At 49.0% G+C, this 115,343-nt stretch carries 116 protein-coding genes, 1 pseudogene and 2 riboswitches; of the genes and pseudogenes, 37 read left to right on the forward strand and 80 right to left on the reverse strand.

Translation table 11 applies throughout. From position 1 onward, the window contains the following. Positions 1–204 precede the first annotated feature (204 nt). The 12 genes from I8U23_RS06280 to I8U23_RS06335 form a co-directional block, all read right to left on the reverse strand. The gene (locus I8U23_RS06280) at positions 205–1,224 is read right to left on the reverse strand and encodes a cytochrome d ubiquinol oxidase subunit II (protein WP_037998427.1); all 1,020 of its coding nucleotides are present in this window, start codon (positions 1,222–1,224) and stop codon (positions 205–207) included. After that, positions 1,208–2,572, reverse strand: coding sequence for a cytochrome ubiquinol oxidase subunit I (locus I8U23_RS06285; protein WP_037998430.1), 1,365 nt, complete (start codon positions 2,570–2,572; stop codon positions 1,208–1,210). Before I8U23_RS06285 ends, I8U23_RS06280 begins: the two co-directional genes overlap by 17 nt. A gap of 109 nt (positions 2,573–2,681) precedes the next feature. Next, positions 2,682–3,854: a dihydrolipoamide acetyltransferase family protein gene (locus I8U23_RS06290; protein ID WP_049720531.1), complete on the reverse strand. Its 1,173-nt coding sequence runs from the start codon at positions 3,852–3,854 to the stop codon at positions 2,682–2,684. A gap of 15 nt (positions 3,855–3,869) precedes the next feature. Beyond that, a complete protein-coding gene (locus tag I8U23_RS06295) occupies positions 3,870–4,847 on the reverse strand; it encodes an alpha-ketoacid dehydrogenase subunit beta (protein WP_037998365.1) in 978 nt (325 codons plus the stop codon). After that, positions 4,844–5,920, reverse strand: a complete 1,077-nt coding sequence (gene pdhA, locus I8U23_RS06300; RefSeq protein WP_082240808.1) for a pyruvate dehydrogenase (acetyl-transferring) E1 component subunit alpha — start codon at positions 5,918–5,920, stop codon at positions 4,844–4,846. Before pdhA (I8U23_RS06300) ends, I8U23_RS06295 begins: the two co-directional genes overlap by 4 nt. 9 nt (positions 5,921–5,929) lie before the next feature. Next, positions 5,930–7,087, reverse strand: coding sequence for a Leu/Phe/Val dehydrogenase (locus I8U23_RS06305; RefSeq protein ID WP_231855195.1), 1,158 nt, complete (start codon positions 7,085–7,087; stop codon positions 5,930–5,932). An 85-nt stretch (positions 7,088–7,172) separates the two neighbouring features. After that, on the reverse strand, positions 7,173–7,946 hold the full coding sequence (locus I8U23_RS06310; RefSeq protein ID WP_037996276.1) for an enoyl-CoA hydratase-related protein: 774 nt from the start codon (positions 7,944–7,946) through the stop codon (positions 7,173–7,175). A gap of 154 nt (positions 7,947–8,100) precedes the next feature. Beyond that, a complete protein-coding gene (locus tag I8U23_RS06315; protein ID WP_037996279.1) occupies positions 8,101–8,364 on the reverse strand; it encodes an AbrB/MazE/SpoVT family DNA-binding domain-containing protein in 264 nt (87 codons plus the stop codon). Between the two features lie 71 nt (positions 8,365–8,435). Further along, positions 8,436–9,500 (reverse strand): anti-sigma factor domain-containing protein, encoded by a 1,065-nt coding sequence (locus tag I8U23_RS06320; RefSeq protein WP_037996281.1) that lies wholly within the window; start codon positions 9,498–9,500, stop codon positions 8,436–8,438. 22 nt (positions 9,501–9,522) lie between these two features. Next, positions 9,523–10,098, reverse strand: a complete 576-nt coding sequence (locus tag I8U23_RS06325; RefSeq protein ID WP_231564617.1) for a hypothetical protein — start codon at positions 10,096–10,098, stop codon at positions 9,523–9,525. A 361-nt stretch (positions 10,099–10,459) separates the two neighbouring features. Beyond that, entirely contained in the window at positions 10,460–12,400 is a 1,941-nt protein-coding gene (locus tag I8U23_RS06330) for an AMP-binding protein (RefSeq protein ID WP_198050840.1), read from the reverse strand. 132 nt (positions 12,401–12,532) lie between these two features. Next, entirely contained in the window at positions 12,533–13,891 is a 1,359-nt protein-coding gene (locus I8U23_RS06335) for a YjiH family protein (protein WP_198050841.1), read from the reverse strand. Positions 13,892–14,171: 280 nt separating this feature from the next. On the opposite strand from I8U23_RS06335, the gene I8U23_RS06340 reads away from it, so the two are divergent. Further along, positions 14,172–14,891 (forward strand): alpha/beta hydrolase, encoded by a 720-nt coding sequence (locus I8U23_RS06340; RefSeq protein ID WP_198050842.1) that lies wholly within the window; start codon positions 14,172–14,174, stop codon positions 14,889–14,891. 80 nt (positions 14,892–14,971) lie between these two features. On the opposite strand, the gene I8U23_RS06345 is transcribed toward I8U23_RS06340, so the two are convergent. From I8U23_RS06345 to I8U23_RS06380, 8 genes are all read right to left on the reverse strand, one after another. Further along, positions 14,972–16,030 (reverse strand): glycine-rich domain-containing protein, encoded by a 1,059-nt coding sequence (locus I8U23_RS06345; protein ID WP_037996292.1) that lies wholly within the window; start codon positions 16,028–16,030, stop codon positions 14,972–14,974. A 104-nt stretch (positions 16,031–16,134) separates the two neighbouring features. Then, a complete protein-coding gene (locus I8U23_RS06350; protein WP_037996295.1) occupies positions 16,135–16,578 on the reverse strand; it encodes a BrxA/BrxB family bacilliredoxin in 444 nt (147 codons plus the stop codon). 56 nt (positions 16,579–16,634) lie between these two features. After that, complete coding sequence (queF, locus tag I8U23_RS06355; RefSeq protein ID WP_037996297.1) at positions 16,635–17,126, reverse strand: preQ(1) synthase; 492 nt, start codon at positions 17,124–17,126, stop codon at positions 16,635–16,637. Next, entirely contained in the window at positions 17,123–17,530 is a 408-nt protein-coding gene (locus I8U23_RS06360) for a 6-pyruvoyl trahydropterin synthase family protein (protein WP_037996299.1), read from the reverse strand. The genes queF and I8U23_RS06360 overlap by 4 nt, the downstream gene beginning before the upstream one ends. Positions 17,531–17,535: 5 nt before the next feature. Beyond that, complete coding sequence (gene queC / locus I8U23_RS06365; protein WP_037996301.1) at positions 17,536–18,228, reverse strand: 7-cyano-7-deazaguanine synthase QueC; 693 nt, start codon at positions 18,226–18,228, stop codon at positions 17,536–17,538. A gap of 15 nt (positions 18,229–18,243) precedes the next feature. Then, a complete protein-coding gene (locus I8U23_RS06370; protein WP_329605872.1) occupies positions 18,244–18,960 on the reverse strand; it encodes a 7-carboxy-7-deazaguanine synthase QueE in 717 nt (238 codons plus the stop codon). A 102-nt stretch (positions 18,961–19,062) separates the two neighbouring features. Further along, complete coding sequence (locus I8U23_RS06375; RefSeq protein ID WP_198050843.1) at positions 19,063–19,821, reverse strand: DeoR family transcriptional regulator; 759 nt, start codon at positions 19,819–19,821, stop codon at positions 19,063–19,065. Between the two features lie 201 nt (positions 19,822–20,022). Next, entirely contained in the window at positions 20,023–20,772 is a 750-nt protein-coding gene (locus tag I8U23_RS06380; RefSeq protein WP_037993182.1) for an IclR family transcriptional regulator, read from the reverse strand. Positions 20,773–21,124: 352 nt separating this feature from the next. On the opposite strand from I8U23_RS06380, the gene acnA reads away from it, so the two are divergent. Next, positions 21,125–23,833: an aconitate hydratase AcnA gene (gene acnA, locus I8U23_RS06385; RefSeq protein WP_062843298.1), complete on the forward strand. Its 2,709-nt coding sequence runs from the start codon at positions 21,125–21,127 to the stop codon at positions 23,831–23,833. Positions 23,834–23,920: 87 nt separating this feature from the next. Here acnA and I8U23_RS06390 read toward each other — a convergent pair whose 3' ends face one another. From I8U23_RS06390 to I8U23_RS06400, 3 genes are all read right to left on the reverse strand, one after another. Continuing rightward, positions 23,921–24,112 (reverse strand): hypothetical protein, encoded by a 192-nt coding sequence (locus I8U23_RS06390; protein ID WP_037992942.1) that lies wholly within the window; start codon positions 24,110–24,112, stop codon positions 23,921–23,923. A gap of 52 nt (positions 24,113–24,164) precedes the next feature. Next, complete coding sequence (locus tag I8U23_RS06395; protein WP_049720534.1) at positions 24,165–24,710, reverse strand: S1 RNA-binding domain-containing protein; 546 nt, start codon at positions 24,708–24,710, stop codon at positions 24,165–24,167. Between the two features lie 154 nt (positions 24,711–24,864). After that, positions 24,865–25,599: an ABC transporter ATP-binding protein gene (locus I8U23_RS06400; RefSeq protein ID WP_062843297.1), complete on the reverse strand. Its 735-nt coding sequence runs from the start codon at positions 25,597–25,599 to the stop codon at positions 24,865–24,867. Between the two features lie 620 nt (positions 25,600–26,219). Here I8U23_RS06400 and thiC point away from each other — a divergent pair. Next, a complete protein-coding gene (gene thiC, locus I8U23_RS06405) occupies positions 26,220–27,968 on the forward strand; it encodes a phosphomethylpyrimidine synthase ThiC (RefSeq protein ID WP_049720536.1) in 1,749 nt (582 codons plus the stop codon). On the opposite strand, the gene thpR is transcribed toward thiC, so the two are convergent. From thpR to hutU, 5 genes are all read right to left on the reverse strand, one after another. Further along, positions 27,962–28,528 carry an RNA 2',3'-cyclic phosphodiesterase gene (gene thpR / locus I8U23_RS06410; RefSeq protein WP_037993185.1) on the reverse strand — a complete coding sequence of 189 codons (567 nt, stop codon included), beginning with the start codon at positions 28,526–28,528 and terminating at the stop codon, positions 27,962–27,964. The two genes, thiC and thpR, sit on opposite strands and share 7 nt — an antisense overlap. 70 nt (positions 28,529–28,598) lie before the next feature. Beyond that, entirely contained in the window at positions 28,599–29,126 is a 528-nt protein-coding gene (gene tpx, locus I8U23_RS06415; RefSeq protein ID WP_037992946.1) for a thiol peroxidase, read from the reverse strand. Positions 29,127–29,259: 133 nt separating this feature from the next. Beyond that, entirely contained in the window at positions 29,260–30,255 is a 996-nt protein-coding gene (locus tag I8U23_RS06420) for an agmatinase family protein (RefSeq protein WP_037992948.1), read from the reverse strand. A 13-nt stretch (positions 30,256–30,268) separates the two neighbouring features. Further along, the gene (gene hutI, locus I8U23_RS06425) at positions 30,269–31,531 is read right to left on the reverse strand and encodes an imidazolonepropionase (RefSeq protein WP_198050844.1); all 1,263 of its coding nucleotides are present in this window, start codon (positions 31,529–31,531) and stop codon (positions 30,269–30,271) included. 5 nt (positions 31,532–31,536) lie between these two features. Beyond that, a complete protein-coding gene (hutU, locus tag I8U23_RS06430; protein WP_049720538.1) occupies positions 31,537–33,195 on the reverse strand; it encodes a urocanate hydratase in 1,659 nt (552 codons plus the stop codon). A 215-nt stretch (positions 33,196–33,410) separates the two neighbouring features. Here hutU and I8U23_RS06435 point away from each other — a divergent pair, with 215 nt between their 5' ends. Both I8U23_RS06435 and I8U23_RS06440 read left to right on the forward strand, forming a co-directional pair. Then, positions 33,411–33,728: a hypothetical protein gene (locus tag I8U23_RS06435; protein WP_062843295.1), complete on the forward strand. Its 318-nt coding sequence runs from the start codon at positions 33,411–33,413 to the stop codon at positions 33,726–33,728. 38 nt (positions 33,729–33,766) lie between these two features. Next, positions 33,767–34,351: a YdcF family protein gene (locus tag I8U23_RS06440; protein WP_049720539.1), complete on the forward strand. Its 585-nt coding sequence runs from the start codon at positions 33,767–33,769 to the stop codon at positions 34,349–34,351. An 18-nt stretch (positions 34,352–34,369) separates the two neighbouring features. On the opposite strand, the gene I8U23_RS06445 is transcribed toward I8U23_RS06440, so the two are convergent. Then, positions 34,370–34,774, reverse strand: a complete 405-nt coding sequence (locus tag I8U23_RS06445) for a DUF309 domain-containing protein (RefSeq protein WP_049720540.1) — start codon at positions 34,772–34,774, stop codon at positions 34,370–34,372. Positions 34,775–34,818: 44 nt separating this feature from the next. Between I8U23_RS06445 and I8U23_RS06450 the strand changes: the two genes are divergently transcribed. Next, positions 34,819–35,052: a DUF1128 domain-containing protein gene (locus tag I8U23_RS06450; RefSeq protein ID WP_037992954.1), complete on the forward strand. Its 234-nt coding sequence runs from the start codon at positions 34,819–34,821 to the stop codon at positions 35,050–35,052. Between the two features lie 27 nt (positions 35,053–35,079). Here I8U23_RS06450 and I8U23_RS06455 read toward each other — a convergent pair whose 3' ends face one another. The 8 genes from I8U23_RS06455 to I8U23_RS06490 form a co-directional block, all read right to left on the reverse strand. Beyond that, positions 35,080–35,472 carry an acyl-CoA thioesterase gene (locus I8U23_RS06455; protein ID WP_037992957.1) on the reverse strand — a complete coding sequence of 131 codons (393 nt, stop codon included), beginning with the start codon at positions 35,470–35,472 and terminating at the stop codon, positions 35,080–35,082. Between the two features lie 21 nt (positions 35,473–35,493). Then, a complete protein-coding gene (locus I8U23_RS06460) occupies positions 35,494–36,069 on the reverse strand; it encodes a hypothetical protein (RefSeq protein ID WP_037992958.1) in 576 nt (191 codons plus the stop codon). Between the two features lie 184 nt (positions 36,070–36,253). Continuing rightward, the gene (gene lpdA / locus I8U23_RS06465) at positions 36,254–37,672 is read right to left on the reverse strand and encodes a dihydrolipoyl dehydrogenase (RefSeq protein WP_037992959.1); all 1,419 of its coding nucleotides are present in this window, start codon (positions 37,670–37,672) and stop codon (positions 36,254–36,256) included. 1 nt (position 37,673) lies between these two features. Further along, positions 37,674–38,945: a dihydrolipoamide acetyltransferase family protein gene (locus tag I8U23_RS06470; protein ID WP_062843293.1), complete on the reverse strand. Its 1,272-nt coding sequence runs from the start codon at positions 38,943–38,945 to the stop codon at positions 37,674–37,676. A 102-nt stretch (positions 38,946–39,047) separates the two neighbouring features. Then, positions 39,048–40,028 (reverse strand): alpha-ketoacid dehydrogenase subunit beta, encoded by a 981-nt coding sequence (locus I8U23_RS06475; protein WP_037992963.1) that lies wholly within the window; start codon positions 40,026–40,028, stop codon positions 39,048–39,050. 3 nt (positions 40,029–40,031) lie between these two features. Beyond that, entirely contained in the window at positions 40,032–41,135 is a 1,104-nt protein-coding gene (gene pdhA, locus I8U23_RS06480) for a pyruvate dehydrogenase (acetyl-transferring) E1 component subunit alpha (protein WP_037992965.1), read from the reverse strand. A 553-nt stretch (positions 41,136–41,688) separates the two neighbouring features. Next, complete coding sequence (locus I8U23_RS06485; RefSeq protein ID WP_037992966.1) at positions 41,689–43,038, reverse strand: hemolysin family protein; 1,350 nt, start codon at positions 43,036–43,038, stop codon at positions 41,689–41,691. Between the two features lie 91 nt (positions 43,039–43,129). Beyond that, positions 43,130–43,999 (reverse strand): Cof-type HAD-IIB family hydrolase, encoded by an 870-nt coding sequence (locus tag I8U23_RS06490; RefSeq protein WP_037992968.1) that lies wholly within the window; start codon positions 43,997–43,999, stop codon positions 43,130–43,132. A 129-nt stretch (positions 44,000–44,128) separates the two neighbouring features. On the opposite strand from I8U23_RS06490, the gene mnmL reads away from it, so the two are divergent. Together mnmL and mnmM are read left to right on the forward strand one after the other, a co-directional pair. After that, positions 44,129–45,124 carry a tRNA modification radical SAM protein MnmL/YtqA gene (mnmL, locus tag I8U23_RS06495; protein WP_049720542.1) on the forward strand — a complete coding sequence of 332 codons (996 nt, stop codon included), beginning with the start codon at positions 44,129–44,131 and terminating at the stop codon, positions 45,122–45,124. Next, entirely contained in the window at positions 45,121–45,693 is a 573-nt protein-coding gene (gene mnmM, locus I8U23_RS06500) for a tRNA 5-(aminomethyl)-2-thiouridylate-methyltransferase MnmM (protein ID WP_037992970.1), read from the forward strand. Before mnmL ends, mnmM begins: the two co-directional genes overlap by 4 nt. A 93-nt stretch (positions 45,694–45,786) precedes the next feature. On the opposite strand, the gene I8U23_RS06505 is transcribed toward mnmM, so the two are convergent. Continuing rightward, positions 45,787–46,161 (reverse strand): S1 RNA-binding domain-containing protein, encoded by a 375-nt coding sequence (locus I8U23_RS06505; protein WP_037992972.1) that lies wholly within the window; start codon positions 46,159–46,161, stop codon positions 45,787–45,789. A 352-nt stretch (positions 46,162–46,513) separates the two neighbouring features. On the opposite strand from I8U23_RS06505, the gene I8U23_RS06510 reads away from it, so the two are divergent. From I8U23_RS06510 to udk, 3 genes are all read left to right on the forward strand, one after another. Then, positions 46,514–46,654, forward strand: coding sequence for a hypothetical protein (locus I8U23_RS06510; RefSeq protein WP_156097692.1), 141 nt, complete (start codon positions 46,514–46,516; stop codon positions 46,652–46,654). 180 nt (positions 46,655–46,834) lie between these two features. Next, positions 46,835–48,412: a phosphoenolpyruvate carboxykinase (ATP) gene (pckA, locus tag I8U23_RS06515; RefSeq protein WP_037992975.1), complete on the forward strand. Its 1,578-nt coding sequence runs from the start codon at positions 46,835–46,837 to the stop codon at positions 48,410–48,412. 129 nt (positions 48,413–48,541) lie between these two features. Then, a complete protein-coding gene (gene udk, locus I8U23_RS06520; protein WP_329605873.1) occupies positions 48,542–49,222 on the forward strand; it encodes a uridine kinase in 681 nt (226 codons plus the stop codon). Between the two features lie 28 nt (positions 49,223–49,250). Here the strand turns inward: udk and I8U23_RS06525 are convergent, their stop codons facing one another. The 8 genes from I8U23_RS06525 to I8U23_RS06560 form a co-directional block, all read right to left on the reverse strand. Then, positions 49,251–49,676, reverse strand: a complete 426-nt coding sequence (locus I8U23_RS06525) for a hypothetical protein (protein ID WP_037992978.1) — start codon at positions 49,674–49,676, stop codon at positions 49,251–49,253. Positions 49,677–49,980: 304 nt separating this feature from the next. Next, complete coding sequence (gene gcvH / locus I8U23_RS06530; protein ID WP_049720543.1) at positions 49,981–50,370, reverse strand: glycine cleavage system protein GcvH; 390 nt, start codon at positions 50,368–50,370, stop codon at positions 49,981–49,983. A 16-nt stretch (positions 50,371–50,386) separates the two neighbouring features. Continuing rightward, positions 50,387–50,833, reverse strand: a complete 447-nt coding sequence (locus I8U23_RS06535) for a TlpA family protein disulfide reductase (RefSeq protein WP_231564551.1) — start codon at positions 50,831–50,833, stop codon at positions 50,387–50,389. Positions 50,834–50,929: 96 nt separating this feature from the next. Next, positions 50,930–51,286, reverse strand: a complete 357-nt coding sequence (locus tag I8U23_RS06540; RefSeq protein WP_037992981.1) for an arsenate reductase family protein — start codon at positions 51,284–51,286, stop codon at positions 50,930–50,932. A 53-nt stretch (positions 51,287–51,339) separates the two neighbouring features. Continuing rightward, positions 51,340–51,897, reverse strand: coding sequence for a cob(I)yrinic acid a,c-diamide adenosyltransferase (locus tag I8U23_RS06545; protein ID WP_049720545.1), 558 nt, complete (start codon positions 51,895–51,897; stop codon positions 51,340–51,342). Then, complete coding sequence (locus I8U23_RS06550) at positions 51,894–52,694, reverse strand: heme ABC transporter ATP-binding protein (protein WP_198050845.1); 801 nt, start codon at positions 52,692–52,694, stop codon at positions 51,894–51,896. Before I8U23_RS06550 ends, I8U23_RS06545 begins: the two co-directional genes overlap by 4 nt. A gap of 13 nt (positions 52,695–52,707) precedes the next feature. Then, complete coding sequence (locus I8U23_RS06555) at positions 52,708–53,733, reverse strand: FecCD family ABC transporter permease (RefSeq protein WP_052186589.1); 1,026 nt, start codon at positions 53,731–53,733, stop codon at positions 52,708–52,710. Continuing rightward, complete coding sequence (locus I8U23_RS06560) at positions 53,730–54,686, reverse strand: ABC transporter substrate-binding protein (RefSeq protein WP_037992985.1); 957 nt, start codon at positions 54,684–54,686, stop codon at positions 53,730–53,732. Before I8U23_RS06560 ends, I8U23_RS06555 begins: the two co-directional genes overlap by 4 nt. A 137-nt stretch (positions 54,687–54,823) precedes the next feature. Beyond that, a riboswitch (cobalamin riboswitch) is annotated at positions 54,824–55,015 on the reverse strand. 74 nt (positions 55,016–55,089) lie between these two features. Here I8U23_RS06560 and I8U23_RS06565 point away from each other — a divergent pair. Together I8U23_RS06565 and I8U23_RS06570 are read left to right on the forward strand one after the other, a co-directional pair. Continuing rightward, entirely contained in the window at positions 55,090–55,944 is an 855-nt protein-coding gene (locus tag I8U23_RS06565) for an alpha/beta hydrolase family protein (RefSeq protein ID WP_037992987.1), read from the forward strand. Between the two features lie 38 nt (positions 55,945–55,982). Further along, on the forward strand, positions 55,983–56,303 hold the full coding sequence (locus tag I8U23_RS06570) for a metal-sensitive transcriptional regulator (protein WP_049720547.1): 321 nt from the start codon (positions 55,983–55,985) through the stop codon (positions 56,301–56,303). A gap of 250 nt (positions 56,304–56,553) precedes the next feature. Here the strand turns inward: I8U23_RS06570 and I8U23_RS06575 are convergent, their stop codons facing one another. Beyond that, a complete protein-coding gene (locus tag I8U23_RS06575) occupies positions 56,554–57,429 on the reverse strand; it encodes an SDH family Clp fold serine proteinase (protein WP_049720548.1) in 876 nt (291 codons plus the stop codon). Positions 57,430–57,449: 20 nt separating this feature from the next. Then, a complete protein-coding gene (locus tag I8U23_RS06580; RefSeq protein WP_131470908.1) occupies positions 57,450–57,641 on the reverse strand; it encodes a hypothetical protein in 192 nt (63 codons plus the stop codon). A gap of 142 nt (positions 57,642–57,783) precedes the next feature. Between I8U23_RS06580 and I8U23_RS06585 the strand changes: the two genes are divergently transcribed. Continuing rightward, the gene (locus I8U23_RS06585; RefSeq protein ID WP_049720549.1) at positions 57,784–58,578 is read left to right on the forward strand and encodes a DUF2797 domain-containing protein; all 795 of its coding nucleotides are present in this window, start codon (positions 57,784–57,786) and stop codon (positions 58,576–58,578) included. Between the two features lie 6 nt (positions 58,579–58,584). Here I8U23_RS06585 and I8U23_RS06590 read toward each other — a convergent pair whose 3' ends face one another. The 3 genes from I8U23_RS06590 to I8U23_RS06600 form a co-directional block, all read right to left on the reverse strand. Continuing rightward, positions 58,585–59,142 (reverse strand): glycerol-3-phosphate acyltransferase, encoded by a 558-nt coding sequence (locus tag I8U23_RS06590; RefSeq protein WP_049720550.1) that lies wholly within the window; start codon positions 59,140–59,142, stop codon positions 58,585–58,587. Positions 59,143–59,173: 31 nt separating this feature from the next. Then, positions 59,174–60,217, reverse strand: a complete 1,044-nt coding sequence (locus I8U23_RS06595; protein ID WP_131470907.1) for a YkvI family membrane protein — start codon at positions 60,215–60,217, stop codon at positions 59,174–59,176. A 90-nt stretch (positions 60,218–60,307) separates the two neighbouring features. Next, positions 60,308–62,860: a transglycosylase domain-containing protein gene (locus I8U23_RS06600; protein WP_049720551.1), complete on the reverse strand. Its 2,553-nt coding sequence runs from the start codon at positions 62,858–62,860 to the stop codon at positions 60,308–60,310. A gap of 151 nt (positions 62,861–63,011) precedes the next feature. On the opposite strand from I8U23_RS06600, the gene I8U23_RS06605 reads away from it, so the two are divergent. Beyond that, positions 63,012–63,173, forward strand: a complete 162-nt coding sequence (locus tag I8U23_RS06605; protein ID WP_156097693.1) for a hypothetical protein — start codon at positions 63,012–63,014, stop codon at positions 63,171–63,173. A gap of 116 nt (positions 63,174–63,289) precedes the next feature. Here I8U23_RS06605 and I8U23_RS06610 read toward each other — a convergent pair whose 3' ends face one another. The 3 genes from I8U23_RS06610 to I8U23_RS06620 all read right to left on the reverse strand — a co-directional run bounded on the left by I8U23_RS06610 (position 63,290) and on the right by I8U23_RS06620 (position 67,091). Further along, on the reverse strand, positions 63,290–64,051 hold the full coding sequence (locus I8U23_RS06610; protein ID WP_049720552.1) for an SDR family oxidoreductase: 762 nt from the start codon (positions 64,049–64,051) through the stop codon (positions 63,290–63,292). Between the two features lie 293 nt (positions 64,052–64,344). After that, complete coding sequence (locus I8U23_RS06615) at positions 64,345–65,949, reverse strand: esterase/lipase family protein (protein WP_049720553.1); 1,605 nt, start codon at positions 65,947–65,949, stop codon at positions 64,345–64,347. Positions 65,950–66,176: 227 nt separating this feature from the next. After that, on the reverse strand, positions 66,177–67,091 hold the full coding sequence (locus I8U23_RS06620) for an RluA family pseudouridine synthase (protein WP_198050846.1): 915 nt from the start codon (positions 67,089–67,091) through the stop codon (positions 66,177–66,179). 151 nt (positions 67,092–67,242) lie between these two features. Then, positions 67,243–67,353, forward strand: a riboswitch (TPP riboswitch). Positions 67,354–67,429: 76 nt separating this feature from the next. Between I8U23_RS06620 and I8U23_RS06625 the strand changes: the two genes are divergently transcribed. The 4 genes from I8U23_RS06625 to I8U23_RS06640 are packed head-to-tail and all read left to right on the forward strand — an operon-like array spanning position 67,430 to position 70,217. Further along, positions 67,430–68,419, forward strand: a complete 990-nt coding sequence (locus I8U23_RS06625) for an ABC transporter substrate-binding protein (protein ID WP_037993002.1) — start codon at positions 67,430–67,432, stop codon at positions 68,417–68,419. Position 68,420: 1 nt separating this feature from the next. Then, complete coding sequence (locus tag I8U23_RS06630; protein ID WP_037993003.1) at positions 68,421–68,720, forward strand: thiamine-binding protein; 300 nt, start codon at positions 68,421–68,423, stop codon at positions 68,718–68,720. Beyond that, a complete protein-coding gene (locus tag I8U23_RS06635; RefSeq protein ID WP_131470906.1) occupies positions 68,707–69,471 on the forward strand; it encodes an ABC transporter permease in 765 nt (254 codons plus the stop codon). Before I8U23_RS06630 ends, I8U23_RS06635 begins: the two co-directional genes overlap by 14 nt. Beyond that, the gene (locus I8U23_RS06640; protein WP_082240532.1) at positions 69,468–70,217 is read left to right on the forward strand and encodes an ABC transporter ATP-binding protein; all 750 of its coding nucleotides are present in this window, start codon (positions 69,468–69,470) and stop codon (positions 70,215–70,217) included. Before I8U23_RS06635 ends, I8U23_RS06640 begins: the two co-directional genes overlap by 4 nt. Before the next feature lie 42 nt (positions 70,218–70,259). Here the strand turns inward: I8U23_RS06640 and I8U23_RS06645 are convergent, their stop codons facing one another. The 7 genes from I8U23_RS06645 to I8U23_RS06675 all read right to left on the reverse strand — a co-directional run bounded on the left by I8U23_RS06645 (position 70,260) and on the right by I8U23_RS06675 (position 79,590). Continuing rightward, a complete protein-coding gene (locus I8U23_RS06645; protein WP_147437079.1) occupies positions 70,260–71,951 on the reverse strand; it encodes a transglutaminase domain-containing protein in 1,692 nt (563 codons plus the stop codon). 142 nt (positions 71,952–72,093) lie between these two features. Next, positions 72,094–74,118: an NAD-dependent DNA ligase LigA gene (ligA, locus tag I8U23_RS06650; RefSeq protein ID WP_232335476.1), complete on the reverse strand. Its 2,025-nt coding sequence runs from the start codon at positions 74,116–74,118 to the stop codon at positions 72,094–72,096. 22 nt (positions 74,119–74,140) lie between these two features. Beyond that, on the reverse strand, positions 74,141–76,324 hold the full coding sequence (gene pcrA, locus I8U23_RS06655) for a DNA helicase PcrA (RefSeq protein ID WP_037993010.1): 2,184 nt from the start codon (positions 76,322–76,324) through the stop codon (positions 74,141–74,143). 4 nt (positions 76,325–76,328) lie between these two features. Then, the gene (gene pcrB, locus I8U23_RS06660; RefSeq protein WP_037993011.1) at positions 76,329–77,039 is read right to left on the reverse strand and encodes a heptaprenylglyceryl phosphate synthase; all 711 of its coding nucleotides are present in this window, start codon (positions 77,037–77,039) and stop codon (positions 76,329–76,331) included. Positions 77,040–77,160: 121 nt separating this feature from the next. Beyond that, positions 77,161–77,478, reverse strand: a complete 318-nt coding sequence (locus I8U23_RS06665; protein ID WP_037993013.1) for a YerC/YecD family TrpR-related protein — start codon at positions 77,476–77,478, stop codon at positions 77,161–77,163. Positions 77,479–77,560: 82 nt separating this feature from the next. Beyond that, positions 77,561–78,592, reverse strand: a complete 1,032-nt coding sequence (locus tag I8U23_RS06670) for a DUF3048 domain-containing protein (protein ID WP_049720558.1) — start codon at positions 78,590–78,592, stop codon at positions 77,561–77,563. A gap of 119 nt (positions 78,593–78,711) precedes the next feature. Continuing rightward, entirely contained in the window at positions 78,712–79,590 is an 879-nt protein-coding gene (locus I8U23_RS06675; protein WP_037993016.1) for a LysR family transcriptional regulator, read from the reverse strand. 134 nt (positions 79,591–79,724) lie between these two features. On the opposite strand from I8U23_RS06675, the gene I8U23_RS06680 reads away from it, so the two are divergent. Beyond that, positions 79,725–80,945 (forward strand): MFS transporter, encoded by a 1,221-nt coding sequence (locus I8U23_RS06680; protein WP_037993018.1) that lies wholly within the window; start codon positions 79,725–79,727, stop codon positions 80,943–80,945. A 37-nt stretch (positions 80,946–80,982) separates the two neighbouring features. Here I8U23_RS06680 and I8U23_RS06685 read toward each other — a convergent pair whose 3' ends face one another. Further along, a complete protein-coding gene (locus I8U23_RS06685) occupies positions 80,983–81,672 on the reverse strand; it encodes an LrgB family protein (RefSeq protein ID WP_037993021.1) in 690 nt (229 codons plus the stop codon). Further along, on the reverse strand, positions 81,596–82,039 hold the full coding sequence (locus I8U23_RS06690) for a CidA/LrgA family holin-like protein (protein WP_049720559.1): 444 nt from the start codon (positions 82,037–82,039) through the stop codon (positions 81,596–81,598). Before I8U23_RS06690 ends, I8U23_RS06685 begins: the two co-directional genes overlap by 77 nt. Before the next feature lie 217 nt (positions 82,040–82,256). On the opposite strand from I8U23_RS06690, the gene I8U23_RS06695 reads away from it, so the two are divergent. Together I8U23_RS06695 and I8U23_RS06700 are read left to right on the forward strand one after the other, a co-directional pair. Next, positions 82,257–82,526, forward strand: coding sequence for a hypothetical protein (locus tag I8U23_RS06695; protein WP_037993023.1), 270 nt, complete (start codon positions 82,257–82,259; stop codon positions 82,524–82,526). 63 nt (positions 82,527–82,589) lie between these two features. Next, positions 82,590–83,027: a peptidylprolyl isomerase gene (locus tag I8U23_RS06700; protein ID WP_049720560.1), complete on the forward strand. Its 438-nt coding sequence runs from the start codon at positions 82,590–82,592 to the stop codon at positions 83,025–83,027. Between the two features lie 59 nt (positions 83,028–83,086). Here I8U23_RS06700 and I8U23_RS06705 read toward each other — a convergent pair whose 3' ends face one another. The 4 genes from I8U23_RS06705 to I8U23_RS06720 form a co-directional block, all read right to left on the reverse strand. After that, positions 83,087–83,671 (reverse strand): N-acetylmuramoyl-L-alanine amidase family protein, encoded by a 585-nt coding sequence (locus I8U23_RS06705; RefSeq protein ID WP_052186595.1) that lies wholly within the window; start codon positions 83,669–83,671, stop codon positions 83,087–83,089. A gap of 204 nt (positions 83,672–83,875) precedes the next feature. Further along, the gene (locus I8U23_RS06710; protein ID WP_037993027.1) at positions 83,876–84,487 is read right to left on the reverse strand and encodes a nitroreductase family protein; all 612 of its coding nucleotides are present in this window, start codon (positions 84,485–84,487) and stop codon (positions 83,876–83,878) included. A 323-nt stretch (positions 84,488–84,810) separates the two neighbouring features. Further along, the gene (sigJ, locus tag I8U23_RS06715) at positions 84,811–85,701 is read right to left on the reverse strand and encodes an RNA polymerase sigma factor SigJ (protein ID WP_370526917.1); all 891 of its coding nucleotides are present in this window, start codon (positions 85,699–85,701) and stop codon (positions 84,811–84,813) included. Between the two features lie 2 nt (positions 85,702–85,703). Beyond that, a complete protein-coding gene (locus I8U23_RS06720; protein ID WP_049720562.1) occupies positions 85,704–86,882 on the reverse strand; it encodes an NAD(P)/FAD-dependent oxidoreductase in 1,179 nt (392 codons plus the stop codon). A 135-nt stretch (positions 86,883–87,017) separates the two neighbouring features. On the opposite strand from I8U23_RS06720, the gene I8U23_RS06725 reads away from it, so the two are divergent. Continuing rightward, positions 87,018–88,148 carry an NAD(P)/FAD-dependent oxidoreductase gene (locus I8U23_RS06725; RefSeq protein ID WP_049720563.1) on the forward strand — a complete coding sequence of 377 codons (1,131 nt, stop codon included), beginning with the start codon at positions 87,018–87,020 and terminating at the stop codon, positions 88,146–88,148. Positions 88,149–88,188: 40 nt separating this feature from the next. Here the strand turns inward: I8U23_RS06725 and I8U23_RS06730 are convergent. The 5 genes and pseudogenes from I8U23_RS06730 to I8U23_RS06750 form a co-directional block, all read right to left on the reverse strand. Next, positions 88,189–88,374 (reverse strand): annotated as a pseudogene (locus I8U23_RS06730) (phospho-sugar mutase); the annotation flags it as partial. Between the two features lie 440 nt (positions 88,375–88,814). Then, positions 88,815–89,822, reverse strand: a complete 1,008-nt coding sequence (locus I8U23_RS06735) for a FecCD family ABC transporter permease (RefSeq protein ID WP_037993034.1) — start codon at positions 89,820–89,822, stop codon at positions 88,815–88,817. After that, entirely contained in the window at positions 89,819–90,826 is a 1,008-nt protein-coding gene (locus I8U23_RS06740; RefSeq protein ID WP_037993036.1) for a FecCD family ABC transporter permease, read from the reverse strand. Before I8U23_RS06740 ends, I8U23_RS06735 begins: the two co-directional genes overlap by 4 nt. A 64-nt stretch (positions 90,827–90,890) precedes the next feature. Then, entirely contained in the window at positions 90,891–91,796 is a 906-nt protein-coding gene (locus I8U23_RS06745; protein ID WP_037993037.1) for an iron-hydroxamate ABC transporter substrate-binding protein, read from the reverse strand. Then, positions 91,750–92,592: an ABC transporter ATP-binding protein gene (locus I8U23_RS06750; RefSeq protein WP_037993040.1), complete on the reverse strand. Its 843-nt coding sequence runs from the start codon at positions 92,590–92,592 to the stop codon at positions 91,750–91,752. The genes I8U23_RS06745 and I8U23_RS06750 overlap by 47 nt, the downstream gene beginning before the upstream one ends. A 211-nt stretch (positions 92,593–92,803) precedes the next feature. Between I8U23_RS06750 and I8U23_RS06755 the strand changes: the two genes are divergently transcribed. Then, positions 92,804–93,817: a S66 family peptidase gene (locus I8U23_RS06755; protein ID WP_198050848.1), complete on the forward strand. Its 1,014-nt coding sequence runs from the start codon at positions 92,804–92,806 to the stop codon at positions 93,815–93,817. 52 nt (positions 93,818–93,869) lie between these two features. On the opposite strand, the gene I8U23_RS06760 is transcribed toward I8U23_RS06755, so the two are convergent. The 3 genes from I8U23_RS06760 to I8U23_RS06770 all read right to left on the reverse strand — a co-directional run bounded on the left by I8U23_RS06760 (position 93,870) and on the right by I8U23_RS06770 (position 96,519). After that, the gene (locus I8U23_RS06760; protein ID WP_198050849.1) at positions 93,870–94,721 is read right to left on the reverse strand and encodes a DegV family protein; all 852 of its coding nucleotides are present in this window, start codon (positions 94,719–94,721) and stop codon (positions 93,870–93,872) included. A gap of 145 nt (positions 94,722–94,866) precedes the next feature. Then, on the reverse strand, positions 94,867–96,120 hold the full coding sequence (locus tag I8U23_RS06765; protein WP_049720565.1) for an alkaline phosphatase: 1,254 nt from the start codon (positions 96,118–96,120) through the stop codon (positions 94,867–94,869). 171 nt (positions 96,121–96,291) lie between these two features. After that, positions 96,292–96,519, reverse strand: coding sequence for an AbrB/MazE/SpoVT family DNA-binding domain-containing protein (locus tag I8U23_RS06770; protein ID WP_037993043.1), 228 nt, complete (start codon positions 96,517–96,519; stop codon positions 96,292–96,294). Between the two features lie 177 nt (positions 96,520–96,696). On the opposite strand from I8U23_RS06770, the gene I8U23_RS06775 reads away from it, so the two are divergent. From I8U23_RS06775 to I8U23_RS06810, 8 genes are all read left to right on the forward strand, one after another. Then, the gene (locus tag I8U23_RS06775) at positions 96,697–97,536 is read left to right on the forward strand and encodes a LicD family protein (protein ID WP_052186596.1); all 840 of its coding nucleotides are present in this window, start codon (positions 96,697–96,699) and stop codon (positions 97,534–97,536) included. Between the two features lie 291 nt (positions 97,537–97,827). Beyond that, positions 97,828–99,693 (forward strand): phosphotransferase, encoded by a 1,866-nt coding sequence (locus I8U23_RS06780; protein WP_198050850.1) that lies wholly within the window; start codon positions 97,828–97,830, stop codon positions 99,691–99,693. Further along, positions 99,690–100,679: a DMT family transporter gene (locus tag I8U23_RS06785; protein ID WP_062843283.1), complete on the forward strand. Its 990-nt coding sequence runs from the start codon at positions 99,690–99,692 to the stop codon at positions 100,677–100,679. The genes I8U23_RS06780 and I8U23_RS06785 overlap by 4 nt, the downstream gene beginning before the upstream one ends. Beyond that, complete coding sequence (locus I8U23_RS06790) at positions 100,676–101,356, forward strand: NTP transferase domain-containing protein (protein WP_062843282.1); 681 nt, start codon at positions 100,676–100,678, stop codon at positions 101,354–101,356. Before I8U23_RS06785 ends, I8U23_RS06790 begins: the two co-directional genes overlap by 4 nt. Positions 101,357–101,717: 361 nt before the next feature. Continuing rightward, complete coding sequence (locus I8U23_RS06795; protein ID WP_231564554.1) at positions 101,718–102,809, forward strand: DNA/RNA non-specific endonuclease; 1,092 nt, start codon at positions 101,718–101,720, stop codon at positions 102,807–102,809. After that, on the forward strand, positions 102,810–103,286 hold the full coding sequence (locus tag I8U23_RS06800) for an antitoxin YezG family protein (protein WP_037993051.1): 477 nt from the start codon (positions 102,810–102,812) through the stop codon (positions 103,284–103,286). 87 nt (positions 103,287–103,373) lie between these two features. Beyond that, positions 103,374–104,051, forward strand: coding sequence for a hypothetical protein (locus tag I8U23_RS06805; RefSeq protein ID WP_198050851.1), 678 nt, complete (start codon positions 103,374–103,376; stop codon positions 104,049–104,051). After that, positions 104,048–104,191 (forward strand): immunity protein YezG family protein, encoded by a 144-nt coding sequence (locus tag I8U23_RS06810; RefSeq protein WP_232335478.1) that lies wholly within the window; start codon positions 104,048–104,050, stop codon positions 104,189–104,191. The genes I8U23_RS06805 and I8U23_RS06810 overlap by 4 nt, the downstream gene beginning before the upstream one ends. A gap of 159 nt (positions 104,192–104,350) precedes the next feature. Here the strand turns inward: I8U23_RS06810 and I8U23_RS06815 are convergent, their stop codons facing one another. After that, positions 104,351–105,466 carry an acyltransferase family protein gene (locus I8U23_RS06815; protein ID WP_198050853.1) on the reverse strand — a complete coding sequence of 372 codons (1,116 nt, stop codon included), beginning with the start codon at positions 105,464–105,466 and terminating at the stop codon, positions 104,351–104,353. A gap of 447 nt (positions 105,467–105,913) precedes the next feature. After that, positions 105,914–106,576, reverse strand: a complete 663-nt coding sequence (locus I8U23_RS06820) for a class I SAM-dependent methyltransferase (RefSeq protein WP_049720581.1) — start codon at positions 106,574–106,576, stop codon at positions 105,914–105,916. Between the two features lie 199 nt (positions 106,577–106,775). On the opposite strand from I8U23_RS06820, the gene I8U23_RS06825 reads away from it, so the two are divergent. Together I8U23_RS06825 and I8U23_RS06830 are read left to right on the forward strand one after the other, a co-directional pair. Then, the gene (locus tag I8U23_RS06825) at positions 106,776–107,354 is read left to right on the forward strand and encodes a TetR/AcrR family transcriptional regulator C-terminal domain-containing protein (RefSeq protein ID WP_049720582.1); all 579 of its coding nucleotides are present in this window, start codon (positions 106,776–106,778) and stop codon (positions 107,352–107,354) included. A gap of 399 nt (positions 107,355–107,753) precedes the next feature. Beyond that, positions 107,754–108,617 (forward strand): AraC family transcriptional regulator, encoded by an 864-nt coding sequence (locus I8U23_RS06830; RefSeq protein WP_198050854.1) that lies wholly within the window; start codon positions 107,754–107,756, stop codon positions 108,615–108,617. A gap of 124 nt (positions 108,618–108,741) precedes the next feature. On the opposite strand, the gene I8U23_RS06835 is transcribed toward I8U23_RS06830, so the two are convergent. Next, complete coding sequence (locus I8U23_RS06835; RefSeq protein WP_198050855.1) at positions 108,742–109,479, reverse strand: MerR family transcriptional regulator; 738 nt, start codon at positions 109,477–109,479, stop codon at positions 108,742–108,744. A gap of 369 nt (positions 109,480–109,848) precedes the next feature. On the opposite strand from I8U23_RS06835, the gene ahpC reads away from it, so the two are divergent. Both ahpC and ahpF read left to right on the forward strand, forming a co-directional pair. Beyond that, the gene (ahpC, locus tag I8U23_RS06840; RefSeq protein ID WP_037993068.1) at positions 109,849–110,412 is read left to right on the forward strand and encodes an alkyl hydroperoxide reductase subunit C; all 564 of its coding nucleotides are present in this window, start codon (positions 109,849–109,851) and stop codon (positions 110,410–110,412) included. Positions 110,413–110,426: 14 nt separating this feature from the next. Then, positions 110,427–111,953 (forward strand): alkyl hydroperoxide reductase subunit F, encoded by a 1,527-nt coding sequence (ahpF, locus tag I8U23_RS06845; protein WP_037993069.1) that lies wholly within the window; start codon positions 110,427–110,429, stop codon positions 111,951–111,953. A 226-nt stretch (positions 111,954–112,179) separates the two neighbouring features. Here the strand turns inward: ahpF and I8U23_RS06850 are convergent, their stop codons facing one another. Together I8U23_RS06850 and I8U23_RS06855 are read right to left on the reverse strand one after the other, a co-directional pair. Then, positions 112,180–112,986 (reverse strand): alpha/beta fold hydrolase, encoded by an 807-nt coding sequence (locus I8U23_RS06850; protein ID WP_198050856.1) that lies wholly within the window; start codon positions 112,984–112,986, stop codon positions 112,180–112,182. 161 nt (positions 112,987–113,147) lie between these two features. Next, positions 113,148–114,563: an MDR family MFS transporter gene (locus tag I8U23_RS06855; protein ID WP_198050857.1), complete on the reverse strand. Its 1,416-nt coding sequence runs from the start codon at positions 114,561–114,563 to the stop codon at positions 113,148–113,150. 156 nt (positions 114,564–114,719) lie between these two features. On the opposite strand from I8U23_RS06855, the gene I8U23_RS06860 reads away from it, so the two are divergent. After that, positions 114,720–115,319 carry a TetR/AcrR family transcriptional regulator gene (locus I8U23_RS06860; protein WP_037993074.1) on the forward strand — a complete coding sequence of 200 codons (600 nt, stop codon included), beginning with the start codon at positions 114,720–114,722 and terminating at the stop codon, positions 115,317–115,319. Positions 115,320–115,343 lie beyond the last annotated feature (24 nt).

Genomic DNA, 115,343 nt, shown 5'->3' on the forward strand with positions numbered 1-115,343 from the left:
ACTTCTCCCGGTGATTGCAACTTGACAAGCGACGTGTGAAGATTCTCGTCAAACGAGCTTCTTCAACCTCGTCTTGCTTCTTCCATATCTCATTTTCAAAGTGCGTCGTTTTTTCATTGTTTCCATCGCCTCGCGGCGACAAGAAATAATTTAACACAAATCGACAAATTGCGCAAGACATTTTTTTAAAAAATTTTATGTTTCCTATTCCTGCTTTTGCAAATAACGCTTATCCTTCAGGAAAAAACGCCAAAAAATCAAGAATCCCGGCAAGAGCAGGGCAATCCCCGCACCAAGGATTTTAAGCAGGGAATAGAAGGTGTTAATGTTGGTAAATGCTTCTCCGACCGTCAAGTAGGGATAGACAATATACGGAAGATGGGCAATTCCGTAAGCAAACGTGGCAAACGCATATTGTAAAAATATAAAAATGATCGCCACCCGGATCCGCCGGCCTCCCCGCCATAAAAAAAGGTACCCGATCAAGAAACAAACCATGGATAACAAAAACAGTTTCAACTGTCCGCTAAGCCTATGCAACAACCATTCCGCTTCCGGTTCCAAAAAAACGAGCGTCAAAACCGCCGCTGCGATGGCCACCGGCCCGAGCCAGACGGCTTGCTTCCGGTACATCGCATAAGCCTCCGTATCATTGGCTTCCCTCGAATAATCCGCGAGAAACAAAGCAGACAAAAACAATTCCGACGCAAGCCCGAACAACATGTACAAATAAACAGAAGGACTGGTTAACCACTTATCAAACAACATCATGATCTGTCCCCCGGTTTCCCGGATAAAGCCGCCTTCCGTCACCGGCAACGCGCTGATCAAAAGCGCCGGGACAAACAAGCCCGTCATACCCGAAACAATACGGAGTCCTTTGGCTGACCCCCCGGCCGAATAAGACAACACCAAAAAAGAACTGCGCAAGGTGATCAGCAACAAAATGATGCTGACCGGAACCAACAGCACCGTTCCCAGCATATAAGCCGCTTTCGGGAAAAAGCCCACCATGGACACCACCAACAACACCAAAATCGTATTGGTCACCTCCCAAGTGGGAGACAAAAACCGGTTGGCTACTTGTCCAGCTTTGGATCGTTTTTGATTGTAAATCATCGCCCAAAAGCTGGCTCCAAAATCGATGGATCCGGCCATGCTGTAGACGTAGACAAGCATCCATATCAACAAAATGGCAATCGACGGTTCAATAGTTTGCTCCATAGGAATACCCCTTTTGTCTCATTTGTTCCAGATCTTCTTCGAGGGGATGACGCCGGAAATAGGAGATCATCACTTTGACCAACATCAAACTCAACAACCCGTATACCACGGCAAACAGGACATACAGGAAACCGAGGTTCCCGGCTTTGGTTGCCGCTTCCGCCGTTAGTTGCACCCCGTAAATCGTCCAGGGCTGACGTCCGCTGCAACTGAAAATCCAGCCAAATTCGATCCCCAGCATGGATAAGGGCCCGGATGCAACCAGTAACCACAACAGCCAGCGGGGCAGATTTTTCTCCTTTGCATCCCGTTGTTTCCACCAAAAATAAAGGGCCAAAGCGGAAAGAGCCAACAAGAGGACACCGATTCCCACCATGATGTTAAACAAAGTGTGCACATAGGCCGGCGGCCAGGTTTCCTCCGGAAATTCCTCCAAGCCTTTGACTTCCGTGTCAAACCGGTCTCCTGCCAAAAAGCTGAGCATGTAGGGGATTTCAATCCCGTTTCTCACTTCTCTTTTTTCTTGATCCACCACACCGCCGATGATCAGTGGGGCATAACGCCGGGTTTCAAACAATCCCTCTGAAGCGGCGAGTTTTTCCGGATTATATTGATGCAAATTTTGGGCAGATCCGTGTCCGGAAACTGCCGTCAAAAACGACATGGCAAACGCTGCAATCAACGAGAAAAACAAAGCTTTTTGATGAACGGGGCGTTCGGCGGCCTTTCCCTTCAACAAGCGGTAACTGGCCATAGACACGATCACAAATGCTCCGGTCATGAGCGCACTGACCACCACATGATAAGCGGTGTTTCCAAAGCTCGGATTAAAAAAAGCTTTCCATGGATCCACATTGTAGACCGTCCCGTCCGGTTTCATGTCAAACCCCGCAGGAGTATTCATCCAAGTGTTTGCCGATGTGATCAAAATTCCGGAAGCCGCGGCGCCAAAAGCCACTAAAAACACGGAAATCACCCGCCACAAAGGGGCCAGGCGGTCAGCAGCGTAAACATAAATGGATAAGGCGAGTGCTTCCAAAAAGAATGCATAGATTTCAATCTGAAACGGAACCGAGATCACTTGACCGACAATTTTCATAAATCCCGGCCACAACAGCGAAAGCTGGACAGCCACAATGGTCCCGCTCGGAATGGCCACTCCCAAAAGCAGTGCCACTGACTTGGTCCACCGCTTAGCCATGACCGCGTAGTGAAGATCTTTTCTTTTGTAAAAGAGCCATTCGCTTACAAAAACCATCGCCGACAAACCGATTCCCAACGTGGCGTAGATGATGTGAAAAGCCAAAGAAGTCCCAAAAAAGATTCGGGCCATGGTGACCTGATCCATACAAATCCTCCTCGTCTCACGGTCTTTTCTTAGTTTGATAGGATCAGGAAATTTTATGCAAAAAAGGAAGACTTACTTTGTAAGCCTTCCATCATCAAAACCTGTTTTGTCAAATGAGTTCCCGCAACAACTTTCCGGGATCCCGGGTATATTCGCCCAAAGTTTGTGTAAAACGGATGGCATCGGCTCCGTCCAACACCCGGTGATCGAAACTGAGCGAGACGTTCATCCGCCATCCGACGGTTAGCTGGTGATGTTCCACGACCGGTTTTTCCCCGATCCGGTGCAAGGCAAGTATGGCCACCTCCGGGGGCTGGATGATCGGGGTCGCCCATTCTCCCCCCAAAGCCCCGGCATTGCTGATGGTAAAAGTGCTTCCCTTCATTTGATCCAGCGAAAGCTTCCCTTCTCTTGCCAGTTGGGTCAATCTTCCGATTTCTTCCGCCAGCTGGTCGATGCTTTTTTGCTCGGCCTGTTGAATCACCGGAACGACGAGTCCTCCCGGGGCATCCACCGCCATCCCCAGCGAAATGGACGAAAACTGCCGGATGCGCTGATTTTCCTCATCATAATGGGCATTAAACCGGGGATGGTGTTTCAATGTCACGGCGACTAATTTTGCCAAAACGGCCATATAAGTTAATTTGGGCAACGACGGATCATTGGCCGACGCTTGTTTTTGTTGTTCGTACCACCGGACCAAACCATCTGCCGACAATTCATCAAAATGGGTCGCATGCGGCTTGCGGGTCACCGAATAAAGCAGCCGGTCCCCGATCACCCGCCGCGTCGGTGACAAATCTTCCTCCACCACTTCCTGAGTGGGAACTTCCACTTTCGGAGGGAGGATACCGGATACCGGCCTCTCCTTGTTCCGGTTCACATGGCGGAGGACATCTTCTTTGGTGACCCGCCCATGTTCCCCCGTTCCCTTGATTTCATTGATATCCACTCCGTGTTCCCTGGCCAGACGCCGCGTGGAGGGGGTTGCCAAAACTCTTTTTTTCTTTTTCTTCTGCGGGGCCACCGGGCGGGCAACGGTTTCGTCTTCTTCCAGTTCATACAAAACTTCCCCAACGGGTACCACTTGCCCTTCGGTCCATTTCAACCGCATGATTTTTCCGCCGGCAGGCGCGGGCAATTCCACGACTGCTTTATCGGTCTGCACTTCCAAAACCGGTTGATTTTCTTCGATTTTCTCTCCTTCTTTCACCAGCCAGCGGATGATTTCGGCTTCCGTCACCCCTTCGCCGATATCCGGCAAACAAAATTTCACTGCCACTTCTTCTCTCCCCCCTCAATAAGAAACGACCTGGCGAATCGCTTGATACACCCGTTTCACATCCGGGCGGAAATCATCTTCCAATGCATACATCGGCACCGGCACGTCATAACCGGTCACCCGGGTCACCGGGGCTTCCAGGTACAGAAAAGCTTGTTCATTGATCAGTGCCGTCAACTCCGCTCCAACCCCGGCGGTTCGGGGGGCTTCATGGACAATGACGACCCGCCCCGTTTTTTTGACAGAGTGAATAATCGTCTCTTCATCCAATGGCGACAAGGAACGCAAATCAATCAAATCACAGGAGATTCCTTCTTTTTTTCCTGCTTCTGCCGCTTTTTTCGCCACCGGCACCATGGTTCCCCATGCAATCAGGGTGACATCTTCCCCGTCCGTCACTTTCCGCGCTTGGCCGATCGGAACCTCATACCACCCTTCGGGAACTTCTTCTTTCACCGAACGGTACAACTGCATCGGTTCCAAAAACAAAACCGGATCCGGATCTTGAATGGCGGCAAGCAAAAGCCCTTTGGCGTCTTTCGGAGTTGAAGGGGCCAAGACTTTCAATCCGGGAATGTGGACAAATAAGCTTTCCGTGGAATCAGAGTGCAATTCGGGCGCCCGGATCCCCCCGCCATACGGAACGCGCACGACCATGGAAGCCGGATACCTTCCTTGTGTCCTTGTCCGCAAGCGCGCGGCATGCGTCACCAGCTGTTCCATCGCCGGATAAATAAAACCCATGAATTGCACTTCCGCCACCGGACGAAACCCGCCTACAGCCAGTCCGATGGAGGAACCGATGATGCCCGCTTCCGCAAGCGGGGTGTCCATCACCCTCTCCTCTCCGAACAATTCCCACAATCCTTCCGTCGCTCGGAAAACCCCTCCGTTTTTCCCGATATCTTCCCCTAGCAAAATCACCCGCGGGTCGGTCTCCAATGCCACCTTCAGCGCATCGCATATGGCTTGCACCATGGTTTTTGGTTTCATCGACGATAATCCCTCTCTTCCAAAAGCTCCAGTTTTTGTCTCTTTTCATTTGCGGATAAGGTTTCATATACATGCGCAAACATATGCCCGGGAGGGACCGGCTCTTCTTTTTCCGCCCGGGAAATGGCTTGATCCATTTTCTCTTTGCAGGTTTCTTCCCACGTTTTCTCCTCTTCGTCCGTCAACAACCCTTCCTTTTTCAACAGGCGGGTATATCTCAGCAAAGGATCTTTTTCGTTCACCCATTCTTCCACTTCTTCCGGCGGGCGGTAACGCGTGGCATCATCGGCCGTGGTGTGCGGACCGAAGCGGTAAGTCACGGCTTCGATCAAGGTCGGTCCTTCCCCGGCACGGGCACGCGCGACGGCTTTAGACATCACATCATACACGGCCAAAACGTCATTTCCATCGACGCGGATTCCCGGAAAGTTATACGCTTTCGCCTTTTCGGCCACCGTCTTTGACGCCGACTGGCGCGAAAACGGCACACTGATGGCATAGCCGTTATTTTGGCAGAAAAAAATCACCGGGATGTTGAAAACCCCTGCAAAATTGCAAGCTTCGTGAAAATCCCCTTCGGATGTGGCCCCGTCCCCAAAGTAACAGACCGCGATGCTGTCCTCTTTTTTCAATTTCGATGCCCAGGCCGTTCCGACTGCATGCGGAAGATGGGTGGCAATCGGCACGGAAGGAGGCAATAAGCGAATTTCTTCCGGGGCTTTGCATCCTTCGACCCTGCCCATCCAATAAAGCAAGATTTGAGACAACGGCATTCCGGCAATCATCGCCACCCCGTGTTCCCGGTAACTCGGAAAAATCCAATCTTTTTTTTGCAAGGCCAAGGAACTTCCGACCTGCGCCGCTTCCTGTCCTTCCAAAGGGGCATAGGTTCCGATTCTCCCTTGCCGTTGCAAGAAAACCGACCGCCGGTCAAAATGGCGGACGAAGGCCATCCACCGGTAAAAGTCTTTTTTCTTTTCCACACTCAACCGGTTCCAGATTTCCTTTCCCGATTCCGTCAAATGGCCATCCGGGGAAAGATGGCAGACTTCATCCTTGGTCATCAGTTCCATCAATGGTTTTTACCTCCTTGCGCTGTTGCGGGAATCCTCCAACAAAATCCGGCGAATATCGGTTAACTTTTTCAAACGCTCCATCACGATCCGGTCCGCCGCTTCACAAGTGGGAATATTCTCATTTTTCGCCCGGTGGAAAATATCCAGGACCATGTCATAAATCGCTTCGGTTTTGGCAAGCACTCTCTCTTCATGGAAGCCTTCCAGCTCATCAGCCACTTGAATCAGCCCTCCGGCATTCACCAGATAATCGGGCGCATACCAAATGCTTCGTTTTTGAAGCAAAGCCCCATGCCTGTCTTCCACCAGTTGGTTGTTGGCGGATCCGACAATGGCCAGGCAACGAAACTCGTCAATGGTGTCATCATTGACCACGCCGCCTTTGGCGCAAGGCGAGAAAATATCGCAACTCTCCTTGTGAATCCGGTTCACATCCACCACTTGGACCTTGTCGCCATACTTTTCTTTCAGCTGTTCGCATCGCACCGAATCGATATCGGCAATTTTGCAGTAAGCCCCCGCTTCGACCAAAAGCTGCAACAAGCGCTCTCCCACCTTGCCGACTCCCTGGATGGCAACCACACGCCCTTTCAGCTGATCCGTCCCCCATAAAAACCGGGCGGTTGCCCGCATTCCATGAAACACCCCGAGCGCGGTGGGAATGGATGTGTCCCCGCTTCCGCCGTACGATTTCGGCAATCCGGCAAAAGATTTCGATTCCCTGGCGGCATGGACAAAATCTTCCGGGTTGGTTCCCATGTCGGTTCCGGTATAGAAACGGCCGTTTAACCCGCCCACAAAACGGCCGATCACGCGAAACAACTCCGGCGACTTATCTTTTTTCGGGTCTCCAATAATGACCATTTTTCCCCCGCCAAAGTCCACATCTGCCAGACTGCATTTATAGGTCATGCCTTTGGACAACCGCAAAACATCCTCCAGGGCTTCGTCCGTCGAAGCATACGGAATCATGCGGCATCCGCCCAAAGCCGGTCCCGCGGTTGTATTATGCAAGGCGATGATCGCTTTGAGACCGGTTTGCGGATGACGGCAAAAAATGACCTGCTCATGGCCATAGCGGTCCATCATTTCAAACACGTCGCGCATCTTCGCTTCCTCCAGCAAAGCTCCCCGCATTTGTTCATTGATTTTCATGCTTCCCATTCTTATCATCTCCACTTTGAACAAGTTGACTGACAAGCCTGAAAATCTCTCAATTCATCATATGCCCAAAACCGGAAGTGTGATCTTATTCCCCCCGAAACTCCGGTTTTCTTTTTTCCAAAAACGCCCGCATACCCTCGCTTTGGTCTTCTGAGGAAAAGAGCAGAAAAAAAGCATTTTGTTCCAAATTCAATCCGTGTTCCAAAGGAAGTTCCTGCGCCTTTAAAACCGCTTGTTTGGCCAGCCGGACTGCAACAGGCGGCTTTTCCGCAATCTCTTTTGCAAGGGACAGCGCCTCTTTTTCCAAATCCTCCGCGGGAACCACACGATTGATCAATCTCCACTGCAGGGCTTCTTCTGCCGAAATGCTTTTTCCGGTCAAAATCATTTCCATCGCTTTTTTTGTTCCGACTGCTTTGGTCAGGCGCTGGGTTCCCCCGGCTCCGGGGATCACTCCCAATAAAATTTCAGGTTGTCCAAATTGAGCCGTGTCGGAAGCAATGATCATATCACAGCACATCGCCAGTTCATTGCCCCCGCCCAAAGCATAACCGTTGACAGCCGCAATCAAAGGTTTGGAGATTTTGCGGATCCGTTCCCAATCCCGGAAAAATTGTTTCATCACAAAGTCGACCGGCTTGGTTTCAGACAACTCATTAATGTCGGCTCCCGCCGCGAAAGCCCTTTCACTCCCGGTCAAAACAATCACCCGGATCGCTTCGTCCCGGTCCAGCGCTTCCAATTCATCGGCCAGTTTTTTCATCAGGCCGGAGTTTAAGGCATTGAGTGACTTCGGGCGATTCAGCGTTATTTTTGCGATCGGCTCCATCCTGTCCAGCAACAGCATTTGCTGATCCATTGGAATATTCCCCCTTGTAAAGAAAGCGATTTCATTTTTCGAAAAATTATTTATTTATCATATGTTTTCATTTTACCAAACAAGCGATTGTTTGTCAGTCCGTCACGGTGAAGCGGTTGTGAGATAAAGAAGACATGCACCAAAAAAAGCGCCCTTACTCAGGCGCTCCTTTCATCATCACTTTGGATGTTTCCTCCACACATTTTTTGCAAATCATTTTTCCGCGATAGTAGATCACTTCTTCCAGACTCCCGCAAAAAATGCAGTTGGGCTCGTATTTTTTCAGCACAATATATTGATCATCCACAAACACTTCAACACCGTCGCTGGGATGAATATTCAAAAGATCCCTCAGGCCTTTTGGCAATACGATCCTTCCCAGATGATCCACTTTTCTTACGATCCCAGTCCCTTTCATCGAAATCGGCCCCTCTCATTTCTGTTGTAAGCTGGTGGGAGGTGTCAGCTTGCAACCCCAGTTCAACCGGTTTACTCATCCGTCACCATGTTGGACTCTTTTGGACCCGACGTATTTGAATCGGAAGAGGAGTCTGTTTTTTCATCTGCAGGTTTAGCCTTCTGATCCTGATCTTTTGATGGAGATTGGGAATCGGTTTGCTCCGGTTCCTCCTTGTTTGCAGGTTCCTCCTGATCGGTATTAGAAGCCGGATCACGGGTGGAACCCGAAGAAGAGTCATTGCTGGTTTTGTCTGTTTTTTTGGCGGGGGCATCGTCTTTGTGATCCGTTTTGGGTTGATTCTCATCTTTGATGATGCTTTCCCATTCTTCTTCCGATGGCGGCCGATTGAGAATATCGGATACCGGCTTGATGTCTTCAGCCAGTTGCGTTATCGGAATCTCTTCCATCTCTTTGACATCCAGGTTTTTCCCCTCTTTGTTTGCAATCATCCACACGGCATATTTCGCCGGGGACAAACCGGTTTCATCTGCTTTCTTCTTCACCGATTTCGGCATCGTCAGCGTATGAACAAGCAATTCCAGTTTCTCTTCTTTGCTTTCCTCGTCAATCATGGTTTCGATCTCTTGCAACGTTCTCACGCTTGTTTCTTCATCGTTGTAACCGGATAAAACAATTTGGTCTTTCGGATGCAAAAAACCTTGTTGTTTCGCTTCATCCAAAAAATGTTCCACAAATTCGTCCACTTGCTCGTTTTTGTAACTTTTACCGCCAAGCACTTTTAAAGCGGATTTGTTTAAGGGTTTGACCTCGGTGATATGTTTGTTTTTATCCATTCCAATCGCAATGCTGGGATTCACATCCAAATAAATATATCCTTCTGCATGGGCTTCCTTGGAAGGCGAAAATTGGGGAAGAACATAAAACATTCCGATCATCGCTGCCACGCCGGCACTGATCGCCGCGATCCAAGGCTTTCTCTTCCATGCGGAAGAACGATTCACAACCATGGGAAACTCCACTTCTTCTCCCACGGTCAGCTCCATGTTTGTTCTCGGCACACGAACAAACTCGCCATCCGGTGTCATCACAATCCAATGGCGCGGCCGAACTTCCATGATAACTCCTTTCCGCATTCATTCGCCCCCTTTCTTACCCTTACAGACCCAAATAGCTTCGCACAAGGGCTAAATCTTCCGTCATGACAATGGTAAGAGCCGTCAGGTATTTTCTGTGCCGATTCAAAGTTCGGCGATGCATTCCCAAATATGAGGCAATCTCTTTATCCAGCTTTTTTTGGTGCAGGAATTTGTGCAAAAGCTCCTTCTCAGACACCAGCTTTTTCGCCACGTGGAATAAATTTTCGCGTGTATCCCGGTGTTTCGGGCTTTTTTTGACCAATTCATCCAAAGTGATCCCTTGCTTGGCCAACGCTTTTTTAAAAATTTCGATCTCAAGGCGGCGCATTTTGCTCAGTTCTTCGTCCCGGTAACTTTCAAAGGCTTTGGCCACCACTTCCTGGTTTTGGATCTCTTCCTCATTTGGACCGGAAGTCAAAAGGGGCACCGTTTTCTGATGCTTTGCCTCCTGCCGGAAATAATCCACCAACCGCCGATGGATCACTTTGTACGCAAAGGACATGAATGTTGCCTGAAATCCTGAGCTGTAGCCACTGATCGCTTCATCCAAAGCTTTGTAAGCGATCATGTACTCGTCATCCTGCTTAGTGATCACCCTCCTGCAAACACGTGAAGCGATTCTGCGCACATGTGGTTCCAGTTCCCTAAGCAGATCGTCTCGTTTGTCTGGAGAGTGTGTTTCTTGCACCTGAAGCACACGTGTTTCTAAATCTGTTCCCCGGAACATGCAATACCGACACCTCTCCTATGTATTCATTCGCACGGCTTCTCTGTTTTTCTGTCCATTTTATGGATCAGTATCATTGTATCACGGATCATTCCCTCCATTATATAGACAAAAGCGATCATTTTATCAACAACAAAAAACAGAATGAACCAAAAACCGGTTCATTCTGTAATGCAAGCAAATTCGTATCGCTTAAATATATATATATTTTATCATATTTATGAAAATCTTATTTTTCGTTTCCGGCCAACCGGCGAATCGCCTCAACGGTCTCTGTGTTTTCCAGCGAAGACAGATCACCGGTGTCTTCTCCCAAATAGGCGGCCCGGATCACGCGGCGCAAAATTTTTCCATTCCGGGTCTTGGGCAATTCGTCCACCACCCATACCCGCTTTGGTTTTAATGCTTTTCCCATTTTGCGGGCCACAAACCGGATCAGCTCCTCTTCCAACCCTTCGGTTGTCCCGCCTTTTAAGACGACAAAGCAGACGGCACTCTCCCCTTTTTCCGCATCCGGAATCCCGATGGTTGCCGCTTCCGCCACCAAGGGATGATTGACCAGAACCGATTCCATCTCTGCCGGCCCCAACCGTTTTCCAGCGATTTTCAGCGTGTCATCCGAACGTCCGGTGATAAACCAGTTGTTTTCCTCATCGATATACACCCAGTCCCCGTGCAACCATACATTCGGCCAGCGGCTCCAATAAGCTTGTTCATACCGCCGGTCATCCTGCCAGAAGCTTCGCGTCATGCCGACCCATGGCTGACGCAAAACCAGCTCCCCCACTTGCCCGCGGACCGGGCGGCCCGAATCATCAAACACTTCGGCATCCATTCCCAAAATGGGACCGGCAAACCCGCACGGAACAATGGGCTTGAAAAAATGATTGCCTAAAATGCCGCCGGAGATTTCAGTCCCGCCGGAATAATTGAAAATGGGCACTTTCTTTTTGCCGACTTGTTCAAACAGCCAATGCCACGGCTCCGGATTCCAAGGCTCCCCCGTGGAACCGAAAACGCGCAGGCTGCTTAAATCCCATTTTTCATGCCACTGGTCCCCGTGCTTCATCAACGCCCGGATCAAGGTCGGGGAGATTCCCAAGTGAGTGACCCCGTTTTTTTCGACCAACTGCCACAAACGGTCCGGTGCCGGGTAATCCGGCGTTCCCTCATAAACAATCATGGTGCTTCCCATCATCAAAGCACCGAACACCATCCAGGGGCCCATCATCCACCCCATGTCCGTCACCCAAAACAACACATCCCCCGGTCCCACATCAAACATGTATCCCGCATCAAAAGCCGCTTTCACCGGAAACCCCGCATGCACATGGACCGTTCCCTTCGGTTTGCCGGTGGTCCCGGAAGTATAAATGATCATCACGGGATCATCCGCCGCCGTGGGATGGGGTGACAGCGCTTTCAAATCCGTCCGCAACCGGTCCCAATCCACATCCCTGTCCCTTGCCGGGCACTCCCGGTTGGCCCGCCGCACCACAATCACTTTCTCGACAGATGGCGATTGATCCGCGGCCAGATCGGCTTCCTCTTTCATCCGGACCAATTTTCCCCGCCGGTAGAACCCGTCCGCCGTGATCAGCCATTTGGCCTCGCATCCTTGAATCCGGGTGGCCACCGCATCGGCGCCGTATCCGGAAAAACACGGGATGAAAATCGCACCAATCCTGGCGACCGCCAACATGGCAATCACATTTTCCGCAATCATGGGCAGGTATATGGCAACCCGGTCTCCCGGCTTCACACCCAGCTTTTGCAACCCTCCTGCAATCCGGTTCACTTCCAGCCATAAATCCCGGTACGAATATTTCCGGCACTCCCCGTTATCGCCTTCCCAGATCAACGCAATCCGGTGACGGGACGATGGATCATCGACAAACCGGTCCAAGCAATTTTCCGAAATATTGAGTTTCCCGCCAACAAACCAGCGGGTCCATAAAATGCCGTCACTCATGTCCATCACTTGACGATACGGAACCTGCCATCTCAACTGCATATCTTTGACCGCTTCATCCCAAAACCAGGCAATATTTTTCACACTGTCCCGGTAAAAAGCGTCATAATCCTGATAACCCAGCCGGTTCATCCATTGATAAAGACGGGTTTTTTTCATCTGTCCGGGGGTTGGAACCCAGGCCGGTTCATGACTCATCGCCCATATCACTCCTATCTCAAATAAAATGACTCATCATTATTTTAAATGTATTTAAAAGATTAAGCAAAATAGATATACGCATAAAAAAGGGCTTTCTGCTTTTAGCACAGAAAGCCCGCCCGGGTTCCGTCAAAAAATCAGATGAGCCATCAAGGCGATGATGGGCAACGTCAGCAACGTACGCTGCAGGAACAAAATCACCAGATCTTTAAAATCAACGGGGACTTTGGAACCCAACAACAGCCCGCCCACTTCGGACATGTAAATCAATTGGGTCACCGAGAGACAGGCAATGACAAACCGGGTCAATTCGCTTTCAATCGCTCCGCTTGCAATCACGGAAGGAAGAAACATGTCCGCAAAGCCGACCACAACCGTTTGGGCCGCTTCGTGTGCTTCCGGGATGTTCAACAAGGATAAAATCGGGACAAACGGCAATCCCAGCCATTTAAACAACGGGGTATATTCCGCGATAATCACTGCGGTGGTTCCAAAAGCCATCACAACCGGCAAGACGCCCAGCCACATATCGAAGATGTTTTTGGATCCGTTTTGAAAAACTTTTTTAAACTGCATGCTGCGCGCACGTTCCACGGCTTGGTGCAAACCCCATTGCCACACGGAAAAGCCTTCCGGAAACGTTTCATTCAGGTTCCCTTTCAACCCGTCATAATACGTATCCTCTTTCCGGGACAACGGAGGGATCCGCGGCAAAACAATCGCCGCCACCAACCCGGATAAGGAAATGGTTAAATAATAAGGCCCGAACAAATGTCCCAATCCGATCTGTTCCAAAACGACAATGGTAAAAGTGATGGACACCACGGAAAACGTCGTTCCGATAACGGCCGCCTCCCGCTTGGTATAAAAGCCGTCTTCATATTGCTTGTTGGTAAGCAAAACCCCGATCGTTCCATCCCCCAGCCAGGATGCCAGACAGTCAATGGAAGCCCGTCCGGGAAGTTTGAATAACGGACGCATCAACCGTGTCAACAACGTTCCGGTCATTTCCAGCAATCCAAAATCCATCAAAAAAGGCATGAAAAGTCCGGCAAAAATAAACACTGTACACAATACGGGAATCAGGTCATACAGCAACAAACCGCCTGTATTTTCCGACCAAACCCAATCCGGTCCCCACTGAAACAGCGTCAGCACGGCCAATACCGCTCCCAAAGCACGGGTGACCGCCCAAAAAACCGACACGTGAAACAAACTTTTTAAAAAGGGGCGATCCATGATCCAAGTTGGTTTTATAAAAGATCCAATGAGCGTGAGCACTGCAGAAACCAAGATCAGGACCGTTGCCAAAGCCGGGAGGACATCCGCCAGCAACTCCTGCAACCATTTGGCCAGCATGGCAACAGGAATGGTCATTTCCCCCCCGATGGAGATCGGAATCATAAATAAGATAATACCGATGATAGATGGGATGATAAATTTCAAATAGCTCGTCACCGGGCGCGTCCCTTTCTGAACATTTTCCATATCGACTGGATCACCTCAATATTTGCGTATAGATAAAACATAGATACATAAATCTTATAATTATTTTATAAAAAAGAAAAGATATATTTTTCCGACCAATTTGATCCATATGAATTGTTTATACAGATAAAAAACAGATATAAATGGATAACAATATTATTTTTTCAATAACACAGTATAAATATACAAAAATACGATATAAATAATCAATAGGAAAATATAGCAAAAATAAGGTATAGTAGTATTAAACGACTTTCATCCAAAAGGGGACTATACAAGTATGATCAAGCGGACCATCAAAAAAGAAGTACTTGACAGCAAACATCTCGATGAAACAAAAGAAATACTGATTTTTCTTCCCGAAGAAGAGCCATCATCCGTCCGGGAATATCCGCTGGTCCTTCTTCATGACGGGCCTGATTACTTCAACTTGGGACGCGTGGTGACTCAGGCCACCCAAATGATTGCAAACGGGGAGCTCCAACCCTTTGCCATGGCAGCCATTCCGGTGGACAAAAAGAAACGGATCTCCCAATACTCCCCTGTTGGAAAACAACAATCCGGACATATCCAAATGGTGATGGAAGAACTCCTCCCTTTGCTCCGTGATAAATATCCCGTCTCCCGGGAAAAAGAAAAGTTGGCGATCGGCGGTTCATCACTGGGTGGAACGGTTTCGTTGCACATTGCCTTGCAACATCCGGAACAGGTGGTCAATGTCTTTGCCCAGTCGGGGGCCTTTTTGGAAGAAACCTGTGAAGAAATCCTGCAGCAAGACACGCTTTCCCATTTGCGCATCTATCAATCGGTCGGAACCTCTGAAACGAAAGTTCCCACCCATATGGGGGATCTGGACCTCTTGGCCCGCAACCGGGAAGTCCATCGTTATTTAAAGGAAAAAGAAGCCCGGGTGCAATATGCTGAAAAAGACGGAGATCACACCTGGGGGTTCTGGCAACGGGATCTCCCGGATGTCTTAAAAACCTTTTTTTCTTCCTGAATCATAAAAACAGCCATCCGTGTGCCTCACAGATGGCTGTTTTTTTATGGGATGCTTCCATTCATTTTCACTGTCTTGCTTCAAATACTGCTTCCGCAACTGCTCCCGCCCGAAGAGTCGCTGCCTGTGCCACTTCCCGGATCACTCCCCGAATTCGATCCTGTGTCACCGGCTCCGCCGCCTTCCCAAAGATACTCCGTGCCGGAGGATTCGGGATAATAGCCTGTTCGTTTTTTGGCGTAAACGACGGAACCATGATCGTCTTCCAATGATTTTTTACAGAGCTCATGGTATTTTTCGCCGAATGCATCGGCATGGTTTAACGAAAGGAAAATCGCGCCAAGAACCGGATCGCCCTCTTTGAACGGCCCGGAATCTTTTTTGAAATGGCGGCGGAATTCTTTGATGGAGGTTCCTTGATTCACCACATGCTTTTCGACTTCTTCCCGTTTTCGTTTCAAAAGCCGGATCATGTTTTCAATGACACGGGCTGCCGGTTCCAAATTTTTAACAGTGTGTGGATTAAAGTATTGATCCTTTAATTCCAGATCCGAGCAGCGCTTAAAGTCATCCAAAAGTGCTTTGGAAAGCGGTTGTTGAAAAAAAGCTCCCCATGTATGGCGGCTGTACGGGGTCGGGCGAAACAAAAGCAAATACACCAAATCAAAAAAACTTCTCTCGCTTTCACTCACCGTTTGCCCCGGCACATTGGGCTCATGATGCAAAGTCGTCCCCAGGAAACGGTTGGAAAATTCCTCGTATTCTCTGGTGAACATCAGCATTTCATGCCAAATCTCATCGACTTCATGGCTGTACATCGGCGCTTTTTTCAGGATGGCTGTCATGATTAAGTATCGTTTCCACTCAAAAAAGCGGTTTTCCCATTCGGTCAAACTGATTTTATATTCACGGATCACGCGTTCTTTAACCCGTTCCACATAACTTTCTTGAAGTGAATGTTCCAAATGTTGTACCAGTGCTTGAACGTCCTCCTCAAGTTCCTGCCGGGGCTGGACCCCGAGATTTTCAAGCACATAACTCTTTTTATGGTTTACTTTTTTCGCCGAGCGATACAAGACATTCACAATGATCGACGTGATGATAAACAAAGCCACCAAAAAAAAGGCGATCAATTCCATTCCTTCACCATCCTTTCACTTTTATTTTAATGAAAATAACCCCTGCCGCCTATGTACATATAAAAAAACTCCCCTATCTTTCACACAGGGGAGATTTTGTGAATTTAATCCACAAAACGGTCATAAGCATCCGTCAGGTTTTTGGCGATTTCCTCAAGCGGAACATTTTCAATGTCGTGGCGATGCACCATGTGCACCAGTTTCCCGTCTTTTAACAAGGCAAAAGATGGTGAAGACGGGGGCATTCCTTCAAAATATGAACGGGCCCGTTCCGTGGCTTCCCGGTCTTGTCCGGCAAAAACGGTATACAAGTGATCCGGAACTTTGTCATGTTTCAAAGAAAGCGCCACTGCCGGGCGGGCCAAACCGGCTGCACAACCGCAAACCGAGTTCACCGCCACCAAGGTGGTTCCTTTGGCTCCTTCCCCCTGCAGAGCTTCATCCACTTCTTCCGGAGTGCGGAGCTCTTTGAAACCGACACCGGTCAATTCATCACGCATATGTTGAACCATCTGCTGCATTTGCAGAATATAGAAGTTTTCACTCATTTCCAACCCTCCTCCCCACTATTCTATCCCAATCGGGAAACAGAGAAAAGAAACATTTACCGATTGTCCACTTTTTCGGGATACAGGTCATGCAGCGCCAAACGCTGTTCGGCGATTTTTTCCCACCGGGTTCCCGGTTTTCCATAGTTCACATAAGGATCGATGCTGATCCCGCCTCTGGGCAAAAATTTCCCCCATACTTCGATGTATTTGGGATCCAGCTTCTCAATCAAATCCTTCATGATCGTGACAATGCAGTTTTCGTGAAAATCGCCGTGATTGCGAAAACTGAACAGATACAACTTCAGCGATTTGCTTTCCACCAGTTTTTGATCCGGAACATAGCTGAGATAAATGGTCGCAAAGTCCGGTTGACCGGTAATCGGACATAAACTGGTGAACTCCGGGCAGTTGAACTTCACAAAATAATCCGTCCCCGGATGACGGTTGTCAAACGTCTCCAACAAACCGGGGTTGTATTCGAAATGGTAAGTGGTGTCATTCCCCAACGCTTTCAGGGACAATTCCTCTTTCGACTTGTCGCTCATGACTTTTCCTCCTGTTCATCCACACGTTCAAAACGGGCATAAGCTTCATTGGTCTCTTCAACCTCAACCCATTTGCACCGGGGTTGATTCGATTTTTGCCGGCACAAGCCTTCAATAATCCGGAAAAACACCTCCGCCACTTTCTCGGTGGACGGGGCCACTCCGGTTTGCTCGGGATCAAACTCCGGAAAATCATTTAAGTAGTGGTGGTCATACTTTTTCTCGATGGCATGTTTCACTTGCCGGAAATCGATCAACATATGCTTTTCGTCCAACTCAAACCCTTCCACACAAAAAGTGACCTTATAGTTATGTCCGTGAATTCTTTCACATTTCCCGGCCCCCGGAATGCTGTGGGCGCAGGAAATCCAAAAGTGTTTCACCATCGTGTATTTGCCGCGCATGTTTATCACCTTAATTGTTCAGGGATTTTTTTATAAGCAATGGGATCCGTCGCGTTATTCTCTTTAAAACCTTTCAAGCGGAGCAGGCAGCTGTCGCATTCCCCGCACGCTTCCTCTCCCCCCAGATAACAGGAAGTGGTCAGTTCATAAGGAACGTTCAGCTCAAGCCCTCTTTTGATGGTTTCCGCTTTACTCAAATGAATCAGCGGCGTCCTGATCTCCATTTTTTCGGAAACACCCATTTTGGTCGCCAAATTGACCGTTTCACTGAAAGAACGGATAAATTCGGGGCGGCAGTCGGGATAACCGCTGTAATCCACCGCACTCACCCCGGTATAAATCCGTCTGGCCCCGATCACTTCCGCATAAGCCGATGCCAGTGACAGGAAAATTAAATTGCGGGCAGGAACATACGTATCCGGGATGTCTTCTTCCACTCCCCCGGTCCGGACTTCCATTGTCTGATCCGTCAGGGCACTGCCGCCAATCTCGCCGAGGAAAGAAACGTTTACAATTTTATGCCGGTGGCCCACCCCGTAGTGTTTGGCGATTTTTTTGGCTTGCTCCACTTCCCTGTCATGGCGCTGGTTGTAATAAAAGGTGATCGGATACAGTGCATAACCTTCTTCGCGGGCAATGCCCATGCACGTCGTGCTGTCCAATCCGCCGCTCAACACAATCACCGCTTTTTCTTCCACCCGTTTTCCCTCCTGTCATACCCCGCGCAAGTCGGGATCCCAAATCATTTTGTGCATTTGCAGACTCAATTTCACCTGTGTCAATTGATGCTTCAAGATCAAATCCACCAGTTTTGCCGGTTCCATTGATTCCCACACCGGACTGAACAAGGGAATCCCTTTTTTCATCTTGGTCTGGACGACTTCTTTGGCCACCTTGAAGTCCTCTTCCCCGGCAATCACAAATTTGACCTCGTCGTCATCGTTCAAACAGTCGAAATTCTCATCGATCATCCGCTTGTTTTCGCCGCTTCCCGGCAATTTATAATCCAAAATGAACCGGACTTTTTGTCTTGCCGCTTCATGGTTTTGCCTTAACTCAGCAAACGGCTTCAAATGGATCGCGCCGTTGGTTTCAATGTGAATGTCCTCGATATGGTCAATCTCAGCCAATGCTTCAATCAACCGTTCGGATTTATATCCATGCATCAACGGCTCACCGCCCGTCAGGCAAATGAACCGGTGCGGAAACTTTTTCACTTCCTTTACGATTTCGGAAACCCGTGCAAAATATTCCGGTTTGGAAGGGGCGTAGCTGTAAGGTGTATCACACCAGGTACACCGTAAGTTGCAATTAAACAACCGTACAAACGTGGTGGGAAATCCGGCACGGGTCCCTTCCCCTTCAACGGTTTGAAAAATTTCCACCATCGGAAGTTTGGGATCTTTTATGGATCCGGAATCTTGTTGCAAAGGGGCACCTTCTCTCCTGCAAAAAATATAGACATCACAAAAATTATATTCTACTTTGTCATGCTATCAAAAGCAAACGTTTTCGGGCAAGCGATGCTTTGGTCATCTTTCTGCAACACTCCACTCCACATTGGCTTTTTCCAGACATTCTTTCCAATGATCCGGCAAACGGTCCGTCACCAAAAGATCAATATCTTCCAAACGGCAGACTTGATAAAAAAACTGCTTTCCAAATTTTGTGTGGTCAGCCAGCACAATCACTTGTTCCGAACAGGCAATCATCTGTTTGACAACCTGGCCTTCCTCTTCATCCTTGACAAAAATCCCGTCCTTGGTGATTCCCCCGCCGCCCATCAAACACTTGTTCACCCGGAACTCCTGCAAATGGCGGATGGTCGCGGCTCCATGAATGTACCGGGAATGCGGGTCAAAAACCCCTCCCAACACATGCAGTTTGACCCCCTCTTTGCCGGACAGGATATCCGCAATGTCGATGGAATTGGTTACAACCACGACATTTTGCGCTTCAAGGGCTTGCGCGGCATATTGCACCGTTGTGGACGTATCCATCAAAATATGGTCGCGGGGGTGGATGTTTGCCGCGGCCAGCCGTCCGATCTTTGCTTTGGCTTCGCTTTTCTGTCCCACACGTTTCTTATAACTGTCGACTTCTTTTTCAAGAACCGGCAAAATGGCTCCGCCCCGTGTGCGGATGATGGAATTTTGTTCACTCAATTTCACCAAATCCCTGCGGGCGGTGTCACGGGAAACCCGAAACATCTCGCAAATCTCTTGAACGCTGATCCGGTGATGTTTTTTTAGATGGCGCAAAATCATCATCATTCTTTCTTCCTGATACACCCCTCGTCCCTCCTTTCCGTCCGGCGTTAAGCGATCATAAGCAATTATAAGACATAATACTCGACATCCGCGCCAGTATTGCTTATAATTACTTAAAAAGAAGCTCACAGGATCAGCGGGAATGGAGCGTGACCTTCAGCGGGCGTGATCTTTCCCGTTCTCTACATTTTGTCAGCCCGAGAAACCTCGGGCCTTTTTTGTTCAATCTCCTATCATTTTCCCCATTTTTCCTGCCGCTTCCATCATATACGGGACAAATTGCTCCATCTTGTCCACATTCATCCGGGAAACCGGACCGGACACGGCCAGCGCCGCCACCAATTTTTCCCGGCGGGAAAAGATCGGGACCGCCACTGCGGCTGTTCCGGCTTCCCTTTCTTCGATGCTCACCGCGTAACCGTCTTTCCGGATCTGTTTCAGTTGGTTCAGGTATTCAGACTTTTCCACATGGTCCGGCCATTCGGATTCGGCCAGCACTTTTTGCAACAGCGCCGGCTCCGCAAATGCGACCAGAACTTTACTGGAAGCTCCGACGGTAAGCGGCATCCGGACCCCGACCGGGGCCACCCGGCGAATTGCCTGATTGCTCTCGACAGCCTGAATGCGGATCCGCTCGATGCCGTCATAAACATACAAACTGACGGTCTCATCCAATTCATCCCGCAGCCGCTCCATTTCCGGCAAGAAAAGCACGGCGGGATCCTTGGACCGGTTTAAATGGGCGGAAAGCTCCCAAATCCGGAAACCCAGCTGATATTTTTCGGTATCCGGGTCTCTCTTCACAAATCCTTTGCTCTCCAAGGTGGCAAGCAAACGAAACACCGTGCTTTTGTTCAGCCCCGTGCGTTCGGCGATTTCTGTCATCCCCAGCCTGGTTTCATCCACAAAACACAACAAAATATCCAGTGCACGCTCAGCTGCTCGGACTGTCGATTTTTTTTCTCCACTCAAAATCAAGTCTCTCCCCCGTGTTTCACTCTGTGAAACTCATTTTTCAAATATTATACTCCTCTCTTTTCCATTAGAAAACGGAAATTTTGACAGAAAACAAAGAGATCGGTCTTTTCATGCGTCGTTCCAAAAGAATAAGACGTCTGACTTGTCCGTTTTTTTGCATTTTTTATAAAGAGTCTATACAAGTTTAAAAAAACATTGTATAATGAAGACGAATTTAGAACTTAGTTTCATCTGATGAAACAAGACGTCTCCCTCAGCGTGCCTTATTCCTTGCACTTTTCCCGCTTTTCATTCAGCCACCGCTGATGTGAAAGCTTTTTCATCTTTCTTCAAAGGAGGTTTTCCCATGGCAAAAGACTTATACAATGTGCGCTCCACGTTAAAAGTGGGCAACAAAGAATATGTTTACTATCGTCTGGACAGCTTGGAAGAACAAGGGATCGGAGAAATCTCCCGGTTGCCTTTCTCCATCAAAGTGTTGCTGGAAGCTGCCCTTCGCCAATATGACGGGAAATCGGTCACCCAGGAACATATTGAGCAGTTGGCTTCCTGGACCCAAAACAAGGATAAAAAGGAAATCGGATTTAAACCGGCCCGCATCGTTTTGCAGGACTTTACCGGTGTGCCGGCAGTCGTGGACTTGGCGGCATTGCGCTCTGCCATGAGCCGGGTGGGCGGCGATCCAAAACGGATTAACCCGCTGATTCCGGTTGACCTGGTGATCGACCATTCGGTGATGGTGGATCGTGCCGGAACTGAAGATGCACTGCAATACAACATGGATCTGGAATTCAAACGGAATGAAGAACGCTACCGCCTGCTTCGCTGGGCTGCTGAATCCCTTGACAATTTCCAAGCGGTTCCGCCCGCAACCGGAATTGTCCACCAGGTGAACTTGGAATACCTGGCCCGTGTCGCACAAACCCGTGAAGAAAACGGGGAAACAGTGGTATTCCCGGATTCCCTCGTCGGAACCGACTCCCACACCACCATGATTAACGGACTCGGCGTCGTCGGTTGGGGCGTTGGCGGAATCGAAGCGGAAGCCTGCATGTTGGGGCAACCATTGTACTTCATCACCCCGGATGTCATCGGATTCAAATTGACGGGGCAACTTCCGGAAGGGGCAACCGCTACCGACCTCGCGCTTACGGTCACAGAAATGCTCAGGAAGAAAGGCGTCGTCGGCAAATTTGTCGAGTTCTACGGTCCCGGCTTATCCAACCTGAACCTTGCTGACCGGGCCACAGTGGCAAACATGGCGCCGGAATACGGTGCAACAGTCGGTTTCTTCCCGGTTGACGAAGAATCCTTGAACTACCTCCGCACTACCGGACGGGACGAAAACCTGATTCAACTGGTCAAAGCTTACTATCAGGCACAAGGCTTGTTCCGGACCGATGACACTCCGGATCCGGTATTCACGGACACCATTGAACTGGATCTCAGCACGGTGGTTCCAAGCCTGTCCGGACCGAGACGCCCGCAAGACCGCATTGAACTGAACAAAATGAAAGAAGCTTGGAACGAAACCTTGCGCAAGCCGATTGATGAAAGCGGCTTTGGTCTGACGGAAGAAGAAATCAGCAAATCCGTGCAAGTCACCCGCCAAAATGACCGTTTTGACCTGAAACACGGTTCCGTGGTGATTGCCGCCATCACCAGCTGTACCAACACGTCCAACCCGTCCGTCATGGTGGGAGCCGGTTTGGTGGCGAAAAAAGCCGTCGAAAAAGGTTTAAGTGTACCGGCTTATGTCAAAAGCAGTTTGACACCCGGTTCCAAAGTGGTCACCGAATACCTGGCCCAGGCCAATCTGCTGGAACCGCTCGCCAAACTCGGCTTTACCGTTGCCGGTTACGGATGTGCCACCTGTATCGGAAACAGCGGGCCCCTCGCAGACGATGTAAGCAAAGCCATTGAAGAAAACGATTTGACAGTGGCTTCCGTTCTGTCCGGAAACCGGAACTTTGAAGGACGCATCCATCCGCTGGTAAAAGCCAATTATCTGGCTTCTCCGCCGCTGGTTGTTGCTTATGCGCTTGCCGGAACCGTCAATATTGACTTTGAAACCGAACCGATCGGTCACGGCAAAGACGGCCAACCCGTCTATCTCAAAGATATCTGGCCGACTTCCCAAGAAATCAGCCGGGTCATGAGCGAAGCCATCAGCGCGGAACAATTCCGCAAACAATACAGCCGGGTGTTTGACGCCAACGAGCGCTGGAATCAATTGCCAACTCCCAAAGGCGTTCTCTACGATTGGGACGAAAACTCCACCTACATTCAAGAACCGCCGTTCTTCGTGGATATGTCGGTGGAAGCGGAAGAAATCGCTCCGATTCAAGACGCCCGTGTTCTCGCTCTGTTGGGAGATTCCGTCACCACAGACCATATTTCGCCGGCCGGAAGCATCGCCCCCAACAGCCCGGCAGGGAAATATCTCCAAGAACATGGCGTCAAAGTAAAAGACTTCAACTCATATGGTTCCAGACGCGGGAACGACCGGGTCATGACACGCGGAACCTTTGCAAACATCCGGATCCGGAACCAAATGGTGCCCGGTTCTGAAGGCGGAGTGACCGAACATGTTCCGAGCGGGCAAGTCATGTCCATTTATGATGCGGCCATGAAATACAAAGAAGAAAACACGCCACTCGTCGTGATTGCCGGAAAAGAATACGGCACGGGAAGCTCTCGTGACTGGGCGGCCAAAGGAACCAACCTGCTCGGGGTAAAAGCTGTCATCGCCGAAAGCTTTGAACGGATTCACCGCAGCAATCTGGTCGGCATGGGCGTATTGCCGCTTCAATTCAAAGAAGGGCAAAGCTGGAAAACATTGAACCTGACCGGAAAAGAAACCATTGACATCCTCGGCTTGAATGATGACATCCAACCGGGGCAATGCCTGACGGTTCGCGCCACCAAACCGGACGGCGAGACCACGGAATTTGAAGTCACCGTCCGCCTCGACAGCGTTGTGGATGTGGAATACTATAAAAACGGCGGCATCCTGCAAACGGTTCTGCGCCAAATCTTAAAAGACAACCAATAAGCTGAATAACCCGAAACAAAAAACCTCCCGGGACTTTCCCGGGGGGATTTTTTTGGGGACAAACGGCGGGGAGATCCAACGACAGGCTCAATCTTTGGCTTCCATCCACATTCCTTTGACAATGGCCGATTTGATGATCCAGCGGTCTTGATCCCGGATGCAAGGAAAGCGAATATCCTGCTCGCGATGGTACAAATAAAGGTGGCGGTCGGTCTCCAAGATCACCTGGCTCTCCCGGATCATCCGGTCAATTTCATGTCCGGAGATTTTTCGGTTCAAGCGTTCTTCCAGCCGCTTCCGCAAATGATAGGAAAAATGGTAAGAACGCGTTTCAAAGATGTTCCCTCCCTTGGCTTAATTCTTTCAAAAAATGGTAAACCAAGTCCCTTTGAAACTGCGGAAGCGTTCTCATCATTGCCTTTGTAAATTGATATACCCCCATTTCCCGGACCATGTCCTTGATAATGGTTTTGGACTCTTCCGACACAACGCCGAATTCTTTGGAAAGGTCTTGAATGATTTGATCCACTTCGTCTTGCGGAACCTCTTTTTTGGGGAGTTCATTTTTGACATTTTCCAATAATCGAAAAGGATTGTCTCTTTTATCCATATACATCAAACTGAACTCTACTTTATGGTCTTCCTTCACTTGCCGCACCTCGGCATCCATCACCTGGTTGACTTCCACGGTCACCCCGTCGGGAATTTGGGATATATGGATCAGTCCCGAAGCCATATGTTCATCCTTGGTCACGACAAAGGCGCCGTAATCCATGATCCGGGTGATGCGAACCTTGACTATATCACCAACCGCATAAGGCAGCGGAGCTTTCCTGTCGCTATGTAGGAACTTGTCGATCCGTTCATCAATGCTCATTTCCGCTCTCCTCCCCCTCAGAAACGATTTTCATTCCATTATAAATACAGATACGAAAAAAGGGCAAAGTGATTTCATTGTCCACGCTCTTCACACCCTCGCCCTCGTTTCATTTATACAATATATTCTCTCTCTTCGCTGAACGTCATTAAAATTAAAAGTGATGTTCTTTTCTAAGATAAGAAAAAGCTTGCATCGCTTCGTACCAAGCCTGTACCGTTCCCTCCGTGACACCGGATGTCAAAATCTTTCGACTCCCCAGGCGCCTGCAAGCTCCCGATTCCAACAACATCAAATCATTTGCGCATTCTGCCAAGTCCATGTCTGTGGTGGTCGCAAACAAGGTAATTTGTCCTCTTTTGCGTTTTTTCAATTCGTGCATCAACAAATAACGTCCCCATGGATCCAATCCTTCCGTCGGCTCATCCATGATCCAGATCGGGGCGGGCACAATCAGGCTGCGGGCCAACAAAAACCTTTTCAAAACCGCTCCGGAAAGTTCGTACAGAGGCACTTTCCGATAACCGGCCAATCCCCATTTTGCAATGATTTCCGCAATTTTTTTCCTGGGATTTGGAACGCGCATCAACTGCGCATGCATGAAGAGTGAAGACTCGATGGTGGTATCCTGGTTCAACCGTTGGACATGCGGGGTATAGTGAATCAGTGATTTGAGAAAGGAAAGGTCTGAAAGGCCGGAATGCAACATTTTCCCTTTCGACCAGACATGCGGTTCTTTTTTATGGGAGAAAAAAACAATCCTGCCGTCATCCGGAACCATTTTCAGGGCGGTCAGCTTCAACAACGTTGTTTTTCCCGAACCCGCAGGGCCCAACAAGGCCGTCACCCCTTCCCGGACGGAAGCGGAAAAATCTATGAGCCCCGTCATCCTCATACGTGAAACCTGCGCCTTTTGACCAAAAACTTTCCGCACGTGATGCCACTCTATTCTCAATTTTCATGCACCCTTTCTCCAACCTCTCACAGGTACAAAAAACAAAGATCTTTTCCAAGGATTTTCACATTCAACCAAAAATGGAAGATATCCCCTGATTCAGGGTTTGTTTAATTTAAGTATAACGGACAAAAAATATCCTGTCTAAAATGAGGATTGTGAATATATTGCAAAATCGTGACAAAAAACCTTCAAAAATAACAGATTCCAACCGAATGGGGATCCCGTTTGTTTTTCTTCTTCTTTTATATAAATTTATTCTTTGGCGATTGACCTCCCGTGAAATCTGTGATAGCTTGAAAGGGACAGCAACTAAATAGGGTCAAAAAACGGGAGCTTGGAGTCAGCCAGGCTGAGAGGGCGGAGAATTCTGCCGCCGACCGTGTACCTGATCTGGGTAATGCCAGCGTAGGGAAGATGACGGGACTCGTGTCCCCTCATCGTTTTGATCACTTCCCCGATCCATACGCATCAGGTGTATGGTTTTTTTGTGTCGTATTCGCCCTTCGTCCGTTTTGGCCACTGGTTGCAATCACCAAAGGAGGGCAATATTGATGGAACGTTATTTCTATCCGAACAGCAAAAAAGTTTATGTCAAAGGGTCCAGACCCGATCTCCTCGTTCCCATGCGGGAAATTTCCCTTTCCCCCACCACCGACTGGCGCGGAACCCGTGCCAATGAACCTCTCCGCATCTATGACACAAGCGGGCCTTACACCGATCCGGAAGCATCCATTGATTTGAGACGAGGATTGCCAAAATTGCGAAGAAACTGGATTTTGGAACGGGGCGACGTGGAAGAAACCAAAGGCCGCCCGGTCCAGCCCGTCGACAATGGATACCGCTCGGAGGAAAAGGCAAAAACGCTTGAATCATTTCCTCATCCCAACAAACACCCGTTAAAAGCAAGACCCGGAAAAATCGTCACCCAGATGCATTATGCCAAAAAGGGAATCATCACGCCGGAAATGGAGTTTGTCGCCATTCGCGAACAGTTGGATCCCGAATTCGTGCGGCAAGAAGTCGCCAGCGGCCGGGCCATCATCCCCGCCAATATCAATCATCCGGAATCCGAACCGATGATCATCGGCAAAAACTTCCATGTCAAAATCAATGCCAACATCGGAAATTCCGCGGTTTCCTCTTCCATTGAGGAAGAAGTTGAAAAAATGACCTGGGCCACCTTATGGGGAGCCGATACCATCATGGATTTATCGACCGGAAAAAACATTCACAACACCCGGGAATGGATCATCCGCAATTCACCGGTTCCGGTTGGAACTGTTCCCATTTACCAGGCACTCGAAAAGGTCAACGGGGTTCCGGAAGACTTGACATGGGAAATTTACCGCGACACCTTGATCGAACAAGCCGAACAAGGGGTGGATTACTTTACCATCCATGCCGGCGTGCGGCTCCATTACATCCCGCTCACGGCCGAACGCACCACCGGAATTGTCTCGCGCGGCGGTTCGATCATGGCCGCATGGTGTCTGGCCCATCATGAGGAAAACTTTTTATACACACACTTCCGCGAGATCTGCGAAATTCTGCAAGCTTATGACATTTGCGTTTCTCTCGGTGACGGCTTGCGTCCGGGATCGATTGCCGATGCCAACGACAAAGCCCAATTCGCCGAACTGGAAACGCTGGCGGAACTGACCCAAATTGCATGGGAACACGATGTGCAGGTGATGATCGAAGGACCGGGACATATCCCCATGCATAAAATTAAAGAAAACGTGGATATTCAGCAAAAACTGTGTCAAGAAGCTCCTTTTTACACCCTGGGGCCGCTGACCACGGATATCGCCCCCGGCTATGACCACATCACGTCTGCCATCGGTGCGGCGATGATCGGCTGGTATGGCACCGCCATGCTTTGCTATGTGACTCCGAAAGAACATCTGGGGCTCCCCAACAAACAAGACGTAAAAGAAGGGGTCATCGCATATAAAATCGCCGCCCATGCCGCCGATCTGGCCAAAGGGCATCCGGGAGCGCAAAAACGGGATGATGCGTTGTCCAAAGCACGGTTTGAATTCCGGTGGGTGGATCAGTTCAATTTGTCCCTGGATCCGGTCCGGGCAAGAGAATTCCATGATGAAACCTTACCGGCCGAGCCGGCAAAAACCGCCCACTTCTGCTCGATGTGCGGCCCCAAATTTTGCAGTATGAAAATCACGCAAGATATCCGGGAATATGCGGACAAACAAGGATTGACCCTGGAAGAGGCCGCCAAAAAAGGGATGAAAGAAAAAGCCCGGGAATTTAAGAAAAAAGGCTCTTCCCTCTATCAATAATTCCGGTCAAGGGAAAAAAGACCCACCGGTTCATACATCGGCTGCCGCCCCAACTTCGTCTCATAGCACGCAATTTGCCGGACCCGCCATTCGATGTTTTGGAAGATGGAACTCATCCCGGGCGTCAGTGTAAAGTTTGGCTGCCGGCATTTGCGGGCAATCGTGACATGGGGGCGGTATGCCCGTTTTTCAGCCGGAAAGCCGAGCGGTTCCATCGTCCGGACCACTTGTTTTTGCAAGCGGTACAAAGCGTCAAGATCTCCCGAAACACCGGCCCACAAAATGCGCGGCTGATGTTCCCTGCCAAACGTCCCGAGACCGGACAGTTTTAAAGAAAACGGTTCCGTTCCTTGGGCACAACGGGGCAAGGCGCTTAAAATTTGTTCTTTTTTCTCCGGGTTGACATCGCCCAAAAATTGAAGCGTAATATGGTAATCCTCTTCAAAGACCCAGCGGGAAAAATCGCATTGTCGCTTCAACATGTCACTTCCCCGGGCCAAATGCCGTTTCACTTCCGGCGGTAATTTCACGGCGATAAACAAACGGGATTCGTGTGCCATCCCCGATTCGACCTCCATTCCATGCTGAAAAGGCTCAGCGGTCATCGCCGAGCCTTTTTTGCATATGGATTTATTGGTTCAATGCTTTTTTGGCGGCAAGAATCGGCGCTTCATAATCCGGATGATTGGTGGATTCCGGTACGTATTCCACATAGACGATCTGATCATTTTGATCCACCACAAACACGGCCCGGGCCAACAAACGCATTTCTTTAATGGCGACACCGTAAGCCGTTCCAAACGACAAATCGCGGTGATCGGAAAGAGTTTGCACATTTTCCACACCGGCCGCCCCGCACCAGCGTTTTTGGGCGAAAGGCAGGTCCACACTGACGGTCAGTACTTTCACCCCGTCAATGCCGCCCGCTTCTTCGTTGAAACGGCGGGTTTGCGCATCACAAACTCCTGTATCCAGAGACGGAACCACACTGATAATCCGGACAAACCCTTTGCTGTCCGCAAGTGTGACTTCGGACAAATCATTTGCCAACACTTTAAAATCCGGGGCTTGGTCCCCGACTTTCAACTCCGGGCCAAGCAAAGTGACCGGGTTTCCTTTAAATGTTACAGCACCTTTTCGTTCGATGGCCATGAGCATTTCCTCCTTTAAAAAGTCATCTTCTTTATCTTAACACTGTTTGAAAACAAAAAAAATAAACATCCCCCTTCACAAATGGAAGGGGCTCTGTTTCTCTGTCGAAAAGGCCCGTTTTTTTCAAAAATCGGGGTTTTTATTCTTCTGATGAACCCGACTTCCGGCTCAACACCCCGGAAAGGAAGGAAAGCATAGTGTGGGTTGCCGTTTTGACCGACACCGATCCCACATCCCGCATGGGATCCAGGCAAACAATATCCAATGCCTTGACTTTCGGTTCTTCCCCCAGCCGGAACATGGCCTCAAACAATTCCCGCGAATACAAACCGCCGGGATGGGATCCGGGGGAACCCGGCAGAAATGAAAGATCAAGCACATCCATATCCACGGTCACATAGATGGAATCCACCAATTCAGTCAATTTGGACAGAGCTTCTTCAAAGACCGCAGGAAATCCTTTTTTCCAGATTTGATGCATGGTATAAAAAGTGATTCCTTTTTCTTCTGCATATTGGCGGTAGATCCGGGAATTAGCAAAGCCGTGGATGCCGATTTGGACAATCTCTTTTCCTTCCAGTGTGCCGGATTCCAACAATCCGCGAACCGGCGTCCCGTTGCTCGGACCTCCGCTTTCCAAGCTCCGCACGTCAAAATGCGTGTCAAACTGGAGCAGACCGGTCTTGCCGGGCGGACGGGCTTTTTTCCATGCCTTGACCGACGGGCACGTGATGGAATGGTCCCCTCCGATGATCACCGGCAAAAAGAAGTCCTGTTTCTGTGTCTTTTCATAAACTTCTTCCATTCCTTTTTCAATGTAATGATGGCAAAGCGGGATATCCGTCACATGCATGCGGACATCGCCCAGATCCCGCACATTCAAGCGGGTTAAATCGGCATCATGATCCACATCATAGGTGGAAAAGCTTTTCCAGCTTTGCCGGACGGCCCACGGCGTTTCACTCGCTCCCGAAGCGCTGATGGAAGAACGGGACAAAGGGACTCCGATGACTCCGACATCCATGGTTTCTTTCCCGTTCCACGGCCGGATCCACTCACTCACTTTCGGATCATTGGGATCAGCCGTCTGAACACGGTGGACAAAGGGGGGCGGATTCAAATAACGAAAGTTCATCCTTCCTTCCTCCCTAAACAACCCATTTTCCTTTTTTCATCACTCGTTCCACGTCATTGGATCCGTAATGATACGTCAAATGCAGATAGTTGGGCACATCGAATACAACCAAATCCGCTTGCTTGCCGGGCTCCAGACTTCCGATCCGGTCCGCCCGGCCGATGGCATGAGCGGCATTGACGGTCACCGCTGTAATCACCTCTGCCGGGGTCATCTTCATGTGAAAACAAGCCAGATTCATCATCAAAAGCAAGGATTCGGTCGGGGAAGAGCCCGGATTGCAATCCGTCGACAAGGCCACCGGCACCCCGGCATCAATCATCTTTCGCCCGTCGGCAAAGGGGGCCATCAGGAAAAAGGCCGTTCCCGGAAGCAAGACCGCCACCACTTTCGCTTTGGCGAGTGCGCGGATTCCTTCATCGGACGCTTTCAGCAAATGGTCCGCGGAAATGGCACCGATGCGGGCAGCGAGTTCCGCCCCACCCGTCGGTTCGATTTCGTCCGCATGAATCTTCGGGATCAGGCCGGCCGCTTTGGCCGCCCGGAGGATCATTTCAGACTGTCCGACGGTAAACACGCCTCTTTCGCAAAAAATATCGCAAAATTCAGCCAAATGCTCCGAAACCACCCGCGGTATCATCTCGTCCGTGATGAGCCTGACATACGCATCCGGTTGTTGTTGGTACTCCTTCGGGATCGCATGCGCCCCCATAAAAGTGGATACGATCTCCACCGGATGCTCCTCATTCAATCGTTTGGCCACTCTGAGCTGTTTCAGTTCATGTTCCAGGGACAGCCCGTATCCGCTTTTCGCTTCAACGGTGGTCACCCCGTTCTTTAAAAACCGGTCCAGCCTCGCTTTGGCTTGCTCCGCCAATTCATCGGCACTCGCTGCCCGTGTTCTTTGGGTGGTTGACAAAATTCCGCCGCCGGCCTCCAAGATCTCCAAATAGGTTTTCCCGTTTAAGCGCATGTTCAGCTCATCTTCACGGGAACCGGCATACACCAAATGGGTGTGCGGATCAATGAGCCCCGGCATGATGACTTTTCCCGTCGCATCCCAATGGTTCACCTTTTCCCATGAACCCCATCGTTTCCGCGCTTCACTCTCCACTTCGTTGCGGGTCCCGACGGCAATGATCGTGTCTTTTTCAACAGCCACCGCCCCATCTTCGATGATGCCCAGATCATTCATTGCTTTCCCGGTTTTCGGGTGTTTGCCGGCCCCTTGCAACGTAAGCAATTGGTTTGCTCCGGTAATCAGCCACTTCTCCATTTCCCTCACTCCATCATCGGAATCTGAATCCCGTGCTTTTTCGCCGTTTCGACCGCCTTTTCATATCCGGCGTCCACATGGCGCACGATCCCCGTGCCCGGATCGGAGGTCAACACCCTTTCCAGGCGCCTCGCCGCCTCTTTGCTGCCGTCTGCCACCACCACCATGCCCGCGTGGATCGAATAACCCATCCCGACACCGCCACCATGATGGATGGACACCCAGCTTGCCCCGTTGACCGCATTGATCAATGCATTCAACAGCGGCCAATCTGCAATCGCATCACTGCCATCTTTCATTGCTTCGGTTTCACGATTGGGAGAGGCCACCGAACCGCAGTCCAAATGATCCCGTCCGATGACAACCGGCGCCTTCAGTTCGCCCGATGCCACCATTTCATTGATGATTCGTCCGAATCGCACTCTTTCGCCGTAACCCAGCCAACAAATACGGGCCGGCAAGCCTTGAAATTGCACCTTCTTGCGGGCCAAATCGATCCAGCGCACCAAAGAGGGCTGGTCTTTAAATTCCCGTTTGATCACTTCATCCGTTTTATAAATGTCTTCCGGATCGCCGGACAAGGCCACCCAGCGAAACGGACCTTTTCCTTCACAAAACAGCGGCCGGATAAAAGCCGGGATGAATCCGGGGATGGAAAACGCTTCTTTCACTCCTTCATCAAAAGCGGCCTGCCGGATGTTGTTTCCGTAATCAAAGGCAACCGCCCCCCGTTCTTTCATCGCCAACATCGCCTTGACGTGTCCGGCGATACTTGCCTTGGCTTTTCGGATATATTGCTTCGGATCGGTCTTGCGAAGCCGCTCGCATTCTTCCAAAGTCATCCCGGCAGGGTAATAACCGTTCAACGGATCATGAGCCGAGGTTTGGTCGGTCACCAAATCCGGAATAAACCCCCGTTTCACCATTTCAGGGAGACATTCGGCGGCATTTCCCACGAGTCCGATGGACAAGGGTTTGCCTTTTTGTTTGGCCGCTTCCGCCATGCGGATCGCTTCATCCAGACTGTCCGTTTCCCTGTCCAGATAACCCGTTTGGATTCTTCGCCGGATGCGGGAAGGATCGCATTCGACCGCAATGATCACCCCTTCGTTCATGGTGACGGCAAGCGGTTGCGCGCCTCCCATTCCGCCCAACCCGGCAGTGACCGTGACCGTGCCTTTCAAACTGCCTCCGAAGTGTTTCCTTGCGGCTTCGGCAAACGTTTCATACGTCCCTTGCAAAATCCCCTGGGTCCCGATGTAAATCCAGCTTCCTGCCGTCATTTGCCCGTACATGATCAAGCCTTTTTGTTCCAGGTCACGAAAGGTCTCCCAATCAGCCCAAGCCGGAACCAGATTGGAATTGGCCAGCAAGACCCGCGGCGCATCCGGATGCGACTTGAAAACCGCCACCGGCTTTCCGGATTGAATCAGTAACGTTTCGTCATTTTCCAACGCTTTCAGCGAGCGCAGGATCGCATTAAAACATTCCCAATTCCGGGCGGCTTTTCCCATTCCCCCGTACACCACCAGCTCTTCGGGACGCTCCGCCACCTCCGGATCCAAATTATTCATCAACATCCGGTAAGCGGCTTCTTGAACCCACCCCTTGGTTCTTAAATCCGTTCCCCGCGGAGCGCGGATCTCTTGCCTCTTTCCATTCACCACAGATGGCTCCTTTCGGAATTTTCCTTGTAAACGCAATATTATTTATATTTCACTTTCACCTTATCATGCTGGAAAACCAAGAGGCAAGCCATTCCGTTATTGAGTTAGCTCAGCACAGGAAACGGACGAAAATGCCCTCTTCCCCTTTTCTTTCATGTCCCCCGGATTTTTGCTATATTGATGAAGAATGCATTTCAAGGAGTGAGCATCCATTGAGTATGGAGATTTCCGATTTGGCGGCCGGGAAACTGCACTGGCTGCTTTACCAGGAGCAGCAGTCGGAAAACCATCCGTTGGGGGTGAAGATTGTTTCTCTCACTTCCGGGTGCAACAGCCCGGTTTATGCCCTCGAAATCACGGAAACGGATCCGGCCTGTGAACAAGAAAACATCAAAGGCATCCCGTTCATGTGGCAAGCCGGCGAAAAGGAATGGATCCAAGGCTTAAAGATCGATTATGATCCGGTCCGCAGAAAATTTTCTTTGACCCATCAACATCCGCCACGCATGCCCGACTGCCCGATTGCATGAAATAATAACAGAGACACAAAAAAACGGAGAGGGGAATCATGCTGACAAGCAAATGGTTTTGGTTCGGATGGCTGTCCGCCCTTTTTTTCTGCGGGGTTTTTGTCTTCGTTCACCTGTGGCAATGGGTTTCCCGTTTTGATCATAAAGATCCGCCGGAGGAACATGCACAAGTCGGAATCGTGTTGGGAGCGGCATTATGGAATCAACAGCCGAGCCCGGCCCTGAGGGAGCGTTTGGAGCTTGCTTTGCAATTGTACAGGCAAGGGAGAGTGGATTATCTCATTTTATCCGGGGGACTGGGCAACAACGGGATCACAGAAGCGGAAGGAATGAAAAACTACCTGGTGGAACGCGGGGTTTCCCCCGCCCATCTTCTTCTGGAAGACCGTTCTTCCAACACCAGGGAAAACCTGCTGTATTCTGCGCAAATCATCAAACGGACGGGGTTTGAGAAGATCACCGTCATCACCCATGACTATCACATGTTGCGGGCTTTGAATTATGCCCGGCAAGCCGGCCTGGAAGTGACAGCTTCGCCCGTTCATTCCAAGGTATTATTCCTTCCGTACCATAAAGCACGCGAATGTCTGGCCTTGATCAAGCAACAAGTGTTTAAACACTGAACGGACACAACGGAAGCCTTAATGGTCCTGATTTTCCATCTTGACCACTTCCTTTCTTAACACCGGGTCCGTCAGTTCGATCACGATCCGCTCCGGGACGGCATCCAAACGGGCATTTCCGTTTAAAAAGGCGATTACCTTTTTCACATCCCGTTTTAACCGGTCCAAGTTGATCCCCATCCACTCTTTCTCCGGATAAAGCGACAGCTTTTCCAAAGCACTGGTGAGCAATTTTAAAGCTCCGTTCCGGTTGTCGTTTTGCAAATGGTACAATCCGACAGCCACTTGGAGCAATCCTTGGTAAAACGGTTCCCTGCCCTCTTCGAGCCACAGCTCTTCCAACATATCGTGGCATACATAGTAGTCACAGACCGTGTTAAAATAATGAAAAAAGGCAATATATAAAGGGGAATAAGGCTCCACGGATTTTCACTCCTTTAAAAAACGGCAGAGAGGATGGAGCAAATTTGAATTCTGGCACGCCCAGCAAGGAAAATCTGGAACAAATTGTCGAAGAAATCAAAAGCAACCTGAGATTGGTCAATGCATCCATCATCAGACCGGAAGATTTCTGCTTGGATCAATATGATGAATTGTTGGAAATCCATCAACTGATCCGGAAAAAAGAAGGCCGGCTGACGATGATGGAAATCGAAGGGATACTGGAGGAGTTAAGGGAACTCCGGACAAACGCAAAATGAAGGCAGGGTTTTCCCCTGCCTTGTTTTTTATGTAAAAATTTTGGCCAATGGTTCGGGCAATGCAACCGATTTTCTTTTTTTCAGGTCGATCGTGACACTGGTCACTTCCGCATCCGCCACTTTCTCCCCTTGTTCATTATAAATTTCATGTTTGAGCACAAAACTGGTTCTTCCTTTCCGGACAGGCTCTGTGGATATCACCAGCTTTTGCCCCAACAACGCTTCCTTCCGATAGTTAATGTTTATGTTGACAGTCACTGTTCCCACTCCCATCTCCGTAAACACATCAAACGGGAGTCCCATTTTGTTGTACCAATCTTCACGGCTCCATTCCATATACTCTAAATATTTCGCATTATTCACATGCCCCATGACGTCGATTTCCGTCGGCCGCACTTCAATTTGAATGGAGGTTTTCATCTCTTTCTCCCCTTTTTGAGATCAAAATAGCGATTTTTTCTTTGTCTGAAAGGCATTTTTCTTGATATCGTCGATCATCTCCAAAATCTCCAGCCAATATTGGTGATCCTCGACCAACCCAAATTTCCGCGTAAGGTATTCATGATTCCAAACAAATGCACGTAACGTAAATGCGTTGATCACCACGGCCTGTCCCTGACAGGATTCATAAAAACTTTTGTACAGAATGGGTTTCATTTTCAAAAAAGCCGCCTCCATCAACTCATCCTGTGCGACTCCGTGTTGCCGGACATAAATGCCCGGCCGGATCTTTTTCCACTCTTGCAAGATCCGCTTGTTTAAAAAACTTTTCTGGTATTGGACAAACGCTTTTTGTTCCTCTTTCGTCACTTCCCCTTTGCTTCCCGCAATCTGATCCATGATGTGGAAAATGGTGTTTAATTGAGGGGGTGACAAGTTTTCCGGCTTTTGGTGCCTGACATAAATATTTTTGTGTTTGAGAGAAGGAATCAACTCACCCATTTTTACGGCAACAGTTCCGCGCCAACCATTGCAAACCTTCAGAAACAACTGAGCCCATCGATGATACCAATTCATCTGCTTCACCCTTAACCATGCATGAATTGCCAGACCAAAAAAGATTATTTTCAGAAATATTCCCTTCCCATTATAATACGAAAAGTCCCCAAGCAGTTTAAATCTCGATTATTTTTAAATTTCCGTCAAATCTCGCCAAAAAAGTGCCCCGTGAATCTTTCACGGGGCACCGGGTCCGAAAAGCTTACCGGTTCACCATATGGATGGCGTGGCCCAAGACGCCTTCGGCCGCTTCCATGATTGTTTCGGTCAAGGTCGGATGCGCATGAATCGTCAAAGAAAGATCTTCTGCGTTGGCACCCATTTCCACGGCAAAAACGGCTTCTCCGATTAATGTGGAGGCTTCCGGACCAACAATTTGAACGCCCAAAACCTGTTTGGTTTCGGAGTCGGCGACGATTTTGACGAAACCGTCAGCCTGATTCATCGACAAAGCGCGTCCGTTTGCCTGGAAGGCAAAGCGGCTGACCACCGGATCATAGCCTTGTTCTTTGGCTTCTTCTTCCGTCAGGCCGGTGTAAGCAATTTCCGGATCGGAGAAGACAACAAACGGCATGGCTTGATAGTCAATGACGCTGTTCATTCCAGCAATGGCTTCCGCAGCCACTTTTCCTTCGTAGCTGGCTTTGTGGGCCAACAGTGCACCTCCGGCGCAATCTCCGATGGCATAGATGTGATCCACATTGGTGCGGCATTGATTGTCGATTTTAATAAAGCCGCGTTCATCCAGTTCCACTTGAGCGTATTCCAATCCCAATTCGTCGGTGTTCGGTTTCCGACCGACCGCAACCAGGCAATAGTCTGCGGTAAATGTTTTTTCTTCCCCGCCGACCGTGGCTTTGATTTCCACTTCTTCGCCTTTGTTTTCGCCACCTTGAACCATGGCTTCCGTCATAACGTTGACGCCCAGTTGTTTCAAGCGGCGCATCACCATTTTTGTCAATGCCGGATCGCTTCCGGGGAGAATGGATTTGGCTCCTTCCAAAATGGTGACTTCTGCACCCAGTTTCGCATAAGCGGTACCCAATTCCAGACCAATGTAACCGCCGCCCACAACCACCAAGCGTCCGGGAACTTCTTGCAATTGCAGCGCTTCGGTGGAGGAAAGGATCCGTTTTCCATCAAACCGGAGAATCGGAAGTTCAGCCGGACGGGATCCCGTTGCAATAATCACATCGTTAAATTTATAAGTCTGGCTGGAATCGTCCGTCACAACCCGGACCGAATCGGTGCCGTTAAAGTATGCTTCTCCGCTGATGATCTCCACTTTGTTTCCTTGCAACAGCGATTTCACACCGCCGGTCAACTTTTTCACAACGCCGTCTTTCCATTTCATGAGTTCCGGCATGTTCACATTGACATCCCCTGAAACTTCGATCCCCATCTGATCCGCTTCTTTGATGGACAAGAAACGTTCAGAAGCGGTGATCAAAGCTTTAGACGGAATACAACCACGGTTCAAGCACACGCCGCCCAAAGCATCTTTATCGACAATGGTCACTTTGCGTCCCAGTTGTGCGGCACGAATGGCTGCCACATATCCACCCGGACCGGCTCCGATCACCAGAACATCGACTTCTTGTGCAAGATCTCCCACTACCATATCAGCTCATCTCCATCATTAAGAGTTTTGGATTTTCCATCAACTGTTTGAACCGACGCATAAATTGTGCAGCCAAATCGCCATCCACCAGACGATGGTCAAAGCTCAAAGATGCAAACATTTGCGGGCGGATGACAATCTCTCCGTCACGAACCACCGGTTTTTCCTGGATGGTTCCGACGCCCAGGATGGCCACCTCCGGATAGTTGATGATCGGGGTGAAGAATTGAGCCCCGTATCCGCCGAGGTTGGAAATGGTAAAGGTGCTGCCTTTCAATTCGCTGGGATCCAGTTTCATTTCACGTGCTTTGGTTGCTTTTTCGGTGATTTCCTGAGCGAGTTCGAAAAGCGATTTGCGATCGGCATCTTCAATGACCGGCACCATCAAACCATGGTCGGTCGCGGTGGCCAGACCGATGTTATAGTATTTTTTGATGACAATCTCTTCTCTTTCTTCATCGATGGACGCATTCAGTTCCGGGAACTCACGCAATGCAGCGATGGCCGCTTTGATCATGAACGGCAGGTAGGTCAATTTGATTCCGCGTTCTTGCGCCACTTCTTTTCCCCACTTGCGGATGGCCATCAATTCCGTTGCATCGATTTCGTCCATCAAGGTGACATGAGGAGCGGTATGTTTGCTTTCCACCATGCGTTTGGCGATGGTGCGACGGATGCCGCGCAGCGGAATGCGTTCTTCGTCCCCTCTGGTTTCCACCGGTGTTTTTGGCTCCACGGTTTTCCCTTGAACCGGTTGCGTTTCCGGTTGGGCTGCCGCTTCAGCTTGCCCGCCTTCTGCAAACCGTCTGACGTCTTCGGCCAAAATCCGGCCATGTTTTCCGGTTCCGGTTACCTGGGTGATGTCGACTCCCAACTCACGCGCCAATTTGCGGACAGACGGCATCGCCGATACATTCCGTTTGTTGCCGGCTTGCTCCGGAGCCGCTTTTTTCTCTTCCTTGGCTTCCTGAGCCGGTGCTGCCGTCTCTTCAGCCGCGTCTTCTTCTGCCACCTCTGCTTCTTCGAAATCTCCTTCTGCATCGATGATGGCAATCACCGAGTCGACGAGCACCACATCCCCTTCTTTGACTTTGATCTCTTTGATCGTCCCCGATACCGGAGAGGGGATTTCCACAACGGCTTTATCAGTTTGCACTTCGGCAAAAATGTCAAATTCCTGGATGGTGTCTCCTTCTTTGGCGTGCAGTGTCACGATTTCGCCTTCATGAATTCCTTCGCCCACATCCGGCAGTTTAAATTGATATGCTGCCACGAAAATAGCCTCCTTTTCTGTTTTCATGTTTAAGAAAGGACGCGGTGATGTCGAAACCACCGCATCCATCGGTATGTGTCTTTCCGGCACACTTTTTTACAATCAGAAGTCGAGTACTTCGGTAATTCCTTCCACCACGCGTTTGACATCCGGAATCCACTGGTCTTCGATCATCGGGAATGCGATGACGGTATCCGGAGGAGCAATCCGTTTGACCGGTGCTTCCAGTTTCAAGATGGCATGTTCATTGATTTGAGCAATCACTTCTGCCGCAATTCCGGAAGATCTTTGAGCTTCCTGTACCACCACGGCACGTCCCGTTTTTTCCACCGATTGGATGATGGTTTCGGTATCCAGCGGGCTGAGCGTGCGAAGATCGATCACTTCCACTTTGGTTCCGCGTTCTTTTTCCAGTTGCTCTGCCGCTTTCAAGGATGTATGAACCATGGCACCGTACGTGATCACCGTGACATCGGAACCTTCCCGAACCACGTTGGCTTTACCGATCGGAACGGTGTATTCCCCTTCCGGAACGTCTGCTTTTTGCGAGAAGTAAAGTTTCAAGTGTTCCAGGAAGAATACCGGGTCATTGTCCCGAATGGCCGAAATCATCAATCCTTTGGCATCATACGGATTGGAAGGCATAACCACTTTCAACCCTGGTGTTTGGGTGAGCAATCCTTCCAACGGATCCCCGTGAAGTTCCGGCGGTTTTACTCCTCCGCCAAGCGGTGCGCGGAACACGATCGGGGCATGAAAACGGCCGCCGGTCCGGTAACGCAAGCGGGGAGCTTGTACACAAATCGAATCCATGGCTTCAAAGATAAAACCGATAAATTGGATTTCAGCAACCGGACGGAATCCTTGGCTGGCAAGACCGACTGCCAAACCGCCGATTCCGGATTCGGCAAGCGGTGTATCAAAGACGCGATCTTCCCCGAATTCTTTTTGCAATCCGTCACTGACACGGAACACACCGCCGTTTTTCCCCACGTCTTCCCCAAACAAGAGTACGTTCGGGTCCCGTTTTAACTCGACACGAAGTGCATCATTAATTGCTTTTACCATTGTCATTTGTGGCATGGCTTATTTCCCCTCCTTTGTATATTCCGCTTTTTGTCTTTCAAGGTTCGGAGGCGTGACTTCAAACATGGAGTCAATCAAACCAGAAATGGTCATTTTCTCATATTTATCCGCTTTTTTAATTTCTTCGGAAACGGTTTGTTTTGCTTCCTCAATCACTTGGTTTTCGTCTTCTTCCGTCCACAGTCCTTTAGATTGCAAGTATTTGCGGAAACGAACCAACGGCTCGATTTTTTCATATTGTCCCGGTTCATCTTCCGGACGGTAACGGGACGGATCGTCACCGGACATGGAGTGCGCTCCGAGACGGTAGTTGATGGCCTCGATCAAGGTCGGTCCTTCACCGTTGCGGGCACGGTCGGCGGCATCTTTCACCACACGGTACACGGCCAGGACGTCCATTCCGTCCACTTGCACGCTGCGAATACCGGCAGCGACCCCTTTTTGTGCGACGGATTTTGCCGCTGTTTGTTTGCGGAACGGTGTGGAGATTGCATAACCGTTATTTTGCACGACAAAAATGGCGGGCAATTGATAAGCGCCGGCAAAGTTCATTGCTTCATAGAAATCCCCTTGGGAACTTCCTCCGTCACCGGTGAAGGTGATGGCAACGCGTTTTTCCCCGCGGCGTTTAAACGCCATGGCCACACCGGATGTTTGCACATATTGCGCCCCGATAATGATTTGGGGAACCAGGACGTGCACATCTTCCGGAATTTCCCCGCCGTGCTGATGGCCGCGGGACCACAGGAACCCTTGGTACATCGGATAGCCATGCCAGTAAATTTGCGGGATATCCCGGTAACCCGGCAAAATAAAATCATCTTTATTCAAAGCGTATTCGCTTCCAATCATCGTGGCTTCCTGCCCGGAAACCGGCGCGTAGAACCCCAGGCGTCCTTGGCGGGCGAGGCTGACCGCACGCTGATCCCATGTACGGGTAAAGACCATTCTTCTCATTAATTCTCTCAACTGTTCATCGCTTAACTCCGGCATGTGTTCTTCATTGATCACTTCCCCTTCCGGAGAAAGGATGGCAAACGGCTCTAACGGTTTCAGGCTGACTTCCGCTTTGCCAAAGACGGCAGCTTGTTTTGTTTTTGCCATGATTCATTCACCTCTTTGAATTAGTCTCAAAAAACCAATCAGTGAAAGCGTTTCACTGTTACACCCATTTTTTTATTCTGTTTTATAACAACAAAAATAATCAAGGGAAAGCAATTGATTTTATTAACTTTTTTGCTTTGAAACAAATGGCCTTTCCTCAATAATACAACTCACAGCAAATTTGTCAATCGCTCAAGAGCATCATTTTGTACTTTCCTTATCTTACCCATCCACAAACACGCTCCATGCATGTTCCCGGATGCATTTCATGTTCATCAAAAAACAATTGATGATATTAAATATTCAAGAAATAAATCCCTTTATAATTAAATTAAAAAATGGTACATTCTATAGAAAGGTTTTTGATTCTCTGAATAATAATCCATTAAATTTTTAAACGAAGAGGTGACGTTTCATGTGCGCTTTTTTGGAAGCGGACCCGCCCATCAGCCAAACCTCTTGACTCAGAACAGAAATCACAGCAATTCATCTCAGACCGTCAGATATACATACAAAAACAACACCAAAAGGCCTGGAAATTTGTCCAGGCCTTTTAGTGTTCCGAAAATTGCGGCATGACATTTTCCCATTTGACCGGTTCCGAAAAACGAATCTCCCCGGTCCGCTCTGCTTCCGGTATCCATGCATGCCTTTTATGAAGTGACACTTCTATTTTACTAATCCGCAAATGATCCACTTGCTTCACCCGAAACAACAAATGGGAAAAGGCGACTTGGTCTCCGACTTCAGGCGCTTTCTCCAACCGGGAGAAAAGCCATCCGCCGATGGTGTCATTGTGATCGTCCTGAATATGACAATGAAAAACCTGATTCACCTCGTCGATCAACCATCCCGGATCGATCTCCATCTTGATTGAACCGGACAGCGGTTGCCTTTCTTCAGGCAACGGACGGGGAATCTCTTTCAGCATCATATTCATGATGTCTTCCATCGTGACCAGTCCGGAGGTTCCACCAAATTCGTCGATGACCACCGCCAGTCTGATGTTTTCCTGCCGAAAAAGGCGAAGCATGGCTTTGAGCTCCATCGTCTCGGGCACAAACATCGCCGGACGAACCAAATCCCTGACGGAAAAGTCATCGCCTTCCCTCATCTTTTCAAACACGTCTTTGATGTGGATCACGCCGAGAATCTCATCTTTGTCTTTCCCGCAATAAGGAAACCACATGTGGCTTGACTGCCGGATCGTCTGAAACATCTCCTGTTTCGATTGCCCTTTATACAGGCAGACCATTTCCACCCGGGGAACCATCACTTCCCTCACGACACGGTCAACCAATGCAAAGACATTATCCACCAGAGCAAAAGCGGTTTGATCAATCACCCCGTGTTGATAGCTTTGCTCCAGCGATTGCCGGATCTCTTTTTCCGATGGAACCCTTTGCTCGCCTGCATCCATTCCCAGTTTCCGCGAGAGGAAAACGGTCAATTGCCGCAAAATTTGGACAACCGGACGAAATACATGGTAACAGCCAAGCACCCAAGGCGTCAAAAAGCACATTAAATTTTCCGGTTTGGAAAGAGCAAAAAGCTTCGGAAAGATCTCGCCAAAAACCGCATGCAACAATGTCAACAACAAAAAAACCAAGAAAAAAGCAATGATCTGAACGGCTCCGTCTGACAGGCCGAAACGGTTCAGCCCGGATTCCATCCATTGAAACAAAAAAGATCCGCCCATCCATCCCAAACCGAGAGAGGATACCGTCATCCCGAGTTGCGCGGCAGAAACATATTGGTGGATATCCAACCTTTTCAACGACATTTCCAGCCTCTTCTTTGCCGGCGTATGACGCACCATAAGCTCTGCTGCAACAAAAACGGAATTAAACAGCACCAATAAAAGAACGACTCCAAGCACCCACCAACTGTCAGGATCTTCCAATTGTCAATGCCCCCTAAAGCGTTCTCGTTCTTATTATAGCAAAAAAACTCTTTATGAGACCGTATTCCGGCCCACAAAGAGTTTTCCCCCTCTATACCACCGCTTCAATGCCGGCCCAGGTTTGAATCGCGTAGGCCACCCCGTGTTCATCATTGGTGCGTGTGACATAACGGCAGGCTTTTTTCACTTCTTCCTCCGCATTTCCCATCGCCACACTGACGCCGGCCCGTTTCATCATGGAAAGATCATTGAATTGATCGCCCAGGACCATGACTCGTTCCATCGGAATCCCATGCAGCCGGGCGAAAAACTCCACTGCGATCCCTTTTTGCGCTTCGGGATGATTGATTTCGATATTTTGCCCGTTCGAGCTGGTCACACAAACCCCGGCAACCGATTTTGCTTTTTCGCGCGCTTCGGCCAGTTTTTCTTCCATCAACGAAAAAGCCAGGACTTTAAAGACGGGGGATTTCGCTTCCTCCATCACATCTTCATAATACCGATCGCAAATTTCCGTCGTGCGAAATTGCTTTTTGGCCAAATCCCGAATCCAGTCCTGAACCTTCGAACGATCGATTTGAAGCCGGTCCAGCTCTCCTTTTAGATTTTGAAATCCGTCGCGATTGCAGTAAATCCCGCCGGAGGTGTACAGCTCATGATAAATCCCCGCTGCCCGGAAGGCTTCATGCAGCTTCCGGACTTGATTTACATCCAGAGAAATCTCCCGGAGAATCATCCCTTTTTCCGACCGGATGCAAGCGCCGTTCAAATGGATCAAAGGCAATCGGAGGCCGGCTTCCTCGAGAACCGTGACGGCGCCTTGGTACGAACGCCCGGTTGCAATGACCACCAAAATCCCTTTTTCCCGGGCCAAACGCAACGCCTTTTGATTTTCCGGACTGATCTTCCCTTCGTGATTCAATAATGTTCCATCCATATCTGTTGCAATCATTTGAACCATGTTCCCCACTCCTTCCCGATGCTGACAAATCATTTCTTACCCCAACCAACCATCCCTTAACCATCCTGAACCAAATCATGTATAATGGTCAATGGAATTTGACAGCAGACAAAACACAAGGATGATACCATGAAAAACAATAAATGCAAAACCCCTTCCCGTTGGGGAGAAAAACGATATCACACATGGAATCACCATTTGCGCCGGGTTTTTGGGCAAAAAGTGTTTAAGGTGGCGTTGGACGGCGGATTTACTTGTCCCAACCGGGACGGAACCGTGGCCGTCGGCGGATGCACGTTTTGCAGTGCACGCGGCTCCGGGGATTTTGCCGGAAACCGGCGTGATAATTTATTAAAACAATTTCACGAAGTCAAAACGCGGATGCATCAAAAATGGCCGGAAGCCAAATACCTTGGCTATTTTCAAGCTTTCACCAACACCTATGCCCCCGTGGAAACATTGAAAAATATGTATGAAATCATTTTGGAACAACCGGGCGTTGTCGGCTTAAACATCGCAACACGGCCGGACTGCCTGCCGGATGATGTGGTGGAGTATCTGAAAGAACTCAACGAACGGTCTTATTTGTGGGTGGAGTTGGGATTGCAAACCATCCATGATGAAACGGCCAAAAGGATCAACCGCGGACATGACTTCGCCTGTTTTCTGGAGGCCGTGGATAAACTGAGGAAACACGGAATCCGTGTCTGTGCCCATATCATTCACGGCCTGCCGGGCGAAACCGAAGAAATGATGCTGGAAACCGTCAAAGCTTGCGCTGACATGGATATCCAAGGGATCAAAATCCATTTGCTGCATGTATTAAAAAACACGCCGATGGCGAAGCAATATGAAGCCGGGCTCATCCGGTTTTTGGAAAAAGATCAATATATAAGTTTGATCGCCGATTCCCTGGAACTTCTCCCACCCGACATCGTCATTCACCGGTTGACGGGCGACGGGCCCCCGGACTTATTGATCGGCCCGATGTGGAGCACCAACAAATGGAGCGTGCTCAATGCCATTGACGCCGAATTGAAAAAGCGCAACGCATGGCAGGGAAAAAAAGCCAAACCGCGCAAGCCGCTGACGCCTTCCACATCCATGTCAGGAGGAAAAGCATGATTCTTCCATCCATCTTGCAAAGTGCCCACCAATGGGCGTCCGAAGCATTAACTCCCGGCGGGACGGCCATCGATGCCACAACGGGAAACGGCCATGACACCTTGTTTTTGGCCAGGCAAGTCGGACCGGACGGACAAGTCTTCGGCTTTGACATTCAAGAACAAGCCATCCAAAAGACCCACCGGCGTCTCTTGGCGGAAAATGCACATCGTCAAGTCACATTGTTCCAAAAAAGCCATGATCAAATGCACGAAGTGTTGCCGGAAAAACTCTTGGGAAAGGTCCAAGTCGTGATGTTTAATCTGGGCTATCTCCCGCACGGGGACAAAACGATCATCACCCGTCCCGACACCACCGTCCGAGCCATGCAACAGGCCCTCCAATTTTTAACATCCGGCGGACTGCTGATTGCAGCTCTGTACACCGGCCATCCAGGCGGACAAGAAGAAGCCGGTCACGTCATTGAGTGGGCTTCCGGCTTGTCCCCCCGTTCTTTTCAAGTCATGTGGCAACAGATGATCAACCGGGACCGGTCCCCTTCATTGCTGATGATCGAAAAACGGTCATAAAAAGACGGATCCCCGCTCCGGCGATCCGTCTTTTTATAATAAAAACATCTTCCCGGCTTCCTGGAAGATGTTTGATTGCTGATTTATGAAACATTATCGGTTTTTTCTTTGCTTGGCTGCAAGGGCACTCAGTCGTTCTTCGCTGCTTTTCATCCATTTCTTCATCATGTCTTCGAAGTCCGTCGAACTTCTTCGACCGGACCGTCCTCCTCTTCGATCACGCGGACGATCCGCCTGGAGCGCTTTTATTGACAAGGAGATTTTTCCTGAAGGATCAATAGAAAGCACTTTCGCTTTAACTTTTGCACCTACTTGCAACTCATCTTCAACTTTTTCCACATATTTTGTCGAGATTTGAGAAATGTGAACCAAACCCGTTTCTCCGGATTCCAGTTTGACAAATGCGCCGAACGGTTTGGTGGTAACCACTTCCCCTTCTACGACGGCCCCTTCCTTTAACACGCTCATTATAACACTCCCGAAGTGTAATTAATTCTGTACAAAAGTACCATTTATTTTCGTAAAAGTCAATGGGTAAAAATGTCTTCGCACCCGATGATGCGCTTGTTTTATTTATCTCCTTGTCTCCACAGATCCAAACCTTTGCCTTTAAAATATACACAAAACCATGGCAAAAAATGCACTTGATTTCCCACCTGTTTCTTAGTTTAATATTTTTCTTATAAGGGAATTTGAAAGGATATGTGATTGTATAATCCCTTTCTGATTCTGTTGGACAGACCTGAGGCGGGGATGAAGCGGCAACATCCTCCATGAAAAACCCGTGCCGCGCAAACTTTATTGTTGGGAGGCTACTTTTGTGCATCATTCGGTGAATGACGTGAAAATCATTGAGGAAAAGGCAAAGAAAGATCAGGCGGAAGAAAGAAAAGCGATCCGGGTGGTTCGGGAAGCAACCAAAACCCATTTGAAAAACGAAAACAATCATCATTCAAAATAAACCATTCCCAGCCGAATCCTTCTCAAAAAAGGAGAACCCCTGTACCGGGTTCTTCTTTTTTTGTTCCTTACCAAAAAAATAAATGATCCTATTCACCTTATCCGGATAATTATGTTATACTAATCGGTGATTTAATATATCACAATCGATTCGGAATCTCATTAAAAGGTGGATGTAAATATGAGCATGGTTATCCCGACGAAAAATGAACCTTCTCTTCACCTCGGGGGAAAATTGCACATCAACCTCCCTGTCAGCCAATTGGTGGAACACGCCATCTTGAGAAAAGAAGCCGTTTTGACAGAATCCGGCGCCATTTGCGCAACCACAGGGGCTTTTACCGGACGTTCACCCAAAGACAAATTCATCGTTCAGGAACCTTCCGTCGATGGACACATCGACTGGGGAAGCGTCAATCAACCCATGGAACCGGAGAAGTTTGAACGTTTATTAAAACGGTTACAAACCTATCTGGCAGAAAAAGAACTCTACATTTTTGACGGTTTTGCCGGCGCAGACCCCGCTTACCGCCTTGCGATCCGGGTCATCAATGAGTATGCCTGGCAAAACCTGTTCGTACATCAGCTTTTTATTCGCCCTTCAAAAGAAGAACTGGAAACGCACGAGCCGGAATTCACCGTGGTTTGTGCCCCGGACTTCAAAGCCGATCCGAAATCGGACGGAACCCGGTCCGAAACGGTGATTGCCGTCAGCTTTGAGCACAAAATGGTGATCATTGCCGGAACCCGTTATGCAGGGGAAATGAAAAAATCCATATTCAGTGTCATGAATTACTTGCTGCCGGAACATGGTGTGCTGCCGATGCATTGCTCTGCAAACATCGGGAAGGAAGGAGACGTGGCCCTCTTTTTCGGACTGTCGGGAACCGGAAAAACAACGTTGTCCGCAGACCCTGAACGCTCGTTGATCGGAGATGACGAGCACGGCTGGTCCGACCAAGGGGTGTTTAACATGGAAGGCGGTTGCTACGCCAAATGCATCGGCCTTACCGAAGAAAAAGAGCCGCAAATCTACCGTGCCATCCGCTTTGGCTCCGTTCTGGAAAATGTCGTGGTGGATCAAGACGGGGTTCCCGATTACGAGGACGCTTCGTTAACCGAAAACACACGCGCCGCTTATCCCATTCATCATATTTCTGGATCAGTCATTCCGGGGATCGCCGGACACCCGAAAGTCATTCTCTTTTTAACGGCGGATGCTTTTGGAGTATTGCCCCCGATTTCCAAGTTGACGCCGGAGCAAGCCATGTATCATTTCTTGTCCGGCTATACGAGCAAGCTGGCCGGAACCGAGCGGGGAGTCACGGAGCCGGAAGCCACTTTTTCCACATGTTTCGGCGCTCCGTTCCTGCCCCGCCCAGCATCGGTTTACGCGGAAATGTTGGGCGAAAAAATTGACAAACACCAAGTCGATGTTTACTTGGTCAACACCGGCTGGACCGGCGGGCCTTATGGAACCGGCAAACGCATGGATTTGAAATATACGCGCGCCATGGTCCGTGCCGCCATTTCCGGGGAACTGAAAAAAGCGGATTATGAAACGGATCCCATTTTTGGTTTGTCCATGCCCAAAACCTGCCCGAACGTCCCGGATGAAATATTGAATCCGCGCAACACTTGGGACGATCCAAAAGCTTATGACGAAAAAGCACGGGAATTGTCCCGTCGGTTCCACACCCATTTCGCGAAATTTAAAAATATCAAGGATAAAATTCGTAACGCCGGCCCCCGGCTCTGAACTTTTCTTTTAAAAACAGCTCTTATTTTTCAAGAGCTGTTTTTTTATTAACAAAAACGCTTATTTTATATTTTTTGACATCCTGTTATCTGTTGAAATCAATGTAATCTATTGGTATGATCAGCAAAGGTGAAGCTTGGACGAAAGAAAGGAAGCTCAGTCATGTCAACAAAACCTGTCATTATCGGTGTTGCAGGAGGAACCGGTTCAGGCAAAACGACCATTGCCAAAAAACTGGTGGAACAGTTTTCGGAATCCGTGGTTTATCTGGAACAAGATTCTTATTATAAAGATCAATCCCATTTGCCTTTTGAAGAACGCATCAAAACCAATTACGACCATCCTTTGGCCTTTGACAACGATTTGTTGTATCAACATCTCCTTCAGCTGAAAACCTACCAACCGGTTCAAAAACCCGTTTATGATTATGCACGGCACACCCGGGCAAAAGAATCCGTACATCTCGAGCCCAAAGATGTCATCATCTTGGAAGGCATTTTGATTTTGGAAGATGAACGTTTGCGCAATCTGATGGATATCAAAATTTTTGTTGACACGGATGCGGATGTCCGGATTTTAAGAAGAATTGACCGCGACATCAAAGAAAGAGGAAGAGATCTGGATTCGGTGATCAACCAGTATCTGACCGTTGTGCGTCCGATGCACATGCAATTCATCGAACCGAGCAAACGTTATGCCGACATCATCATTCCTGAAGGAGGGCACAATCAGGTGGCCATCAATCTTTTGCTCAATCAAATCCGGACTTATTTGCAAAAAGCTCCTTCCTTTTCCAATAAAAAAGCCTAGATCGCATTCACGACCTAGGCTGGATTTCTTATTTGCTTTCTTCTTTCTGCTCTTCGAGCTCTTTCAGCTGATCGCTTAACACGTGGAGACGATGCTTCAATTCTTCGCCCCACTCTTTATCATTTAATACTTTTGATACTCTCAACAAGTCAAGTGAATGATCAATTTGTTCGCGCAAGATGGGTTCAAAGTCTTCAGACTCTTGAAAACTTACGCCATATTCTTTCCATTCAGCGATCATTTCGGGGGTAATGGTATCTCGGAGGGTGACTTCTCTTACGCGATCTTCCCGAGCGTACTCCACCACTAGCTCGAACTCTTCTCTCACCGATGGATGAACTTGAACGTCATGGCAAACCGGACAGTACATCAGTGGCACCTTATGAACCATGACGGACTCTGAACGATACGATCCGATAAATCCGATGGTTGATGCGCCACAACAATAACTCATCTGCGATCCCCCCTGTCCCACTCATGATCGGCGACATATCCTGGTGCGATTCGGTTTTATAAAGGATAAGGCGTCTTTTATATATTTTATCACAAATCACTATTATCCAAACATATTTATACAAAGAAAAAACATGACAATTTTTTCTGTTCACCGAAAATCTTCACTTTTAAAAATCTCCTGATCCGGGGAAGGGGCCGCCCGGGCCGCCGGAAAGCACAAAAATATCCTCCTGTAAAAAATCTCTTTTTCACCGAGATTTTCCTTCAGGAGGACAAATCAGGCCGTGACGGCACATTAAGAATCAGTCTTCTTCACTGACCATCGCTTCATATTGGCTTGCATCCAACAATTTCTCCAGTTCGGAGGGATCGGACATTTCCAACACGATCATCCAACCGTCTCCATAAGGGGATTCATTCACATTTTCCGGCGAATCTTCCAGTCCGCTGTTAACCTCAAGAACTTTTCCGCTGACCGGAGCATAAAGTTCCGAAACCGTTTTCACGGATTCGACACTGCCAAACGATTCTTCGGCAGCCAGTTCCTGTCCTGCCTCAGGCAATTCCACAAAAACAATGTCTCCTAACTGGTCTTGGGCAAAGTCCGTAATCCCGATGCGAACTTTGTTGTCTTCCAAAGTTTCCACCCATTCATGTTCTTTGGAATACCGCAGTTCTTTTGGCACGTTCATTGTTCGATTCCCTCCGTTATTGAATTTCTCCCGACATCCGTTCCAGCGGGCGCTTTAACATGGACAATGCCTTGGCGCCGGCGAAACGGTGTCTTAATTGACCTTTGGCATCGAATAAGTAAAATGCCGGTACATACTCATTCTCAAAGGCATCCACAACAGCATGCTTGTTATCGATCCCTTGAGGATGTTTCAATTCATATTTTACGATAGTTTCTTTCACCGCGTCTACATCTGTATCTTTTTCCGAACGCGGGACATGAATACCTATAAATTCCACATGCGGATGTTCTTCCCGCAGTTTGTTCAATTCTTTAAACCCCATCTTGCACAACTCGCAACTGACGGACCAGAAATGAACCAGCACGGGTTGTCCCGTGAGCTCGTCGTTTGAAACCTCTTGATTCACCCATTCCGTGACGCCGCCGATGTCCGGCAATGCCGTCCGCAACCGCAGAACCATGTGCCATTCCTCCCGTTCCGTATGAATAAAGGCCCGACACATTGTCAGGCCTTCCGGCTTGCTTGCCCGTAAACTTTTTTAAGACCGAATGAAGCATTACAGCCATTTTTCTTTGAACTCTTCTTCTTTAAAACCAACCGTGACCTGGTTCCCGTCGGTAATGACCGGGCGCTTGATCAGCATCCCGTCCGATGCCAAAAGATCCAACTGCTCTTCTTCACTCATCTCTTTCAGCTTTTTGGACAATCCAAGTTCACGGTATTTCTTGCCGCTGGTATTGAAAAACTTTTTGACGGGCAGTCCGCTTTTGGAAACAAACTGTGCCAATTCATCCCGGGAAGGAGGGTTTTCGACGATGTTTTGCTCGGTGAAACGCACGCCGTGTTCCTCCAAAAATTTCTTGGCCTTACGGCACGTCCCGCATTTCGGATACCAGTACATTTTCAGTGCCAATTTCAGCCCTCCTTATGTGGACATCATTATTTCTTATTCTATCCTGAATAAAATTATTTGAACACTTGGCCGCCTCTTTTATATTCCACATCCGCCACATTTTCCCTCACATTGGCCACCCTTGCCGCGACAAAGAAAAAGTCGGACAAACGGTTTAAGTAGCGGCGGACTTCCTCATTGGTCTCTTGTTCACGGCACAATGTCACCACCATGCGTTCAGCACGGCGCGCCAGCACGCGGCAAATGTGCAAAGCGGCGGCTCCCCGGGTTCCACCCGGCAAAATAAACCGTTTTAACGCCGGGCACTCTTCCTCATAATGATCAATCCAGTTTTCAAGGCGACGGACCATCTCCGCATTCACCTTATATTGCCGCTTTTCCCCCGCCTGTGCCAGGTCGGCTCCGGCATCAAACAATTCATGTTGAATTTCGGTCAAATGCCGGATCAGATCGGAAAACTTTTCGTCATCCAACCGGGTGATGGCATCACCGACAAACGCATTCAGCTCATCGACGGTTCCATAGGCTTCCACGCGGATGTCATCTTTATCCACACGTCCGCCGATCACATTGGTTTTTCCTTCATCTCCCTTACGGGTGTAAATTTTCATGATATCACCTCCTGATCAACACCCCTGGCGGATGTTAAAAGAATTTGCGGAACATGGAGGGTCGGATGATCAATGACAACCGGCTTGACACCATATACTTCTTCAACGAGGCCGGGCTCGATCACCTCCCACGCCGTTCCGGTTCTTACCAGCTTTCCGTCTTTCAGCACCAGCAGTGCATCGCAATATTGGGCGGCCAGGTTTAAATCATGCAGGACCACAATCACTGTCAATCCGTACGTCTTTTGCCAGTTTTTCAGCCGGTCCAGCACCGCAAGTTGATAATGAATGTCCAAATAAGTGGTTGGTTCATCCAATATCAGCAACCGGGGCTCCTGCGACATCACCCGGGCGATGGATACCCGTTGCCGTTCCCCTCCGCTCAATTCAGAAACCGGACGGTGTCTGACCGGGTAAACCTGCGTTTCCCGCATGATCCGGTCCACCACCCGCCGGTCTTCCCCGGTCTGTCCGAAAAAGCGGCGGCGGTAGGGATAACGTCCCATCAAAACAACTTCTTCAGCCGTGAATGAAAGATCCGAAACCTGTTCCTGCGTCAATACCGCCCATTTTTTGGCTCTTTCTTTGAGCGGATACGATTCAAGCGGTTTATCATCCAACCAAACCTTGCCGGCATCGGGAGCATCCTCCCCGGTGAGAAGGCGCAGCAATGTGCTCTTTCCGCTTCCGTTCGGACCGATGATGCCCAACATTTCTCCTGGTTTGACTTGAAAAGAAATCTCTTTCAACACCCAGCGTTGCCCCATCTTTTTCGCCAGTCCGGCCGCTTTTAACATCGTTTGTCTCCTTTCATCCCTGACTTCTCTGATGTCTGCGCAAAATGCCCGCGAAAAAAGGAGCCCCCACAAAGGCTGTCACCACACCAATCGGGAGTTCCCGGGGTGCCAGCACAATCCGGGACAACCCGTCGGCCCAAATGAGAAAGGAAGCCCCGAACAGCGCCGACAAGGGAAGCAAATACCGATGATCCGCCCCCGTCAACATGCGCATGATGTGGGGGACCACCAATCCGACAAAGCCAATCATTCCCGAAACGGAAACAGCCGCACTGGTCATCAGGGAAACAATGATCAATAAAAATATCCGCATTTTTTCCACATGAATACCCAGATGGTGAGCCGATCTTTCTCCCAACACCATCAAATTCAGCTCCCGTGAAAACCGCCAGCAAACGAGAAAGCCGATGAGAAAAAATGGCAACAGCAAACCGATGTGTTGCCACCCGCGAAAAGCAAAACTGCCCATCAGCCAAAACTGAATCCGCTGCATTTCCTCCGGGGAAGTCGAAATGGCCAAAGTCAACACCGCACTGAAAAACGCTTGGACCACCACGCCGGCCAGAATTAATGAACTCGCCTGCGATGCTCTCCGTCCTCTCCCAAGCTGAAGCACCAACAAAAGTGCCAGACAAGCGCCCAGAAAAGCAAAAAGAGGAAGCATCCAACCGGACCGGTCCCCCCAGCCGGTGATGATAACCAAAGCCGCTCCGACAGCCGCACCGGAGGACACCCCCAGGATATACGGGTCCGCCAAATGATTTTTGAGCAATCCCTGATAAATCACTCCGGCCGTCGCCAGACAAGCTCCGACCAAACCCACCAACAACACCCGGGGAAGCCGCAACTCCCAAATAATAGCGGCATCGGCTTCATCCATGTTCAACCCGTCCGCCAAACCGGTATGTTGCAAAATAACTTTCCACACCGTCCAAAATCCGACATCCGTGCTTCCAAGAAAAACCCCCAGGGAAACGGAGAGAATCAGGGCAACCAACAACCCTCCTCCCCACAACCACTTCCTTCTTCCGATCGTCATCGGGCACTCTCACCAAACCTGTCAGGATACAATGTTTCAGCCAATTGTTTGACCCCTTCGTAAACGCGCGGCCCGGGACGGCTCAACAAATCCGGATCCAGTGCGTAGACCCGGCCTTCCTGAATGGCACGGATGGATTGCCAGCCTGCCCTTTTCTTAATTTCTTCGATATTGCCATGCAACGAAACAATCACATCCGGATTCCATTTCACCACTTGTTCCGGAGAAACTTTGGGCCATCCTTTCAGCCCTTGCGCCACATTTTTTCCGCCGGCCAATTGGAACAATTCATTCATAAAGGTGTCTCCCCCGACCGTATACAAGTTGTCGTCCAATTCAATCCACACTTTCACCCGTTTTTCTTCCGGAACTTGAGCCACCTTGGCATAAACCGTCCGCAATTGTTTTTCCATTTTGGCAACCAATTGATCCGCCTCTTTTAGATGATTGGTTGCCTGCGACAAGATGACAATGGCCTCATAAATCTCTTTGGTGCTTTGGGGATCGGCCACCAACACGGGAATCCCCATTTTTTTCAATTGATCCAGAACTTCTTTTTCATTTCCGGAACTTGCCACAACCAGATCCGGCTTTAAAGCCACCACTTGTTCCGCATTGATTTGGAATGCACTGACTTTGGGCAAATTTTTGACTTCCTCCGGATAATCATCCTGATCGGTTACTCCGACCACTTGCTTTCCTGCTCCCAGTGCGAATAAAAGCTCCGTGTTGCTCGGCATCAGGGATACGATACGCTGTGGCTCTTTTTCAATCTGAACCAGATTGCCCGTCTGATCTTTTACGGTCAGCGGATAATGGACGCTTCTGTCTTGCATCGGCCCGTATTGCACGGCTGAATCATCCAGGTTTTGCGGGGAACAACCGGCAATTCCGCCGATCAAGACCAGAAGTGCGATCCCCAGGAAAAGAACTTTCCACTTGAATCGTTTCATGTTTGAACTCCTCTCTGTGGCCAATAAAAAAACCCGTGCTGACGGGGCACAGGAGTTACATGCATGCAAAACACCAGCCCGGCATGAGACACACAACGGGCCAAGTGCATACGTCTCTCCTCACCCCCGAAGGAGAACGTAAGTAAACAGAAAAGGCAGGTCTCCTGGCTTATGGGTCATCGTCAGGCTCGCCTTCCCATTTTCTTGCGAAAACAGTGGCATTAAGAGCCGTCCTCCCCAAATACAGTGGCGGGGCCGCGCCGGATTCCAACCGGTCTTCCCTATTACCTTTCTCCCAACGGAGAAAGACCTTTTCTTCTATTCACTTCGTTCGTTATCATTATAAAAGAAAGGAAAACGGGTTTCAATTTTCAGACCTGCAGCGGAAGGGAGAGACCACACTTTGCTTAAAAAATCTTTTTCTTTTGATTTGGGAAAAGAAAATCGCGTCATCCGCGGAGATATCCGTTTGCCAAAACCGCAACTACCTGCGCCGGTCCTTTTCATTTGTCACGGTTTCAAAGGATTCAAAGATTGGGGATTTTTCCCTGTATTGGCCGAAAAACTGGCAGAAGCCGGCTTTGTCACCGTCACGTTTAACTTTTCCATGAATGGAATCGGCGAGGATTTGGAAAACTTTACGGAGTTGGAGAAATTTTCATTGAACACCTTCAGCCGGGAACAAGAAGATTTGGCCTTTTTAATCCAAAAGGTCCGCGAAGGGGACTTTCCGTATGCGGATGCCATCGATCCGGGACGAATCGGACTTTTCGGCCACAGCCGCGGAGGAGGCAACAGCCTGATCCATGCCTTGGATCACCCGGATCGGATCAAAGCGGTTGCTGTTTGGAACAGCATTCACCGGGCCGACTTCTTTGCTCCTGAAGTGATGGACGACATCAAGCGCAAGGGAATCGGTTATATATCCAATGCACGCACCGGACAACTATTGCCCGTCCGCCGGGAAGTCATCGATGACATCCGGCAGAACCGGGAACGGTTTGACATCAAAAAACGTCTGCCGGATCTGCATCTTCCTCTGCTCATCGTACAAGGAACCGAAGATCTCCCCGGATTTATGGAAGGAGCAAAAGAAATGGCTGATCTGGCAGACAAGGCCACGCTTCGTCTCATCGAAGGGGCCAATCACACCATGGGTGCGGTTCATCCTTTTGAAAAAATGACTCCGCAGCTGGAAGAGGCGATTCAAACCACCTCCTCTTTTTTTCTGAAGCATTTGTCTCCTGAACAGGTATAATGATAGCAGGTGCATCATGTAAAAAGCAGGTGAATGGAATGCAAACGCAGAAATCGTCTTCGGATTGCCCGGCGGGGGAAACCCGGAAAAGCCACCACCCCGACAAAGTGAAAAACAATCTGATTTCCAGGCTCAACCGCATTGAAGGGCAAATTCGCGGTGTCAAAAAAATGATCGACAATGATACTTACTGCGATGATGTGTTAAATCAGATTGCAGCGATCCAATCGGCTTTAAACAGTGTGGGCAAAATCCTTTTGGAAGGCCATTTGAGAAGTTGTGTGGTGGAACGTCTCCAAGAAGGCGAAATGGAAGTGATTGACGAATTGCTTGTGACCATGAATAAGTTGATGAAATAAGCAGTGAAAATGCAGACAGGTTGGCGGATCCCGCCAACCTGTCTGCTTAAGGGGGTCAAACGTTTTGGATTTCTACTTGCCATCAGTGACGCGTGAGAACATGAGATCATCCATTTACAAATTGGAAAGGAAAGTTGTTTTCTCTGCTCCATCCATTGTTGCATCGTCATGCTGCGTCTGTTTGCTTCTCTATCTATTATAACGGATCATGCTTCGGAAAAGTTTCAACAAAAAATGAAAAAATAAAATTTTAAACCGTGATGGAGACATCATGACTTTCAAACAACTTTACGGCGGTTTTCTCACGCATATACACCAAATAACGCGTGTAAAGACGCCACATTCCCTGCCAGAATTCATCCCCGGCCGGTTGGTACACCACTTTCAGCCCGATCGCTTTGGCCTCCTCATAACCGATGACTGAACCGTGATTCGGATATTTGTCTATGTTGATCAACGTCTCGGCAATCCGCTTGGCCTTCAGCAGATTGTTTTTATACATGGACCGGCTCAACCACTTGATGGCCAAACGTTTCGAATGTTCAATCGATTTATGGCAAAAGTCAATCAATGCCGCATCCACGCCCTGCAAAAAAGGAAGATAGGCTGCATTTAAAGGTTGTCCATTTGCATGTTCTTTTTTAATCAATTCGAGTCCGTTCAGGAAAGCTTGAGCGGGCCGGTATTGATAACCGAGCACGGTCGGAATCGAAACCTGAGGATCGATCGGACCCAGTTCCGATGTGTCGCTCATCACAATTTCATCCGCAGCCAGGCTGATCAAGGTGGCCGCACTTTTGGCTGCCTGCGGGACAATCACCCGAAGATGCCTGGTTTTGGAAAACAGCGTGTGCACCAATGTTTCCGCCGCATTCGGATCGCCACCGGGGCTTTCGATGATCAAATCCACATCACACGAGTCCTCCAAAGAAGAAACAATCTCATAAAACGGAGCAATATCTTCCCGGGTAATGGCGCTGTCCGGATGGGTCAGGTTCGCCATGTACACCAAAATGCGGCGCCCCGTCTTCTTTTCCAATTCTCTCATCAATGCCTGCCGTTCGTACCGGTCGCGATGGACAGCGTGATAAAGAGGACTTTGCTTTGGAAATTGTTGGTGATCCATGGAATCTCCTTCTCTTTTCATTATTGGCTTTGATAGGGACGGCCGTACAACTTTTCTTTCGTCGGCTTGATTCCCAAAGCCTCCATATCTCTTTTCAGCTTTTGCACCGATTTGGCAAAGCACTCAAAATCATTCCGGTTGTTTTCGCGCAACAATTTCTCTTTGGCTGTAAGGAGTGTGTCAAACATCGCTTGCTTCCCTCCTTGTCTCATTCGCAAGCTCCTTTTTTTAGTATACTATATGCATTCCCTTTCCGAAAGATCACGGTGATTCCCCCGACTTTCCATTGTTGGGCACTTTCCCGTTTGCTATACTAATATATTAAGTCGATTCCATAAAGATAGGAGTTTTACAGTGAAATACACCGGATTTTTAGAGCCGCTTCAGCATCGCCCCGCCCGGCCTGTACACTATGAGCTGAAAGTGGATGACCAAGTCATCCCTTTGAATGATTTTTTGGGCAGGGAAATGGAAATCCGATTTCTGGATGAATTGCGATGCCGGTATTGCGGACGGAAAACCAAAAAATTTTACGGTAACAACAGCTCATGCTTTCCTTGTTTTAAAAAACTCCCGGTCAATGATCTTTGCATCGTCAAACCGGAATTGTGCCATTTCCATCAGGGAACTTGCCGGGACAACGCCTTCGGCGAGCATCATTGCATGTGCCCCCATATTGTTTATCTCGCTTTATCCAGCGATATCAAAGTCGGCATCACGCGAAAAAGCAACCGGTTCAACCGCTGGATCGATCAAGGGGCGGTGCAGGCATTGCCCGTTTTGGAAGTGGCTACACGCAAAGACGCCGGCGAAGCGGAAGTGTTCCTTTCCCAATTCATTACGGACAAAACCAACTGGCGCAAAATGCTGAAAAATGAAATCAATGACGCGGATTTGTATCAAACCCGGAAAGAACTGATCAAAAAACTGCCGGAACGGTTCCAGCCTTGCATCCTTCCTGAAACGGAAATTCATGAATTCACTTATCCCCAGCTTCAAGTTCCCGATAAAATCACTTCCCTGAACTTTAAAAAACAACCGGCCATCTGCGGGACATTGATCGGCATCAAAGCACAATACTTAATCTTTGACACCGGAGTATTTCAGGTGCGCAAACATGCCGGATACAAAATTTCCATTTCGCTTTGAGCATTTTTAATGTATCCGGCGAAAGAAGTTTTTAAACCGGTACGGCGGTCCCAAATTCCGGCGGATGTGCCGCCAATTCGGCTTCATTCGGAAGAGAATGAGGCTTCCCAAAACCAAAATGACAAGCCATGCATAAAAATGGGTCACCAGAATCAATCCGAGAATAATCATCGCCATGGTCGTAAGCAGTGTGGACAAAAACAGATAACGGGTGAACAGCAAACTGAAAAAATAAATAATGATTCCCACCAAAACCAACACCGGGCTTAAAATCAGCAATGCTCCCGCTGCGACGGTCAATCCGTAATTCCCTTGAAAACCCAAGAACACAGAATACATACTGCCGGCGACAACCAGGACAGCCGCAAAGCACGCTCCCGGCCACCCTCCCAAAGCCATGCCGAAAAGAGTTGCTGCCATTCCTTTCACCAAGTCAATTACAATTATTAAAAAATATTCGCGCGGCTGCAATTGGGATCGAAACGGATACTTTCCCAAAGCCCAGAGATGAAGCGGCAAAGCTCCCATCAGATAAGCGCCGGCCAAGATACAAACAAAACTCATGCTGTCCCCTCCTTCCCTGTTTTTTAACAAATTATGCCGGCAAACGGCATAGTGCCAACCGGATCAGGGTCACCAGCCCGGCATAACCGAAAAAAGGGTACAAAAACCCGATCAACACCGGAAAACCGAACAAGGAAAACAGATAGCCCAATCCAAAAATCACAGCCATCACAGTTGCCGGATGGTACGGAATCCACGGTTTCAAACTGACGGTCAACCCGTATACATTGCCGATGAGGGTGGTCAAAATCTCCGCCCACATCACCAATAAAAAGAAGTATTTGAGCCCGGCGCCCAACCGGCTGATGACAAAAGCCATGGGAATCTTCAGATGAGACACATCCGTCCAATAAATCTGCATGGCGAGGTTGCTGGCAAAAAGCATCAAGCCCAAGCCCAAGCCACCCATCATCCCTCCCGCCATCACCACAGGCTCATCGGCCACTTTGGCCCCCAACGGGATCAAGACCGCTTGCATCAACGACAAATTGTAAGCCACGTAAATGAGGGACGGCACCAACCAATGATAGCGGGACGGCACCAAAGCAAAGGGCATATAAGAAGACCAATCCGCTGTCTTCCAAGCATGAATCGCGACCATCCCGATAAACAGAAGCATCATGGGAACGACAAGGGAGTTGACCGATAAGATGCCGTCCATTCCCCTTAAAATGACGACATATGCAATGAAGACCGTTATCATGACCCCCAAATGAAAAGACAATCCGAGTTGTTCCTCAAACAAAGCCCCCGAGCCGGACAACATCGCGGTTGTGATGCCGAATAACATGAGACTGACCAACCGGCTCATCCATTTCCCCCAATATTCGCCAAACAAATAACAGTTGAAATCTTCATAGGACGGGGTGCCCAACCGGCTTCCCATGAGAAGCATGCGGACTCCCAACCATGAAAACATCCCGATGGCAAACAGGACTCCCCAAATGCTGTCTTTCCCGTGAGAAGTAAAAAATTGCATGATTTCCTGTCCGGAAGCAAATCCGGCTCCAACAGCGGTTCCCGCATAGACAAAACTGATCCGGAGAGCCAAACTCCATCTCCTCAGTGACCACATACAACCCTAACCCCTTTGTCCGACTGTCAGGACTAGTTTATGATCACGGGCATAAGAAAAGACCAGCCAAGTTTTTGGCTGGTCTTTGGATTACCAGGGCCATCCTCCTTTTTTGTCATCATCCTTCTTGCCATCGTCACCGTTATTTCCGTTGTCCCCTTGGTCATTGCCGTTGCCGGGTCCGGGGAACGGGAAGTTATTGTTGTCGTCTCCATTTCCCGGATCATTCGGATCTTCCGGTTTTTCCCCGTCATCCGGTTTTTCTTCCCCTTGCGGGGCCAGTGTAACCGAAACGACACCCGATTCTTTTTGATCGTTTTTCTCCGTGTCAATGGCCACCACTTTATAGCGGTAGGTTTTGGAGGCAGGTTGCCCTCCTCCGCCGAAGAGATTATCCAGGAAGTTTCCTCCTTGAGGCGGTTGCACGGGATCTTTATATTCTCCCACGGTTCCGGGCAATTCTTTAATCATCTGGAAGTCTTGCCCTTCCTCTGCACGCCATACCTGGAATTTGACGCGGTCTCCCTGTTCACCCCACTTCAAGAGAATACCGTCACTTTGTTGCGACGCACTTAATTGAGGTTGTTTCAACTCAAACGGCGGTTGCGGTTCAGGTGCGTTAAACTGGAATTTCTGAGGTTTCTCCCCTTCCAGCGCTTTGTTCATCACATAGCCGAAGATTTTCGCCGGTGCGCTTCCCCCGGTCAGGTACGGGTTGTCCTGTCCGCCTTGGGGATAGAACACGTTGACAGCCATCACCATATTGGGGGTGTACCCGACAAACCATCCGGCTTGCCCGCCTTGGATCGTACCGGTTTTCCCGGCAACATCCCAGTCGTTATGCAAGGCGGCTTTTTTACCGGAACCTTCGGTAATGACATTCTTCAACATGCGGGTCATCCAATAAGCGGTCTTTTCATCAAAGACTTTGGTTTCTTTTTCATCTTTTTCTTTTTTGGGCTCCAACTCTTTGTCTCCTTGCACCACTTTCCGGATGGTGTACGCATGCTTATAAGAACCTTTATTCGGGAAGACGGAGTACGCTTGCGCCATTTGCTTGGAAGTAACCCCTTTGTTCAAACCTCCCAGAGCAAGGGGTGCATATCCTTTATCCGCCGGTTGCAAATCCAGCCCCAGTTTTTGCCCGTAATTATAGGCCCGTTCCAGTCCGACTTCTCGCAACAAGTGAATCGTCGACAAGTTCAGCGAGTTGGCCACCATGTATTTCATGCTGACCTCACCTTTGGGACCTCCTGAGTAGTTGCTTGGACTCCAGTCGCCGGCAAAGTCCACCTTTTTGTCTTCAACCGTGAAATACTCATTATAACCAAGATCCTGAATGGCCGGGGAATAGACGGTCAATGGTTTGATCGTCGATCCCGGTTGCACCGGATCGGCCACCGCCCGGTTTCGGTATCCCGGTTTATATTCGCGGCCGCCTCCCACGGCTCGGATCAGCCCCGTTTTGGGATCAATAATGGTAATCCCGGCGTCGGCCCCCTCCAAAGATTTTCCTTCATTATTGGTAAACAGCGAATCATCTTTCAGAGCCTCTTCCACCGCTTTTTGGGCTTTCAAATTCAAACCGGTATAAATATTGAGTCCCAGTTGTTCCAGATCTTCTTCATTCAAGCCGTATATTTCTTCCAATTCATCAATGACCAAATCTTTATAAGCATCAAACTCGTTTTGTTTCAGATACTCTTGTTCACATTCTTTACAAGTTTCCAGTGGCTTTTGCGCCAGCTTTTTGGCCTCTTCTTCCGAAAGCATCGGCTCCATCTCATCATCCACCGGCATGACCATCGTCAAGACGACATTTCGGCGCTCGATTGCTTTATCCGGATGTTTAAGCGGATTGTACTTGTTGGGCGCCTTGGGCATCCCGGCAAGCATGGCCACTTCTTGCGGCTCCAGTTTTTCTTCAACCGGGTCCTTGCCAAAATACACCTTGGAAGCCAGACGCACACCGGCTACCCGGCCGCCGAATCCGATAAAGTTTAAATAGGCTTCCAAAATATCATCCTTGCTGTATCTCTTTTCAAGATTCAGCGAACAACCCAGCTCCTTGATCTTCCGGGTCATGGTTTTTTCGGCGTTTTCCAGGATAATGTTTTTACAAACCTGTTGGGTGATGGTACTTGCCCCTTGGGCCGCACCCATGGCGACGATGTTTTTGACCACAGCCCGGGACAAACCTTCAAAGTCAACCCCGATATGTTTATAGAAACGACGGTCTTCCGTTTTGACAAAAGCGTCGACCAGCATCGGGTTTTTTGCTTTTAACTTTTCAATATCCGCCCACTCACGCTGTTTCGTACCAATGGTGGCAATCACTTCATCATTGGCATCATACAGTTTGGAACTAAATGGCATATTTTCTTTTTGAATTTTTTTCAAATCATAAGTGCCTTCGCTTAACATAATGGCTGAACATCCGCCCACCATCAGGAGCAGAGATGTCACCAATACCAATACAAGCCATTTCCAAGAAAGAAATCTCTTCCACCCGGTTTTGGGCGGTTTGCGTCCGCCGCCGCCACCCGAACGGGAACGCGAACGGGGACCCACTCGTTCACTGCGTGAGCGCGGAGGCATCGGGCTATAACCACTTTTCATGCTCACCCTGCGAAAATCATCCATCGATTACCCTCCCGAAACCATTGTTCTATCCAATCCATGCTTCCACCTTCAAAAAAGCACGAAAACCTATAGATAATTTGACAATGAGGCTGACCAATTCCTGCACATCCGCTTTTGTGCTATGATAAACGAAAAGGTGGTGAGCGTCGTCATGCACAAAAAAGCTGCAGTTTTTTCCAGTCGGTTGACCGGGATCATCAGCCTTTTCCTTACCTTTTATTTATGGAAAGTTGCAGGAATCACCGGTCTCATCGGCGGACTGGTCAGTGCCGGTTGTTGGTTTGCTTGGAGTTGGCTCCTCCAAAAGAAGTAATCTTTTCTTCTCTCGAATACTTACCCATTATAACTTAAGAGCCTGCAAAATGGTTTGTCATTTTTAAAAAATATTACAGCAATATTACACGAATCTTATGCTCATTCTACATAATATCATCCATTGATGAAACCCCCAGTCACTGGAATCATGGCACCGGTGATAAAATCGGAATCGGGATGGACCAAAAAGCGGACCACGCGTGCGACATCCTCCCCGGTGCCCGGCCTTCCGACCGGGGTGCGTTGGTCTTCCTTCCCCCTCGCTTCGCAAATGGATGCTTCTTTATAGGGATCGCGAATATCCCCGGGCAGGATCATATTGACGGTAATTTGATGGGCCGCTTCCTCACGGGCCAGTGTTTGCGTCAACACCGCCAATCCCGTTTTCGCGGCGGCATAGGGCCCGTAACCGGTCCATCCGAACACTTTATCCGCTTCCGGATACCCGAAAGTAATGATCCGCCCTCCTCCCTGGTTGCGCATCATCGGAATCACTTCCCGCACCAAATAAAAAACGCCGGATAAATTGCCGTCGATCATGTCACGCCAATGTTCATCCGTAAAGTCGATCACGGGCGTTTTCTTGAAAATAAACGGTCCGGCCGTGCAGACAAGGGCATCGATCCTCCCCAAATCTTCACGAACCTCACCGACCATGCGCCGGATATCCTCTTTGTTGCTGATATCTCCTTGGAGAATGACCGCTTCTCCTCCATTTTTTTCGATCTCTTTTTTCATTTTTTGCGCCGCACTCCGACTTTGTCGATAATTGATCACAATCCGGTAACCGTCCTCAGCCAGCCCTTTGGCCACCATCACGCCCAGCCCTTTGGGGCCGCCGACAACCCAGGCCACCGGCTTTTCTTTTTGCGCCATCAAACATTCATCTCCTTATTCAAAACATTTTTATGTCCGGCCATTTGGAAATTATGATACCATCCCCGGTCGCAAATTTTGTCTATTATTATAATATATGGCGTTGGAAGTCCCACTCCGAAAATTGCCCGATTCTCCCGGCCGGTAAACTGCTTCATAAAAAAAACAGCAGGCAACTTTGGATACATTGCCCGCTGTCTTGCACAGTCTGCTTGCAAACATTCCCGGCAACCGTCGCCGCAAATCTCCGGATGCCGGATTTAGGATGTGGCAACCCTCTGCCGTCGGTCCGCTCACTGTTTTCCGATGTAAACCGACCGGACGATGGTGCGTGCAAAAGGCGTTCCGTCGGCTTTGGTTCCCTGAAGATCGATGGTGACATTGTAGGTGCCCGGCTCCTTCAACCCGAAGCGGTCAGCCAGATCCGGTACATTTTTCAGGATTTGTCCGGCGGTGATTTTTTCGGTTCGAATTTTCTCCCCCCGCGGGGAAATCACTTGGATGGATCCTTGCAGTTGTTTCAAATTCGTGTTTTTCCAATTCATCTGTAAGGGGATACGGCCGGAATCGGCTTTGGCCGGAAGCGTGAACGAAAGGGTATCCGCTCCGGAATAGGTGGTGATCAAGAGATAAGCATCGGTTTGCGGACTGTTCATTTGCATCGTCCAGTTTCCGCTTTCCAACTGGCTTCCATTAAGATGAAACATTTGCACAGCCGCCCCTTGAAAGAAGGCTTCATCCGTCGCTTTGGAAAAAACGCCGCTGGTTTCGGTGTAAACTTTGCCGGATGGCGAGATCAACCGGACTTTCACTTCAGGGGATTTGGTAAGCACGGTGAAAAGGATTTCTTCCGAACCGGCATCCACCGAAATCGTTTCTTCCGCTTGCTCGCCTGCCGTCAACGGTCCCCCTCTGACAAAATGGTCAGCACTTTCTTCCTTCATCCGGGGAACATCCTGCCGGGTTTGCACCACTTGACCAGAGAGAAGCACGGAATCGATTTCCGCAAAGGCGACGGTTCCGGTCCGGATGGCATCATGATCCACATCCTTGGTAAACAGATGGTTTCCATAAGGAAGATCGGTGCTCCAGACATTCACCAACCCGTCATTGTCTCCATGGGAAGACAAGTAGAAACCGCCAAACCACAAGGCCGACAAACTCGGTCCCCAATTGGTGCCCGCAGCAGTGTAATAAACGTTTTTAACCGCATCGGGATGACTGTCGGTTTGTTCGCGGTACTTTGCCATTTCGCCCGTTTGCAAGGAATAGGTCGCATCCGAACGCTGTCCCAGCAACTCTGCCAGCCACCCGGCCCAGGAACTGTGTGCCAGATCCGCAAGATGCGAACCGTGATGCGGGGAGCCTAAGGTGACCACTTTTGATACATACGGATACGCGCCATAATGAATCAAGGCTGCCTGCGTGTCAGGACCACCTTTGCTGTGTGCGACAATATTCACCTTCTGTCCGAAATGGTCATAAATTTCCTTCAGCATCCGGGCCAGCAATTCTCCGTTATCCCACTGGCTGGATGGCTTTCCGCCGGCATCATACAATTGGACAAAAGCGGTCCGGTAACCGTTGTTGTATGCGGTTTCATACATATCATTCAATCCGTGATAATTGGTCTCGTTCCACCAGTTTTGGGCTTTTCCGTTCATTCCTTGGACAAAGACGATGGGAAGTTTGTTCGGGTCGGCATTTGCCGGAGTGGCTCCCAAAAACCAGGTTCCGGGGGTGGTGTCTTCAGAGGGAGGGGGCAACTGATTGCTGATCACATTTCCCATCGGTTGGGGAGGGGGAATTTCCTCACTCTCAGCCCCGACCCATCCGGCGGGCAAAAACATGCTGAAGGCCAACAACAAACAAAGCAAAAAACACCAAGGCCGGCGCAACACAATCTCCTCCTTTTTTCATATACAGAAGATTGCGACATCTATTTCTGAAACATTTGCGTTTCCAAGAGAACATAAGGTCTTGCAAACCATTTTTCAATTTTGATTATATCGTATTCTATAAAATTCCACAAATAAAATTTTGAATATTTGAAAATTTAATGGTTTGCATGTTCCAAAGCGGGGAACATGCAGACCCGGCCTTGTCCTTGCCAAGTCTCAATGATTCAACACGCTCCAGCTTCCAATGTTTCAAGCAGTTGCCGGATATCTTCCGGAAGCGGGGACTCCCATTCTTTCCATTCATGCCACCGGGGATGGAGCAAACGGAGATAAGAAGCGTGCAAGGCTTGCCGACCGATCAGATGTTGATCATCCCCGGTTCCGTACAACAGATCGCCAATGATGGGGTGGCCGATGGATGCCAAATGAATCCGAATCTGATGCGTGCGTCCGGTTTCCAACCACAAACGCAACAAAGTGGTTTCTTGGAAGCGCTTGACGACTTGAAAGCGGGTAACGGCGCGGACGCCTTCCTCAGATACGACGCGTCCCCCTTTTTCCTCCGGCAACATTTGAATGGGCTTGTCAATGGTGCCGCTTTCGTCTTCCACCCGGCCATGGACAACGGCATGATAGCTTCGTTCATAATGCTTTTTTTCCATTTGGGCCGCCAAAAAAGCATGCGTGTATGCATGTTTGGCTACCACCATCAATCCGGAAGTGTCCCGGTCCAGCCGGGTCACCGGCCGGAACTTTCTTCGTTCCCCTCTTTGTTCCCAATGGTAAATCAACCCATTGGCCAAAGTACCTTCCTTATAACCGCGCGTGGGGTGGACCACCAAGCCGGGCGGCTTGTCAATCACGATCAAATCTTCATCTTCTTCGACAATGTCAAAAGAAACGGGTTGGGGAAGGACGGTTTCCGATTCCTCTTCCATATAGCGGATTTCAATTTGGTCCCCTTCCCTGACCCGGCTCGTAAAATAACGCACTTCGCCGTTGACCGTGACCAACCGGTTCCTTTTCAGGCGGGTCATCATTCTTTTGGAAAAACGGTACTTGTTCCGGAGAATTTGTTTCAACATTTTCCCGTCTTCTTCTCCGGAAACGACATGGGTGAATTGGATCTGGTTATTCATGAAACACCTCAAAAAGACATGATGATTCCAAACGTTTCTAGTATAGCACGGGTGAAATCAACGAGAAAGAATCCCTTTTGTAAATAATTGTAATTATATATAATAGACAATGATTTCATCCATTCGTTATAATGATGCCAAAACCAAAAAAATACCTGCAAAGGGGAGCCGGAGATTGGCCGGCTGAGATAGTGTACCGATACACTGACCCTCACAACCTGATCCGGATTATGCCGGCGTAGGGATTGCGCATGGTTTCAGACAAGCACAAGCATCCCTCCATCAGGGGTGCTTTTTTGTGTCTTCCCCTTTGCATGCAACCAGGAAGGAGTACAAAAATGAAACAACGTCTGGTGCTCACGGCACTTTTCACCTTGTTCGCCTTGTTTCTGGCGGCATGTTCCTCAACCGGGGACTCTTCCAGACAAACAGTCAAAATCGTGCTCGACTGGACCCCGAACACCAATCACACCGGACTGTACGTAGCAAAAGAAAAGGGCTATTTCAAAGAACAAGGGCTTGATGTCCAAATTATCCAACCCGGCAACAGCGGCGCGGAGCAAATGGTTGCTTCCGGGCAGGCCGATTTTGGCGTCAGTTATCAAGAAAACGTCACCCATGCCCGAACCCAAGGGATTCCGATCATTTCCATCGCGGCCGTGTTGCAACATAACACTTCCGGCTTTGCCTCTCTCCGCGACAAACAGATTCAACGGCCGAAAGATTTTGAAGGCAAAGTCTACGGCGGCTTCGGTTCGCCGGTTGAAAAACAGATCCTGACTTCTTTGATGGAAAAAGATCAGGCGGATGCAAACAAAGTCAAAATCATCAACACCGGAAACGTCGACTTTTTCCAAGCGTCCAAACAAAATATCGACTTTATGTGGATTTATTACGGATGGACCGGCATTGAAGCCGAATTGCGCGGCGAAAAGCTGAACATGGTCTACCTGAAAGATTATGACCGTGCTCTGGACTATTACACCCCGGTTCTCATCACCAGCGAAAAACAAATCAGCCAAAACAAAGAAACCGTTCAATCCTTTATGAAAGCCGTCAGCAAAGGTTATCAGTTTGCCATTGACCATCCCGATCAAGCGGCTGACATTCTGATCCGGGAAGTGCCGGATTTAAATCCCGAACTGGTGAAAAAAAGCCAGGCATGGATCAGCCCCCGTTACAAGGATGATGCCAAAGTTTGGGGATGGCAAAAAGAAGAAGTTTGGGCGGACTATGCCAAATGGCTGAGCGATCACCACCTTTTGGAGGGAAAATTTGTACCCAACGAAGCCTTTACCAATGAATTTTTGCCGGAAGGAGGAAACTGAATTGGCCCAAGCACTGGTCAGCCTTCAAATCCTGCCGCGAACCCCCCGCGGGGAAAAAGTGATTCCTTATGTGGACCGGGCGATTGAACTGATTGACCAATCCGGTGTCCGTTACCGCGTCGGCCCTCTGGAGACCACCATGGAAGGGGACTTGTCCGAACTGCTAAAGATCGTTGAGAAAGTCCATGAAGAAATGGTGAAAATGGGTTGCGGCAGCGTCCTGGCCCAAGTGAAAATCTTGTATCAGCCGGACGGCATTTCGATAAGCGAGTTGACGAAAAAATATGATGAGCATTGTTAAACGGGGCATGCCTGTCTGGTTCGTCCTTTTTCTGTTGTTCTTATGGGAAATGTCGGTTTCCTTGTTTCATATTGAACCTTGGGTGCTTCCGTCCCCTTCGGCAATCGGCAAAGAATCCCTCGCATTGTCCCGGCAATTGCCCGTTCCCGTATGGGCAACTGCAAGCATTGCCATCAGCGGCCTTTTCATGGGGACCGTCATCGGCCTTTTGACCGCCGGCGTGCTTCATTTATTTTCATCTCTGCGCCGAATGGTTTATCCGTTGATTATCTTGTCGCAAAATATCCCGATGATTGCGCTAGCGCCGTTGCTTGTGATGTGGCTCGGGTTTGGCGTCTTTCCAAAAATCCTGGTGGTTGCCCTGATCTGTTTCTTCCCTGTCACCGTCTCACTGTTGGGCGGATTGGCTGAAACGGATCGCACCCTTCTGACCTATATGAAAATGGCCGGCGCTTCCCGGATGCAAATTTTTTTCAAATGTGAATGCCCGTCGGCTTTACCGGCCTTTTTTTCCGGTTTGAAATTATCGGCCACTTACAGCGTGATGGGAGCGGTCATCGCCGAATGGCTGGGAGCGGAAAACGGCATCGGGGTGATGATGCAGCTGGCTTCGTCCACTTTCCGCACAGACCGGGTCTTTGTGACCATTTTGTTGGTCGCCGGCTTAAGCCTTCTCTTTTTCGCTTTGATCACATTCTTCGAGCGGATGGTGACAGTGCGCAATGGAAATCAAAGGAGGGATTCCCGATGACTTTGGAAGTGAAAAACATCACGTTTTCTTATGGCAACGGACCGGTCATTTCCGGTCTTTCCTTACGGGTGAAAGAGCGGGAATTCGTCTCCTTGATCGGACCGTCCGGGAGCGGAAAAAGCACACTGTTCCACCTGATCGGAGGCTTGGAAAAACCGGCAGAAGGAGAAATTACGTGGAACGGGCAGTCCATCGTCGGCAAACGCGGCAACTTCGCTTACATGCCGCAACAACCGTCCCTCTTCCCGTGGCGGACCGTGGCGGAAAACATTGCTCTTCCCAGTGAATTGAACCATCAAAAAATGAAACCGGAGCACATCCGCCGGTATTTGGAAAACGCAGGCTTGAGCGGGACGGAATCGCTGTATCCCCACGAACTGAGCGGGGGAATGCAACAGCGGGTGGCATTTTTGCGCACCTTGGCAAGCGGAAAGGAATGGCTGCTTTTGGACGAACCTTTCGGCGCATTGGATGCCCTGACGCGAACCCACATGCAAAAATGGCTGGATGCTTTGCTGAAAAAGGAACGGCGCACTGTCCTTTTCATCACACACAGCATTGAAGAAGCTTTGCTCCTTTCTGATCGCATCTATATTTTGACGAAACGCCCGATGCAGGTGTATCAAGAGTTGAAGGTTCCATTCCCCAAGGAAAACCGTTTTTCCCTCCGCGGAGATAAAACATGGGAATCCCTCCGGAAACAGCTGGAAGACTGGTTGTTACCGGAACCGGCGGAAACGGATTAAATAAATGACAGGGAACGGCATGCACGTCCGTTCCCTGTTTTGTCAATAAACAATGCCCGTGCGGCGATGTGTTTTGTCCAGTAAGGAAGAAGGAGGATCAAAATAACGGGAATCATATCTTTTTTGGAACGTTCCCTCTTTCGTTATGTACCCGGAACCCCATGTCGGATCCATGACCAGCCATCGCCCATCCACCCGGACTTCCACCCAGGCATGGCGTTGTCCCCCCGCTTTTCCTTCCACAAAACGGGCCGGCAAACCGGCGGATCTTAAAAGCGCAATCGTCAAAAACACGTAATCCTGGCAAATACCCTTTTTTGTGCGCAACGACTTGATCGCGCTGTCCGACCAATGGAATTCATTTTTCCGGTACTTTTCCATGTCATACGTCATGTTTTTTGCAACATAATCATAGATCGCCTTCGCCTTTTCCCGCGGTGTGGAAGCTCCGTTCACCAGTTGTCCGGACCGGTTTTGAATCTCCGCACTGTCGGACTCAATGCCTCTGGACGGAAGCAAATACCGGAGATCCTGCTTTGCCGAACTGTTCACCTCAAACCGGGCCACTTTAAAAAAACGGAAATAATCCCGTTTCTCCGTTGTGATTTCCGGAACATACAGGTTCACTTCATATTTTCCGGGACCAAACCTCAGCCATATCCGGTCATCAAAGCGGAAATTGTTCACCGGCAGAAAATAGGTTGCCTCTTCTCCATCTTTTTTGGTTTTGACAATCAGATGGGTGGTCTCTTTTGCATAAGGTGCCGTCGCATCAATCCGTCCGGCAACGCGGTAGGACAAGCCGGCCGTATCGCCGCTGGCCACCGGCGTTTCCAATTGAATGCCCCTTTGGGCATAAAGATCAGTATAGGCAACCGGTTCCCGCTTGATGTTTTTCGTGTGTTCCACATACAGCGTGGCTCCTTCCCGGAACGAACCCCATTTTTCCGGGTCGGGAACCATCACATCAAGCTGATGCACCCCCTGCCCGAACAACAAAGGGATCTGCTCCTGAAACTTGCCGTCGGTGACCCGGATGACCCGTTCCCAGGATTGATTTCCTTTTTTCAATTGCACCAGCAGTTTTTTCACGGATTTTTTGACCTCTCCGCGGATCGGGACGGCCTGGTCCGACCGGACATACCCTGACTGCGGGGAAGAGAGATTCAGTTCGGCTTCCCGGGCTTGCATGCTGTATGCCACATCCCGTGCCAACGTGTCGGAAGCATTGTGGACAGTAAAAGCCGCCATCAAATAAAAGTAATCTTTTTCTTCCCGGTCCGGAAGCCGGAGATAAACGCGATAATCCCCTTTCCCCTGAAACAGCCGGAGACTTTTCCCGAACCGCCCGTTTTCCACGGGAATATATTCATCCAATGTTTTGGGCAATCCCTGTTTGGGCTCCCCTTGGTACTCGATGTGCACCCATATGTATGGAACCGCCAGGTTTTCTGTCTTTTCGATGGTTCCGGAAACCGTAAAAACGGATTCGGCCTGCACCGGTTCCCATTGAGGCTGTTCCAGTTTGGCGTTCAGTTTTTGGGCATAATCCTCTAACCGGATTTTTTCTCTGCCTTGAAAATCCGAGCCCGGATTGGCCTGTTTGCTGAACACCAGTTTTTCCGATCCCCGGGTCCAGGTCCGGTCCAAAGCCTCTTTGTCCTGATATGCGGCCACTCCGAGCAGACAAGCCGTCAACAACGCACAACCTGCCGAAAACCACTTCCAACTCATACCCTTCTCCGGCCTTTCACAATTTTTTCCTTTGCTATTCCATTTTCTTTTGCATTGTGAAAAACCCTTCTTTTTCGCCGCCGGTTTAAAATAAAAAAAGCAAATGGCCGGGGTCTTTGACACACAAGACCCCGGCCATTTTTTATACCCGCACTTCTTCCGGCAAATGGCTCAACAACGTTTCTTCATCCCAAATCGTCACATCCAATTTTTTCGCTTTGTCCAGTTTGGAGCCCGCTTTTTCGCCGGCAACCAACAAATCCGTCTTTTTGCTGACGCTTCCGGTGACATTGGCCCCCAACGATTCGAGCAGGTCCGTTGCCTCTTTGCGGGACATCTTCTGCAATGTTCCTGTGATGACGACCGTCTTTCCGGCCAACGGTGATGATGCAACGGCTTTTTCTCCATCCGCACCCGTCCCTTTGTATTCCATATTCACGCCGGCTTCTTTCAAACGATTGATCGTTTCCCGGACTTCCGGTTTTTCCATGTAGGTGACCACGCTGTCTGCCATTTTCGGCCCGATCTCATCCAAGGCAAGCAATTCTTCCATGCCCGCCTCCATCAGGGCATCCATATGCTTGAAGTGTTGCGCCAGAATTTTGGCCCCTTTGGCTCCGACAAAACGGATCCCCAGCCCGAACAACAACCGTTCCAGCGAATTCCGTTTGCTTTTTTCAATGGCTTCCAGAAGGTTTTGGACCGATTTTTCTCCCATTCTCTCCAGCTGTAACAAATCTTCTTTTTCAAGGTAATAAAGATCCGCCACGCTTCGCACCAAACCGTGGTTAAACAGCTGGGTCACCACTTTTTCGCCCAGCCCTTCGATATTCATCGCACCACGCGAAACAAAATGGATGATGCCTTCCCGAGTCTGCGCCGGACATTCGGGATTGATGCAGCGAAGCGCCACTTCACCTTCAAGGCGGACCAGCCCGCTGCCACACTCCGGACAGTGTTCCGGCATGGAAAACGCTTTTTCTCCGCCGGTGCGCTTTTCGGTGAGAACGCCCACCACTTCCGGAATGATGTCTCCTGCTTTTTTCACCACCACATAATCATGGATCCGGATATCTTTTTCACGGATCAAGTCTTCGTTATGCAGAGAAGCTCGTTGGACGGTGGTTCCGGCCAGGCTGACCGGCTCCAAAACGGCAGTCGGTGTCACCACGCCGGTCCGACCGACATTCAGGGTGATGTCCAAAAGACGGGTGACGGCTTCTTCCGCCGGGAATTTATAGGCAATGGCCCAACGGGGGCTTTTGGCGGTGTTCCCCATCTGTTTTCTTAACGCCAATTCATCGACTTTGATCACAATGCCGTCAATCTCGTAAGGAAGATCCGGGCGGTTCTTTCCCCATTTTTCAATGAAAGCCAGCATTTCCTCCACGGATTCCACCGTCTGCCGGGCCGGATTCACCTTAAAGCCCAACGTCTCCAAAAATTGAAGCCCTTCGGTGTGGGTTTGGACGGTATGGCCTTCCAATTGTCCGATCTCATAAACAAACAAATCCAGCGTCCGCCGGGCCGCCAATTTGGGATCCAGCTGGCGAAGCGAACCGGCTGCCGCATTGCGCGGGTTGGCAAATAAAGGTTCCCCGTTTTCGGCCCGTTCCCGGTTCAAGCGTTCAAAAGCCCGCCGCGGCATGTACGCTTCCCCGCGAACTTCGATGGAAAGCGGTTCGTTGATGCGCAAAGGCAGGGACCGGATCGTTTTTAAGTTTTGCGTGATATCTTCCCCGGTGATGCCATCTCCCCGGGTGGATCCCAAGACAAAACGGCCGTCTTCATATTTGACGGAAACCGCCAACCCGTCGATTTTCAACTCGCAAACATAACGGACATTTTGGCGGCCGGCCGCTTTTCTCACACGCTCGTCAAAATCACGCAAATCCTGCTCGTCAAAAGCGTTCCCCAAACTGAGCATAGGGGCGGTGTGCTCGACTTTTTCAAAATAAGGAAGCGGTTCTCCGCCAACCCGCTGGGTGGGGGAATCCGGGGTTTTCAGTTCGGGAAATTTCTCTTCCAATGCCATGAGCTCGCGCATCAACCGGTCATACTCGGCATCGGAAATGGCCGGATCATCCAAAACATAATACCGGTGGTTATGTTCATTGATTTCATCATGCAATTCCAGCACGCGTTTCTTTGCCTCTTCCAGCTTCAATCCAACTTCATCCTCCTGTTCATCATTCTTTCGTGATGGGAGCATATTTGGCCAATAATTTTTTCACCCCGACCGGAGCGGGAAATGCAATGTTCAACTCCATGTCGTCGCCTTCCCCCTGCACTTTGACGACCGTGCCGACCCCCCATTTTTTGTGGACGGCTTTGTCCCCGACCTGCCAGTTGCGTTCCGGATTGGGTGCCGGCCGTGCCACTTTCCTGAAGCTTCGGCTTGGCGTCGGCGCTTCCTTTTTCTGTCCGGCTTCTTCAAACAACCCTGCCGGAATTTCCCTCAAAAAACGGGAAGGCAGATTGGAACTGGTTTGCCCAAAAATCGTCCGCGTCCGGGCCCGTGTCAGGTGAAGCACTTTCTCCGCACGGGTCAACCCCACATAGGCCAGCCGCCTTTCTTCTTCCATCTCCGACTCGTCATCCAGTGAACGCATGTGAGGGAAAATCCCTTCTTCCAAGCCGACCAAAAAGACATGCGGAAACTCGAGTCCTTTGGCGCTGTGCAATGTCATCAACGCCACGGATTCCGCATTTTTTTCCTCCTCTTCATCCAGCTGGTCCACATCCGAAATCAAAGCCAAATCCGTCAAAAAGCTGATCAATGTTTTGTCTTCATTTCTTTTCTCGAACTCTTGGGCGACCGATAAAAATTCATCAATGTTTTCCAGCCGGCTCGCCGCTTCGATGGTCTTCTCTTTTTTCAATTCTTCTCTGTAGCCGCTTCGTTGCAACACTTCTTCCGTCATTTCCACGGCTGACAGATATTCAATCATGGCATGAAGCTCGCGCACAAATCCGACAAAGGTTTCCAGCGGCTTCAGGGTCCGCTTGGACAGTCCGATGTGCTCCATCTCCAACAGCGCTTCAAACATGGAAATGCCGTTTTGCACTGCATAATTTTGGATTTTCTCCAGCGAAGCCGCTCCGACACCGCGGCGGGGCACATTGATGATGCGGGAAAGGCTCAGATCATCATGGGGATTGACAATCAGACGCAAATATGCCAACAAATCTTTAATCTCTTTTCGTTCGTAGAACTTGATGCCGCCAACCACGGTGTAAGGAATGTTGGATTTCATCATCACTTCCTCGATCACCCGTGATTGTGCATTGGTCCGGTACAACACAGCATAATCGGAATACCGTTTTCCTTGTTTGATGCCGTTTGAAATGGTTTCGGCAATATAGAAGGCTTCTTCCTGCTCAGTACCGGCTTCAAACAATTGAATCTTGCTTCCTTCCTCATTGGCCGTCCACAATTCTTTGGGTTTCCGTTCCGTGTTGTGGGCAATGAGATGATTGGCGGCTTGGAGGATGTTTTTGGTGGAACGGTAATTTTGCTCCAGCTTGATTTGCACCGCATCCGGATAATCCTGTTCAAAATGGAGAATGTTCCTTATATCCGCTCCCCGGAAACGGTAAATCGATTGGTCCGAATCACCGACCACGCAAATATTCCGGTGATGTTCCGCCAGCATTTGAACCAATACATATTGGGCATGGTTTGTATCCTGATACTCATCCACATGAATGTACTTGAATTTGCGCTGGTAATACTCTTTCACCTCGGGCCGCGATTTGAAAAGCCGGACGGTTTCCATTAACAAATCGTCAAAATCCAAGGATTGATTGGCCCGCAATTTCTCTTGGTATTTTTCGTAAACATCTGCTGCCACCTGTTCGAAAAAGTTGCGCGCACCCTGTTTCATTTCTGCCGGCCCGGCCAATTGATTCTTCGCATGGCTGATTTGATTCAAAAGGGAACGCGGCTCAAACTTTTTGGGATCCAGATTTTCTTCCTTTAAAACTTGTTTAATCACGCTCAATTGGTCCGAAGTGTCCAGAATGGTGAAGTTGCGCGACATCCCCAGCTGGTCAATATCCCGCCGCAAAATGCGCACGCACATCGCATGGAAGGTGGAGATCCAGATCTCTTCCGCCCGGGGCCCCACCAAAGAGACGATGCGTTCTTTCATTTCGCGCGCCGCTTTGTTGGTAAAGGTGATCGCCAAAATATTCCAGGGGTGAACCTGTTTTTCACTGAGAAGATAAGCCACGCGGTGTGTCAAAACCCGGGTTTTTCCGCTTCCGGCCCCGGCCACGATCAGAACGGGGCCTTCGGTGGTTTCCACTGCTTTTCGCTGCATCGGGTTCAAGCCCTCAAGCAACGTCTCCGTCGACAACTGGTTAAGCATCAGCTCACCCTTTCTCCTGCAACTTTGTTTCTTTGACCCATGTCACGGTTTGAACCGCTTTTTCCACATTGGTGTAAACCACATTACCCACGACAACGGTATCGGCCCACCGGGCCATGGTTTTCGCCTGCTCTTCGTTGGTGATGCCTCCCCCGTAAAACAACCGGGTCTGCTTTAATTTTCGGCGAATGGCCCGCACCTTTTTCTCCTCGCCAAAGGTCCCGCTGTATTCAACATAAAGCACCGGCCACCGGAACAAATTTTCCACCAAATCGGCATAGCCGGCCGCTTCTTCTTCGGTCAGGTCCGCTTTGGCCTGTGTCAAGCGGCTCACCTTGGCCCCTGGATTTAAAATCACATATCCGAGCAACAAAACCTGCTCCCAGGGAATGCTGCTCCCGTAACGCCGGATGGCCTCCAGGTGCGCCCCATGAATCCACTTGGCTTGATCGGTGTTTAACACCGATGGAATGAGATAACCGTCAAATCCGGGTACAATCGCCTTCATCGTCGAAATTTCCTGCACACAAGGCACTTGATATTTCTGTATCCGTTCAAGCAATTGCCATGTGTTTTGAAACGTAATTCCATCCGTTCCCCCAACTATAATCGCATCAGTTCCGGATTGGCAAATCTTTTCCAGTGCCAGATCAGAAAGCCGCCGGTTGGGGTCCAATTTAAAGACATGTCTCCATTTCTTCACTTTTTTTATCATACTTTTCCCCCCGCCCGAAACCTACAATCCCTATTATACACCGCAGAGAAAATGAAAAGAAAACAAAGGCTGTGATCCGTACAGGAAAACACAGCCTTTCAGCAAAAAGTCATCCGTATTATCATTTTTCAGGGGATTTTTCTTCCTTCGCTTCTTTTAAACGTTCCAAGGCGAGCAAATAACCGTCGGTACCGTAGTGGAGACAGCGTTTGACACGGGATATCGTTGCCGTGCTGGCGCCCGTTTCGGTTTCAATCTGGTTATAAGTGCAACCATCTTCGAGCATCCGGGCCACTTCCAACCGTTGCGCCAGTGACTTGATCTCCCCGACAGTACATAAATCTTCAAAAAAACGGTAACATTCATCAATGGTTTCAAGTTGCAAGATTGCCTGAAAAAGTTGATCCACTTCTTTTTTGTTCAGTTTATTCAGTTGCATTCATCATTCCTCCTCGAGGTAGAAGGAAGTCCTTTCGCCCTTTAAAGTTATGCCTCTGATAAGTATAGCAGAAAATAAGAGGTTATTGGAGAAGAACCTCTCCGGTCTCCGGCAAAACATTGATCCATGTTTTCCCGGGCAGCAACGTGCATTCTTTTCCGTCACGGTAAGGAACGATCCATCCGTCCCGGTACTTCCATTCGACCGGGACCGCCTTCCCCTGCTGGAGCAAATAACCTTTCCCCTGCCCCGTAATATCCACCGCCCGGTGTCCCACATAATCCAATACCTTGTGTTTGGCAAAAATCACGAGTACATTTTGCATGGTGACCGGCTCCCCGGTTTCCCTATCGGTTTGCATCTCGCCTTCGGTGTAGCGGACATATTGCTGCTTGGCCGGATCATATTGATACCCGGCTTCGTACAATTTATGGTAAATGAGGCGGACCTTCCCGGCGGCCTTTCCCCCGCCGGTGACCGCTTCACCGGAAAACTGGTAAGCCGGCTTTCCACTGTAATCGGGATAATCCCGTTGCTTTGCAACCCGGCTCAATTCTTCCAACCGGGCATACAGGTTATGCGGCGGTTTGCGAAAATCGACGCGGAAAAAATGTTTTTCGTCTTGATGGACCCCGTCGATCGCCGGCTTTTTCTCCTCACGGATCCGGTTTAACGCAGACGGGGAACCGCCGGCATGCGCCACCACCGCCCCGGTTCCGTCCGCCAGGTCCAGATAATAATCCCGGACACTCCGGACCGGACCGATCACCCCGTTCAACCGGTTATAATAAAAAGCCGCGAACCGGGTGATCTCTCCTTCCGCCAAAATCTCCACCACCACATCCGCCAATTGAAGCCCGGATTGCGGACGGGCCGCTGGATGGTTGTTGATCATGGCCATGATCACGGGTTTGGGTTCCTCTTTCTCAACAGGAGTGCCGGTGATGGGACTCATCAGACGTACCGGTTTTTCTGGCCGGGTGACGGGGGCGGAATCAGGCTGACAGGCAACCAGCAAGACAGCGATTAAAAGACTCGCAATTCCGAAATTTCTTTTCACCAAATCCCTCCACTTGAAATCGATATTGAATTCTTCTTTTTCAAACGGTTTCATCCCTTCCTGTTCAGAAAACCTGCTGACAGGGTATGCAACAAGGCAAAGCATAGCAACGGGCAAACTGCCAGGCGCCAGCCCGCAAAAATGAGAACCGGCTGTTTTAAAACCGCCGCGTCTCAGGTTGCAAACCATTCAATCACATGGGAACGAAACCGCTCAGCGGACGGGGATAACGGATTGTCTTTCAACCAAGTCAATCCGATCTTCCGGTAACATCTTGGATTCCGAACGGAAATCTTTTTGATCTTGGCCTCGCTGATGCCCCGGTATTCCGGGATCAACGTCACGCCCAATCCGGCTGAAACCAACCCGGCCAACGTCGATACATCTTCGCCTTCAAATTTCATGACCGGGGTGAAACCGGCTTTCCGGCAAAAATAGGTGATCCGTTCCCTCATCTCCAATCCTTGCCGAAAACCGACAAAGCTTTCGCCGCCAATCTCCTTCAGATCCACAGAGTCTTTTGCAGCCAGCCGGTGGTTCGCCGGAACATACAAAAACAATTCCTGTTCCATCAGCGGATGCCACTGAATGCCAGGCGGAAACGCATACGAACTGATCAGGCACAAATCAACCTCCCTGGCCTTCAACAGCTCCACGCTTCTTGAAATGGTGCTTTGGATCAGTTGAATTTCCACCCGGGGATATTTTTGGTTAAAGCTGCGGATCAACTCCGGCAAAACCGTGACACCCAACGTGCGGAGAAAGGCCACCGAAACCTTCCCGGTATCCGGGTTTTTCAATTGTTCAATCTCCTGAACCCCGACGGAAATTTCATTGAGCGCATTTTCCACCCGTTTCAAAAAAACCCGGCCGAAGGCATTCAGCTTGACGGAACGGCCGACCCGGTCAAACAGCGGCACCCCCAACTCTTCTTCCAGTTTGGCCATGGAACGGCTGAGAGCCGGTTGGGAAATGCCCAGCCGGTTTGCCGCTTTCCGGAAGTGCTCGGTTTTGGCCACTTGACAAAAGTATTCCAGCTGCTGCCATTCCATTCTTCGATAACCTCTTTCTCTTTATTGATAGCAAAAAATTATCATTTAAATAAATATAATGCAATAGACACATCAGCCTGCCGGAAGTACACTAAAAACCAAAGCAACAGCTTCACAATGAGGAGAGGTGCTTCATGAAATATGTCGAATCCGGCAGCAGTGAATATTACCGGATTTTTGTTTGCATGCTGTTGGGGAGCATGGTGACTTTTGCCCAGCTGTATTATCCGCAAACATTGATCAATGCGTTTGCCTCACAAATGGGAATCTCCCCGTCTCATGCCAGTTTGTCTGTTTCGCTGGCCACCTTTTCACTGGCCGTCGGAATGTTGATTCTCACAGTTTTTTCCAATGCCTGGGGCCGGAAAAAAATCATGGGAGTGTCTTTGTTGTTGGCATCCTTGGCGGGAATCGCCACGGCATTCACCCCGGATTTCAAAACCCTGGTTTTTTTGCGGGTTTTCCAGGGACTGGCGATGAGCGGATTTCCATCCGTTGCCATCACTTATCTGAATGAAGAAATCTCACCGAAACACATCGGGCGCATCATGGGGATTTATGTGAGCGGCAATGCAGTGGGCGGTTTCTTTGGGAGAATATGGGTCAGTGTTTTTGCCGACTTTTATTCTTGGCAGGCGGGCGCCCTTGCGCTGGGGATTTTCAGTTTTTTATGCAGTGCGCTGTTTTTCGTTTTGCTTCCTGAATCCAAACATTTCAAAAAAGAACAACTCTCTTTTTCCAACTGGATTTCAGGCATGATCGGCGGAATGAAAAACAAATATCTGTTGTCCATTTACGCCATGGCCTTTTTGCTGCTCGGCGCCTACATTACATTGTTTAACTACATCGCTTTTCCTTTGTCCAATCCTCCGTATCAATTGAGCCAAACGGCGATCGGCTTTTTATTTATTTTTCAACTTTCCGGATCGTGGAGTTCGTATTTCTTCGGGAAACTGACAGAAAACCACTCGCGATCCTCCCTCTTGATCAGCGGGGTGGTCATGGCATTGGCCGGTGCCCTTTTGACCTGCACCGGAAATCTCTTTTTGTTGATGGCCGGCTTGATCTTGTTTGCAGCCGGATTTTTCGCCGGACACAGCCTTGCCAGCGGATGGGTCGGGATGATCGCAGACCCCCGGATCAAAGTGTACGCTTCTTCTTTATACCTGTTGTTTTATTACACCGGCTCCAGCCTCTTGGGATGGGCCGGCGGGTTCTTTTTGACCCGCTTTGGTTGGTACGGGGTGATTTTCATGATCTCCGTCCTCTTGATCGCCACTGTGTTGTTGACTCTTACGTTAACCCGGTCGCTTCGTCTCTCCCACAAGGAAAATTCCGTCCGCCTGACCGGTTGAAACCAGAAAAACAGGAACCTTACGGGGTTCCTGTTTTTTAATGCAAAAACCGGAGCAAGACGGGAATCAAGAGGGAAGTCAAAATGGCACACAGGGTCATGGCCACCAAACTGGCGGTTCCTTCCTTTTCCCCGATCTCCAGTGCTTTGGACGTTCCAATCGCATGGGAAGCACTGCCAAATCCGATGCCTATGCCCAAGTAATGGGTGATCTTGCACCATTTCATCAAATACGGGCCCAACACAGCCCCGATCAGTCCGGCCACAATCACAAATAAGGCGGCCAGAGAGGGGATGCCTCCCGAAAGCTTGGCCAAGTCCATGGCCACCGGCGTGGTCACGGATTTCGGCAACAACGTGTAAAGAAGACGGCGGTCCACCCCGAATGCCTCCGCCAAAAAGTATCCGCTCAACACGGCGGTGAAACAACCGGAAATCACACTGACCAGTATCGAAGCAAGATAACGTTTCACGACCCGTCGGTGACGATACAGCGGGATCGCCATCGCCACCACCGCCGGACCCAGAAACCCGTCCAGCCACCGTCCGCCGGTCATATAGACATCATAAGGAATTTGGAATAAAAGCAACAAGCTGATCAGAAACACTGCCGAAGTCAAAAGAGGCAGCAAAAACGGCGACGGGAAGCGTTTATACAGACGTTTCATCGCGATGAACACCGCGAGCGTGACACCGATGGATATTCCCCCGCTGATCCACTCTTTCATCCACACCCTCCTTTCGCATGGCAAGCCATTGTGCCAGCCGTCCGGATAAACACATGACCAGCACGGTACTGATGAAAACCACGGCCACGGCTTGCAACCCGTGTTGTTTCAAAAAGCCGCCATATTCGATCACCCCGATGACAGAGGGCAGAAACAAAAGCGGCAACCAGGAAAGCAATGCATCCGCCCCTGATTGCAGCCGCTTGACCCGGACCATGCCGGTGGACAAACAAATGAACAATAGAAACAATCCGATCATACTGCCCGGGATCGGGACATGGAACTTCTGCTGGATCCACATGCCCGTCTCATAAAAAAGGTAAATCCCGCCGATTTGCAAGACGGTTTTCAACATCTGCGCAAACATGGATGAACCCTTCTTCCTGTGTATTCTCTTTTTTGGGAGAGATTGTTATATAACAAGAGAATAACCTTCTATCTTTACTATCACACAAATATCCCGGTCCCGCAATATGCTTCCCGTTTTCATTCCCCCAAGGGACTTTAAGGCGGTGACTTATTTCACTGTACATTTTTTTCATCATTGGTACAATAAAGGAAACCTCAAAATCAGGGGGAATTCGATGGCTTATCCAGTGGAAACACGCGGGGTGGAAGAACAGCAACACCCGTTTTACGTAATTCGTTATGTCATCAAAAACGGAGATGAAGAACTTCTCGCCAGCGTTGCACGTTATGTCCATACCGGGCAAGGGGGAAGAGTGCAGTTTCTGGAGCACGACTTGAGAAAAATCAGGCGCATGCCCGATCCCGTCAAGCAAATGTCGGAAGTGGAAAGAGTCATCAAAAACGAAGGAGCCCGCTTGGCCGAAGAAGCAAAAAACAAAAAATGACCGCTTCTTTTCCTTGCAAAAACAAGGTAAAATAAATACGTCCATCAACGAGGAGTGAATCCAATGACAGTCAAAGGTGAAATTTTGCTTGAAAACGGAGGAATCATCGAAATCGAATTTTTCCCGGATGAAGCTCCCATCACGGTCAATAACTTTCGCAAACTGGCCAATGAGGGCTTTTACAACGGGCTCAACTTTCACCGGGTGATTCCGGGATTTGTCAGCCAGGGAGGCTGCCCCAACGGGCTGGGAAACGGCGATGCCGGATACACCATTCCTTGCGAAACGAAAAACAATCCGCACCGCCATGTGCCCGGAGCCGTATCGATGGCGCATCGCGGGAAAGACACCGGATCTTGCCAATTTTTCATTGTTCATGAATCCCAGCCGCATTTGGACGGGGTGCACACCGTTTTCGGCATGGTGATCAAAGGAATGGAGCACGTGCTGAACATGCAGCCCGGAACGGTCATGAAAGAAGTCAAAGTCTGGGAAGAATAAATAAAAAAACTGTCGGCCTTGACCGTAAGGCCGGCAGTTTTTTTATGCCCCTCTTTCGTTCACCGGATTTTTTCTTTCTTTTGGCACTGATGAATCCGGGCAATCCCTTCCGTAATCGTTTCTGCGTATTGATCCAAAAACCGGGCGTCTGAAAGAAGATGGTTTTCCCGCATGTGGGTGATAAACAACGAAGCCACCGTGATCGCGGGCATGTTCACCCCGCGCAATTCCTGGATTTTCCCTTCCGCCGTCTCTGTGTCATTTTTCTTTCCCAAATCCATCACGCCGTATTTTCTTAAAAAGCTGGTCAGCTGATTATGAAGCCAGCACTGGATTTTTCTCTCTTCCAATCCTGCAATCACGCTCACATAAGAGGCAAACCCGGACATGGTGGGATCAGGGGAAGCATTGGTATGGATGCTTAAAAATAAGTCCGCATTCTGACGGTTCGCCCACTCAATCCTTTCCCGGGCACTCACGTGGGTATCCACAGACCGGGTCATGGTCACGGACAACCCTTCATAATTTAACAACTTGCGGCGAACGCGAAAAGCAATTTCCAAACAAACATCCTTTTCAGCCAGAGAATAACCCACCGAACCCAAATCCTCTCCCCCATGTCCCGGGTCAAGGCACACCAGCATGATTCTCACCTCACGTAAGACAATGCTCCATGTTCATACTTTTTCCCCACATCGCTTCTTTAAAAACACCGATTCCCAAAAGGATATGAACAAAAACAAAACACCGGATCGTTTCGGTGCCTCTTTTGCAATAAAAAACGGGAGGGGCCGGTCTTCTTCCGAACCCCTCCCGTGTTCCGGTTTTCAGTTACATCGGGATACGTTTTAAAAACTTTCCTTCACCACAACCTGATCCAAAGGCAAACGGGTCGTCGGCCGGGCCGGAGCCGCCGCTTTGCCGATCGTGATCAGCATAACGGGCGCATAACGATCCGGAACCCGGAATTCCTCCACAAATTTTTCCCGGTTAAATCCTCCGATCGGACAAGTGTCATACCCTTTGGCTTTGGCTGCCAACATCAGCTGCATGGCGGCAAATCCGGCATTCAAAAAAGCCTCATCCCGGGCGAACCGGTCATTTTGATAAGCTTTTTCCACTTGGCCGATCATTAAATCGTAAATGTCTTTTCCGGCATCCTTATAGACGATTTTGGCGGTTTCATTCGCTTGCAGGTCTCCCAACACAGCCACGGTGGCTGCCGCCTCGACCACTTGCTCTTGATTGTATGAAATGGGCAACAGTTTTTCCTTCATCTCTTTGGATGTAATGACGAGAAAGCGCCAATGTTGCAAGTTCCAGGCAGAAGGAGCCTGGATGGCAATCTCCAGAAGTTCATTCAATTCCTCTTCCGGAATGTTTGCATTCGGATCATATTTGCGAACCGTGGAACGCGCTTTCATCACTTCAATCGCATCCATGGTTTTTGTTGTTGACATTCAATCACCCCGATTAATTTAAATAGAAATTAGACAGATAAACATACTTTCATATTACTTAATATATCAAAAAATTATATGTCAAGATAAACAACTTGACAACAGGCCATTTCCATCAAGATTCCAGTCAACCCCCAACAAATCATATCATGTCCATCTGATCCCTGATGGATGCAATGGCGGCAGATCTCTCCGTTCCTTTCGCCCTCCATTGCCCGGCAGATGGCCGATCTTCCCTGCCATGGCACAACCGCCGGCATCGTGGCACATCGGATATCATTTGAAAAAACATCCCCGGCCAGCCGGTAAATGGCAGCCGGGGCCTAGAGGTTTTTAAACCATGTGAGTTTCTCCGGATTCCGCACCAGATAAAGTTTCTTCATTTTCCCTCCCTCCAGTTGAAACAAGGCGACAGTCATTTGTCCACCCGCACGGATCAACAGTCCGTCCTCTGCATTGATCCCGATCACCCTGTATTGCACACCCTGATATTTTCTCAACAATCCCAACAAGAACCGTGCCACCTTTTCGGCAGAAATGACCAGCCGGAGGGCAGCCATCACTTTTCCGCCGCCGTCAGATGTTACAACGACATCTTCCGCCAAGAGGGAAAGGATTTTTTCTACATTTCCTCGACGCAATTCTTCAAGAAACTGTTCAATCCATACTCTTTGGTTTTGCCGGCGGCGAATCGCTTTCCCCGGATTTCCCACTTTCCTTCTCGCCCTGCTCAAAATTTTGCGACAATTCCCCTCGCTTTTCTCCACGATTTTTCCAATTGAGGCATAATCAAAAGACAATGCTTCCCTCAAAACAAAAACCGTTCTTTCAACAGGGGTCAACCGTTCCAACAACACCAACATCCCATAAGACAACATATCCTTTTTAAGTAACATGGCACCGGGATCTGCAACATCTGTGGGAACCGGTTCCGGCAGCCAGGGACCGGTATATTGCTCCCGCCTTTTTTGGGCAGAACCCAGATAATCATAACAACGATTGACGATCATTTTACAAAGATAATTCTTGGGATCGTACAAGCGCTTGAGATCCAAACCGGTCAGTTTGACAAAGAGATCTTGCACCAGATCTTCCGCATCAGCCATCGAACCGGTCAATTGATATGCAATGGTGCAAAGCAAAGGTTTGTATTCTTCATAAAGTTGTTTTATTGTTTCCCCATATCCTTCTCCCCTCCTGTGCCCCCATTTCACTTTTATTTTACGTTACTTGCTTTCTTCCATGTCCATTTTCTGATGAACCTGCCGATTTTCCCCGCCAGGATCCAATCGATTCCGCAGTATTCAGCCCAGACCAAACCTTCTTTTTGACCTAAACTGATACAAAAAAAATTTCGGCATCTCCGATGAATCGGAGCAGGCTTTTTTTTCAAATCAGCTTCAATAACTTCTCCCAGTCGTTTTGCTTGCAGGATTCCTTCTTTGCAAGTCATCCCGTCTGCTTTTCCATTCTCCGGATCGATAACATGTGCACAATCCCCGATACTGTAGATGGCACTTTTCCCTGACACCCGATAAGAAGCATCCACTTTCACTTTTCCCTCCAAAGTAAGTGGCAGTTGACATTGGCGCAAAACCGGATGGGGCTCAAGCCCCAAGGTCCAAATGGTGAACCCGGCAGAAAGTTGCGTGCCATCGGAAAGTACCAGCTTTCCGTCTTTCTCATACAAAGCTTTGCGTTGATGGAGGACCGTAACACCTAAATTGTTCAGCTTGGCTTCCAATTTCCGGCCCAATTTCTTTGGTCCGTTCATCATCAACCTTTCTTCCGCATTGATCAAAAAAACCCGGACCAACGCGGGATCCATGCCCAACCGAGCTGCTTCTGAACGCATGGCCTGTGCCAATTCCGCAGATGTCTCCACTCCACTGATTCCGGCACCTGCCACCGCAACAGAGAGCAATCGTTTTCGTTCGGCCGGGTCTTGCTCGTTTACCGCCTTTTGTAAATGCCGGCGCCACTTGGTTCGTATCTCTTCCGATGCGGATAAATCGTGCAATGAAATTCCGCCTTGTTCCGGATCCGGCCTTTTCACCACACTTCCCACGGTAATGACCAACAGATCATAGTCCAATGATTGCTCCTTTTTCTCTGCATCACAAAAAAAGATCCGCTTTTCCTGGCTTTCGATGGTTACAAGCTCACCTTGAATGCGCTCCACCCTTTCCGGGAGAACCTCTTCCCAAGCCAAGGCAATCTTTTCAGCTCTGGCAACCGGTTGAAATAACAGGACTTTCTGTACATAAAACGGCTTGGGATCAATCAAAATCAACCGGAAGGGTTTGCCTGCTTTTCTCATCGCCTGACCGATCTCTTTTAAAGCATGAAGGCCCACATGCCCGCCCCCTGTCACGACACAAGTGATTTCCTTCATTCCGCCCATCCCCTTTTCCCTGTTTAATAATAAAACGAAACAGACGGTGTTTTTGTGACAGACTCCACCACGACTCAAGTTTGTTTCCCCAAACCGGTATAATGGAAAACGAATCCTGAAAAAGAAGGGTTGACCATGAAAAAAGTGATTGTCATCGGAGGCGGAATTTCAGGCGCCTCCGCCGCGTACCAATTGACCAAACTGAGTGCCGATGTGAAGGTTACGATCATCGACCGCAAAGATCCGGGACAAGCCACCGACGCCGCCGCCGGAATCATTTGTCCCTGGTTGTCACAGAGGCGAAACAAAGCCTGGTATCAACTGGCAAAAAAAGGGGCCCGTTTTTATTCGCAACTGATCGCCGGGTTGGAAAAAGACGGGGAAAAACAAACTGGTTACAAAAAAGTCGGCGCGCTACGCATTCATACGGATGCCAAAAGGCTCGCCAAAGTGGAAGAACGGGCCGAAAAACGCCGGCAGGACGCACCGGAAATGGGCAAGCTCACCCCGTTGCCACCCCAAAAGACACGGGAACGGTTTCCTCCGCTTGCCAGCCATTTTTCGTCCCTGCATGTGGAAGGGGCGGCCCGCGTGGATGGCCGCGCCCTCCGCGACTCCCTGCTCCGTGCGTCACAAAAAAACGGTGCATCGTTCATCCGGGGAAGCGCCTCGCTCTTGCACCAGGGAAAAAAGGTGACCGGCGTCCGGGTAAATGACAAAGAGGTGATTCCGGCGGATATCGTGATTGTCTGCGCGGGAGCATGGGCAAAATCATTGCTTGCCCCGCTGGGAGTAAATTTTTTGGGCACTTTCCAAAAAGGGCAAATCGTCCATTTGCGATTGCCCGACACGCCCACCAACCATTGGCCGGTCATCATGCCGCCCAATGATCAGTACATGCTGACCCTGGAGGATCACCGGATCATTGTCGGGGCAACCCACGAAAATGATTTGGATCACTTTGACACCCGGGTCACTGCCGGCGGCTTGTTCGAAGTGATTCAAAAAGCGCTGGACGTCGCTCCCGGACTGGAACACAGCACCTTGCTGGAGACCAGAGTCGGCTTCCGTCCCTATACTCCCGGGTTCCTTCCGGTCATCGGCCCGCTTCCCGGATGGGACGGCATCCTGTTGGCCAATGGACTGGGAGCTTCAGGACTGACGATGGGACCTTTTATCGGAAACCAACTGGCCAAACTGGCATTGGGATTGGAACTGGACATCGATCTGTCCCTGTATGATGTCAAAGGGGCACTGGAACCTTGATTCCGGTGCTCCTGAACGGCATCGCCTCTTCACAAAAAACTCACGCGGTTGTTTGCTGGATGGCCTCTCTGACCCGAAGGAAAAGATGTTGTTTAAACCTTTCCATTTTCCGTTCGCAATTCTCCATTCCGGTGTCCTTAACTCCAAAATAAAACTTCAGCTTCGGCTCGGTCCCCGAGGGACGGGCGGCCACCCAAGAGTCATCCTCCAGCACAAATTTCAGCACACAGGTAATCCGGATGCCGCTTTTCCTCCTGCCAAGCCTCCAAATAACGCCAGCCCTCCAATTGGGGCAGCCCTGTTTCTTCCGTGCCATTCAAGATGGCAAAGAACCGTCCCTTCATGATATCCAGCAGCACCACATGCGGGAGAAACTACTTCATGAGTTGCAGAGCCTCCATCCCATCCTGTGCCGTCCGGCCCTCAAATCCTTCATTTTGCAGACCGATCTTTAATAATGTAGGGCTCATCATCCACAACCAATATTTTGATTCCCGCCAATGGTTTCATCATGGCGGGTTCACCGCCTTTTTCCCCAAATCATTTTCATGATCCGGCCTGAAACTGAAATTTCCCTTCAAAAAAACCGCACTTTCATCCCTCCCGGGACAAAAGCACGGTTTCTCTCACGGGCCCGCAGGACGAGGCCAACGGAAAAAATGGCTCCTATTTTCGAAGCAACAAATAAACAAAATAAGGCGCGCCAATCAGCGATGCCACAATTCCGGCCGGAATGCCGTCCGGTTCCAACAGATTGCGTCCGATAGTATCGGCCGTCAAAAGCAACCAGCCTCCGATCAACAGGGCAATCGGCAAAAACAGCTGATTTCTCGGTCCAATCAAGGCTTTCGCCAAATGGGGAGCCATCAAGCCGATAAAAGCAATCCCGCCGGTGACGGATACGGCGGAAGCCGCAAGCGCCACAGCCGCAAGCAGCAGGAACATCCTTTCTTTTTGCAGGGGCATTCCGACTCCGATGGCGACCGGATCATTAAAACTTAACAGATTTAATTGATTGGCTTTATAAAAGGTAAACGGGATAAACACCAACAGCCAGGGGAGGAGCGCCCAGATGAACGGCCAATCGTCCCCCCAAATATTCCCGTTGAGCCATCGTGCAATAAAATCCACTTTTTCGCGCTCAGCCGAGGAAATAATGACCAACATCGCCCCGGAAAAAGCCATGTAAAATCCCACACCCGTCAAAATCAAACGGGCCGGCTGGAGCCCCGCCCCCTTTTGATAAGAAAACAGATAAAGAAGGATGGCGGTCAAAATGCCGGATAAAAAAGCCACGACCGGCAGCAAATAGATTAACGATCCGGCTTCCACCGGAAAAAACAGAAAAAAGACGGCCACTCCGACACCGGCGCCGGAATTGATGCCGATAATGCCGGGGTCAGCCAGATCATTGCGCGTAATTCCCTGTAAAATGGCTCCGGACACAGCCAAAGCCATTCCGGCAAGGAGGGTCACCACGATCCGCGGCAGGCGAATCGAATAGAAGACAAATTCTTCTTTAAAGGTTCCATCCCCCAAGAGAATCGGCAAAATCCGGTCGAAAGAGACCGAGGAACGGCCAAGCCCCAGGCTGAGGACCATGGTGATCCCCGTCAGGACAAGCAAGATCCCGATGATGATTTTTTGTTTCTTTAACACGGAAGGATGGATCATAAAACGGTTTTCCCTCCTTTGCGCACGATCAACAGGAAGAAGGGCAGCCCCAGTATGTATACAATGGCCGTCACCGGTGTCTCAAACGGGGCATGGATCGTCCGGCCCAGCGTATCGGCCAAAAGCATGAATGCAGCCCCGCACACGGCAGACATGGGAAGAACAAAACGGTAATCCGTGCCCACCACCGCCCTGACGATGTGGGGAACCATCAAGCCGATAAAAGCCATGTTGCCGGCAAGCGCCACCGCGGCGCCGGCGAGGATGGTGACCACCATGAACAAAACCGCTTTGATCTGCCGGGTCTTTTGCCCCAAGCCGACCGCCACCTCCTCATTCAAACTGAGGATGGTCAACTGCCGGGAGAGATAAAGAGCGATCAAAATGCCGGCGGCAATAAACGGAATGATCACCTGAAGCTGTTCCCAGGAAGTTCCGATCAGTCCGCCGGCCGTCCACATCGACACATCTTTGGAAATTTTGAAATACAACCCGATGGCTTCCGCAATCCCTTGCAAAAAGGCCGTCACCGCCGCACCCGCCAACACGATTTTAAAAGGCGAAAAACCGCCTTTTTTCACCGCGCTGATGCCGAACACCAGACACACCCCCGCAAAAGCCCCGACAAAACAGGCTATGGTAAGGACAAAGTATCCGGCAGAAGGGTAAAAAGCAAGCAGGAAAGCCAATGCGGCATTGGCGCCGGCCGTCAGGCCCAGCAATCCGGGATCGGCCAACGGATTTCTTGTCAACCCTTGCATGACAGCGCCGGCCACCGATAGTGCCGCTCCGACAAAAACAGCCGCCACTTCGCGGGGCAAACGGATCTCCCGGATCATCGTGACCGTCTCCGTCTTTTCCCCGCCGGTGATCGCCAGCCACACTTCCCTGAGACTGGTATCCGCCGCACCCATCACCATGGCGATGACAAAAGAGAGAAAAAGAATGGCCACCCCGGCCGTCAATTTCAAAACAAACGGGAAAGAACTTTGGTTTTTCAACATGTTGATCTCATCTTTCTATCATCAGGAAGAGGCACCCTGTCCAAGGGCCCCTCTTCCCCGCATGTTACTGGTTTAAAAAGGACTTTTTAAAGAAATCAAGCTGATATTCCAAAGTCAGGGGATCATTGAAGAAGAAACCTCTCGCATCGACTTCAAACACGCGATGATTTTTCACCGCCGGGATGTTTTGGTAAGTTTCGGTTTTCTCAAACGATGTGTCCGCATCTTTGTATTTGCTGAAAATCACATAATCCCCGGCAAAATCGCGCAAAACTTCGGGAGAGATGGCATAATAGCCCGGTCCCAACGCTTTCTCTTTCACTTTCGGGGGCATTTTCAGGCCCATTTCCTGATAAAGGATTTCGGTTCCCCTTCCCCAGTTATCCCCGAAAACATACAGTTGTTTATCAAAGTTCTCAATCACGGAAACCGTTGCATCTTCCCCGATTTTGGCTTTGATTTCCTCTCCGGTTTTCTTGGCTTCCGCCTTGAATTGGTCAATCCATTTGCGGGCTTCCTCTTCTTTGTTGAGAAGCTTCCCGATTTCAAGATGCTGTGTCAGGTAGTCCAATTTCCCATAGGTATAGGTGACGGTGGGAGCGATTTGTTTCAGTTTATCCACGTTTTTCGTTGTGGAAACACCGATAATCAGATCCGGATTCAACTCGATGATTTTCTCCAAATCTTCATCGCTGACCAGTTCCGCATTTTTCAGCTTGTCTTTGAAACGGGGATTGTCTTTTGCCCAGGAATCCACCCCGACAATATTGCCGCCAAGTGCCATCACGTTCCCGGCAAACTGCGAAAGCACCACAATGCGTTTGGGATGTTCCGGAACCTCGACGGGTCCGTTTTCCGATTGGTAAGTCACGGTTTTGGATGAACCGTTTGTTGCACTCTCGTCCGCCGAACCGCCGCACCCGCTAAGAAACAGTGCCAGTCCGAGCAGCAACGGCCAGATTTTCTTCATAAGCGTCTTCTCCTTTGATCAGATTATATGTCAAGCACATCGGTTTACCGGTGCGCGGATCTTTTCCGATTTCTGCATCAATATGGAAAACTTCCCTCAGCACATCCCGGGTGATGACCTCTTCACCGGTTCCGCTTTTTATGATTTTCCCGTCTTTCATCGCCACGAGAAAATCCGCAAAACGGGCTGCCTGATTCAAATCATGCAGGACCATGACAATCGTGCGCCCTTCTTCTTTATTGAGCTTTTGCAAAAGCTCCAAAACCTCGAGCTGATGGGCCAGATCCAAATAAGTGGTGGGTTCGTCGAGGAAAATGATATCGGTTTCCTGCGCAATGGCCAAAGCGATCCAAACCCGCTGTCTCTGGCCGCCGGATAAAGCATCCACCGGATGATATTTAAAGCGCTCTGTACCGGTGACTTTAAGTGCCCAGTCAATCACCTCGATGTCCTTTTTGCTCAGGCGTCCAAACCCTTTTTGGTAAGGATACCTCCCGTAAGAAACCAGTTCCCCGGCCGTGAGCCCGGCCGCGCTTTCCGGATTTTGGGGAAGAATTGCCATTTTTCTGGCTAAACTTTTTGTGTCTTCCTGCACAATACTTTTCCCGTCCAGGATCACCGACCCCGACTGATATGCGATGATGCGTGACATTGCTTTTAAAAAGGTCGATTTTCCGCATCCGTTCGGCCCGATGATCACCGTGATTTGATGATCGGGAATTTGAATCGTCAAATCACGGACAATCGCTTTCTCCCCATAACCAACCTGCAAATGTTCGGTATAAAGGCGCCCCATCCTGATGCCCCCAACATCTTTAATTTATCATTGATAATGATTATCAATTCAAGTCCAATAATACTATAAATCGTTTTCTTATCAGCGTCAATAAAAAAGCAACCTTTTCCCACAACAGTTCTTTCCTGTAAACAGGATTTAGCGCGCCGCTCCCTAAATATACATAACAACCGGTTTTGGCTTTCCATAAAACAAAAAGGGGGGAAACCCGATGATTCAATATCCTTTGTGGACCGAAGGCGCAACCATCGGGGTCACCGCGCCGTCATCCGGTGTGCCGCGGGAATTGCATGCCATGTTTGAACTTTCATGCCGGCAGATGGAAGAAAAAGGTTTTCAGATCCATTGCGGGGAAACCGTCCGGACCCAGCATAAAGCAAAATCAGCCCCTGCCCGGAAACGGGCGGAGGAATTCCATGAAATGATGCAAAACGATGCAATCCACGTTATTATCCCGCCATGGGGCGGGGAGCTTTTGATTGAGATGCTTGAACATACCGACTTTCGAAAAATCAAAAACAAATGGGTGATGGGCTATTCCGATACCAGCACTTTGTTGTTGGCCATCACCTTGAATACAGGGATCGCCACGGCCCACGGCCCCAACTTTGTGGATTTGCGGGAGGAATATTGGGATGACACCACCGCCATGTGGAAAAACGTTTTGGCCGCGGGAAAGGGAAATTCCGTCCTGCAGCGCTCTTCCGCATATTATCAAAAGAAATGGCAGCACGACCGCCCGACACCCTGCGTTTTTCATCTGACGGAGCCGACTTGCTGGAAAACCGTTTCCAACCAAAAAGAAATCATCAAAGGCCGGCTGCTCGGCGGATGCATTGACACCATCCGGCATTTGGCCGGCACGCCTTACGGGGATGTGAAAAAATTCAGAAAAACCCATCTGGATGGAGAACCGGTGGTGTGGTATCTGGAAAATTGCGAATTGACAACGGTGGATTTGAGAAGGTCCCTCATGCAGATGAAATTGGCCGGTTGGTTTGACGCATGCTCTGGGATCCTGTTCGGACGAAGCCAAGCCAATCACCCGGTTCAAGACTACACCGTGGATGATGTTTACCAAGAGCTTGCCGGGGAACTTCAAATCCCGGTCATTTACGATGTCGATTGCGGCCATGTCCCGCCGCAGATGACCTTCATCAACGGAGCCTTTGCCGAGGTGGAAACCGAAAACGGAAAAGGCAGTATCCGGCAGCATTTCATATGACCAAATCCAATAAACCTGCCCCTCACGGGCAGGTTTTCCTTTGGTCAACCGATTATTTTTTGCTTTTCCGTTTGAATAAAATCCCGAGTGTATTGGGGCCGCAATGGCTTGAGATGGTGCAGCCGGCCTCGGTGACGATGATTTCATCAAAATCAACATAACGGCGGACGGCTTCCTTGACTTTGGCCACGGTTTCTTCCGAACACTTGGAATGAGTGATAAAGATCCGGCTCCGGTCGATATTCTCTTGTTTACCTGATAATTTGTCTTTGACATAACGTTCCAGGCAACGTTCAAAACTGCCCCGGTATTTCTTCCCGACTTCCATCCGGCCGTCGACCACTTCAATTCTCGGCTTGATCCGGAGCAAGGCCGCCCCCAACGCTTCCACTCCCGAACAGCGTCCGCCTTTTCTCAGATAATCGAGGCGGTCAATCACAAAGCTGGCATCCACTTTGGGAATGGTCTCCTTGATTTTTTCGCAAATCTCCTCCGCTTTTAAACCTTCCTTGGCCATGAGCGCCGCATCATATACGAGATGTCCGCTGCCCGTGGAAAGATTGCGTGTGTCAATCACATGGACATTGGCGAAGTTCTCTGCCGCCAACACCGCATTTTGATAAGTCGAGGAAAATTCCGCGCTGAGGGAAAAATGGATGACGGCTTCATATTTGGGGGACAGTTCGGCAAAAACCTTCTCGTACTCATAGGTGTTCACCGCTGCCGTTTTGCAGGTTTTCCCTTCCTCGCCCACATACCGGAAGATCTCGGCCGGCGTAATGTCCACCCCGTCCCGGTATGACTTGTCATCAATCAAAACATTCAAGGGCACCAGCGTGATATCCATCGCGTTTAAGATTTCAGGAGACAGATCACAAGTGCTGTCTGCCGTGATCTTAATCATTTTCATCACCACTATTTGCTGTCTGAACCGTTCAAACCGGTTTCTTTCCTGACCATTCAGTCAAAACGATTTTATAATACCCTGTTTTTTCTTGTCAAAAACCAAAGCGCCTCCCGGACGGAAGGCGCTTCCGAGCTATTGTTTCTTATTTCATCAACTGCACAATCACATCATGGATGCGGGTGTTCTCATAAGCCCCCTGCAACAACTCGGCTCCCGGTCCCATGGCGGTTAAAGGAATGCTTACCGCCGAATGTCCCCCGGTTGTCCAATCCACCATAAACTGCTGATCGGAACCGGCTACCGGGAAAGGCCCGTCTTCAGCAGACACGCCGTCCCCCGACTCGTCGGAGTCATCCAATCCTTCAATCGTAAATCCGCCGGTTTCATGGTCACCGACGACAATGACCAGGGTATCCCCGCGTTTTTTGGCAAATTCTTTGACATGCGCCACCGCTTTGTCAAACTCCTTACCGGCTTTGATGGCCAGTTCGGCGTTGTTCACATGGCACATGGCGTCAATCCCTTCTTCTTCCACCAGCAGGAAAAATCCGTTTTTGTTTTTGGACAGCGTTTGAAGGGCTTTGTCCGCCATCTCGGTCAAAGACACCGACGGATCATAGCGATCCCCGGCCTCGGTATCATATTGGAACATCTCTTCGTTGGCAAACAAGCCGAGAATTTTGGAACCGTTTGCTTTTTGCAACTCTTCCCGGTTCGCGACATACTGGTATCCCAGATCTTTGGCCCGTTCCACCAGATTTCCTTCGGTTCCTTTGCTTTCTTCAGAGGGGTCTTCCGCCGGATGATCCGGATGACGGCCGGGGTTCCCTTTCGGATACCAGTAATCTTCTCCTCCGCCCAAGATCACGTCAGGACGGCTTTTCTCCAAAAACTGCCGGGCGATTTTGCTCTGGTCCTCCCGGTCTTTCACATGGGAACCAAATGCCGCCGGGGTTGCATCCGTGACTTGGGCGGTGGTGACCAGCCCCGTCGCTTTCCCCCGTTTTTTGGCTGTTTCCAACACTGTTTCCACCGGCTTTTGATCCAGGTCGACACCGATGGCTCCATTGTAGGTCTTCACGCCGGTGGCCATCGCCGTCGCCGCTGCGGCCGAGTCGGTTACAAACTCTACGGGGTCTGCGGAATTGGTGTGTACAAAGCCTGTATACGGCATGTCATCCATGGCCGTTTTACCGTGCAAACCGACACTGGACAGCCGGATGGCATCCCGTTGGGCCCTGCCCATCCCATCTCCGACCATCAATATGACATTCTTCGGCTGCGGCTTCTGCTTTCTTGCCACTTCCTCCTGTCCGGCCCAGACTTTGGAAAAGGAGACGGCAGAAACCGCGACAACCACCGCCAAAGCCGCCCCAAACCAACCGCGTTTGTTCATGGTAAATCATCCTTTCCAAAGAAGTCGTTTTACGTTTACACACTATCCAAAAAATTCATTTATATTCTAAAATATTTATATATAAATGAGACGAATTCCTTTTTAAATGACGGTAAATTTACCATTCAAAACAAAAAAGCACCTCGTTTTTGAGGTGCCTGCATCAGACTTTCACTCATCTTTTTTCGGCCACTGCGGAACCGTCTCAAACACATCTTCCAATGCGTCGGATTTCATGACAGCAATCCCTCTTTCAACATCCGCAAACAAAAGCAGGGTTTCGCCCGGTTGAATGTCAAACATATCCCGGATCTCCTTGGGGATCACGATCTGGCCTTTGGTTCCGACCTTTGCGGTTCCGGCGTATTTGCCAACCGGTCCTTTCTTCTTCTGATTCATAGATTCCTCCTTGTCTTTATCATAAACGATCAACCATTGACTTTGTTTCCATTCATTGAACCTCAATATTATCTTAATAAACTCTTCCCGTTTTTCAAAACCGGAACCCTTTCACCCTTCCGCCCGAATCCCAAAAACGGAGTTCTGTGCTACAATTTAGGGTTGAGGTGGTTGCAAGTGAAACTCTCACCAGAAACAATCCGACAACTGCAGAAAAAACAACTGGAGATTTTGCTGGAATTTGACAAAGCGGCCAGAAAAATGGGCCTCTCCTATACCCTTTCTTCCGGAACCCTGTTGGGGGCCGTCCGTCACGGCGGGTTTATCCCATGGGATGACGACGCGGATGTGGCGATGCTCCGGGAAGATTACGAACGCTTTTGGAAAGAAGGCCAAAAACACTTGCCGGATTATTTGTTCATCCAACACTATGAAACTGACCGCGATTATCCGCACAACTTTATCAAAATTGTGGACACGCGCACCCGCCTTGTCGAGCACACTACCTCCCAATCGGATATCAAACGGGGTGTTTTTATCGATATCTTCCCCATCGACCGCATCCCCGACAGCCGGATTCTCCGCACACTCGACCGGATCTGTCTCACTTTCATCTACTTCACCCGATATTCGGTCACACTGAAATTCCAAAAGAAAAGCCACAGCCGCATGAGAAAAATCGCAAGCCGCTTGCTCCGGCCGCTTGGCAAGGCGCTGGGCGTCCACCGGCTCAATCAATGGGAAACCCGCATCAAAACCAAATACAATCACCATTCAAAATTTGAATATACTTACGGAGACAATTCCATCTTGGTTCCAACCGAGATTAAAGAATCCATGATTTTGCCCGTCAGGATTTTTCAAGACCTCGAAGAAATCCGGTTCGAGGGGCACTCTTTCCTGGCAATCAAAGACCGTGACCGCTATTTGCGGACGCTTTACGGGGATCATTACATGGAATTGCCTCCCGAAGAAAAGCAAAAGCCCAAACACACCTTCACCGAATTACAATTATGAGGGTTGATTCATTCATTTTTTGACCAAAAAAGAGGGATGGCTTTCACCGACGAAAGCTTCCCTCTTTTTTTCACGCTTTATGAACTCTGAATAAAATCCTTTTAACAGCCGCTCTCTGGAAATCTCCCATTTCACGCCACATTAATTTCTCAAAAAAAGAGAGTTATGTTAAAATAAATACATTCAAAAATTGAATATGTTTCTCGATTCATCTTGTCCATACGTTTTCACCCCGGTCTGCCACACTCCGCCACAACCGATTCATCACACCATCCAGCAGGAGGGATGTCCATGGAAGATCAACTCAAAGTGCTTGAAATCATCAACAAACATGTGCAGGTGAATCAAAAATCGATCGGGCAACTCTGCCATTTTTCCGCCGGCAAAGTCAATTACCTGATCCGCGATTTGATGGAAAAAGGCCTGATCGACACACGGAAACATGGACGCAGCACCCAATACTACCTCACCAAAGAAGGCATCCGCCTTTTGAAAAACCGGTATGCTTCTTACCAAAACAAAAAAGTGGATCTTCACGGCGGGAAAACAACCAAAATGAAAGAAGCCGTCATTTTGGCCGCCGGCGAAAACGATGAATTCAATCTTCCGGTAAGTCTCTTGCCGCTGAACGGCACCACGCTGTTACAACGCAACATTGACATTTTGAGAAAGCACGGAATCGAAAAAATCATCATCGTCACCGGATACCAAAAGGAAGCCTTCCAATCGTTAACTGATCAAGAAGGAATCGTGTTCGTGGATAACCCGCGTTACCAATGGACCGGGTCGATGTCCTCCCTGGCTTGTGCCAAATATGCCGTTTCCGGGGATTTCATCGTTCTCGACCACGATATTCTGGCGGAGGAACAAGCCTTCAAGCAGCTGATTCACAATGAACAACGCGACTGCATGCTGATTGCAACCGAAAGCGGGCAAGGCAACGAGGCCTATGTGGAACTCCGCAACCAGAGTATCTTCAAAATTTCCAAAGATCTTCACCAATTGAACCGGATTGACGGCGAAATGGTGGGCATCAACAAAATCTCGTATGATGTCTATCAACTGATGCTGGAAGAATACAAAAACAACCAGAATCCCTATCTCGATTATGAATACCTGCTGTTGGATGTTTCCCGCCAGTACAAAATCGGTTATTTGAAAATCAATGATTTGATCTGGTCCGACATCGACACGAAGGAGCATTATATCCGCATTTTGAATTTGGTGCACCCGCGATTGAAGCGGAAAGAAGAAACCTATTTCATCCATCAATTAAAAGATACGGTTTCATCCGCCATCGGAATTCCGGAGGATGACATCACCGGGGCTGTCCCGTTGGGAGGCATGACGAACAAAAACTACAAAATCAGCGTGGCCGGAGGAAAGGAATATGTTCTTCGCATTCCGGGCGCCGGGACAGACCAAATGATCGACCGCCACCTCGAAAAGGAAAACGCCATGCTGGCCGGCGATCTCGGAATTAACGCCAAAACCCTCTACTTTGATGAAAAAAACGGCGTGAAAATTTCTGAGATGATTCCGGATGCGGAAACGCTCACTCCCAAAATGGCCCGGCGCGAAGAAAACATGCGGCTGGTGGCCAACCTTTTGAAAAAGCTCCACACCTCCAACGCACCGATGAAAAACAAATTTGACATCGGACAGGTCAAAACCAAGTATGAGCGGCTGGTCGACGAGGTGAACGGAGGTTATTTTTATCCGAACTTCCGCAAATTGAAAGAAGAAGTGTTGAAGATCAAATTGATGTTTGACGCCATGCAGGTTCCGCTCGTCCCGTGCCATAATGACACCTTGCCGGACAACTTCATCAAAAGCGGGGACAACCGGCTTTACCTGATCGACTGGGAATATGCCGGGTTGAATGATCCCGTCTGGGATTTGGCTGCCTACTCGCTGGAATCTTCCCTGACCCGACGGGAAGAAGATCTCTTCTTGTCCTATTATTTCTCCGGAGAGATCACCGAAAAAATCCGGATGCGCATGCTGATGCACAAGATTTTCCAAGATTACATCTGGAGTTTGTGGACCATCTACAAAGAAGCCAAAGGGGACAACTTCGGGGATTACGGCATCATGCGCTACAACCGGGCCATTGCCAACATTGAGTTCTTCTTGTCAAAGAAGGTGTCGGCATGAAACGGGCCGGTGCAGCTTACGGACTCTTGTCGGGGATCATGTGGGCGTTGGACACGGTATTCATCGGGGCGATCCTCTCCCGCGATCTGTTTGTCTCCTCCGGGCAGGCATTGTTCCTCGCCCCGCTGGTGGGGACTTTTTTGCATGACGCGACATCGGGCTTGTGGATCACCGGATACTTATCCCTGAAGGGGGAACTGAAGAAAGCACTTGCAAACATCAAAACGGACGGCGGACGGTTTGTCATTCTGGGCTCGATCCTTGGCGGTCCGCTCGGAATGACCTTTTATGTGCTTTCCATCCACCACCTCGGTTCCTCCTATGCCGCTTCGTTCTCCGCGGTTTATCCGGCCGTCGGGGCCTTCTTCTCTTTTCTGCTTTTGAAAGACCGTCTGCGCCCCAAAAACTGGTTTGGGCTTTGCATCAGCATTTTGTTCATCATCCTGCTCGGCTCCTCGGGATCAGAGGATGCTTCCGTTCCATCCCGGCTCGGATTCTTGTATGTCCTGCTGTGCATTATCTGCTGGGGATTGGAATGCGTCCTGGTCGCTTATGGAATGAAAAAAGTACAAATTTCCCCGGAGCAATCCATCCTGCTGCGCCAACTGGTTTCAACGGTCACCTACTGTTCCGTCATTCTTCCGTTCTTTGGCGGTTGGCACTTTGCCGCCGGAGTCATGGCCAAAAAGGAACTGTTCTTTCTCGCTCTCGTTGCTTTGGCCGGATCGGTCTCCTACCTGTTTTATTACAAAGCCATCCGGGCCATCGGTCCCGCCAAGGCCATGGGACTGAACATCTCGTATTCCGGCTGGGCCATCTTCTTCGGCTTTCTGTTTTTCAGCGAACCCCTCTCTTTGAAAATGATTGGTTACAGCCTCATGATCATCCTGGGTTCCGTGCTGACGGTGGCTGAAAAAGATGAACTGAATCTCACGCACTTTTTGAAAAAATTCCGGAACCGGACCATGAAGGAGGTGAAACGATGAAAGCCATTTTGCTGGCAGCAGGAATGGGGACCCGGCTTCGCCCGCTCACGCTGACCACCCCGAAATCCCTCATCACCGTAAACGATGAACCGCTGTTGGAAAGGCAAATCCGTTTTTTAAGGGAAACCGGTGTCCGGGATATCGCGGTGGTGACAGGATACCTGCACGAAAAATTCACTTATTTAAAGAAGAAATTTGCCGTCACGCTGATCCGCAACCCGCACTATGACCGGTACAACAACCTCTATTCCATGTACCTGGCCCGGGAATACTTGCCCGGCGCTTATGTCATTGACGCCGACAACTATCTGCGCCGCAATTTTCTTTTGGACAAGCCGTCCACCTCGTTATACTTCAGCGCCAAAAAACCGTTTGTCAACGAATGGGTCCTTCACACGGATTCGCAAAACCGGATCCAAAACATCACCATCGAGGAACAAGGAAATGATTACATCCTGTGCGGCGTCTCCTATTGGAGCGAAACAGACGGCCGGAAACTGGTCAAAAAACTGGAAGAAACCGTCGCAAACGGAGATTTCCAAAACAAATACTGGGATCACATCGTCAAAGAAAACATCCGGGATTTGAATGTCCGTTTGCAAGAAATCGATGCTTGGGACACCCATGAAATCGACAGCCTGGAAGACTTAAAGCGTCTGCAAAGGGAAGGGTTGTAAAAAAGCCGGATTCAACCCGAGACCCTGACATTCCCCGATAAAAACCTTACGGATGCAGATTTCTTCCGCCCGGAGCAGGGAAATCCCGTACCCATCTTTTCACCGGCTTATCCCCCCACCCCCAAAACACCATTTTCATTTGTTTTATTCTCCCCTTTGGCACTGCCACCCCGGAGGATCCCCCACCCGTTCCTTCCTCTTAACCCTTTCCAATATAACCAGGTCATGTAATTTTTCCTTTTGGGATTGGTTTACTGAAATTTGCTCCAAAATAGCAGAAGTCGTAATTGATACACTGTCTGCAGTTTGGGACTGGATCGTCAAATTTAAGGAATACATAGCGTTTGCCGGCGTCTTGATTTTGGGCATTGTCTTGTGCATCTTTGCCACACCGTTAGGGATTGCCGTACTCAGTGGTATGGCTTTGTCATTTGTGATCAGTATGGCCCTGAATGGTTGGGAAATTAACAAAATGACCTTTTTGGAAGCAGCCATTGGCGGCCTCTTGGGATTGATCGGAGGAGGCATCACGGCAGGAGCTTCCCGGGGCTTGGCCAGTGGCATCGGGCAAAAACTGATCATGGGTGCCAAGAATTCCAAAGTCTTGGGACCTGTTCTGCGCGGAGGACAAAAACTGGTTTCCAAATTGCCGGCACCTCTGCAAAACATGTTTACCAAAGGTGGAGTCATCGGAGCAGTAGAAGGCGCCGGTACAAGCGTCGCAGACGATATTTTGCACGGGCGAAAAATCAATTGGAAAAATGCAGTCTTATCGGGAATAGGCGGCGCAGCACTGGTCGGATTAGGATCATTCATCGTTCCCAAGTTGGACCCAATCATCGATAAAGTAACCACCGCATTCAAAAAATCAGAAACTGTTGAAATCGCAGCAAAACAAGTCGCAGATTGTTTTTCTTATCGATATCAATCAAACAGTTATTTGGCATCCATAGCACTGGCTTCTCCAATTAAATGTGAAAAATATGGAGAGCACTTCACCAAAAGAAATGGCAAAAAAGCTTTAAAAGCAAACATTGAATACACTTCAAATGAAGGCTATAAATATATAACCGATGCAAACGGAAGAATCATAGACATTGAAGCATCCTTAAAATTAGGCAAAGGAAAAAGGAATAATTATGCTCAAAGGACCGTGGGTGGTGATGACAGGTTGCCAGATGACGATGGCGGCCATTTAATAGCGACTATTTTCAAAGGATCTGGTGAAATTGATAACCTGGTCCCGATGAACTCTAATCTGAACAGAGGTGAATGGAAAAAGTTGGAGAACGAATGGAAAGAAGAATTACTTCATAATAATGAAGTTAAGGTCAAAATAAATCCTAAATACATTGGCAATTCAAATCGACCAGATTACTTTAAAATAAAATATAAAATTGGTGATGATCCTTGGGTTGAAATTGAGTTTAAAAATAGACCAGGAGGTAAATAAATGGAAGCTCAATTAGGAAAAATATATCAGCAGATTGGAGAAACCATTGTTGAAATGATTCCCGAAGAATGGGAAAAAGTTTATTTGTATGCGGAAGTGAGTGAAGGATTTAGTTATGTTTACTTTTACTACTACCCTGTAAATCATTCATCCCCTGTTTACTTTTTGGATATTCCCGAAAAATTTCATATCAGCGATACGGAGTTTGATGAAATTAAGCACCAATTATTCGAAGAGTTTGTGAAGTTGTGGGAAACCTTCAGAGAACATAACCAAGAGCCTTGGACCAACCTGACTTTGTTCTTGGATTCATCCGGAAAATTAAAAATCCATTTCGACTATGAAGATCTCTCTCATGCGAGCCCGCGAAAACGCAGAATCATTTGGAGATATCAATATCTTGGAATTGTACCAGAAAATCAGAGGGACAGATCTTTTATAGATGAATATCTAAAACAGAAAAAAGAGGATATATAAAAATGTTTACAGTATCTTTCTCCATAACGTTATCATTGCTTAAAGCACTGCATTTTCCACCGGCTCCCCATTGGCAATGAGGCCGGCATGATTAGTTTAACGAATTTTAACAGACTGGCATTACGGGAGCGAATTCGAATGGATCGTAAAATCAAATCACTCCTCCAAGAAGGAATTAATTTAGAAAAAGAAAATGTCATTCAGCATTTTCGGTATTTATTACAATATCCGTTTCATCCGGATACCACCCTTATCTTGTTGGAAATCAGAGGTGACAGAGGAATTTTTGGTGCAACGATCACACCCATGAACGGATTTGGAAGACAACTCAACATGGATGCCCATGGAGAAGACCCGAAAGTAGGTTCCTTTGGATTTTATGCTTATGAAAAAATGGAGCAAGTGCTTCCACCAGAGGAATTCGAAAAGCTGGAAGAAGATGAAGAACTCGTGGAGGAAATGGATTCCTATGTTAAAGATTACTTTGTTCCGTTTTTTCAGGAATGCTTCAACAAAGCCGGCGGAAAGAAATCAAAACTCCCCTGCTATCTGGGTTATACCAATGGCGATGTCTATGATTTGGGTAAAAGAAAAATGGCTAAACACTTATTGATGAACGTAATCAAGAAAACCGGTTTCTATAGTAGAATTGAATCCGGTTTTCTTTTTTATTTTGTTTTGCAGGGGGAAAATCCATGGATACTCCATTCGAAACCCAATCAGGAAAGCTTTATCAGCAAATCGGAGAAGCCATTAATAAAATGATTCCTGAAGAATGGGAGAAAGTTTATTTGTATGCGGAAGTGAGTGAAGGATTCAGTTATGTTTACTTTTACTACTGCCCTGTCCATCATTCATCCTGTTTAACTTCCCGAAAAATTTCATATCAGCGATACGGAGTTTGATGAAATCAGGCAACCAACTATTTGAAAAGAGTTTGTACCTCCAGAGAACATGACCAGGAACCTTGGACTAATTTGACTTTGTTTCGGGTTCATCCGGAAAATCAGAGAGACAGGAAACATTTTGGAAGCATATCTAAAAAAAGAAGCCGGCTCCTCGAATCAAACGGGAGCCGGTTGTTTTACTTTTTTCCTCTTCATCCCGAGCACAAGATAGCGGATGACAGGAATTCTCCGCAATCCCTCATAGAGGAGAAACGTGCCGGGCAGTTCGATGGCCAAGGCCAAAAAGTAATTCAGGGCCTTCGGCAAGGGACTGAAATGGTAAACATAGAAACAAACCACTTGAACGACCAAGTAATGCACCACATAAAAACCGAAGCTGGATCGGGTCATATAGGATGCAAAAGCGGATGTTTTATTAAACCAGGCTTTGCCACAGCCGAGGATCGCAAGGATGGCGGCCCACAGATAACAGTTGGTCAAAAAGCTTGTCAGGCACTTTGTGGAGACGAAACTTTCCCCAAAGTAACAGACGGTAAAGGCCACTCCCAGAATGACGGCCGCAAACAACATGGGAATCCGGATCTTTTCGACGGCGTTTTGAACTTCATCATGGGAAAAAACAAAGTAACCAATCAGATAAGCGGCACCATAGATCCCAAACCGGTACGTTGTGATCACAGGCGGATTCAAAACCTGTGCCGCCCCCCAGATGACAAAAACGAGCGACAGGATCATGACGATGTTGATTTTCCCGCAAAAGGCCCAGATTTTATCGTTTTTATCCATTTTGCGGATCAACACCAAGAAGACTGAAAATAAAAACAGCATTTGGATAAACCACAAAGGGCCGGTTCCGGCCATGGCAAAAACGGGATAACGCATCCAAACCGGAATGGAATCGAGCCCGCCTCCCCACTTGATATTCAAGTACCCGGAGATCCAGTGAAAGACAAACAACCCCAGGGTGGCCGGAACCAAAAGCTTGTTCACTTTGTCTTTTAAAAATTCCCGGTGGGTCCGCTTGTAGAGCGCATACCTGGCACTGATCCCGGCGATTAAAAAAAGGATGACCATAAACCACGGATAAACGATATAAGAAAACGTATCAAACGCGCGTACCCCGGCATCATCTGCAACCGGAAAAGGCACGCCGACCGTGTTGAACAGATAAAACACGTGATAAATCAAGACCAAAATCACGGTTGCCCAGCGGATATTATCCAAATAATGGACTCTGCCAACCTTATGGACATCCGACTTTACACTTGTCATTATGCTTTCCCCTTTGGAACCGGTGGTAACCGGACAGATGTACTTTCGCTTTGATCTTTTCCTTCATCCAAGATATTTTTCTCCGGGCACGTTTGGTATAATTAGTATTACTTGTATTACAAATTATACTTTGGAGCATTGTTTTTGTCAATGGGAGCATCCTCTTGTCTTCAATTGCGGCGATCATATCCATGATTTCCGTTGCAAAGTGGTGCCGGATGCTTGATGTGAGGATAAGACATGCGGACATCTTCATCAAGGATGGATTCAGAGAGAAGTTGAATGAGGTGAATGGTGAAATGGAAGACAAAAAAACGCCAATCAGGCCAGCTTTTATCCCCTGAATTGGCAAGGCAATTTAACGGAGCGCATGGAATCGGCGTTTCCACTTTTCAGATACAATCATTTATTTTGTGAATCAGCATTCGCCAGAGCAACCCGTTTCATTTACTTATAAAGATAGACATACAAACTGATGCCTTCTTTTTTAATCTTGTAATTTTCAAAACACGATTCGTTGATTAATTCCTCAAACCCTTCTTTGGTGTATGCGCCTTCCCTCAGGAAAGTTCTAAATGCGAATTTTACAAAATATTTGTCAAATCCTTTCATGCCTGTCTTCTTGATTTCATTCTCTATATCTTCTGCGGTGGCCTCGTGATTCATGTCAATGATCAGTGCAGTTCCGCCCGGTTTCAGCACTCTGTGCATTTCATTCAATGCTTTTAAGGGCTCCTTGAAGTTTTTGAATGCCGCACTGCATACAACAAAATCGAAAAAATTGTCGTCACAAGGCAAACTGGATGCATTTCCTTCTTTAAAATCAACAAATACACCGGCTTTCTTTGCATTTTCTTTTTCAATCTTCACAAAATCGGGGCTGATCTCAACACCCGTTACATGAAAACCTCTTAAGGCAAGCTCGATGGCCAAATAACCCGGGCCGGGGGCGACTTCCAAGATCTTTGCATTTTCGCCGACATGCGATGCCACTTCATTGGCATATTCCCGCATTTCCGCAAGCCGGTTCTTACGCGTGTTTCGGTCATACCATTTGGCCGCCAAACCATAGATCCCGACATCTTTCTTTTTTCTCCTGTTCTTGATCATGTTTTTCACCATCCTTTTTCAACCGGAAATCAATCTGCCAGTCACCGGGGCAAAGCTCCTCTGCCTTGGGTGTATTGATAATCCGGTTGCAACAGGTTATAATGCAATCACCTAACATTGTTAGTCTGCTTATACTGCCAGTATACAATCTAACACCGTTAGTGTCAATGTTTCGAAAATATTCTCTTGGAGTGATTGGATGACCATAACCAAAGAAGCCATTATCCAAGCATCGCTGGATCTTTTAAACCGGGATGGCATAGGGAATTTGACAATGCGGGCACTTGCAAAGGAGTTAAACATCAAGGCGGCTTCCTTGTACTGGCATATCAAAAATAAACAGGAATTATATGATTTGATTGCAGAACACATCACCCGGGATGTATCTTTTCCCGAATCGGTCGATCATCCTGAAGAAGCATTAACAGCCATCGCTTTGGAATTCAGGAGGGTTTTGCTTCATACCCGGGATGCGGTCGATATTTTTGCGCAATCTGTCCCCAAGACACCGAGCAGAATCAAAGCCATCAAATTTGTTTTATCTGCCCTGACCAAGCTCGGGGTATCTGACAAAAATTGTATGACTGCAGCCAATCTCATCAATAATTACATATTATCGTTTGTCGCCGATGAAATCCGGGCAAAGCAGCTTTCTTCAGAGGAACTTAAGCAGTTTGAAATGCTTTTTGGCAAGCAATATGCATTTGATCCGGACTTTGAACGGCAGTTCCTGTACGGGTTAAACGTGTTACTGACAGGATTGTTACATGTGAAGTAAATATGAGGGATGCCGGTTGCCCCTTCTGGCAATGATCAACTCTGCAATACTCCCAACAAAAGACCATGCTTACAGCGGGATTTGGATTCCGGTCAAAAAACGAACGTAATAAGGGTTTTCCGGCCAAGGGACGGAAAACCCTTTATCATAAAACAGCCAATATATCTTTGGATCAGTTTCCTTCCTCCTCCCCTTTTTCATGGTGCTGATTTCCATTGTAACTTCCTCAATGACAACTCCCTTTGACCGACATCACACCATCGGTTTTAAAAACAATCGAAAACGTATACAACGGACAATGAGATACCGATTGATGATCCGATCTTTTTTGGATGAATAAAGTCGAGCGGCAATGCATGGCGTTTTGTTATGATGTCGATGCCGAAGGGGGGAAACCATGTGTTAAAAGAATTGAATGACGTGATCAACTATATTGAGGATCATTTGACCGATGAACTCACTCTGGAATCGATTTCGGAATATGCCGGGGTTTCGGACTACCACTTTCGGAAGATATTTTTTTATCTTACCGGCTTTCCTCTGAGTGAATATATAAAAAACCGAAGATTATCGGAAGCCGGCATGGACCTGTTGCAAGGAGAAACCGTGACCGATGTGGCTTTGAAATACGGTTATACCCTCGACGGCTTTACCCGGGCTTTCAAAAAATGGAGCGGTCATTTGCCCTCGGATGTCATCAAGAACGGCGTCAGCCAATCTTTTCCCAAACTTTCATTTGTCATTACAGTCAAAGGAGGCCATTCCATGAAGTTTCGGATCGAAGACAAACCGGCTTTTCATCTGGTCGGTGTCAAGAAACGGGTTCCCATGCAATTCAAAGGAATCAACCAAGACATTGTCAAACTGGCAGAAAGCATCACGGATGAGCAAAAAGAAGAAATGCATGCACTTCAAAACATCGAGCCTTATGAAGTCGTCAATGCTTCTTATGAAGCGGATGCTGACTTCTTAAAAGAAGAAGGAGAATTAACGCATATGATCGGGGTTTTGACGACGAAAAATCAGGTGAGTGACCGGTTGGAAAAGATGACGGTGCCTGCATGCACTTGGGCCGTCTTCCCCAATGAAGGGCCCTTCCCTTCCACACTGCAGGAAACCATGGCCAAAGTGTATTCCGAATGGCTCCCCTCTTCCAATTATGAACTCATCAATGCCCCTGCTTTTTCCTTTTCCAAACGGGATCAAAACCAAAAAGACCATGCTTACAGCGAGATTTGGATTCCGGTCAAAAAACGAACGTAAAACATAAGGGTTTTCCGGCCAAGGGACGGAAAACCCTTTTTTTGCAGATGTTTATATATCACCTGATCTATATTTTGTCACTCGTTTTCGCATTGGATCTTGACGGCGGTCCCGGTCGGATTGTTTAATTTGACGCATAATTCTCTGCCGCACAGAAGAGATAATAACTCAAGCCGGTCTGTTGCGATTCCATTTGCTTCCGGTGAAAATCATCCATCATAAAAAACCGGGTTTGGGCCAAAAAACCCTTTGCATCCATGTCCATGTCTTTTTGAAGGAACCGGATGTGTTTTTCAATCGCATCCCGTACCCGCTTGTCGTTGACACCGATGCCGTTTCTCAAGGCGGAGGCCATAAACGACATAAATTCAACCGCTTCATTCGCCTTTTCATTCATCGCGTCAGCATGGATTTCACTTGAATCAATTTCGTAGCCGTAGTTTTTTTGCAAATAATCATTCTGCTCTTTCATCGCTTCTTTCCATTCGGTTTCATTCAACCCGGAAAACATCTTATCCTTTCTCATCGGAATTTCCTCCTTTTCGTGCCGGATGGTTTCCTCCAACGTCCGCAAAATGCCGGCCAGTCTCTGCTCTTTTTCTTTTAAGAGGGAATGCTGTTCCAACAAACAGCTCAGCCGGTCCGTTTGCTGGTCCAGCAAGTCTTTGATTTTCTTCAACGGAAAATCCAACTCGCGATAAAATAAAATTTGCTGCAACCGTTTTAATTCCTGATCGCCATAATAACGGTATCCGTTGTCGTCCACCCTCTTTGGCAACAACAGTCCGATTTTGTGATAATGGTGCAACGTCTTCACGGTCACACCGGAGAGTTTCGCCACTTCCTGCACGGTATAGGACACATCGCTTCACCTCCCGCCATCCACTCTAAAGTCTTACCCAAGGTCAGGGTCAAGAGAAATTCCGCATTTTTTTATTCATCAAAAGCGCATGATTACTATTCATGATGAGTTATGATAATAATAAATAAAAGATGAAAATGGAGACGCTTCAACCAACGGGGAACCGAAGCTCCGCCCTGCATCCGGAAGAGGATGGAACCAGGAAAACCGCTTATGTGGCGGCGCCGGGAGCCGTTTCAATGGTTCAGTTACTTAAACGTTGACAACAAGATAAATTATAATTATTATTAAATAGGAATTAATTAAAGAAGCGAGCCTTCAATCCCCACGAAGCGCTTCATATATCTTAAAAACAGGAGGAAACAAGCCATGTCTTTAATCGGTAAAAAAGTTGAACCTTTCAAATTGCAAGCTTACAGAAATGGTGAGTTCGTCGAAGTGACGGAAGAAGATTTCAAAGGTCATTGGAGCGTTGTTTGCTTCTACCCGGCAGACTTTACTTTTGTTTGCCCGACCGAGCTTGAAGACTTGCAAGATCAATATGAAACCCTGAAAAAACTGGACACGGAAGTATTCTCCGTTTCCGCTGACACCCACTTCGTGCACAAAGCATGGCATGATCATTCCGAAGCGATCAGCAAAATCACCTACACCATGATCGGCGACCCGGCTCATGTGCTGATCAACATGTTCGATGTATTGAGAGAAGAAGAAGGTGTGGCTGACCGCGGTACCTTCATCATCGATCCGGACGGCGTGATCCAAGCTGTCGAAATCAACGCTGACGGCATCGGACGCGACGCAAGCACCATCGTGGACAAAATCAAAGCAGCTCAATACGTACGCAACCATCCTGGCGAAGTTTGCCCGGCAAAATGGAAAGAAGGAGAAGAAACCCTTAAGCCGAGCCTTGACCTGGTTGGAAAAATCTGAGGAGAGCGATATACATGCTGGATGCAGAAATAAAAACACAACTGGAACAGTATCTCCAACTATTGGAAAACGATATCGTTCTTAAAGTAAGCGCCGGCTCCGATAAAGTATCCCAAGACATGCTCGCCTTCGTGGATGAAGTTGCGGGCATGTCCCCCAAAATCAAAGTGGAAAAAACCACATTGGAGCGCACGCCCAGCTTTAGCGTGGACCGTGTTGGAGAAGATTCAGGAATTGTCTTTGCAGGTATTCCTCTGGGTCACGAGTTTTCTTCCTTTGTGCTGGCTCTGTTGCAAGTCAGCGGCAGACCGCCCAAAGTGGAGCAAAGCATTATTGACCAAATTAAAAATCTGGATGGCGAATACCACTTCGAAACATATGTCAGCCTGAGTTGCACCAACTGCCCGGATGTGGTGCAGGCTTTGAACATGATGAGTGTTTTGAATCCGGGTATCAAACACACCATGATCGAAGGAAAAGCCTATCAGGAAGAAGTGGAAAGCAAAGACATCCTGGCTGTGCCCACGGTTTACCTGAATGGCGAATTTTTCGAAAGCGGACGGATGACGATCGGCGACATTCTCAAAAAACTTGGAAGCGAATCCGACCCGTCGGAATTCAATAAAAAAGATCCGTTCGATGTCCTCGTCATCGGCGGAGGGCCTGCCGGCGCAACGGCGGCCATTTATGCGGCGCGTAAAGGGGTTCGCACAGGTATCATTGCCGACCGGTTTGGCGGCCAAATTTTGGACACCACCACCATTGAAAACTTCATCTCCGTCAAACAAACCGACGGGGAAAAACTGGCTTCCCAACTGGAAGCGCATGTCAGGGATTACCCTGTCGATGTGATGGATTCACAAACGGTTAAACGGATCGAAAAGAAAGACGACATGATTGACATCTTCCTGGAAAACGGTGCCGTGTTAAAAAGCAAAACCGTCATTATTGCAACGGGTGCCCGTTGGCGTAATGTCGGTGTTCCCGGAGAAGATAAATTCCGGAACAAAGGTGTGGCAAACTGCACACACTGTGACGCACCGTTATTCGCCGGAAAAGACGTGGCCGTCATCGGCGGAGGAAATTCCGGCATCGAGTCGGCCATCGACCTGGCAGGGATCGCCAATCATGTCACCGTCCTCGAATTTATGCCTGAACTAAAAGCAGACGAAGTTCTGCAAAAACGCCTGAACAGCCTTCCCAACGTCACCGTGATTACCAATGCCCAAACCAAGGAAATCACTGGCACAGATAAAGTGGACGGAATCAAATATATCGATCGTGAGACTGGTGAAGAACATCACATCAAACTGCAAGGTGTCTTTGTCCAAATCGGTCTCGTGCCGAATACCGAATGGTTGGAAGGCACGGTCGAAATGGATCGCGGCCAAATCATCGTCGATTCCAAAGGTGCCACCAATGTTCCGGGCATCTTTGCCGCAGGGGATTGTACCAACAGTGCCTACAAACAAATCATCATTTCCATGGGCTCCGGTGCAACCGCCGCATTGGGAGCATTTGACTATCTGATCCGCAATTAATTGAAAAAAGTTGCTCTACTGAATTAAAGTAGAGCAACTTTTTTTGTTCCTGATCATTGGGATGTCCGCCATCTCCGGTAAATCCCATCCCGCATAATTTGCCTCCTCCATTTCGGAGGCACACTTTTCCTTGGAAACGCACTTCAATCAGCAAGCTTACCGATTGAGACAGCCAATCCCAAACCAACAATGTTTTCATACCTTACTCAGATCCTCAATTTTCTTCTCAACCAATAAATCGCGCCAATTGATGGTTAAATTCATCTTTCTCATCATAAAAAGATCCGTGACCGGAAAATTGAAACGGGACCAACCTGGCATTCCGGATCATCCTTTGTTGGATTTCTCCCAGTTCAAAAGGAACCACTTGGTCATGAATGCCGTGAATGATTAAAACCGGCACCCGGATCGCTTCCAAATCGGCAAACAACACTTCCCGGATCCAGGTTTTTGCAATGGCAGCCGTGGCCCATCCCGCCGCCTCCAACCCCAATTGGAAAAACCAGTCGGAAAATGCTTGCGATGTATGTTGGTAAAAAAAGCGGTCCCCGAAATCCCGAAGCATCCGGGGACGGTCCCGGTAAGTGTCCTTGATAATCTGCAATATGGTTTCTTTCTCAACCCCGTATGGAAAATTGGTTCGGCGGATCAAACTGGGAGCAGCAGCTGCGACCAAAACCAGCTTCGACACCCCGTAACCCTGATGCCGTCCCATATATCTGGCCGCAATGGCACCGCCGGTGGAATGCCCGACCAATGTAAAATCACGCAATCCGAGCGCCTCCACCACCCCTCTCACATCATCGGCCAACGTATCGTAATCATAGCCGGAAAACGGTTTGTCAGACTTGCCAAATCCCCGGATATCCATGCCGATACAGCGATACCCGTATTTGGGAAGCCGGTTGAACTGGTATTCAAACAGATGATGATTGCCGGGCCAACCGTGCAAAAACAAGATGACCTTTTGGCATTCGGGCCTTAAATCTTCGACATATATATTGATATGATTTGCCTTCACATAGTAACCCATGGCTTTCCTCCTTCATGAATATGTCAGGTCATTCTATTCATGAAGGCGTTTCAATATGCCGGAACTCACCCCGCCGGCCTTTTTCCAAAATAATGCCCGAAGTGACAAATCCACCTCGGGCTTCACAAGATCTTCCTTGAATTCGCTTCAAATTCATCTCCTTATTGATTTTGCACCTGAGGTCCTTGTATCCGGTTTTTCAGTTTGTCAGTCAAAAACAATGCCGGCAGGATGCTGATCCCCATGAAAATCAAGCTTGTCACAAAACCGGAGTGATAAGCTCCGGCCAAGTTGGCTGCCGCAGCTCCCCCGAGGACATGGCTCACCACGGTTGCCAAAATGGCAGAACCGGAAGCTGCCCCGACGTTTTGGATAATGCGAGTGGCCACGCTGGCTGCCGGCATCTGTGACTTTTCCAATCCCACATAAGCGTCGCTCATTACAGGGACTGTGATCCCTCCAACGCCGATTCCGCGTATGAACAGTACAATCCAGATGATCCACTGTGCCGAGTCAACATCAAAAAATATAAACGGGAACGTCCCGATGATGGTGATGGCAATCGAAGGCAGCACAACATACCGGGCCCCGATCTTATCCGTCAAGTTTCCAATCAACGGCCGTGCCACCAGCATCCCCAAGCCTTGGGGAATCAGCCACAACGCCGATGTGATCACGTCCAGACCAAGTACATTTTGAAAAAACATCGGGAAAAGCAGCATGGGTCCGTTGGTGGCAAACCCGGCCAGGAACAGGGAAAAGAACACGGCACTGAAATTTTTGGATTGAAACAGATCCAGCGGGATCAATGCTTCGCTCTTTTGCTTCCATGCATAAAGCAGGTAGGAAATCAGTGACAGAAAAGCGATTCCCAAAGCCAGAATGCCTGTGGCTGCATGCTTGCTTTCCGCCCGGATCTCTGTGATGCCATAGATAAACATTCCCGATAACATCGCCAACAACAAAATACCGATCCAGTCCAGTTTTGCTGATCGATTCACCAGCTCAAATTTTGGAAGCTTGCATTGCGCAATGATGAGTGCAAGGGCTCCGACCGGAAGGTTTACAAAGAACAACCATTGCCACTCGGAGTGCTGCAAAATCAACCCTCCGATCACCGGTCCGGCAATCGGGCCAAAAACAACCGGAATTCCGACAACAGACATGAGACGCCCGATGTTTTCGCCGCCGGCAGCTTGTGCAACCAAGGTCGTCAGCGTTGGAATGATGATCCCGGAAGCGATCCCCTGCAACATACGAAATGCAATCAGACTCTCAATGTTCCAAGCAAATCCGGAAAGGAGAGAGCTGATCAAAAACAGCCCCAATGCGTACATATACACCTTCTTGCCGTCATATTTTTGCATCAGCCATCCGGAGAAGGGGACGGCCATCCCCAACGCAAGAACATATCCGGTCACAACCCATTGCGTAACCACGAAGGAGGCTGAAAACACTTTTGCCAAATCATTCACCGCAATATTCACGATCGTGGAGTCCAACATCGGCGGCAGTGCGCCAAGTACCAAAATCCACGCAATGCTGAGCAATCCTTTGGGCAATTTATCTTTTTCCATCATCTCACCACCTTATTAGGATACACATTGTACTTTAATCAGTATACACACTGCCGCCATAAAATTCAATATGTACCTTATTTCCAAAAACAATATGGTATAATGTTTTAGAAAAATTTGGTCCGGGATTAAGGTTTCCCGAAAGAAGGTGAAGAAATGAAAGATCCAAACAAGAATACGCGCAGAAGAGGAGACACGCTGACCGAAAGCATTTATGAAGCCACGATTCAGTTAATCAAAAAGGTCGGCTACAACAACCTGACCTTTCAACAAATCGCGCAGGCCGCCAAAACCAGCCGTTCGGTCTTGTACCGCCGTTGGAAAACTCCCTTGGAATTGATCCGTGACATCGCGGCATATAAAGCAATCGACGCACTCGACGGGGCTTTGATTGATAAAATTGAGGATACCGGAAGTTTGCGCGGGGACTTGTTGCAGTTGCTCACCCTTTACCAAAGCATTTATGACCGGTGTGAGCGTGAAATCATGAATGCGATTTTATTTGAAATGGGGCAAAACAAAGAAATCGCAGCTGAACTTGAAATCAACGCAACCAATAAGAACATCCAGGTCATGCGGAAACTGCTCGAGTTCGCCAAAAACCGGGGGGAAAAAATAAAAAAGGTCAGCGACGAGACACTGACCTTGCCTTTTGACCTGATCCGGATTGAAAATATTCTGCGTAAGGATGCGATTGACACTAAACGGTTGGAACGGCTGGTGGACGAAATATTGCTTCCGGTTTATCTTGCTTGACGCCTCCCACTTAAGGGCAAGAAT

This window comes from Thermoactinomyces sp. CICC 10735 (assembly GCF_016055175.1).
GTDB classification, from domain to species: Bacteria; Bacillota; Bacilli; order Thermoactinomycetales; family Thermoactinomycetaceae; genus Thermoactinomyces; species Thermoactinomyces vulgaris.

Coding starts and splice junctions, on each gene's coding strand:
- I8U23_RS06280 (WP_037998427.1), bottom strand. CDS start 1,224: ATGGAGCAAACTATTGAACCGTCGATTGCCATTTTGTTGATATGGATG.
- I8U23_RS06285 (WP_037998430.1), bottom strand. CDS start 2,572: ATGGATCAGGTCACCATGGCCCGAATCTTTTTTGGGACTTCTTTGGCT.
- I8U23_RS06295 (WP_037998365.1), bottom strand. CDS start 4,847: ATGAAACCAAAAACCATGGTGCAAGCCATATGCGATGCGCTGAAGGTG.
- pdhA (WP_082240808.1), bottom strand. CDS start 5,920: ATGGAACTGATGACCAAGGATGAAGTCTGCCATCTTTCCCCGGATGGC.
- I8U23_RS06305 (WP_231855195.1), bottom strand. CDS start 7,087: ATGGGAAGCATGAAAATCAATGAACAAATGCGGGGAGCTTTGCTGGAG.
- I8U23_RS06310 (WP_037996276.1), bottom strand. CDS start 7,946: ATGGATCAGCAAATGCTGTTGCTGGACAGGATGGAGCCGATCGCAAAA.
- I8U23_RS06315 (WP_037996279.1), bottom strand. CDS start 8,364: ATGAAAGGGACTGGGATCGTAAGAAAAGTGGATCATCTGGGAAGGATC.
- I8U23_RS06320 (WP_037996281.1), bottom strand. CDS start 9,500: ATGCGGAAAGGAGTTATCATGGAAGTTCGGCCGCGCCATTGGATTGTG.
- I8U23_RS06330 (WP_198050840.1), bottom strand. CDS start 12,400: ATGAGTCATGAACCGGCCTGGGTTCCAACCCCCGGACAGATGAAAAAA.
- I8U23_RS06335 (WP_198050841.1), bottom strand. CDS start 13,891: ATGGAAAATGTTCAGAAAGGGACGCGCCCGGTGACGAGCTATTTGAAA.
- I8U23_RS06340 (WP_198050842.1), top strand. CDS start 14,172: ATGATCAAGCGGACCATCAAAAAAGAAGTACTTGACAGCAAACATCTC.
- I8U23_RS06345 (WP_037996292.1), bottom strand. CDS start 16,030: ATGGAATTGATCGCCTTTTTTTTGGTGGCTTTGTTTATCATCACGTCG.
- I8U23_RS06350 (WP_037996295.1), bottom strand. CDS start 16,578: ATGAGTGAAAACTTCTATATTCTGCAAATGCAGCAGATGGTTCAACAT.
- queF (WP_037996297.1), bottom strand. CDS start 17,126: ATGAGCGACAAGTCGAAAGAGGAATTGTCCCTGAAAGCGTTGGGGAAT.
- I8U23_RS06360 (WP_037996299.1), bottom strand. CDS start 17,530: ATGCGCGGCAAATACACGATGGTGAAACACTTTTGGATTTCCTGCGCC.
- acnA (WP_062843298.1), top strand. CDS start 21,125: ATGGCAAAAGACTTATACAATGTGCGCTCCACGTTAAAAGTGGGCAAC.
- I8U23_RS06395 (WP_049720534.1), bottom strand. CDS start 24,710: ATGAGCATTGATGAACGGATCGACAAGTTCCTACATAGCGACAGGAAA.
- I8U23_RS06400 (WP_062843297.1), bottom strand. CDS start 25,599: ATGACGGGGCTCATAGATTTTTCCGCTTCCGTCCGGGAAGGGGTGACG.
- thiC (WP_049720536.1), top strand. CDS start 26,220: ATGGAACGTTATTTCTATCCGAACAGCAAAAAAGTTTATGTCAAAGGG.
- thpR (WP_037993185.1), bottom strand. CDS start 28,528: ATGGCACACGAATCCCGTTTGTTTATCGCCGTGAAATTACCGCCGGAA.
- tpx (WP_037992946.1), bottom strand. CDS start 29,126: ATGCTCATGGCCATCGAACGAAAAGGTGCTGTAACATTTAAAGGAAAC.
- I8U23_RS06420 (WP_037992948.1), bottom strand. CDS start 30,255: ATGAACTTTCGTTATTTGAATCCGCCCCCCTTTGTCCACCGTGTTCAG.
- hutI (WP_198050844.1), bottom strand. CDS start 31,531: ATGGAGAAGTGGCTGATTACCGGAGCAAACCAATTGCTTACGTTGCAA.
- I8U23_RS06440 (WP_049720539.1), top strand. CDS start 33,767: ATGCTGACAAGCAAATGGTTTTGGTTCGGATGGCTGTCCGCCCTTTTT.
- I8U23_RS06455 (WP_037992957.1), bottom strand. CDS start 35,472: ATGAAAACCTCCATTCAAATTGAAGTGCGGCCGACGGAAATCGACGTC.
- I8U23_RS06460 (WP_037992958.1), bottom strand. CDS start 36,069: ATGAATTGGTATCATCGATGGGCTCAGTTGTTTCTGAAGGTTTGCAAT.
- lpdA (WP_037992959.1), bottom strand. CDS start 37,672: ATGGTAGTGGGAGATCTTGCACAAGAAGTCGATGTTCTGGTGATCGGA.
- I8U23_RS06475 (WP_037992963.1), bottom strand. CDS start 40,028: ATGCCACAAATGACAATGGTAAAAGCAATTAATGATGCACTTCGTGTC.
- pdhA (WP_037992965.1), bottom strand. CDS start 41,135: ATGGCAAAAACAAAACAAGCTGCCGTCTTTGGCAAAGCGGAAGTCAGC.
- I8U23_RS06490 (WP_037992968.1), bottom strand. CDS start 43,999: ATGGTTCAAATGATTGCAACAGATATGGATGGAACATTATTGAATCAC.
- mnmL (WP_049720542.1), top strand. CDS start 44,129: ATGAAAAACAATAAATGCAAAACCCCTTCCCGTTGGGGAGAAAAACGA.
- mnmM (WP_037992970.1), top strand. CDS start 45,121: ATGATTCTTCCATCCATCTTGCAAAGTGCCCACCAATGGGCGTCCGAA.
- I8U23_RS06505 (WP_037992972.1), bottom strand. CDS start 46,161: ATGAGCGTGTTAAAGGAAGGGGCCGTCGTAGAAGGGGAAGTGGTTACC.
- pckA (WP_037992975.1), top strand. CDS start 46,835: ATGAGCATGGTTATCCCGACGAAAAATGAACCTTCTCTTCACCTCGGG.
- I8U23_RS06525 (WP_037992978.1), bottom strand. CDS start 49,676: ATGAGTTATTGTTGTGGCGCATCAACCATCGGATTTATCGGATCGTAT.
- gcvH (WP_049720543.1), bottom strand. CDS start 50,370: ATGAACGTGCCAAAAGAACTGCGGTATTCCAAAGAACATGAATGGGTG.
- I8U23_RS06535 (WP_231564551.1), bottom strand. CDS start 50,833: ATGGTTCTGCGGTTGCGGACGGCATTGCCGGACATCGGCGGCGTCACG.
- I8U23_RS06545 (WP_049720545.1), bottom strand. CDS start 51,897: ATGAAAATTTACACCCGTAAGGGAGATGAAGGAAAAACCAATGTGATC.
- I8U23_RS06550 (WP_198050845.1), bottom strand. CDS start 52,694: ATGTTAAAAGCGGCCGGACTGGCGAAAAAGATGGGGCAACGCTGGGTG.
- I8U23_RS06555 (WP_052186589.1), bottom strand. CDS start 53,733: ATGACGATCGGAAGAAGGAAGTGGTTGTGGGGAGGAGGGTTGTTGGTT.
- I8U23_RS06560 (WP_037992985.1), bottom strand. CDS start 54,686: ATGAAACGATTCAAGTGGAAAGTTCTTTTCCTGGGGATCGCACTTCTG.
- I8U23_RS06570 (WP_049720547.1), top strand. CDS start 55,983: ATGCAAACGCAGAAATCGTCTTCGGATTGCCCGGCGGGGGAAACCCGG.
- I8U23_RS06575 (WP_049720548.1), bottom strand. CDS start 57,429: ATGGATCACCAACAATTTCCAAAGCAAAGTCCTCTTTATCACGCTGTC.
- I8U23_RS06580 (WP_131470908.1), bottom strand. CDS start 57,641: ATGAGACAAGGAGGGAAGCAAGCGATGTTTGACACACTCCTTACAGCC.
- I8U23_RS06590 (WP_049720550.1), bottom strand. CDS start 59,142: ATGAGTTTTGTTTGTATCTTGGCCGGCGCTTATCTGATGGGAGCTTTG.
- I8U23_RS06595 (WP_131470907.1), bottom strand. CDS start 60,217: ATGTGGTCACTGAGGAGATGGAGTTTGGCTCTCCGGATCAGTTTTGTC.
- I8U23_RS06600 (WP_049720551.1), bottom strand. CDS start 62,860: ATGGATGATTTTCGCAGGGTGAGCATGAAAAGTGGTTATAGCCCGATG.
- I8U23_RS06605 (WP_156097693.1), top strand. CDS start 63,012: ATGCACAAAAAAGCTGCAGTTTTTTCCAGTCGGTTGACCGGGATCATC.
- I8U23_RS06610 (WP_049720552.1), bottom strand. CDS start 64,051: ATGGCGCAAAAAGAAAAGCCGGTGGCCTGGGTTGTCGGCGGCCCCAAA.
- I8U23_RS06620 (WP_198050846.1), bottom strand. CDS start 67,091: ATGAATAACCAGATCCAATTCACCCATGTCGTTTCCGGAGAAGAAGAC.
- I8U23_RS06625 (WP_037993002.1), top strand. CDS start 67,430: ATGAAACAACGTCTGGTGCTCACGGCACTTTTCACCTTGTTCGCCTTG.
- I8U23_RS06635 (WP_131470906.1), top strand. CDS start 68,707: ATGAGCATTGTTAAACGGGGCATGCCTGTCTGGTTCGTCCTTTTTCTG.
- I8U23_RS06640 (WP_082240532.1), top strand. CDS start 69,468: ATGACTTTGGAAGTGAAAAACATCACGTTTTCTTATGGCAACGGACCG.
- I8U23_RS06645 (WP_147437079.1), bottom strand. CDS start 71,951: ATGAGTTGGAAGTGGTTTTCGGCAGGTTGTGCGTTGTTGACGGCTTGT.
- pcrA (WP_037993010.1), bottom strand. CDS start 76,324: ATGCTTAACCAGTTGTCGACGGAGACGTTGCTTGAGGGCTTGAACCCG.
- pcrB (WP_037993011.1), bottom strand. CDS start 77,039: ATGATAAAAAAAGTGAAGAAATGGAGACATGTCTTTAAATTGGACCCC.
- I8U23_RS06665 (WP_037993013.1), bottom strand. CDS start 77,478: ATGCAACTGAATAAACTGAACAAAAAAGAAGTGGATCAACTTTTTCAG.
- I8U23_RS06670 (WP_049720558.1), bottom strand. CDS start 78,592: ATGAAACCGTTTGAAAAAGAAGAATTCAATATCGATTTCAAGTGGAGG.
- I8U23_RS06675 (WP_037993016.1), bottom strand. CDS start 79,590: ATGGAATGGCAGCAGCTGGAATACTTTTGTCAAGTGGCCAAAACCGAG.
- I8U23_RS06680 (WP_037993018.1), top strand. CDS start 79,725: ATGAAATATGTCGAATCCGGCAGCAGTGAATATTACCGGATTTTTGTT.
- I8U23_RS06685 (WP_037993021.1), bottom strand. CDS start 81,672: ATGAAAGAGTGGATCAGCGGGGGAATATCCATCGGTGTCACGCTCGCG.
- I8U23_RS06690 (WP_049720559.1), bottom strand. CDS start 82,039: ATGTTTGCGCAGATGTTGAAAACCGTCTTGCAAATCGGCGGGATTTAC.
- I8U23_RS06695 (WP_037993023.1), top strand. CDS start 82,257: ATGGCTTATCCAGTGGAAACACGCGGGGTGGAAGAACAGCAACACCCG.
- I8U23_RS06700 (WP_049720560.1), top strand. CDS start 82,590: ATGACAGTCAAAGGTGAAATTTTGCTTGAAAACGGAGGAATCATCGAA.
- I8U23_RS06705 (WP_052186595.1), bottom strand. CDS start 83,671: ATGCTGGTGTGCCTTGACCCGGGACATGGGGGAGAGGATTTGGGTTCG.
- I8U23_RS06710 (WP_037993027.1), bottom strand. CDS start 84,487: ATGTCAACAACAAAAACCATGGATGCGATTGAAGTGATGAAAGCGCGT.
- I8U23_RS06720 (WP_049720562.1), bottom strand. CDS start 86,882: ATGAAGGAAATCACTTGTGTCGTGACAGGGGGCGGGCATGTGGGCCTT.
- I8U23_RS06725 (WP_049720563.1), top strand. CDS start 87,018: ATGAAAAAAGTGATTGTCATCGGAGGCGGAATTTCAGGCGCCTCCGCC.
- I8U23_RS06735 (WP_037993034.1), bottom strand. CDS start 89,822: ATGATCCATCCTTCCGTGTTAAAGAAACAAAAAATCATCATCGGGATC.
- I8U23_RS06740 (WP_037993036.1), bottom strand. CDS start 90,826: ATGTTGAAAAACCAAAGTTCTTTCCCGTTTGTTTTGAAATTGACGGCC.
- I8U23_RS06745 (WP_037993037.1), bottom strand. CDS start 91,796: ATGAAGAAAATCTGGCCGTTGCTGCTCGGACTGGCACTGTTTCTTAGC.
- I8U23_RS06750 (WP_037993040.1), bottom strand. CDS start 92,592: ATGGGGCGCCTTTATACCGAACATTTGCAGGTTGGTTATGGGGAGAAA.
- I8U23_RS06755 (WP_198050848.1), top strand. CDS start 92,804: ATGATTCAATATCCTTTGTGGACCGAAGGCGCAACCATCGGGGTCACC.
- I8U23_RS06760 (WP_198050849.1), bottom strand. CDS start 94,721: ATGATTAAGATCACGGCAGACAGCACTTGTGATCTGTCTCCTGAAATC.
- I8U23_RS06765 (WP_049720565.1), bottom strand. CDS start 96,120: ATGAACAAACGCGGTTGGTTTGGGGCGGCTTTGGCGGTGGTTGTCGCG.
- I8U23_RS06770 (WP_037993043.1), bottom strand. CDS start 96,519: ATGAATCAGAAGAAGAAAGGACCGGTTGGCAAATACGCCGGAACCGCA.
- I8U23_RS06780 (WP_198050850.1), top strand. CDS start 97,828: ATGGAAGATCAACTCAAAGTGCTTGAAATCATCAACAAACATGTGCAG.
- I8U23_RS06785 (WP_062843283.1), top strand. CDS start 99,690: ATGAAACGGGCCGGTGCAGCTTACGGACTCTTGTCGGGGATCATGTGG.
- I8U23_RS06790 (WP_062843282.1), top strand. CDS start 100,676: ATGAAAGCCATTTTGCTGGCAGCAGGAATGGGGACCCGGCTTCGCCCG.
- I8U23_RS06800 (WP_037993051.1), top strand. CDS start 102,810: ATGGAAGCTCAATTAGGAAAAATATATCAGCAGATTGGAGAAACCATT.
- I8U23_RS06805 (WP_198050851.1), top strand. CDS start 103,374: ATGATTAGTTTAACGAATTTTAACAGACTGGCATTACGGGAGCGAATT.
- I8U23_RS06810 (WP_232335478.1), top strand. CDS start 104,048: ATGATTCCTGAAGAATGGGAGAAAGTTTATTTGTATGCGGAAGTGAGT.
- I8U23_RS06815 (WP_198050853.1), bottom strand. CDS start 105,466: ATGACAAGTGTAAAGTCGGATGTCCATAAGGTTGGCAGAGTCCATTAT.
- I8U23_RS06820 (WP_049720581.1), bottom strand. CDS start 106,576: ATGATCAAGAACAGGAGAAAAAAGAAAGATGTCGGGATCTATGGTTTG.
- I8U23_RS06825 (WP_049720582.1), top strand. CDS start 106,776: ATGACCATAACCAAAGAAGCCATTATCCAAGCATCGCTGGATCTTTTA.
- ahpC (WP_037993068.1), top strand. CDS start 109,849: ATGTCTTTAATCGGTAAAAAAGTTGAACCTTTCAAATTGCAAGCTTAC.
- ahpF (WP_037993069.1), top strand. CDS start 110,427: ATGCTGGATGCAGAAATAAAAACACAACTGGAACAGTATCTCCAACTA.
- I8U23_RS06850 (WP_198050856.1), bottom strand. CDS start 112,986: ATGGGTTACTATGTGAAGGCAAATCATATCAATATATATGTCGAAGAT.
- I8U23_RS06855 (WP_198050857.1), bottom strand. CDS start 114,563: ATGGAAAAAGATAAATTGCCCAAAGGATTGCTCAGCATTGCGTGGATT.
- I8U23_RS06860 (WP_037993074.1), top strand. CDS start 114,720: ATGAAAGATCCAAACAAGAATACGCGCAGAAGAGGAGACACGCTGACC.